The sequence below is a fragment of the Pseudomonas anatoliensis genome (assembly GCF_017976235.1).
GTDB lineage: Bacteria > Pseudomonadota > Gammaproteobacteria > Pseudomonadales > Pseudomonadaceae > Aquipseudomonas > Aquipseudomonas anatoliensis.
In genome coordinates this window covers 920,797-1,036,139 of sequence record NZ_JACVHC010000001.1, presented here as the reverse complement: position 1 = coordinate 1,036,139, position 115,343 = coordinate 920,797, and the positions used below count along the sequence as shown (strand labels likewise).

Below are 115,343 nucleotides of genomic sequence, written 5' to 3'. Positions count from 1 at the left end.
CATCAAGCCGTACATTCGCTTTAAAGGGCAGGTCGGTGAGCAAGCGACCATGTTCCTGTTTGATCCTTGCGGTAATGCACTCGAATTCAAGGCCTTCAAGGACATGAGCCAGCTCTTCGCCAAGTAACAACGCTGATGGCACAACAGCGTTGTGCCATTTGATCTCAAGTGAGCTGGAAGCTCATGACTCTAGCAACTGCGAATAGACGCAGACCTTTCATTCCAACAAGAAGGCTAGACATGAAACGTATTCCCTTGGTGTGGCAAATCGTTGCCGGGCTGTTGCTTGGCGTGCTTGTCGGTTGGTACTTCAATACGCATCCGCAATATCAAACTTGGGTGAGCGGGGAGATTCTCAAACCGCTCGGTGACATCTTTATCAAGATGATGAAGATGGTGGTTGTACCGATCGTGTTCTGTTGCATGATTTTGGGCATTGCCGGCGGTGGCGATAACAAGTCGTTTGGCCGCATGGGTATCAAGTCGCTGGGGTATTTTTTTGCGATTACCGCATTGGCCATTGTGATTGGCTTGTGCTTCGCCAACGTCTTCGAGCCGGGTAAAGGCACCGACATTTCCGGTATTTCGCACAGTACGGCGGCGATCAGCATGGAGCCGTCCAAAGGCGCGTTGGTGATTTTGCAGAACATCGTGCCGGACAACGTCTTGGTGGCAATGTCGGAAGCCAAGCTGCTGTCAGTATTGTTTTTCGCCGTGCTGTTTGGTCTGGCATTGAATGCGCTGCCGAGAAAAAAAAGTGCGCCGGCAATCGCGGTTGTACAGAGTATTTCGGATGCGATGTTCAAGGTTGTCTCGATCGTCATGGCCTACGCGCCCATCGGCGTGTTCGGCATGATTGGTGCCACTGTCGCGACCTTTGGCTTTGCTTCGCTGTTGCCCTTGCTCAAGTTGATCGGGGTGGTTTATCTGGCGCTGATTGTCTTCGCGTTAGTGATACTCGGCGGTATCTGCTACTTGATTGGTGAAAACATTTTCAAGTTGATCCGCTACTTCCGTAATGAGTTGATTCTGGCGTTTTCGAGTGCCGCCTCAGCCGCCGTCATGCCGCAGTTGATGACCCGCCTGGAGAACTATGGCGTGCCGCGGCGGATCGTCAGCTTCGTGGTGCCGGTCGGTTATGCGTTTAATCTGGATGGCGCATCGATTTTCCTTGGGGTGGCGACAATCTTTGTGGCGCAGCTCTACGGCATCGACCTGTCGCTGTCTCAACAGATTTTGCTGGTGGTGACGATGGTGCTGACGTCGAAGGGCGCGGCAGGGGTGCCAGGTTTTGCCATCATCATCTTGTCCGCAACATTGGCGTCTGCCGGGTTGCCATTAGAGGGCGTGGCGTTGATCGCCGGCATTTTCAGGATTATCGACAGCGGCACCACCACGCTGAACGTATTGGGCAACGCCATCGCACCACTGGTGATCGCCAAGTGGGAGAGGGTTGCACTGGAGCCTTCACGTACTCAACCAGCAGCTGCGGCCAACCATGCGATAAACAGCCGCCTTTGAAACAGCACTTATCACGAGTAAGCGCCTGCTGGCATTGGGGCGTTTTTTTTTACTTATTAACTAGACGACCGGTCTATTGGTCTGGAGATTTTATGACTGATACAGCTTTTGACACTGATCTTTTTTCGCCCACGAACATGGGCGCGCTGCAATTGGCTAACCGCATTGTCATGGCCCCCGTGACACGTAGCCGAATGGCTGACGACGGTGTACCGAATGAGATGCACGCCACTTATTACGCCCAGCGCGCCAGCGCAGGCTTGATCATCGCCGAAGCGACGAACATTTCTGCTCAGGGGCGCGGCTATGCCATGACGCCGGGTATCTGGTCGCAAGAGCAGGTCGCCGGGTGGAAAAAAGTCACCGACGCCGTGCACGCGGCCGGCGGCAAAATCGTCAGCCAGTTGTGGCACGTCGGGCGTTTTTCCAGTGTCGAGTTGCAGCCTGACGGCGCCGCGCCTGTAGCACCTTCGGCAATCAAGGCTGAAGGCAGCACATACACCGAAAAAGGCTTTGTCGAGGTGTCGATGCCTCGCGCGCTGGAGACTTCGGAGATCCCGGGGATCATCGAGCAATACAAACGGGCTGCGCAGAATGCCAAGCGGGCAGGGTTCGATGGTGTGGAAGTGCATTCGGCCAACAGCTATCTGCTCGATCAGTTCCTGCGCGACTCGACCAATCAGCGCACTGACCGCTACGGCGGCTCAATCGAAAACCGCGCTCGACTGACGCTGGAAGTCACCGAGGCCGTGGTTTCGATCTGGGGCAGCGACCGGGTCGGTATTCGCCTTTCGCCAGTAACACCCGATGCGGGGAATACGCCCCCCGACAGCAACGTCATGGCGACTTACGGTTACCTGATTCAGCAGCTCAATCAATTCGATCTGGCCTACCTGCATTTCGTTGAAGGCGCTACTGCCACATCCCGCACGGTCCCCGAAGGCGTGGACCTGGACGCTCTGAGTGCGCAGTTTGAAGGCGCGTTCATTGGCAACAACAACTACGACCTGCAAATGGCGCTCGAGCGTCGGGCCCAAGGCCGGATCGATGCAGTGGCATTTGGTCGTTTGTTTATTTCCAACCCGGATCTGGTAGAGCGCTTGCGCCGCGGTATCGAGCTGACCATCGCCCCACGCGAGAGTTACTACGGCGGAGGCGCCAAAGGCTACATCGATTGGCCTACCGCTAGCGCCTGAGTAGCAACCTTGCGCATCAAGCACGGTGCAACAGCATTCACCGCAAAGAGGCAAAGAACATGAATTATCTGCAAAACAAAGTCGCCATCGTCACCGGCGCATCGTCTGGTATTGGCGCGGCAACCACCCGTGCGCTGGCTGCACAAGGCGTGCGTGTGGTTGCTGCCGCACTGGATGAAAAGGGTCTGGAGTCCTTCGTCGCGCAACTGCGCGAAGCTGGCAATGAGGTTGTTGCTTTCACCACTGACGTGACCCAGCCGGATCAAACCCAGGCACTCGCCAGGTTTGCCCAGCAAACCTACGGCACCGTCGACATTCTGGTGAACAACGCCGGGCTGATGCTTTTTTCCAACTGGGTCGATCTGGCCGTGCAGGATTGGGAAAAGATGATCGACGTGAACATCAAAGGCTATCTCAACTCAATCGCCGCGGTGCTGCCGTTGATGCTGGCGCACAAGTCCGGCCAGATCCTCAATATGGATTCCGTTGCCGGCCATCAGGTCGGGCCAGCGGCAGGCGTGTACAGCGCCACCAAATTCTTTGTCCAGGCCATGACCGAATCGATGCGCAAGGAACTGGGCGTTCAGCACGGCATCCGCGTCAACACGGTCAGCCCCGGAGTCATCAATACCGGCTGGGCAGACAAGGTCAGTGATCCAGAAGGGCGCAAGGCCGCTCAGGCGCTCAACAAGATTGCCATCGCGCCCGACGATATCGCCCGAGCCGTCATTTACGCACTCAACCAGCCTGAAAACGTAACCGTCAACGACCTGGTCATCTCGCCCACTCGTCAGGATTGGTGACGCCTGGGCCGAACCTTCCCTCCAGCGCTTCAGATCAGAACGCTGGACCGCTCCATCACAGAAAGGAAAACGTCATGTCTACAAACATCAAAGCCGTACCGACCGCTGATTACAACGCGGTCATCGCCACTGCCAGTCAGTACGTCGAAGGTCTGCGGGTCGGTAGCGCTGATAGCGTTGCCCAGGCCTTCCATAAAGACGCCGTGATGTACGGCTTCACCAATGGCGAACTGCTCGGCGGTCCGATCAAAAACCTGTTTGATTTCGTGCAAAAGAACGGCGCTGCGCCGGATATCACCACTCGACTCGACGTGTTGGCGATTACTCCAACGACTGCGGTAGTGCGCGTTGATATGGAAAAGGACGCGATCGGCGCTGACTACAACGACTACCTGACCCTGATCAAAATCGACGGCGTCTGGAAGGTTATCGCCAAGGTGTATCACCAGTTCGACGTGTAAATGTCGACCGATCCCGGCTCGCTTGATGCCGGGATCGGCCAGTTGTCTTTTTAAGGATCTATACAATGCCGATGGTTGAATTTTCCGCTGTCATGGACAGCGAGGCACAACGCGTCTGGAGCGTGGTGAAGAAGTTTGGCGAGATTCACAAATGGCATCCCGCGATTGTTCAAAGCAACATCGAAAGCGGCGGGCCTGACGGGTTAGTGGGCTGCGTGCGCAAACTCACGCTGGCTGATGGTGCGGTGGTCACGGAGCGGTTGTTGTCAGTCGATGACCGCGCGTTAATGCTGGCCTACCGTTTTGAGCAAGCGCCGCTGCCTCTCGACAACTATGTGGCATCGGTTCGCTTGGTGGCTTTGACGGGGCAGAACAGAACCCTCGTTACCTGGTCTGCAAGTTTCGATCTGCAAGAACCGAATACCGCCGAGCACTATCAGGCGTTGATTCGAAAGCTGATCGTTGATGGTCACGAGGGGTTGCAGGCGTTTGTTGTTCAATGATGGGAGATAGCCGTTAGCGTCATGTGCTGCAGATGCAGGCATCATTGTTCTTTGCGATGAAGCTTCGCAACCGTGACGACGAAGGTAGTACCACTTTCCGGATTCGAAATGACCTCGATAACACCGCAGTGCGATGTAACGATCTCTGAGGCAATAAACAATCCCAGCCCCAAGCCTTCAGTAGGGCCATGGTCGATAATCGAGTGCTGAGAAAAACGACCCATCGGGTTGAAGATGAACGGGATCACGTCATCTGGAATGTGCTCACCGCTGTTATGCACGGTGAAGATCACATTCTCTTCAGCGGCGACCAGAGTGACGGTCACTGGCTGCTGGTTATCGCCATGCTGTACGGCATTGCCGATCAGGTTGGAAAGAACCTGCTCCATCCGTGCGCCATCGAAGTCCCCCACACAGGATGTTTTTGTCTGCAAGAGAATATCCGCATCAGGGTGAAACGCCCGGATTTCATCAACGATGCGCTCGCACACAGGCAACAAATCCAGGCGTTCCCGTTTAACCGGTATGCCCGGGCCCATCTGGCAGCGTGTCAAATCCAGCAGGTCGCCGACGATCTGACTGGCACGTTTGACGCTGGTGTAAATTTGCGTCGAGATCTTCGTGGCCTTGGGGCCGATGTCTTCTGAGCGCCTCAACATGTCGGCGCCGAGCAAGATAGCGCCAAGCGGGGTTCTCAGATCATGGCCAAGGATGCCCAGAAATATGTTCCGTGACGCTTCGACGGCTCGTGAATAGCTTGCAATTGACTCGGCGAGGGCCTGGTCAATTGCTTCATGAAACCTTGTCATGTCATCCACGTCGAGTGGCGTGCCGGCCTTGATCTGTTTTGACCACTGACCGAGGACGCTGGCTCTGAGCGCACGATATTCAGAGACCATCTGATCGATCGTGAACCCTGCCATCAGCCGCGTGACTGCGTGGGTTTCCGCTGGCGTTTCGGAGTCATTTGACGGGGCATTGCCATGTGCCTTCGCCAGTTGTTCTTTTGCAGTCTGTTTAGTCCGCAAATCGAGCACGATGGCGTGGAGCATCTGTTCGGCATGATCACGCAGCGCTTCTGTGTCCAGCGGTGCGCCGGGCGTTTCTATCGTTCGCGCAAAATCTTCCCAGTCCTGCAGAATCGGCTCGAGGTTGGTGGTGATGAAGTCGGACAGTCGCATGTTCGTGATCCTGGTCAGGAGCGCGAGTTCCAGACAGGAAAGATGGGGAAGCCGCAACGTGAAGTAGAACACGGATTTGCTGTTTTGCTGCGCTGTCCTATCAAACGTAGCGCCCTGAACGCTGATTCCGCTATGCGTTACTTGGGCGCTCGCCTTACAGGGCAGCATTCACTTTGCCGCTAGCGCTTATCTACCCCCGGCACATCCATGTTTATCTTGCGCCAGGCACCTTCGGAGAAACTGTAAACCGAGAATGCGATCAATCCCAACGCCATCACCATCAGAATCAAACCGCCAAAAGGCATGTTTTGCAGCGCATCAAGGGCTTCCTTCATGCCCGGGGGATTGGTGGCTTTATAAAGAGATCCGCTGATCGCCATCAGCAGTGCAATCTCGATAAACACGACGCCTCGGGCAATCAATCCGAATTGCGCCACAGGGCGGATATAGCGCATCACATCTTCGTCAGCCTCAAAGTACTTCTCGAACGACGCTTTCCAGCCTTTGATGATGTGCGCAATGCCGACACCTAACGGCACTAGCGCCACTAGGTAGACCAGCAGGTTTGAATGTTCGAACGACAAAAGATGTGCCAGCAGATCCTTGGTCTTGCCATCACCGGAATTACCCGAGCTGCCAGCACCACTGACAAGCAGGCCCAATGCAAAAACCGCCAGCGCGCCATTGACCAGACCTCCCGCGAACAAACCTGCACGAATAACGAGGCCCTTGAGTTCGGTACCGTGATGATCAACGTCGCGAACGGCTTGCAACACCCGCCATGCAGCGAAGGCGAGTAGGCCGGCCACCACCAGCCCTACTAGTACGTAGCCGAACGGCTGGCTTAACAACGCCTCGAGACTTTTATGACTGTCTTTTGGTTTCGTAGCGTCTTGAGCCGCCAGCAGCGCGAATATCCCGATGATCAGATACAGAACGCCCCGAGCGACATAGCCGCAGCGCGCGAGCAGAACAAGGGTGTGTTGGGCAAGCATTGAAATATTTCCAAACAGAGAAGGTGTATACGAGCAGACCCGCCGCTGCAGCAGGGGTTCGATAAAGCACGTTGAAGGGTTGATTGGGGAAACCTGACCGTGTTCTGTTAATGCGATTGCCGAAGTGTGCACATATTGCGTGTTGACTGAAGACCCTATGGCTTGCTCAGAAGAGTATTCAATGTTTATCGCTAGTCGTTTGTACACAACCAAAGGTCCTAAGCAATGATGCGAGCGATAAACCTCATGTGGCCAAACGTCTCGCCTGGCGAAAGGGCCACACTGTTACTGGGTTTCGCCTTCCATTTCTGCGTTCTGGCGAGCTATTACCTCGTGCGCCCATTGCGTGATGCGCTGGGGCTGGAGGGCGGTGCAGACAAGTTGCAGTGGCTGTTCACCGCGACTTTTCTGGTGATGCTGCTGATGGTTCCGCTGTTCGGCGCACTGGTTTCGCGGCTGCCCGCCACGCGTTTTGTGCCGTTGATCTATCGCTTCGTCGCCTTGTCGATGCTGGTGTTTGGCGTGTTGATTGCCAACAGGGTTGCGCCGGTCCAGGTGGGGCAGGTGTTTTTCGTCTGGATCAGTATCTACAACCTGTTCATCGTTTCGATTTTCTGGAGCGTACTGGTCGACCGGTTTTCCAGCGCACAGGGGTTGCGTCTGTTCGGTTTCATTGCGGCGGGAGGAACCCTGGGTACGTTCGTCGGCCCTCTGCTGGCAGCGACCATGGCAACAAAGCTTGGCCCGATAGCGTTGACCTTTGCAGCGGCGGTCCTGCTGGAATTGGCGGTGCGATGCTATCGGGGACTGTTGTCCCGGACTGACACGCAGTCTGCCGGCCCGATAACGGCTGAACGAGAGATGGGCGGCAGCATGCTTGCGGGCATCACGCTGATCACACGCTCGCCCTATCTGCTAGGGCTAGTGCTATTCATGCTGCTGCACACGACTGCCGCGACTTTCCTGTATTTCGAGCAGGGCCGGATAGTCGCTGGCAGTTACTCGGACGTGGCCAGCAGGACGCAGTTTTTTGCTGTCGTCGATCTGATCGTGTCGGCGCTGACCCTGATCTTTCAACTATTGCTGACCGGGCCGTTGATCCGCCTCGTTGGCGTCGGCGGGGCACTGGTCGCATTGCCCGTGGCGACCATCGTGGCTTTCACTGCGATGGCATTGGCACCGGTGCCGGCCACGGTGGCGCTGGCGCAAGGTTTGCGCCGCGCTATCGAATTTGCCGTTGTGCGCCCGGCGCGGGAAGTGCTCTGGACGGTGGTCAGCCGTGAGGAAAAGTACAAAGCCAAGAATGTCATCGAGACGCTGGTGTATCGAGGCGGAGACGCCGCCAGTGGCTGGCTGTCCGTCGGGTTGACGGCAGTGGGCGCCGGGTTTGGATTGGTGGCAGTATTTATTGTGCCCGTGGCAGGGCTTTGGAGCGTCCTTTGCTTCTGGTTAGCCAGACGGCAGCGGCAAAAGGCAACGCTGAACGCCTCGTCATCGTGAAAGAGTCGCTGCTCGATCATCTGGCGGAGGGTTCGTTGCACCCCAATCGGCGTTGAAGAATACAAATGCGAATACGTATCAAACACTCGCAATGTCATATATCATCCCCCGCGAATTATTGGCACGTATGCCGTCCCATTTGGCTATTTCCTCAAGGCTTCCTCGATGCGTCGTACTCTGGTTTCCATCTGTGTGCTTCAGGCGTTTTCCGCTTCCTCTTGGGCGGAGCAGGCGACATCCGATACAACCGTTCTGGAGTTGCAGGCGACTGACATCGTCGGTACTTCCGAGTACGAAGCCCCCCAAGGCCCGGTGAAGGGCTACCGCGCAACGCGTTCTGCCAGTGCAACGCGAACCGACACGTCGATTCATGAGACACCGCAGTCACTCAGCGTGGTGACCAAAGATGCTGTCGAAGACATCGGCGCGACTCGCCTTCAGGACGCGCTTGATTACGCTGGCGGGGTAGGACGGGCCAATAACTTCGGTGGCCAGGGACTGACTACTTTCACGGTGCGTGGATTTACCACGGGCGAGTTCTATCGCAACGGTTTCCCGATCAACCGTGGTTATCCGAACATGCCGGATGCGAACACCATCGAGCGTCTTGAAGTACTGCGAGGCCCGGCCACTACTCTCTATGGCCGGGGTGATCCGGGTGGCACGTTCAATGTGGTCTCCAAACAGCCTTTGACGGAGCGCACCGTGACCCTGGGCAGCCAACTCGATGATCAGGGAATGAAGCGTGGCACGCTGGATGCGTCCGGCCCGCTCGACGAAGAAGGCCGACTGGCCTATCGCTTAAATGTGGTGGGAGAAGGCGGCGATACCTTCCGTGATCATGTTGAAACCGAACGCTATGGTGTGACACCGGTTATTTCCTGGCAGGCCAACGACGATACCAAGGTGATCTTCGAGGGCGATTTCATGCGCAATAATCACCCGCTGGATCGTGGCGTGACGCGCTATCCGAAGCAGATTGGCACCGCGTCTCGCGATACTTTCTTTGGCGAAAAAAACGTTGGCAAATTGCACAACGACAACAACATGGCGCAGCTGCGTTTCGAACATCTGCTAAGCGATAACTGGACGTTGGGCGGTGGTTTCCAATGGCTCGACGGCACCTTGCAGGGCAATGCCATTGAAGCGAATGGCGTCGCTGCCGACGGGCGCACGCTGGGGCGCAACTTCAACTATCGCAAACTGGAGTGGACGGACAAGGACACCCAGCTGAACCTCACCGGACATTTTTCAACCGGTGGTTTCGATCACACGCTGCTGACCGGAATCGAGTACGAAGATTACGACTACAAGTCCATCATCCAACGTTCCAGCGGCGCAGTAAGTGCTTACCCGATTGATATCTTCAATCCGGTGTATGGTCAGCCTCGTCCAGCCCTGACCCGCACGCCGACCCACGACAAGGAAAATCTCAAGACCTACGCCGCCTTCGTCCAGGATCAAGTGGCATTGACCGAGCGCCTGAAAGTTTTGGCGGGCGCCCGTTTCGAGCGTTTCGAGCATGACTATGAAACCTATGTACCGGGCGGCAAAAGCTGGGAGGCAAGCGACAATGCGGTGACCCCACGTCTCGGAGTACTTTATGACCTTACCGATACCGTAGCGGTGTACGCCAATACCGCGCGCTCATTCAAACCTAATACCGGCGCGAGTCGGCAGGGTGGCGGTTTTGAGCCGGAAAAGGGCAAGTCTTATGAGATGGGGATCAAATGGGAAGCGCTGGATCGCCAGTTGAGTGTTGACGCGGCGATCTACCAGATTGAAAAACGCAACGTCCTCACCACCGATCCCGTGGACTCCACTTTCAGCGTGGCGGCCGGCGAGGTACGCAGCCGTGGCTTTGATCTCAACGTCGCAGGCAACCTAACCCCAGAGTGGCGGGTGATTGGCGGTTATGCCTATGTGGACGCCGAGGTCACCAAGGACAATGTAATTCAGTCGGGCACACGACTGATGAACATTCCGAAGAACAGCTTCAGCCTGCTCAACGTTTATGAATTCCAGGATGGCAATCTGAAGGGCCTGGGTTTGGGGATGGGCAGTAAATACGTTGCCGAACGTGCGGGCCAGACCGCTAACACGGCGTTTTCGATGGGCAGTTACACCGTTGTCGATTTGCTCAGCTTCTACAAGATCAACGATAAGGTCAGGCTTAACCTTGATGTGAAGAATGTCTTCGACCGGGACTATGAAGAAGGCGCCTTTGGTAATGTCTACGCGTACCCTGGTGAACCGAGAACAGTTCAAGTGGGTGTTTCTTACACTCTGTAGACGATTCGGTGAAATGAAGCGCTGTTAATCATGCCCGCAGGACGGGAGAATACTGATCCAAAACCTTCAGCGGACTCCGCATGCGATATAGACGCCTCGACCTGAACCTGTTGGTTGCGCTGGATGCCTTGCTGAGTGAGTGCAGTGTGAGCAGGGCGGCCGAGCGTCTGTGTCTGGGGCAGTCGGCCACCAGTTCGGCACTCGGGCGTTTGCGTGAACATTTTAACGACCCGTTACTGGTGCAAGTGGGGCGGCGTCTGGAGCCAACGGCGTTGGGCCTGGAGTTATTGCCGAAGGTGCGTGCGGCCTTGGCTCTGACGCGGGAAATCGTCGATGCACCGCTGAATTTCGACCCGGCCCAGTGCAATCGGCACATCACGTTGGTGGCCTCCGATTACGTGGCGGACGTGCTGTTTTCGGCTGTCAGCCGTGAATTGGCGCATATCGCTCCGGGCGTTCGTCTGAGCCTGCGGGACATGCCGCTGCCGCGCGACGGTGATGTCGTCAGCGAGGCGCTCGACTATCGGCGCAGTGATTGTGTGATCGTGCCGCGGCAACGCGTGAATCCCGCGTACTCGCAGATGCCGCTGATGACTGACCAACTCTGTTGCATCGTCTGCGCGCAGCACCCGCAGTTTGCCGAAGGCCTCAGCCTGGCCGACTATTGCGCCGCGGAGCACGTCGTGCGCGAGTTTGCCGACGGGCGCAACCTGGCAATGGACGCCGTGCACCTGCATGAACTGGGCATTGAAAGGCGTGACGCGGTGACTGTTGAAAGCTTTGTACTGATGCCGGAATTTATTGTCGGCACTGCGCGCATCGCCACCGTGTTCCAACGGCAGGCGCAGCGCTTTGCACAGCGTTTCCCGTTGCGCATTCACCCGGCACCGCTGGCGTTTCCGCAGGCTGAGCAAGTCCTGCAATGGCATCCCTATCAAGAACATGACCCGGCCATGCAATGGTTTCGCGGCCTGCTACTGGAGCAGGCCGTGCTGCTCGATCAGCCGGGGACCTGATCACCGCTGTCGGCCACAAGTCCTGCCTTGGTGATTGCGTGTAATGCACAGCGTTCGTCGTTGTCCGAGGTATCGCCGCTGATGCCGATGGCACCGAGAATTAAGCCCTCGACATTACGGATCAGCACGCCGCCCGCCACCGGAATCACCTCACCGCCGGTCAAACTGTTGATAGCATCGAAAAATGCCGGCATGGCCTGCGCACGTCGTGCCAGCTCACGTCCTCCAAAACCCATGCCCAGGCAACCGCGCGCCTTGCCGGTGGCGATTTGTGGGCGCAGAAATGTCGCGTGCTCGTCACGCAGAACCGCCAGTGGATGGCCTGCGGCGTCCAGTACGGCGACGCCCAGAGGTTTGATCCCGGTGTTCCGAGCGAAGCGCATGGCTTCACTTGCCATGTTCATGGCGGTCAGCAAATCGAGTCGTTGCATGGCATCGGTCCTCATACCGTCCACTTGCCCAGTTGGGCAACGCGGTCGCGGGTGTAGAGATCTGTCCATTTCAGCGAGTTGAAATCAGACACTTGTTTAGGGTTGTAGGGGCTGCGATCCATGCGCACCGGTTGGCCGGATTTATAGACGGCTTTAATGCGTGACCGGTCTTGAAGGAGGCGGATGTCATCCAGCGGCGAGCCGTCGAGCAAGAGAAAGTCTGCCTGCTTGCCCACTTGCAGCGAGCCGAGGGTTTCACCGCGCGGCATGCAGCGCGCACCGACAGCGGTTGCGGCGTATAACGCTTCGGCCGGTGTGAAGCCGAGTCGGGTCACCAGCAACTCCAGTTCCCGGGCATGCCACTCGCCGTACGGTGTTACCGCAAAACCGCTGTCACTGCCGCAGGCAAAGGGTACGCCGGCAGCCTTGGCGCGCTTGAGTACCGCCGAACCCACTTCCAGTGTGCGTGCGCAATAACCCGCATAACCCGTGCTGATCGCCGGGTCATGGGGCTGGCAGAAGTCCACAGTGTTTTGCGGAAACGTCATGGTCGGGGCAAGAATGCTGCCGGCCTCAAGCAATGCTTCGATGCATGCGTCATCCATATAAAAGGCATGGAAAACCAGATCGACCCCTGCGCGTGCCGCGTACATCACGGCCTCGCGACCGTAGGCATGAGTGGCGACTTTGCAGCCCAGGCGATGAGCTTCTTCGACCATCTCAAAGGTTTCGTCGGCGGTGAAGGCCGCAATGATTTCACCATTGGGACGGCGGTGGGTGCCGTCCATGGCGATCTTTATCAGGTCGACCCCATCCTTGGCTTGCTTGCGAATCTCCGCGAGGGCGTCGCTGCGGCTGGTGACCAGTTGCGCGGTGAAGTATTCCGGGGCGCCGACCCGGCTCGGGAACCAGTCGTTAAGGCTCTGCCGATTGGTGATGACGCGGCTGCTGGCCGCGATACGTGGGCCTTCAAACAAACCGGCGGCGACGGCATTGCGCACGGCGATGCTCAGCTGGCCGCTGTCGCCGGGGCAGACCATGCTGGTGACGCCGGCAGCCAGTACGTGCTGCGCGAAAAACATCCCGCGCAGTGCGCGAAACTCGTCGCTGGTCCACAGATCAATGTCTTCTTCGCTTTGCGCATTACCAAAGGCCAGATGCGTGTGCACATCCACCAGACCCGGCATGACGAAGTTGTCGCCGGCATCCACTTGTGTGTCGCCAGGCTGGGGAGAGGGTGCCATCGCGGTTGGGCCGACGTAAGTGAGCAGGCCGTTTTCGACGATCAAGGTTTGTTGTTGGCGGGTTTCAAGTCCGGTGCCGTCGAACAGGGTCTGGCATTTCAGATGCAGGGCAGTCATGGCGTCTTCGCTTTGTGATTGTTATGCAAAGCGAGGCTAAAGAGCAGGCGGGTGCAGAACCAGCAGATTGCATCGATGCCTGCGTATTGATCGCGTCAATAGGTGCCGCTGGTTCAACCCGTAAACGCAAAAACGCCGGAGAATCGAAAGATTGTCCGGCGTTTTTTTGGGCGTGGTTCCAACGGATCAGGCGGTGCGCCCACCCAGGGTTTCGGCGATCCAGTCGGCGATGTATTGACCGGCATTGATGCTGTTGTCGAAGCTGGAATGCTGCACACCGCCCTCACGCTCAGTGAAGATTTTCAGCTCGCGTTTCGGGCTATTAACCAGTTGTTCGTAGGTACGGTGCGCCCACTTCAGCGGGATCTGCGAATCCTTTTCACCGTGGGTGACCAGGAACGGCACCTTGATGCGATCCAGTATGCCGTCCAGATGCACGTTTTCGGCGATGGCCATGAAGTCATCAATGTCTTTGGCACCCCACACCCAACTGACGTGCGACCAGTAATGCGGCACCGGAAAGCTGCCTTCTTTTTCCAGACGACGCTTTTGCACATCGCGCCAGTCGTGGTTCGCACCCCAGACCACGCCGCAGGCAAACCGCGGCTCGAAGGCCACCGCGCGCGGGCAGTAATAACCGCCGAGGGAGACACCTTCCAGGCCGATGCGCTTGGCATCCACGTCGCTGCGGGTTTCCAGCCAGTCGACCACGCGACTGGCCCAGTGCTCGCTGTCATAACGGGCGATCAGGTTGTGCAGGCGCAGGGCTTCGCCGGTTCCGGGCTGGTCGATGATCAGCGAAGACACGCCGCGTTTGGCCAGCCAGGCCGGCAGGCCGACGCGGTATTTCATCTCTTTGGTCGAATCCAGACCGTTGACCTGAACCAGCAGCGGCGCGGGGCCGCTCACCCCTTCAGCACGAACCAGCAGGCCGGAAATGTGTTTGCCTTCATACGGGATTTCCACACGTTCACAGTTTTCCCGCGACAGCTCGATACCGCGTTTGAAGGTCTGCAAAAAGCGCTGATACAGTTCGGTACGGCCCGCAGCGCCGTGGGCTTGCAAGCGTTCGCACGTCAGGTAATAGGTGGCGGCGCGACTGTATTTTTCGCCGGCGGAAAGCAGCCGGCCATTGCCTTCATCTTCTTCGGCGAGGCCACACAGCTTGTCGGCCATTTTCGCCCAGGTTTCGCGAAACGCCTGGGTGCCGGCGGCGTCAGGTTGCTTGGCGGCTTCTTGCAGCGGGGCACACATTTCTTCGATTTCGCCCATCCGGGCGCCCATTTCAATGGCCAGATCGACAGAAAGATTCCACACGTAGTTAGTCGGGAAGTAGCGGAACATTATTGTTGTCCTTGTGGTTGCCTTGACGATTGCAAGGCACGTTAAGGACGGCCCGACTATTTGGCCAATCGTGACTCGGGATGGGAGGTATCGCGCGCGGCGATAGCAGCCGGTTCCAGATCCGTGATGAATTCGCTGATGCGCTCGCGCAGCCAGCGGTGCATGGCATCGCCATCGACGCTGCGGTGCCAGAGCATGAACTCACGCATGACCGGGATCTTGACCGGCGGCGGCAGGATGCGCAGCGGCAGATATTCGGCGTACAGACGCGCAAGGCGTTGGTGCATGGTCGCGATACGTTGGGTGCCGACAATCAATTGGGGGAGGGTATTGAAGTCATTGGTGATGACTTCCAGTCGGCGATTGAAACCGTACTGGTTCATGAACCATTCCTCGATGCTCATGTGCCGGGTCCGCCCGAAGCCGACCGACACGTGGCCCATTTCCATGTACTGCTCAAGGGTCAGGCTGTCGCCGACCTGCGTGTTGCCTTGCCACACCACGCACACATGATCTTCTTCAAACAGCAGCTGGGACGGGTGACCCTCGATGATGTACCGCTCGGGCACGATCATCAGGTCGACCTCGCCGCGCACCAGCAATTCGCCAGAGTTGTCGCTGGGGCCGAGCATCTCGAAGGTGATGTTCGGGGCTTCCTGATGGATTTTCTGGATCACCTGAGCAAACAGCACGCTGATCAGATAATCCGAGGTCACCAGGCGGAAATGCCGCTTGCTGACCGCCGGGGAAAACACCGGTTTGGCGGTAATCGAAGACTGAATCGTCAGCAGCACTTCGCGCACCGGTTCGCTGAGCTCCACCGCATAAGGTGTGGGCTGCATCTTGCGGCCGACCTGGACGAGCAATTCGTCTTCGAAATAGGTACGCAAGCGCCCGAGTACACCGCTTGTAGCCGATTGAGTCATGTGCAGGCGTTCGGCGGCACGGGTGATGTTCTGCTCCTGAAGCAACACATCGAGCGCCACCAACAGATTGAGGTCCAGGTGATTGAAACGCATAGGCCACGTCCATTTTTATATTTATTTTCGCGATACATTCGGTCGAATACATCGCCGCGTCAACCCTCCCGTTATTCGCTGTGTCAGTCGCTGCGCAGGTATCGCGATCGGCGATAGGTCGCATCCCGACAGACGATTAGTCAGCTGCCAGATCCCGCGTCAATCTTCGCCGCAGTCGGGCCTCTTGCCGACACCACCACCGGATTCCAAGCATGGCTGATCGCCTGAACAGCCGTTGGCAACAGTCTCCACAATCATAATTTCAATGGAGTGGTAGCCATGAACATCATTGGCCTTGATGCCCTGATCTTTGGCGTCGATGACATCCAAGCCTGTAGCGATTGCCTGCGTGACTATGGCCTCGCGCCGATTGGCGTGGACAGCAATGGCGGGCGTTTTGAAGCACTGGACGGTACCGCCGTGATCATCCGCCGCGCAGACGATGCGAACCTGCCGGCCGCCATCGGCCCGGCGCCATCGATTCGCGAAACCGTCTACGGCGTAGCGGGCGTGGCAGACCTTGATGCGATCGAAGACGAACTGGCACGTGATCGCCAGGTGAGCCGCGATGCGGATGGCGTGCTGCACAGCGTCGACGACATGGGTTTTGCGATTGCTTTCCAGGTCAGCGTGCGCAGGCCGTACAGCGCCCCGGATGACTTGACCAACGCGGCCGGCAATTCCCCGCAACGTCCGCTCAATCAACCCGGTATCAGCCTGGACATGAGCGCGCTGCCGCGCACCTTGTCGCACGTCGTGTATTTCGTTCCTGATGCGGCGAAAGCCGAGGCGTTTTACGCCGAACGCCTGGGTTTCAGAACCACTGACACCTTTATCGGCGCCGGGCCGTTCATGCGTCCGGCGGGTTCCGATGACCATCACTGCCTGTTCATGATCCAGACGCCACCGCACATGAAAGGCTGCGAGCACTTCACGTTCCACATGGGCAGCGGCACCGAAGTGTTGTTGGCGGGCACGCGTTTCGAGCAAAAAGGCTGGACCAGTTTCTGGGGGCCGGGCCGCCATCTCTTTGGCTCCAACTGGTTCTGGTACTTCAACAGCCCGCTGGGTTGCCATATCGAATATGACGCCGACATGGACAAGCACGACGACGCCTGGGAGGCACGTCGCGCGCCGCTGTCGGCGGATAACTCGCAGCTGTTCCTGTTCAATTCGAAAGAAAAATGGGCACCGGGCGGCCCGCCACCGAAGCTCGGCTGAACCATGGTCGACCACGGGTTTTACCTGTGCCGACTGGAAGAGCTGGTGGAAGGGCACGCGCGTGGATTCGATCCGCTGCAACGCGGTAAAGACAGTGTTTTTGCGCTGATGCACCAAGGTCAGGTGCGGGTTTATCGCAACAGTTGCCCGCATCTGGATGTACGCCTGGAGTACCGCAAAGACCGGTTTCTGTCCGCCGATGGCCAGTTGATCGCCTGTTATGCCCACGGTGCGCAGTTTCTTCCTGACACCGGCGAATGCATCTACGGCCCGTGTCTGGGCCAGACGCTGGAAGCGCTCGAGTGGTTTCTGGAAGAGGGTTGCGTGGTGCTGAAAATGCCCGTCGCGGGAGAGGTGCAGCTGCAAAACGAGGTATCGCGCCTGGCGATACATCGCATCCCTACTCGCGATTAGTCAAATCCCTGGTTTGCCCGGAAGCTGGACCCAACGACGCAGCGCCCCGCGCTGCAGCGAATCACAAGAATAAGAAGCGAGATTGCCATGAGTGCAGTGAACAAAGTTCTGATCGTGGGCGGCGGTATTGGCGGCCTGTGTGCAGCCATCGCGTTGCGCCGCAAAGGTATTGCAGTTGATCTGATAGAACTCAAGTCGCAGTGGACCGTATACGGCGTCGGCATTATCCAGCAGAGCAATGTGGTACGAGAAATGGCCAAGCTGGGCGTGCTCGACGGTTATCTCGATGCGGCATACGCCTTCGAAGACGTCGCCATTTATGGCCCGGGCGGCCAGCAACTGGCTCGCATCCCCGGTCAGCGCCTCGCGGGCCCTGAATACCCGGCAAACGTCGGCATCTCGCGGCTGGCCCTGCACAATGTGCTCAGCACCACGGCGATGGAGCTCGGCGCGAATGTTCGCCTGGGCCTCAGCGTGGAATCGCTGAATGACCGGGGTGACAGCGTTGAGGTGGTGTTCACCGACGGTACTGACGGCACCTATGATCTGGTGGTCGGCGCCGACGGATTGTTCTCCAAAGTCCGCGAGCTGTTGTTTGGCGACACGTACCAGCCGCGCTTCACCGGCCAATCGGTGTGGCGCTACAACTTCCCACGCGCCGCGCAAATCGATCACCTCGCCAACTATCAGAGCGCCGCCGGCAACGCCGGGCTGGTGCCGTTGGCCGGGAACTTGATGTACATGTTCCTGACCTCCCATGAGCCCGCCAATCCGTGGATGGATCCCGCCACCCTGGCCGAGCAGATGCGCCAACGCCTGCAAGGCTTTAGCGGTTTGATCGGCGAATTGCGCGAGCAAATCACTGACAGCAGCCAGGTCGTCTACAAACCGATGGAAGTGATTTTCGTCGACGAGCCCTGGCATCGCGGTCGCGTCCTGCTGATCGGCGATGCCGCCCACGCCACCACCCCGCACCTCGGTCAGGGCGCCGGTATGGCGATCGAAGATGCCGTGGTGCTCAGTGAAGAACTCACGGCCGGCGGCAGCGTTGAGCAGCAACTCGAACGCTTCATGGCGCGGCGCTTTGCCCGGTGCAAGTTCATCAGCGAAAGCTCGGTGCTGGCCGGCGACAAGGAAATGCAGCAAGACCGGGATTTCGACCGTATCGGCCTGGTCAAGCAGATGCTTGCGCGTACGGCTGAGCCAATCTGATTACACACCCCAGCATTCCCACAGCAGTTACCACTATAAAAACAAGAGGTTAACGCGATGGTTAGCTCATCGACTGCGACGCTCGCGCGCCGCCCGGTTCGCTTGTCTGCACCCTGCGGTTTGAGTCTGGCGGCGGCATTGGTGCTATGTAGCCAGGCCGTTCAGGCGTTTCAGGTCGAGACCGGTAATCCCGATTTCAACCTGCGCTGGGACAACACGGTGAAATACAGCACCGCGTGGCGAACCGAGAATCCCAGCCACAAACTGACCCGTGGCCAGGTCGCGCTGAACCAGGACGACGGCGATCGTGCCTTCCAGAAGGGACTGATCTCCAACCGAATGGACATCCTCTCGGAACTGGACATGTCGTTCAAAAACGTCGGCGCGCGGCTCAGTGGCGCGGCGTGGTACGACACCGAGTACCAGAACGACAACGACAATAATGACCCCAGCCGCGCCAACGCGCGTTCGGTCGGCTACGACGAGTTCACCGATGACACCCGCCACTTGCACGGCGGCGATGGTGAGTTGCTGGATGCGTTTGTCTACTGGAACGGCGAGATCGCCGAGCGCTCCACGTCCGTGCGTGCCGGGCGCCATGGTTTGATCTGGGGCGAAAGCCTGTTTTTTGGTGCCAACGGCATTGCCGGTGGCATGGCGCCGGTCGATGTGGTCAAGGCACAGTCGGTGCCCAATACCCAATTCAAGGAAATCACGCGCCCGGTCAATCAGCTCTCAGGCACGTTTCAAGTGACCGATGATGTCTCGCTTGGGGCGTTCTACCAACTGGAATGGGAAGAAACACGCTTGCCGGGCGCAGGCAGTTATTTCTCCACCAGCGACACCATCGGTGAGGGTAACGAACGCCTGATCGTCGGCGCGCCTTTCCCGGCGTTCCTCGGTGGCAACGCCGGCAGTCCGGCGGCGTTTTTCCACGGCAAAGACAAAGACGCCAAGGATTCGGGGCAGGGCGGCCTGCAACTGAAATATAACGCCGAGACCGTGGAGTACGGCCTGTACGCCATCCAGTACCACGACAAGACGCCCAAGCTGTATCTCAAACCTTCCGCCGGTGCGCCGAATTTCAGCACCGGCCAGATTGGCGACTACTACTGGGTTTACCCGGAGGAGATCCGCGCGTTGGGCGCCAGTTTCTCCACCACGGTTGATGCCTACAGTTTTGCCGGTGAAGCCTCGATGCGCTGGAACATGCCACTGGTCTCCAACGGCGTCACCGTGCTCCCTGGGGTGGCGGCCGACAACGACGATGACGCGCTTTATGCCGTCGGGCGCACAGCGCACATCAACCTCAATGTGATCGCTTCGTTCGGGCCGAACTTCATTGCTAAGGAGTCGGGATTCGTCGGTGAGATCGCCTGGAACCGCCTGCTCAATGTCACGAAAAACCGTGCCGCCCTCGACCCCGGCGCCACCGATGACGGCCTCGGCTTCAAGGTGGTCTACACCCCGACCTATCGCCAGTTTTTCTCCGGCGTCGATATCAGCATTCCTGTCGGCCTGAGCTATTTCCCCCTCGGCAAGTCGGCGGTTGTCAGCTCGTTCGGCCCGGATAACGGCGGCGACATGAACATCGGTATCACCGCGACTTACCTGGATCGCGTGACCGCCGGCCTGACGTACACGCATTACTACGGCCCCGAGAACACCAACCTCAACGCAGCCAGCCAATTCAACTTCCAGCAATCGCTGAAGGACCGGGATTACCTGGCCTTCTCCGTCAAGACCACGTTTTAAGAGGACTTGCGCATGACCCATAACAACAAAAATGCCGCATTCACACTCAAAGCCTTGTGCTTCGCGCTGCTCGGCAGCCTGGCGGTGTTGAGCCAGGGCGCAACCGCGGCCACGGCTGACGAAGCGGCAAAGCTGAACAAGTCGCTGACCCCGATGGGCGCTGAGCGCGCAGGCAATGCCGACGGTTCGATTCCGGCCTGGGACGGCGGCTACACCAAGGTCGACCCAGCCTTCAAGGAGGGTGGCAAACGCAGCGATCCGTTCGCAGCGGACAAACCGTTGTTCAGCATCACCTCGAAAAACCTGGCGCAGTACGCCGGTAAACTGACCGACGGCACCAAGGAAATGTTCAAGCGTTTCCCCGACACCTATCGCATTGATGTGTACCCGACCCGCCGCACGGCCGCAGCGCCGCAGTGGGTTTATGACAACACGCTGAAAAACGCCACTCGCGCCAAACTGGTCGACAGCAGCGCCGGTCCGGTGCCGGAAGGTGCCTACGGCGGCATCCCGTTTCCGATTCCGAAAAATGGCGCCGAAGCCATGTGGAACCACATTCTCAACTGGCGCGGTACGTCGTTGTCCATGCACTTTCGCCATTACCTGATGACCGCCGATGGCAAACAGGTGATGACGACTGACGGCCAGGCGATCCAGGAAATGCCTTATTACTACCAGGACGGTACGCCCGAATCCTTCGCCGGCGATTACTGGCTGTTCCGTCTGTTAAACGTCGGCCCGCCGCTGCGTGCCGGCGAGCAGATCATGGGCCGTACCAACATCAACGGCGACAAGTCTCAGGCCCACGTCTACCTGACAGGGCAGCGCCGCGTACGCAAGTTACCGAACGCCTGCTGCGATACACCGACACCGGCGACTGCCGGGGTCATGTCGTTCGATGAACTGAGTGTATTTCAGGGTCGAATCGACCGTTTTGACTGGAAGCTGATCGGCAAGCAGGAGATGTACATCCCTTACAACACCAACAAGGTGCAGGCCGCTGCCAAACCCGAGGACCTGTTTCTCGCCCATCACATGAACCCCGATGTCGTGCGCTGGGAACTGCACCGGGTGTGGGTGGTGGAAGCCGATCTGGCACCGGGCAAGCGTCATCAGCTACCGAAGGGCCGTTACTACCTCGACGAAGACACCTGGCAAGCCATGCTCGGCGACCGCTGGGACGCCAACGGCCAGTTGGCCAAAACCCTGTGGTCGCTGCCAGCGGTGCTGCCGGACTTGCCTGCCCAGGCGCAATTGTCTTCGGGCTTCTACGACCTGACCTCCGGCGCCTGGTTTATCCAGAACGTTTACACCGGCCAGCCTGAGCAGTACGGCGTGGTGGATCGCTATAAGGCCTCGGAGTTCTCGCCGGCGGCGATGGCGGGTGCCGGGGTTCGCTGAATCGGACCGGGTCACGCTGCGTAAGACGTGACCCGGTTTCACAGGATTTTCGAGGTCGCATATGAACACTTTCTCAAGGCTGGTGTGCCTGTTCGCATTGTCCTGGGTCGGGCCTGCGAGCCTGGCGCAGGCTGGCGCTGTGGGCGATACCCTGAGCACTGCGGCCATGCGAGTACCGCAAGCGCAGCACGCCGTTCTGCTGGATCTGGCTCGGGCCGGAGCGCGACTGGTGGCAGTCGGCGAGCGCGGCGTCGTGGTGCTTTCCGACGACAACGGTACGAGCTGGCGACAGGCCGAGGTACCGGTATCGGTGAGCCTGACGGCGGTGCAATTTGTCGATGCCAGCGTGGGTTGGGCGGTCGGCCACGCCGGTGTCGTGCTGATGTCTAAAGACGGCGGCGAACACTGGGCGCTGCAACTCGATGGCAAGCGCGCTGCGCAGCTCGAATTGAAGGCGGCCCAGGAACAATTGCCTTCAGCCGTAGACACGGATGTCGCCGCCACACGGGTGCAAACAGCTGAACGCATGGTGGACGAGGGCGCGGACAAACCCTTCCTCGCGCTGGACTTTGTCGACGCCCGGCACGGCCTGATCGTCGGCGCCTATGGTCTGGCATTCGAAACCCGCGACGGTGGGCGCAGTTGGCAGTCGCTGATCGGCCAGATCGACAATCCGGCCGGCGCCCATCTCTACTCCATCGCGCATCAGGGTGAGCGCTGGTTTATCGCCGGAGAGCAGGGCTATCTGGCGCGATCCGAAGACAACAGCCACACCTTCAAACCACTCGACAGCCCTTATTCAGGCAGTTTTTTTACCCTGCAAACCGACGCCGACGGCACGCTGCTGGTGGCTGGCCTGAAAGGCAACGCGTTTGTCTCCCACGACTTTGGCGACAGCTTCCAACCCGCGCCCGTGGCGCTGCCGATCTCCTTCAGCGATGCGATTCACACCAGTGACGGTCGGTTGCTGCTGGTCAATCAGGGCGGCGCGCTGTTTCGCACCGATCGCCAACCCGGCGCGCTGCTCAAGCCCTACGGCAAACCGTTGGGCAGGCCCGTTTCCAGCCTGATCGAGGCCGCCGACGGCAGCCTGATCATGGCGGGTTTTACCGGTGTGACGCGTGTATCGCCACCCACCGTAACTGCTTCGGAGTGAGGTTATGAAGTCATTCGACAACGCCACGGCCAGCCTGGCGAGTTTCGACCCACGCTCAGGCTCGGTGGTGGAACGCACGCTGTTCAATCACCGCGTCTGGGTGCTGCTGGTGTGTGTGCTGACCACCCTGGTGCTGGGTTTTCAAGCGACGCGGATCGAGCTCAACGCCAGTTTCGAAAAGATGATCCCTACCCAGCATCCCTACATCGCCAATTACCTTGAACACCAGAAGCAACTCACCGGGCTGGGCAATGCCTTGCGGATCGTCGTGGCTAACCGCAAGGGCGATATCTACGACGCCGAGTATCTGAAGACCCTGCAGGCATTGAGCGACCAACTCTATCTGTTGCCCGGTGTCGATCGCGCCTACATGAAGTCCCTGTGGACGCCCGCCACCCGTTGGGTAGCCGTAACCGAAGAGGGCCTCGACGGCGGCCCGGTCATCCCCGATGACTACAGCGGCACTGCGGCCAATCTGGAAGCGCTGCGCCGCAATGTTCAAAGGTCCAATGAACTCGGCCAACTGGTGGCGCTGGACCAGACGTCGAGCATCATTTATGTGCCGCTGCTGGCCAACACCGCCGACGGACAGGCACTCAACTATTCGACGCTGTCCGAGCAACTGGAGAATCTGCGCAGCACCTATCAAAAAGACGGGATCGAGATTCATATCACCGGTTTCGCGAAGAAAGTCGGCGACCTGATCGACGGACTGAAACAGATCCTGTTGTTTTTCGCCGTAGCCATCCTGATCACCACCGCCGTGCTGTTCTGGTACACCCGTTGCCTGCGCAGCACTTTGCTGGTGGTGTTCTGTTCGTTGGTTGCGGTGGTCTGGCAGCTCGGTTTGTTGCCGTTGCTCAACTATCAACTGGATCCGTATTCGGTGCTGGTGCCGTTTCTGGTGTTTGCTATTGGCATGAGTCACGGCGCGCAGAAAATGAACGGCATCATGCAGGACATCGGTCGCGGCATGCATCGCGTGGTGGCCGCGCGCTTCACCTTCCGCCGCCTGTTTCTGGCGGGGCTGACGGCGTTGCTCTGCGATGCGGTGGGGTTCGCGGTGCTGATGCTGATCAAGATCCAGGTTATTCAGGATCTGGCCGTGATCGCGAGTATCGGCGTCGCGGTGCTGATCTTCACCAACCTGATTCTGCTGCCGGTTTTGCTGTCGTACGTCGGCGTATCACCGCGTGCCGCACAGTTGAGCCTCAAGAGCGAACAAACCGAGCAGGCCGGTCTGCGCCGTCATGCCTTTTGGCGCTTCCTGGACCTGTTCACCCAGCGCCGTTGGGCGAGTCTGTGCATCGCAATCAGTATCGCCCTGGCTGCAGCCGGCTTTGTCGTCAGCCTGCAACTGAAGATCGGCGACCTCAATGCCGGCGCCCCGGAGTTGCGCGCAGACTCGCGCTACAACCAGGACGATGCCTTTCTCACCCGGCATTACGGCGCCAGCAGCGACCTGTTTGCAGTCATGGTGAAAACCCCGGCCGGTGGTTGTGCGCGTTACGACGTTCTTGCCAAGGTCGATGCGCTGGACTGGCAACTGCGTGCGCTGCCGGGGGTGGATTCGACCAACTCGCTGGCCTTGCTCAACCGCCGCATGCTGGTCGGGCTCAGCGAAGGCAGCGCCAAGTGGTACGAGCTGCAGAACAATCAGGCGATGCTCAACATGATCACCGCCAGCGCACCTCGCGGTTTGTACAACGAAGATTGCAGCCTGTTGACGCTGTATGCCTACCTCACCGACCACAAGGCCGAAACCCTGACGCGCCTGGTCGAGCACGTGGAAACGTTCGCCGCCGCCAATAACACCGATGAGGTGCAATTCTTGCTGGCGGCAGGGAATGCCGGTATCGAGGCGGCGACCAATATCGTCGTCAAGCAGGCTAACCGCGAGATGCTGTTCTGGGTGTATGGCGCGGTGATCGTGTTGTGTCTGATCACCTTCCGCTCATGGCGTGCCACGGTCTGCGCGGTGATTCCGCTGATGCTCACCTCGATTCTCTGCGAAGTGCTGATGGTCTGGCTGAACATTGGCGTGAAGGTCGCCACGCTGCCGGTGATCGCTCTTGGTGTGGGCATCGGCGTCGACTATGCCTTGTACGTGATGAGCATTTTGCTCGGCCATCTTCGCCGCGGCGCGAGTTTGTCCGAAGCCTATTACCTGGCGCTGGTGTCCACCGGCAAAGTGGTGATGCTGACCGGTATCACCCTGGCGATTGGCGTAGCGACCTGGATGTTCTCGCCGATCAAATTCCAGGCCGACATGGGCGTGTTGCTGGCGTTCATGTTCGTCTGGAACATGGTCGGCGCCCTGGTACTGCTGCCGGCGCTGGCGCATTTCCTCCTGCCTGTACGTCGCTCGACTACCGATGCGGTTGTGCGAGCCGGTGTGTTGAGCGTGACGAAACCAGCCACCGCGGTTGCGGCCAATCCCGAACATCTGCACACCCAGGAGCGTTGCCATGCGCGTTGAAACCTCAGACGTGAACGCCGGCAGAACAGCCGGGCTGGCGCAATCGATGTTGCTGCTGCTGGGCAGTTGCCTGCCGGTACTTGGCGCGGTGCTGCTGGCGCCGGTGCTACCGCGCATGCAAGCGCACTTTGCCGACGTTGCGAACAGCGCCGTGCTGGTGCCGATCGTGCTGACGTTGCCGGCGTTAATGATTGCCCTGTTGGCGCCATTTGCCGGAATGATCGCCGACCGCCTCGGGCGAAAACCGTTGTTGCTCGCCAGCATGGGGCTTTACGTGCTCTGCGGTGTACTGCCGCTGTGGCTCGAATCGCTGCCGGCCATCGTCCTCAGCCGCGCCGGCATCGGTCTGGCCGAGGCGGGCATCATGACTTGCTGCACCACGCTGATGGGCGACTACTACAGCGGTGCCCGACGCGAGCGTTTGTTTGCCTTGCAGATGGTCGCCACGTCGCTGTCCGCAGCGGTGTTTATCGCGCTGGGCGGTTTTCTCGGGCAGGACGACTGGCGCACGCCGTTCGCGTTGTACGCCGTCGGGCTGGTCTTCCTGCCGCTGATGGCGTGGAAACTCTGGGAGCCGCAATCGCACACCCGGGCCGAGCATCCACTGCACAGCGCGCTGATCGACAAATTCCCATGGCGCGCGCTGACCCCGATGTATGCCTTGGCACTGTTGGCCGGCCTGAGCCTGTTTATCGTGCCTGTACAGGCCGGGTATCTGCTCAATCTGCTGCACGTCGATGCGCCGCAGGACATCGGCATGACCATGGGCGCCAACCAATTGGGCGTGCTGGCCGGGGCGCTGAGCTTCCGCCTGTTCAGTGGCATGCGTGCGCAGCACATGTTGTTGATCGCCTATGCGCTGGCGGGCGTCGGCGGCTTGTTGATGGCCAATGCCGGCAGCCACATGCAGGTGGTGGTCGCAGTGACGATCAACGGCCTGGGCATCGGCCTGATGTTGCCGACGCTGATCACCTGGATCATGGCGCAGGTCGACTTTCATCAACGCGGGCGCGCGGCGGGGTGTTTCACCGCGGCGATCTTTGCCGGCGAATTCATCAGCCCCTTGGTCGTACTCGGCATCACGCATGGCGTCAGCTCGGCGCTGCCGCATGCCTTGGCCATTGTGGGTGGCCTGCAATTGCTGGTGGCGCTGTTTTGCCTCGCCATCCCCAGACTCGGCGGATTGCTGCCCCGAGCGCCGCTGACAACTGAACGAGAACTTTAAATGCAGACCCTTCCCGAGTTCAAAAGAGTGGTCACCGGCTACAACGCCCAAGGCCGGGCCATTGTCGCCAGCTGCGGGCCGACGCCTAACGTGTTCCCGCTGCTGGCGGTGCCCGGCACGGTGTTTTACGAATTGTGGAACACCGGCGCCAGCCCCGCACCGCTCGACAATGCGAGTGATCCGAGCGCCCAACCGTTGCGACTCAGTCCCGCGGCGCAAGGCAGCGTGATTCGCGTGGTCGACATCCCGCCCGACAGCGTGCAGAACCAGGTCAGCGATGAAAACGCCGCGGCGGTATTTGCCGAAATCGGCGAGTCGCATGCCGGCACGGGGCAGGGCGCAGGCAAACACAAACTGATGCACCGCACGGAAACCCTCGACTACGGCATCGTCACCGAAGGTGAGGTCTGGCTGGTGCTGGACGAGGAAGACGTGCACCTCAAGCGCGGCGACGTGGTGGTGCAACGCGGCACCAACCATGCCTGGAGCAACCGTACCGAAGCCATGGCGCGCATGGTGTTCATCCTGCTCGACGGGCGCTTTGCCGCTGAACTGAATTCTGTGCAAGGAGCATCATCATGAAACTCGCCACGCTGAAAAACGGCCATCGTGATGGACAACTGGTCATCGTCTCGCGGGATCTGCAATGGGCACTGGATGCCGGCTCGGTGGCGTACACCCTGCAACAGGCTATAGAAGACTGGCCTGATGCCGAACCGCGCTTGCAGGCGCTGGCCACCCGGTTGAACGCGGGCGATGCGCCTGACGCGTTTGCCTTCGACCCGACTCAGGCCATGGCACCGTTGCCACGCGCCTACCAATGGTGCGACGGCTCGGCATTCCTCAGCCATGGCGCGCTGATGCAAAAGGCTTTCAACCTTGACCCCATTGAAGGCGTCGAACACACGCCGTTGATGTATCAGGGCGCCGGCGATGATTTCCTCGGCGCCCACGACAACATTGCGCTGCCCAGTGAAAGCCAGGGCATCGACTTTGAAGGCGAGTTCGTCGTGCTGGTGGACGACGTGCCGCTGGGTTGCAGCGCGGAGCAGGCCATTGGGCACATCAAGCTGATCCTGCAGATCAACGACGTCAGCCTGCGCGCGCTGGCCCCTCGGGAGATGAAAACCGGCTTCGGCTTTTTGCAGGCCAAACCGTCGTCGAGCTTCGCCCCGGTGGCAATCACCCCGGACGAACTGGGCGATGCCTGGCGCGACGGGCGTGTGCATCTGCCGTTGCAGGTGAGCTGGAATGGCGAGTGGTTCGGTCATCCACACGGTGGGCAGATGACCTTCGGTTTTGGCCAGTTGATCGCCCATGCCGCGCTGACTCGCCGGTTGGGTGCCGGCACGTTGATCGGCTCCGGTACGGTTTCCAATGCCGAGCGCAGTGTCGGTTCGGCCTGCATTGCCGAACGCCGCGCCATCGAGATGATCGAGCACGGCGCCCCGCAAACCGCTTTCATGCGCTTCGGTGATCGCGTGCACATGAACGTCCTGGGGGCTGACGGTCAGTCAGTGTTCGGCGCGATTGAGCAATGCGTCGTCAAGGCCCAAGGCTAAGGAGCGGCACATGCGTGTGTTGATTACCGGGGCCAACGGCTTCGTCGGGCGCGAACTGGTGCGCTGTCTGCTGGCGAAGGGCAGCGTGCGTGGACGGATCATTGTTTCGATGCTGGTGCTGGACACTGACTTGCAAGGCCTGCCGGACGATCCGCGCTTGCGCCGTCATCGCGGCAATATTACCGACGCCGCGTTAATGCGCCGGGTGCTCGCCGATGGCATTGATGTGGTTTTTCACCTGGCGAGCATTGCTGGTGGCGCGGCGGAAGAACATTACACGCAGGGCTACCAGGTCAACCTCTTGGCGAGCCTCGAATTACTCGATCAGTTGCGCAACAAAACCCAGCCGCCGGTGCTGGTGTACGCCAGCAGTGTCGCGGTCTACGGCGGCGAATTGCCTGTGCGCATGAATGAGCAGGCACCGCTGCATCCGGAGCTTTCTTACGGCACGCACAAGGCCATGGTCGAGAGTGTCATTGTCGACCTGGCCAGGCGCGGGGAAGTGGACGGGCGCGCACTGCGCCTGCCTGGCATCGTTGCCCGCCCGCGCGAACCCAACGGATTACGCTCGGCGTTCATGAGTGACTTGCTGCGCGCCTTTGCCGAAGGCGAGTCCTATCGTTGCCCGGTTTCCGCCGAGGCCACTGCTTGGTGGATGTCGGTGCGCTGCTGCGTGAACAACCTGATGCACGCCGCTGAGCTGGATCACCACGAACTCGAATCGCAACGGGTGTGGCAATTGCCGGTACTGCATCTGTCGATTGCCCAAGTGGTCGATGCCTTGGCGGCGAGTTATGGGCAGGAACGCCGCAACCTGATCACTTACGTCCCCGACAGTCAGTTGGAAGCGCTGTTCGGGCGTCTGCCACCGTTGAAAACCCCACAGGCGCGTGCCGCGGGTTTCAGCCATGACGGCAACGCCGCCACGTTGATTCGCAACTCACTGAACCCCGCCGCCCCTCGGCATTTATCGATTACTGGAGATTCCCTTCATGCAGCCAGCCAAGCCTAAACGTCGCCTGGTCGACCTCTCGGTCACGCTCGACAATAACCCTTACACCGATCCGCCGCCGTTGCTGCCGAAGATCGATTACATGGATCACCAGCAGGGCTGGCCAGAAATGGCCGCGATGTTTCCCGGGCTGCAACTGGAGCAGATGCCGGGTAAAGAGTCATGGGCCGCCGAGCGTCTGCAAATCACCACCCACAGCGGCACGCACATGGACGCGCCGTGGCATTACGCGTCGACCACCGATGGCGGCCAACCGGCATTCGGTATCGACGAATTGCCGCTGGACTGGTGCCTGCAAGCGGGGGTCAAACTGGATTTTCGGCACATGCCCGACGGCCATGTGGTGACCGCGCAAGAAGTCGAAGCGGAGCTGGCCCGTATCGACCATGTGTTGCAGCCACTGGATATCGTGTTGATCAATACCCGTGCCGGCGAATTGTTCGGTCAGCCCGGCTATCTGGATGCCGGCGTCGGGATCGGCCGTGAAGCCACGATGTATTTGCTGGAGCGCGGTGTGCGGGTAGTCGGCACCGACGCCTGGAGTTGGGACGCGCCGTTCAAGTACACCCGCGAGCGATTCGCCGCCAGCGGCGACGCCTCGATCATCTGGGAAGGGCACAAGGCCGGGCGTGATATCGGCTACGGGCAAATGGAAAAACTGGCCAATCTTGAAACCTTGCCGGCCAATGGCTTCGTGGTGTCGTGCTTCCCCTACAAAATCAAACACGCATCGGCCGGATTCGTGCGCGCGGTGGCGATCTTCGAGGAGTGAGTTGCCGCTGCTGCCCGTGGCATTTTGATCAAACAACAAGAGAGAAACCATGCCTTTTCTGCGAATGCCTTTAAGCCTGCTGCTAGGCGCGCTGACGCTGGGGAGCAGCCTGGCGATGGCTGCCACTGCGGAGTCGACGCCACCGAACATCCTGCTGATCGTCGCCGACGATCTGGGTTATTCCGACCTCGGCAGTTTTGGCGGTGAAATCAACACGCCCACCCTCGATTCACTGGCGCGCGAGGGCTTGCAGTTCACCAGCATGTACGCCGCGCCGACCTGTTCGATCACCCGTTCGATGCTGATGTCCGGCACCGATAATCACCTCGCCGGGCTTGGCACCATGGCCGAAGCGCTGCAGCCGTTTCAACGCGGCAAACCGGGGTATGAGGGGTATCTGAATCAACGTGTCTACTCGGTGGCCGAGCTGCTCAAGAATGGCGGTTACCAAACGCTCATGGTCGGTAAATGGCACTTGGGTCTGGAGGCTGATCAGGGCCCCGATCAGCGCGGATTCGAGCAGTCGTTCACCTTGCTGGAGGGCGGCGCGTCGCACTTCAAGCCTTCTAGCGTTGAACCGAGCAAACTGGAGCAGGTGCATTATCGGGAAAACGGCCGGGCGGTGCAGGTGCCCGACAGTTTTTATTCCAGCGATTTCTACACCGATAAGCTGATCGGTTATCTGCAAAACACCAAAAGCCAAGGCAAGCCTTTTTTCGCCTACGCAGCCTATACCTCACCGCATTGGCCGTTGCAGGCGCCCAAGGAGTATCTGGATAAATACCGCGGCCGCTTCGATCAGGGCTACGACAACGTGCGCCAGACGCGGATCGAGCGGATGAAGACGCTCGGTTTGCTGGCAAAGGACGCGCAACCGGCGCAACCCTTGCCGGTCAATCCAAAACTGCCGGGCTGGGACCAGCTAACGGCTGAGCAGCAACAGTTTGAAGCGCGAAAAATGGAAATCTACGCGGCGATGGTCGACAACCTCGACCACAACATTGGCCGCCTGATCGAGTATCTGCGCGAGAGCGGCCAGTACGACAACACGCTGATCGTGTTCATGTCTGACAACGGCGCGGCCGCTGAAAACCATGCGCAGTTCTATCCCCCCGGCGCAAAAACCGATAACCGCTTGGCGAACCTCGGCCAACCAAGTTCGCAGATCGACTATGGCATGCGTTGGGCCGAAGTCAGCGCAGCACCGTTTCACCTGTTCAAGGGCACCACTGCCGAAGGCGGGATCAGCGTTCCGGCGATTGTTCAACTGCCCAGGACACTGCGTCGTCAGGGCGTGGAACGGGGCGTGGCACGGGTGGATGACCTGGCGCCGACCTTTCTCGAGTTGGCGGGCATCAGCTTGCCGAGCGAGGCGGGCAAGCACCCGATCACCGGCAAATCTATCCTGCCCCTGCTGACGGGCAAAGGCAGCCCCCACGGCGATGGCATTCTGGCCGCAGAGTTGTTCGGCAACGCCTACTATCGCGAGGGCAACCTCAAGTTGTTGGGCATGCGCCCGCAGGCGGGATTCGGCGACCACGCGCAGCCGCCCCAATGGCAGTTGTTTGATGTCGCACAGGATCGCGGTGAAACCCATGACCTGGCGGGTGCCCAACCGCAAACCGTCGAACGGCTCAAGGCCGCCTGGCTGAAGTATGCCGCGCAGGTCGGCGTGGTCTTCGCGCCGCGCTGATACGGCGCAACCACCCAGCCGCCACGCGCTGTTGGCGGCGGCTGGGTGATGCATCGTCAGCCTTGAACGGGGCCGTTGCGCAGTCGCTCGATGATTCTGCGAGCACGGTTGGCGCCTACATCGACATGAATATCGATCATCGGGCGTGTGCCGAAGCGGCACATGTTCTGGTACTGGGCTTCGATTACCACCTTGTCTTCGTCGAACGTCAACATGGTCTGCTCGAGCACTTTGGCCATGACCGCCTGCGGATCATTTTCAGGGTTGGTGGCTATGGTCCAGAAGTAGTGGCTTGAGCTTTCGGTTTCTGGTGTCACGCCGTGAAAACCGCGCATATGGAAGCCGGCGCGGTCGGGGTCGTTCAGATTGTCCGTGCCTGCGTCTACCGCCCCGGTCCAGATGCGCAGGTGATTGATGTGAAATTCGATTTCCTGCCAGCGATCAACGTTGCCCTTGAACGGATAGGCTGCGGTGTAGGTCGGCGGTGGCACGGAGTCGGGCATGTGCCGAACCACGCGGACCATCGAGTCGTCACCGTCCACGTTCATCTGCGCGTTCATATGAATGCTGGCGTTGCCGCCGATGGTGCGTAAATGGACGTAGCCCAGATGGCTGAGGTCCATGAGGTTGTCGTGGATGAGCTGATAGGGCGCGTCGTAGTGATAGACATCACCGTCGAACAGGTATTTGCCACTGCTATGGACGTCGTAGGTGGGCGGCGCGAATGTCGGCTCAGGATGCTCGGCGCTACCGAACCAGATCCAGATGATCTGGTCCTGCTCGCGCACGTGGTAGGCGGGCACTTTCGCCTTGCTCGGAATCCTGTCCTGGCCGGGAATTTCGATGCACTTGCCGCCCTCGTTGAACAACAGGCCGTGATAGCCGCAGCGCAAGCCACGTTCTTCCAGCGTGCCGTTGGACAGTGGGAGGGCCCGGTGACAGCAGCGGTCTTCCAGTGCGGCGACCTGGTTATCGGCGGTGCGAAACAGCACCACGGATTTGTTCAGCAGCGTGCGGCCAATGGGTTGATCCTTCAGCTCCCAACCGAGCGCGGCGACGTACCATTGATCGAGTGGGAAACTCGATAGGGTGGGCGGCGCAATCTCGTGGGCAAGGGGCAGGGCGGCAGTCGTCATGGTGTTCTCCGGCGAGCGGGCAATGCTCGGTTCAGGTCAAAGGTCCAATACCAGGCGGGGCGATTTGGCACGTGAGCAGCACGGGGTGAAACGGTCATTGGCGGCGTGTTCTGCGGCAGTCAAAAACTGGTCACGATGATCACCAATGCCATCGAGCAGACGCGTGACACAGGTGCCGCAGACGCCTTGCTCGCAGGAGGTTTCGATTTCAATACCGGCCTCATCGAGTACCTCGAAAACAGTCCGGTCGGCGGGGATGTGGAATATCTGCCCGCTGCTGGCTATCTGCACTTCAAACGGCGTATCAGCGCTTTGATCGACTGGTGCAGCGGCGAAAAACTCTCGGTGCACCCGGTCTTCGGGCCAGTTGGCTGCTTGTGCAGTGTCCAGAATGAAACTCATGAACCCTGACGGGCCGCATACGTAAAGGTGGCTCGCACAGCCCGGCGTCGCTAACAGGGCGGCGGCATCAAGTTTCTGTTCAGGCGAGCCGCTGTCGTCGTGCAAGTACACGCGACTGGCGAATGGCGCTTGCCCGAACCACTGAATGAAGGCAGCGCGCTCTGTGGATCTAAAGCAGTAATGCAATTCGAAATCCGCGCCCTGACGGTGAAGCTCATGTGCCATTGCCAGCATTGGCGTGATGCCAATACCGCCGCCAAACAAAAGGTGCCGCTTGGCTGCGGGTGCGAGTGAAAACAGGTTGCGCGGCGCGCTGATGCTGAGTGTCTGGCCTTGGCTGACCCGCTCGTGCATGGCGCGGGAGCCGCCACGCGAGGCCGGATCCTTGAGCACGCTGATCAAATAGCGATGACGCTCCGTGGGGTCATTGCATAGCGAGTATTGGCGCGTGAGGCCGCCGGCAATGTGAACGTCGATGTGCGCACCTGCCTCGAAAGGGGGCAACGGGCTGCCGTCGTTGGCACAGAGCTCGAAGCTGCAAATACCTTCAGCTTCGATCTCTTTGCGGGTGACGTTGACTTCAAACATGACTTCTCCCTCCACACTGAAGTGGCTGCTGAAAAAACAAGGGTGAAAAAGCGCGCGTGCGGGCTACAAATCAGCCAGGAGAAAAGGCGCAGGGAAGGGCAGAAGTTGCATTCGTCAGGGAAGGGCGCAACGGACAAGGATTCATGAGCAAGACCTGATAATTATTTTTTTGAGGTGGTGCTACGGCGTAGTATGCGGGCATTGCACGCATCGCTTGGCTGAGTAAATCCTTATCCGATTTGGTTGCGGTGTCAACTAATATTAGAGATCTTTGACCTTCGGTGTTTTCTTTATGCCTACCGAAACACAACTCAACCTGTCGCGTTATGTGCCTGGCCTGGTGACGTTCCTGGCGAACAAACTCGCCACTGGGGCCTCCCAGTGCTATCGCAAACATTTCGGAATTGGCGTGGTTGAATGGCGGATGCTTTCAATGCTGGCTGTTGAATCCGATATCTCCGCCAACCGCATCTGCCAAGCCATCGGGCTCGACAAAAGCGCTGTCAGTCGCTCATTGCAGACGCTGGAGGCGGCCGGACGAATCACCAGTCGGCCTGATCCGGCAGATGCCCGGCGTTCGACTGTCCGGTTGACGGCCAGCGGCAAAGAACTGCACGACCGCGTGCTGAAAGTGGCACTCGAACGTGAGTCTCGCCTGTTAAGCGGGCTCTCGGCAGCAGAGATCGACACGCTGGTTGATTTGCTCGGCCGCCTGCATTTGCAAGTGCCGAACGTCAACAGCTATGACCCTGGTGACGCGTGAGGTGAGGAGACGCTGCCAGCGAACGTGCAGAGCCATAAACTCTAAATCCAACATTATGTGAACAATGAATCGTCAGCTGTTCGTCTCTCTGGATGGGCCCAAGGGCACCGGTAAAACCACACTGTTGGAGGCCGTCGCGAAAGTGCTGAGGGCCGACAACAACAAAGTTGTTCGGCTTTGCGAGAGAAAACGGGATCCCTACAGGGCAGAAACCATGGCCCTGGTCAACAATCTCGCCCGAAATCCCTCCAGGGATCTGGAGTGGGTTGTGTGCCGGGCCTTTGCTGAAAGCCGCAGCTGGATTTCCCGGCATGTGCTCACTGAACAACCGCCAGACAGCATCATCCTGATTGATCGCTGGTATCCGTCTGACGCCGCGTTTCGGCAAACAGTCCCGTTTGCCGACATTCTCCAGTTGAACATGGATCGAGACGTACGAGTGCCAGACCTGCATGTCGGCGTCGTTACCGACCCGGAGATTTCATGGGCGAGGGCAGCGACACGATCGCGAGGACTGGGCGGCACTGTGATTCAGAAATATGCAGAGCACGTTTTGTGTACCGAATTGTTCGAGCAAGCGGCAGCCGATCACGGTTGGGTTCTATGCCGCAATGAAGGAACAATCGAAGAGGCAACGATGCAGGTGGTATCTGAGATCTATGGAGTGCTTGGGAGGCGTGACCGATGACTGATCAATCTCTCAATTGAGCGCCATTTTCAGCGTCGTCACAGCGTGGTGATCTGTCCATTTCGATCCAGCTCAAAAACTTTGTTTTCCTGCAATTTCTCTTTCAGCCAGCGTTCAGCCTTGCCCAAGGGCCGCTGGCGAGCCCACAAAAGGTCCACGCCTATTTGCCAGTCGGTGTGCGGGTAGGCCGAGAGTTGAAGTTCTACCAACTCCCCTCTGGTCAGTTCGCGCTGGATGAGTTGACGGGGCAGGGTGGCCCAACCGAGGCCGGCGCGCACCATTTCCAGTAAAGCCAGATAGCTTTCTGCCTGCCACAGCTGCGTCGAGCGCAGGTATTCGCTGCTGGGCAGTTTGCTCGCGTGGGCGCTGAACGCCAGGCGTCGATGGACGTGCAGATCCTCGAAGCTGACGTTGTCGAGTTGCGCCAGCGGGTGATCGGGATGGCAGACGTGCAGCATGATCAGTTTGCCCAGTTGCTGGAACGCCAGCTCATTGGGGTAGTCGGGCTGTGAAAACGCCACGCCGAGTATGGCTTCGCCGCTGCTGACGAGCTCGCTGACATCGCCGTACACCGGGTGGCGGATGATCAGATCGACGAAGGGGAACGCTTCTTCGAAGGCTTTGAGTACGGACATGATCGGGCCGTACGGCGTTTCAATCGCGAGCGTCAGGCTGGGTTCGACGTCGTCCGACAGGCAGTCGGCGTGGGCTTCAAAGGTCATGCAGCGTTCGAGCACGGCCTCGGCCTGCCGCAGCAATTTGTGGCCACTGGCGGTGAGGGCAGGGCTGCGGTTGCTGCGGTCGAACAGGTCGACGCCGAGGTCGGTTTCGAGGTTGGCAATCGCCGCGCTGATGGTCGATTGGGTCTTGCCCAGTTTGCGCCCGGCGGCGGAAAACGATCCGCTTTTGACCACTTGGACGAACATCAACAGTTGATCGAGTGAGAAGCGCAAGCGGTGGACTCCCGGGTCGAAGGTGAGGGTTATCAGCGTCTGGCGAATGCCTGATTGTGCCGTGTAAGTGCCATCGAAAAAAGCGATGGTTGCCAATTTGTTTCATCGTAATAAACGTTCAAATATGACCCCGCGTCAAACGATCTCCGGGGCGATGTACCTTCAAACGCCCCTGAGCATGCCCGCGATCTCAATAGATGCCGCACCTTCAGGAGCGTGTGAAATGACCACACAACGCATTCATCCGGTGGACGAGGTTTTGCCGCTGCGCCAGTTGTTCACGTTTGGCTTGCAGCATGTTTTGGTGATGTACGCGGGAGCAGTCGCGGTGCCGCTGATTCTTGGCAGTGCGATGGGCCTGACTTCGGCGCAGGTGGTGTTGTTGATCAACGCCAACCTGTTGACCTCTGGTGTGGCGACGTTGATTCAAACCCTCGGTTTCTGGAAGTTCGGCGCGCGTCTGCCGCTGATTCAGGGCTGCTCGTTTATTGCGCTGGCGCCGATGATCATGATCGGCAAGGAGTTCGGCCTCAGTCAGATTTTCGGTGCGGTGATCGCGGCAGGATTTATCACCATTGCGCTGGCGCCGGTGTTCAGCCGTTTGCTGCGGTTTTTTCCGCCGGTGGTGATTGGCAGTCTGATCACCATTATCGGCATCTCGCTGATGCCTGCTGCTGCGATCTGGTTGGGCGGCGGTAATCCCGATTCGGCGGATTTTGGCAATCCCGCCAACTTGTTGCTGGGCTTGGCCACGGTCAGTGTGACGCTGGTTATCTATGCCAAATTCAGGGGTTTTATCGGCAACCTCAGCGTGCTGATCGGCTTGTTCGTCGGCAGTCTGATCGCAGCGGCTTGCGGCATGACTCACTTCAGCCGGGTCAGCGAAGCGGCGTGGTTTGAGCTGAGTGCGCCGATGGCATTCGGCGCGCCGGAATTCTCGCCGGTACCGATTCTGATCATGACCCTGGCGATGCTGGTGATCATGGCCGAGACCACCGGCAACTGCCTGGCAATCGGCAAGTTGACCGGCAAACCGACCACGCAACAGACCCTCGGCAACGCGTTTCGCGCCGACGGTTTGTCGACCATGCTCGGCGGCTTGTTCAACAGTTTTCCCTACAACGCGTTCACCCAGAACACCGGTTTGATTGCGCTTTCGAACGTTAAAAGCCGCTTCGTCGTCGCTGCTGCCGGGGCAATCATGGTGCTGATGGGCTTGTTCCCGAAACTCGGCGCGTTGATCGCGGCGGTGCCGACGCCGGTGCTCGGTGGCTGCGCGATCGTGATGTTCGGCATGACTACGGTCGCGGGGATTCAGGAACTGTCGCGGGTGCAATTCGAGGGGACGCGCAACGGCATCATCGTCGCCGTGTCGGTGAGTGTCGGCGTGCTGCCGATGTCCTTTCCGGCGCTGTTCGAACACGTCGGCCCAACGCTGAAGCTGGTGCTCGACAGCGGGATTTTCCTCGGTGCGATCACCGCCATCGTCCTCAATCTATTACTCAACAACGAAAAAAAATCGACCGAAACCATCGGCGCTACGTCGGCTGAACTGGCCGACTGACTGTGTTTTTTCCACTGCCCAGGAGTTACCCATGAATCAATTTACCCAGCTCATCCCGGCCGGTGTCAGCGATCTTGACCTGACATTGCTGCGCCAGACCATTGCCTTGTCCGAGGCATCGAAACAGCGCGGCCGCCATCCGTTCGCAGCATTGGTAGCCGACCGCAACGGTAAGGTGATTGTCGAGGCAGGCAACAACTCGATGCCGCCGGAGGGTGATCCGACCCAACATGCCGAACTGGTTGCAGCGGCTGCAGCGGCCAAGCTGCTGTCGCCGCAAGAGCTGGAACTGTGCACGCTGTACACCAGCGCCGAACCTTGCTGCATGTGCGCAGGCGCTGTGTATTGGACGGGGATCGGGCGGGTGGTTTATGCCTTGTCGGAGCATGCGTTGCTGGGGTTGACGGGAGACCATCCGGAGAACCCGACGTTCTCGCTGCCGTGCCGCGAGGTGTTCGCCAAGGGGCAGCGCAAGGTCAGTGTGTTGGGGCCGATGCTGGAGAGCGAGGCGGCTGAACCGCATAAAGGGTTCTGGTCGTAAACTGCTGTTGGGCACCTGCGACGTTGCGCTCACAATGTCCAGCGAGGCGGGGACAGTAAACAGGCTTGAATGCCGCGCATCCTCGGATGCGCGGCAGTCAATCGTTTCGCTACTCACGAAACTGTCGCAAAACGAACCTGGCTTTTACAACGCAAACGTAGTCCCTCGAGTATTCACAAAAAGCGAATAGATCGAGTGACTGCTGGCCATGAACAGCCGATTCCCTTCGCGTCCCCCGAAGCACAGATTCGGGCAGCGCTCTGGCAGCGAAATGTGCCCGATGGCCTTGCCCTGAGGATTGAAAACCCGCACGCCGTCGAGTTTTTCCAGGTCGGCCTTGGGATCACCATTGCCGCCCCAGCCGCACCACAGGTTGCCCGCTTCGTCGCATTTGATGCCGTCGATCGCGGCATATTCCAGCCCTTCAATGCGCTTGCGGCGTTCGCCGAGTGTGCCGTCGTCCTTCACGGCAATTGCCCAGACCAGACGATTGGGCTTGGCGCGACCTTCGACGACGTACAGGGTTTTTTCATCGGGAGAAAAGCACAGGCCGTTGGGACCGTTGAGATCGTCGATGACCCGCGTGACTTTTTTGCTCTCGCCGTCGATGCGGTACACGGCGTGGGGTTGGCTCGGGGTGACTTTGTGGCCTTCGTAGTTGTTGCTGGTCTGGAAGGGCGGGTCGGTGAACCAGATCGAACCGTCACTGTTGCAGACGATGTCGTTGGGCGAATTGAAGGGCTTGCCGTCGAAGCTGTCGGCCAGCACGGTGATCGTGCCATTGGATTCGGTGCGCGTGATGCGGCGGCCTTCGCTGGTTGTGGTGGAGCCTTCGCAGACAATCAGACGCCCTTGGCGATCCCGGCACATGCCGTTGGAAAAGTTGGAGTGTTCGCGGTACACGGTGAAGGTGTCGGTGATTTCATCCCAGCGCATGATGCGATTATTGGGGATGTCGCTGACCAACAAATAGCGGCCATCACCGACCCACACCGGTCCTTCGGCCCAGCGCATACCGGTGGCAAGTTTTTCAACACTGGCGTTGAACACACGTAGCTCGAGGAAGCTGTCGTCGAGGATGTGAATCAGCGGATCCGGGTAGCGCTGACTCAAGGGTTCGGCGGCCTCGGAAAGTCGGGTTAGCGCGGTACTGCCGACGGTGGCGAGTGTGGCGGAAACAGCAAGGGACTTTTTCAGGAAGCTGCGGCGGGTGTTGCCTTGCGCTCGGTCAGGGCTTTCAGGTCGAGCGGACAGGGATGAGTCCATGTAGCAATCTCCGTGGTTTTATTTTTTTTGTGGGAGACGTAGTAATACCTTGTGATAGGACATCGTACAAGTTGTTCGTTGTGCTCAAGTTGTAGGGCGCTTGTCCATAAGCGCCCTGACAGGTCAGCGGTCAAGCCAGAGCTTGATCTGCGCGCAGACGGCCTGGGTCGAAATGCCGTAACGATCATGCAGTGTCGGCAATGCCCCCGCGTCGAGAAACGCATCGGGCAAGGCAATCTGTCTGAACGTTGGCGTGACGCCGTTACGCAGCAGCACCCCGGCAACGGCCTCGCCGAGTCCGCCAATAATCGAACTGTTTTCTGCAGTGACCACCAGGCGACCTGATTTGCGAGCTTCGGTAAGAATGGTGTGCTCATCCAGCGGCTTTATCGTCGGTACGTGCAGCACGGCGGCATCCACGCCATCTGCTTGCAGTTCCTTGGCGGCTTCCAGTGCACGCATGGTCATCAGGCCGGTAGAGATGATCAACACATCGTTACCCGTGCGCAGGGTTTTGGCTTTGCCGATCTCGAATTGATAGCCGTATTCGTCGAGCACCAACGGCACATTACCGCGCAGCAAACGCATGTATACAGGCCCCTGATGTGCGGCGATGGCGGGTACGGCCTGTTCGATTTCCAGGGCATCGCAGGGGTCGACAATCATCAGGTTGGGCATGGCACGGAAGATGGCCAGATCATCGGTGGCCTGATGGCTGGGGCCGTAACCGGTGGTGAGGCCGGGCAGGCCGCAGACGATTTTGACGTTGAGGTTTTCCTCGGCGATGGCCATGCAGATGAAGTCATAAGCACGCCGTGAAGCGAACACCGCATAGGTCGTGGCAAAGGGTACGAAGCCTTCACGGGCCATGCCTGCGGCTGCGCTCATCAGCAGTTGCTCGGCCATGCCCATTTGATAGAACCGGTCCGGATGGGCCTTGGCGAAGATGTGCAGGTCGGTGTATTTGGACAGGTCGGCGGACAGGCCGACGATGTCCTGGCGTTGATCGGCCAGCGCCGCCAGCGCATGACCGAAAGGCGCGGCTTTGGTGGCTTGGCCCTCCGAAGCAATGGACGCGATCATCGCCGACGTGGTCAGGCGTTTCTTGCCCGGTTCGGCAGTCGTCATGGGTGTTTTGACGGCGTTGTTCATTGGTGTTTTCCTTCTTCAAGATTGCGCAGCGCCAGGTCCCATTCGTGCTCTTCAACACGGATGAAGTGGGTTTTCTCGCGGGTTTCCAGGAAGGGCACGCCTTTGCCCATTTTGGTGTCGCAGATGATCACCCGCGGCTGACGGCCGGAGTGATTGCGCGCAGCATCGAACGCGCTGACCAGCGCCTCCAGATCATTGCCGTCGACGCGCTGGGTGAACCAGCCAAACGCCTGCCAGCGATCGACGATGGGTTCGAACGAGAGGATTTCACTGGAGTGGCCGTCGGCTTGCTGGTTGTTGACGTCGACGATGGCGATCAGGTTGTCGAGCTTCCAGTGCGAAGCCGACATCACCGCTTCCCACGTCGAGCCTTCGTTCAACTCGCCATCGGACAGCAGGTTGTAGACGAAGGAGGGCGAGCCTTTGCGCTTGAGTCCCAGGCAGGCGCCAACCGCGATGCCCAAGCCTTGGCCCAGCGAGCCGCCGGTGATTTCCATGCCCGGGGTGTAGGCGGCCATGCCCGACATCGGCAGGCGACTGTCGTCCGAGCCGTAGGTTTCCAGCTCTTCGAGCGGGATGATCTCGGCTTCGATCAGCGCTGCGTACAGCGCAATGGCGTAGTGACCGATGGAGAGGTAGAAGCGATCGCGCTGCTCCCATTCAGGGTCTGCGGGGCGATGATTCATCGCATGAAAGTAAGACACCGCCAGCAGATCGGCAGCGCCGAGTGCCTGGCCGACGTAGCCCTGACCCTGGACCTGGCCCATGCGCAGCGCATGGCGGCGAATGTTGTGCGCGCGCTCCGTCAGACTCAGGGATGCAGCGTGTGAAAGATTAGTCGTCATGATGAAACTCCGTTAACTCAACGATTGACCAGGGCGGCGGGAATGCGCAGGACCAGACTGGCACCGAGGAATAGCACGCCCGTAATCAGGTACATGCCGATGGCGCTGGAGCCGGTCAGGGTGGTGATCCAGCCGATCAGATAAGGCGAGCAGAACCCGGCGAGATTGGCGAAGCTGTTGACCGCGGCGATGCCAGCGGCGGCAGACACCCCGCCGAGCAGCGTGGTGGGCAGCATCCAGAACAGCGACGTCGCCGACAAAATGCCGGAAGCGGCCAGGCACAGACTGAGGATCGACAGCGTTGAGTTGCCGCCCATCATCGCCGCCAGGCTCAAGCCGATCGCACCGGCAATCATCGGCACGATGAGGTGCCAGCGGCGCTCGCGATGTTTGTCACCACTGCGGCCCACCAACAACATCGCGACGATGGCGCACAGGTAGGGCAGGCTGGTCATGAAACCGATGTGCAGCGGGTCGGAAACCCCTGCATTGCGCACCAGTGTGGGCAGCCAGAAGGTGATTGCGTACTGGCCCATCACCACGCAGAAGTAGATGGCCGCCAGCAGCCACAGACGGCGATCGCGAATGAATTCGCCAACCGAGGCGTGGGTGACTTTTTGCTGGTCGTCTTCAGCCAGCTCGCGGGTGATCAAGGCTTTTTCTTCGTCATTCAGCCAGGTGGCCTGATGCACGCCGTCTTTCAGATAGCTCAGCACCAGCAGCCCGACGACCACGGTTGGCACCGCCTCCAGAACGAACATCCACTGCCAGCCGGCCCAACCATGCACGCCTGCAAAGTGGTTCATGATCCAGCCGGACAGCGGGCCACCGACCATGCCTGACAGCGGAATGGCGATGAACCACAACACCGTCATGCGTGCCCGACGGTAGGACGGAAACCAGTAGGTGAGGTAGAGCAACAGGCCCGGTGCCAGGCCGGCTTCGGCAATCCCCAGCAGAAAGCGCAGCGCATAGAATTGCCACGCGGTTTCGACGAAGGCGAACAGCGCCGAGACGATGCCCCAGGTGATCATGATCCGCGCGATCCACACGCGCGCACCGACCTTGTGCAGGATGATGTTGCTCGGCACTTCGCAGAGGAAATAACCGATGAAGAACACGCCGGCGCCCAGCCCGTAGACCGTTTCGCTGAGGGCCAGATCGTTCATCATTTGCAGCTTGGCGAAGCCGACGTTGACCCGATCCAGATAGGCGCACAAATAGCACAGCATCAGGAAGGGCATCAGGCGCCAGGCCGTTTTGCGATAGGCAGAGGAGCGCACGGTCGAAACCGCTTCGAGCGACAGGGTAGTCATGATGGTCTGATCTCTTGTTTTTATTGACCGCCAGGCCATCAGGCCCGGCTGCGTCATCGATCCAGAACCGCACGGACCGTACAGGCCCGCCCAGAAGTACTCAGTGAATCAGCATGCCGCCGTTCACATCCAAAGTGATGCCAGTCAGATAAGAGGACAAGTCGCTGGCGAGAAACAGCGCAGCGTTGGCGACGTCCTGCGCCTCACCCAGGCGACCCAGCGGAATGCCGTCGATGATGGCGTGACGGCGTTCGTCTTGCATCAGGCCGCCGGTGATATCGGTGTGGATCAGGCCCGGCGCGATGGAGTTGACGCGAATGTTGTCGGGGCCCAGCTCCCGCGCCATGGCTTTGCCCAGCCCCAGCACACCGGCCTTGGCCGCGCTGTAATGCGGGCCACCGAAAATGCCGCCACCGCGTTGGGCTGACACGGACGACATGCAGACGATGCTGCCGCAGGCCTGTTGACGCATAAGCGGAATCACCGCTTGGGACATGAGCAAGGTGCCGCGCAGGCTGACGTCCAGCACCTTGTCATAGTCCGATGCACGAATGTCGAGTGTCTTGAGTGGTTGGGTGATGCCGGCGTTGTTGACGAGGATATCAATACGACCGAAGTGCTCGATGATGGTGGCAACGGCTTGCTGAACCTGCGCCTCGTCCGCGACGTTAGCCGCCAGTCCCAGATGACCGTCGCCCAACGACGCGGCGGCGTCACGTGCTGCGGATGCATCCAGATCGAGAATGACAACACGCGCGCCTTGTTGTGCGAATGTCGTCGCTGTAGCGCGGCCGATGCCACGGGCAGATGCGGCACCGGTGATGATTGCGACTTTGTCTTGGAGAAGCATGGAGGTGTTCCTCTAATTGTTTTTATGGGTTCGGTCCGCAAAGAACCGATGACTCAGCTTGTCCTCCAGACCGGCCCCGAGCAATAACGCAAACTTCACTGGGTGCTGAAAAAAATTCAGCACTCGCCAGCGCTGTCGGCCAATGCTTGAATAGCCATAAGCCCGGCCCAAGCCACTTGCAGCGGAAAAACAACCATCATGAGTTCATCTGGCGAAGCACCTGCGACCCTGCCACCCCTGAAAGCCATTCAGGCCTTTGAACAAACGGCCCGCTTCGGCAACGTTGCCCGCGCCGCCGAATTGCTGGATTTGACCCCGTCGGCGGTCAGTCACCAATTGGCCAAACTAGAGGCGATGATCGGGCGTCAGTTATTTCTCAGAACAGCCAGGGGCGTGACATTGACGCCAGTGGGCGAGCAATACCTGACCGAAGTGTCCGGCATTCTGCACAGCCTGGCGGTGGCGACAGAGCGTGCCGCCAGTGATGTCAGTCTCGATTGCCTGCGGTTGCACTCGTCACCCAGCTTCGGGCTGCTGTGGCTGATGCCGCGGCTGGAACAGTTTCGCCAGAGTCATCCCGACATCCAGCTCAATCTGTCGTGTTCTTACGAATCACTGCATTTCAGTCGCGACAAGATCGATGTCGACATCCGTCACGGCATGCCGAATTGGCCAAGTTTCGAAGTCCGTACGGTGCGCAATGAAAAAATTGCCGTGCTGGCGTCGCCGAAATTGCTGCAGCAACGCCCGATCCGCACAGTCGCGGATCTGCTCGACTGCAATCTGATCCTGTCAGAAGCGACGCTGATCAAGTGGCCGCAGCTGTTTGCTCAACATGGCCTGTCGCGTCCTGAAAAACCCTATTCACTCAGCTTTGACCGCTCCTACATGACACTGGAGGCGGCCAGTCACGGGCTTGGGTTTGCGTTGGAAAGCACGCTGCTTGCGCAGGATTATCTGGCGCGCGGCGCGTTAGTCGAAGTGACGCCAGGCTTGAGTGCCCCGATCACCGCACACCACCTGGTGTTCCCGAGAGCGCACGCCGGTTTTCCGCGGGTCAGGCGATTTCTGGAGTGGATGCAGAATGAGCTGGGGCACGACTTCAACTACTGACAGTTATGTCATGAAGCCTGTGCCCGAATGTCGGGTATCTACTGATGTATCTCGGTCACGGACATGGTGAACACCAATTTGGATCTGCCCGCGTTGGAATAGGAGTGAGGCACATCAGTTTTCGCCACTGCCGAACTCCCGGCAGGAATGATCAGCTCTGTTTCCCCGATCATGCATTTCAACGTGCCTTTCTCTACATGGAACAGTTCAAGCGTGCCTTGAGGGTGCCCCGGTGAAGCGAACGATTCACCTGGATGCATTTCCCAGCGCCATAACTCGATCATGTTCGGGCCGGACGTTCCTGCAAGAAGTCGCGCGGTGCCTCCAAGGTCACCGGTCCAGAGCGTGGGGATATCCTGGCTTTCGATGATATGGGCAGAGGGTGCCTCGGTCACATTGACGATGTCGGCAACCGACAGGCCCAGCGCGGCGGCGATTTTGCAAAGAATGCCGATACTGGGATTCGCGGTGCATTTTTCTATTTCGACGACCATTCCTTTGCTCACGCCTGAGCGCCGAGAAAGCTCGTCCAGCGTGATTTTCTGTGCCTTGCGGGCTTGTTTGAGTGTGCGTGCGACGGCCAGGCTGACGGCTTGAGCATCAGCACCCGGGGTAGTCGACAAGCTGGTATTCATGGTCATTGATCAGGTTCATGAAAAAAGTGCTGGAATTTTCGGCCCTTAACGATCGTGGCGTCAATCGACTCACCCACTGAAGCGGAACATGGCGGTCATTATATTGACTAAATCGGTCATCGAAAGATAGCATGAAACACCATTTGAATCCTGGAGGTTTTTGATGCTGTCCGTACTGCCGTTGATTGATCAAGCCGTTGCAGAACTGGCTCCGGAGTTCCGGGCCCTGAGCATTGTGGTGGAAGCTGCACCACTCACTCGTCCTGAAGTTGCTCGGGCCGCCCTGGATCATGCTTGCAAGGCTGTGCAGGCGGGTGGTCCAAGCTGGGGAGACGCTCACCTTGCCGCTTGGGCCGAAGCATTCAGAAAGTTCGGGGCCAAGCCGCAACGCACGCCTTGTTCAGCCGAAGCGTTACGTAAAAGGGTGCTCCGTGACGGAACCTTGCCAAGCCTCGATCCCATCGTCGATTTCTATAACGCCATCAGTATCGAGTACGCCATTCCGGTGGGTGGGGAAAATCTGGAAGCCTATGCCGGCTCTCCGCGTCTTGTCGTCGCCGATGGCAGCGAGCCGTTTGACACGATGAAAGAGGGCGTTCCTGCTGTCGAGTATCCGGATGCCGGCGAAGTGGTCTGGCGCGATGACAAAGGCGTGACCTGCCGCCGCTGGAATTGGCGCCAAGGTGTCAGAACCCGCCTCGGTGCCGATGCGCAGAACATGTGGTTCATTCTGGAGAGTTTGCCTGCGATGCCGCTTGAAGCCTTGACTGAAGCCGGGGACAAGCTGATCGCAGGTTTGCAGCAAATGATGCCAGGCGCCCAGATTGAAAGCTTGCTGATTGGCCCCGGTGCCAAATAGTCGATAGACCACTGAACAGAATGATGACCGCCTCGCTGGAAGAAGGGCACACGTCGGGATGCCCTTCTTGAGTTCAAAGATTCGGAATTTGCTGCGGGCACCATTGGGTCTTAGCCAACCATCACTTCATCCAGCGCCTGCTCAAGCGTACTGATCGTACGCTCGATATTGTGCAGCTTCTCGAGCCCAAACAGGCCGATGCGAAAGGTCTGGAAGTCAGCCGGTTCGTCGCATTGCAACGGCACGCCGGCAGCGATCTGCAGGCCGTGCTCGGCAAATTTCCTGCCGTTTTTGATGTCGGCATCATCGGTGTAGCTCACCACAACGCCAGGGGCCTGAAAGCCGACAGCCGCCACGCTTTTGAAACCTTTGCCGGTCAACAGGGTGCGTACCCGGTCACCCAGCGTCTGTTGCTCGTCGCGAACTTTGTCGAAACCGTAGACTTGCGTCTCTTTCATCACGTCGTTGAACCGCGCGAGGGCATCGCTGGGCATGGTCGCATGGTAGGCATGTCCGCCCTGTTCGTAGGCTTGCATGATCTGCAGCCACTTTTTCAGGTCGCAGGCAAAGCTGCTGCTTTGCGTCTGTTCGATGCGCTCCAGAGCCCGAGCACTGAGCATGACCAGGGCGCAGCAAGGGGAGGCGCTCCAGCCTTTCTGCGGTGCGCTGATCAGCAGGTCGACGGCACATTTGTGCATATCCACCCAAATCGTGCCGGAAGCGATGCAGTCCAGCACGAACAGGCCGCCCACCGCATGCACGGCGTCGCCGACTGCCCGCAAGTACTCGTCGGGCAGGAGGATCCCGGATGAAGTTTCAACATGGGGCGCGAAGACTATCTGCGGCTTCTGCGTCGCAATGGCAGCCAGCACTTCGTCCAGAGGTGGCGGGGCATAGGCCGCTTGGTGACCCGTTTCGACTGGCCGGGCTTTGAGTACCGTGGCGGCGGCCGGGATGTTGCCCATCTCAAGGATCTGACTCCAGCGATAGCTGAACCAGCCGTTGCGTATCACCAGACATTGCTGGCCGGTAGCGAACTGCCGGGCCACCGCCTCCATGCCGAATGTGCCGCTGCCCGGAACCACCGCAACAGCCTCGGCGTTGTAGACCTGTTTCAGGGTTCTGGAAATGTTCTTCATCACCCCTTGAAAAGACTGCGACATGTGGTTCAGCGAGCGGTCGGTGTAGACCACTGAGTACTCGACCAGTCCCTCGGGATCGACACTGGGGTAGAGCTTGGACATAAGGTGACTCCTTGGGCACAGAGGTAAACATCATTGCCAAGGAGTGTAGGCAAAAGGCACTAATGGGCTCATTCAATTACGCAAATGAGGTTTAGCGTGCTTCACATTGCGGCGAAGGCTCGCCGCTCAGCGCGTCAACCATCGGCGGATGCTCCTGCACGGCCTGACGCAGATCTTCGGTCACCCGCAACTCCGCACCTGTCGGCGAGAACGTGGCTGCCGCTGCAAACGGAGCTGGATTTGCCGGCACCGGGCGTTTGCCACGTCGCCACAGGAAGAAGGTGACCATGTACAGATTGACCAGCGCAAATACCCAGAACAGACCATTGGCACCGAACGAATTCATCACCGGCGAGATCATCATCGGACTGATCGCCGAGCCCAGCGAGTTGATCAGCAGCAAGCCCTGAATCATCGGCACCAAGGCTTCGGCAGGGGCGCGGTCGGCGGCGTGGCTGACGGCAACCGGGTAAAGCGCGAAGACGCCGCCGCCGAGCAGAAACAACATCACGGCGAGCATGCTTGAGGACAACGGCATCAGGACGATCACTAGCGATAACACGGTGCACGCCACGGTCAGAATCGTCAGCACCTGCAAACGATCCTGGCGGTCGGACCAACGCCCGACCGGGTATTGCAGAAGCATCGCACCGAGGATCGTCCAGGCCATCATGCTGCCGACTTCGCCGACATTCAGACCGCTGCGTTGCAGATACAGCGGCAGCAAGGTGTAAATCGCCGCGATGGTGATACCCGAGCCGAAACAACCGACCAGCCCGGTCGGCGTCACGCCCAACAATTGCCGTGGCTTGAGTGGCTCGACCTGATCGAGCAATGGCGACACGCGCGGCAGGATCACGATCGGCAACACCGACAACGAGGCGAGCATGCCAGCGACCATGAACGGTGCGCTGTCGCTCAATCCGGTAATTTTCCCCAGCGTTGCCTGGCCCAGCACGCCGGCACCGTACAAGACGATCATGTACAACGCGAGCAAGCGCCCGCGAATCTTCGCGTCACCCGCCAGCAACAGCCAGCTCTCGATCACCAGAAACACGCCGACCGTGGCCCAGCCATTGATCAGGCGCAGGGCAAACCAGCCCCACGTGTCATAGAACAACCCTTGCAGCAGGATGGTCACCGCGATCAGCGAGGCAAAGCTGCCGTAGGCGCGGATATGACCGATGCGCAAAATCAAACGGTCATTGAACACCGCACCCAGGGTCAAACCGATGAAGTAGGCCGAAGAGACGATACCGATCATCGTCGCCGAGGCACCGGCGGCGTCCAGGCGAAGGGTGGTCAGCGAAGACAGAAAACCGTTGCCCAGCGCAACAATGAACAGCCCAAGCAGGGGCGCCAGCGCCATGGCCAGCAAACGCGGAGACATAAAAACCTCTAGAGATCGAACAGCGCAACGTGCGCCTCTGCGCATGCGATTGCCAAGCCGGGGGGGTTGTGGTGCAAGTGCCCGCCGATCGGGCAGGGCGGTTGAGTCGGCCACACGCACGTCAGCGAGGTGTGGCCAGCCATTCAGGTACGCGTTTTTGTGACACTGATGCAGGCCGCCACCGATGTGGGCTGCAAGAGAGCGCGGGATTCTAAGGCTTGTGCAGGATTTGCCAATAGCTGTTTGCTGCGACGTTGGGACGCAGGTGTTGCCATTTATGCTTGTCCTGAGTTGCCGGACAAAAAACAACTTTTTGCCATCACCCAAGTGCTAAATTGCCTCGCGCACGGTAAGTGTTTCGCAATCACGCCAGTTTCTGGAGATCAACAGCATGGAAGCCACCCCGATAGGCCGAACAGCCGCAACACGTTACCTCGCAGCATTTGGCCTATCGCTGCTGTTCAACCCTTCAACTCCGGCCTTCGCCTTCAACCCCGACCTGCATTCGGCCTATGCACTCAAAGCCGCTCAGGCGTATCAACGCTGCCCGGGAGTAACGTTGCCCGAGCAGTTGGCCGAGGCATTGGCGACTGGCACTGACGCTGAGGATTCAAACCTGCTGACACTCCATCAGCGCATCACCAATTGGCACTTCTATAACCGCAACAAAAAACTTGAGCCATTCTGGTTCGCCAACCGCAGCCTGGACGTGATTTTTTCCAAACGCATTGAAAAGCTGAACGCGCTGCTGGTGGAACCTGATGCCGATCTCGTTGAGGTATACGAGCAAGCGGGAAGGGTCTTGCATTACATACAGGACATGAGCGTACCCGGCCATGTAGTCCCGGCTTACCACGCGAAATTGCCGGGTAATGATCCCGATCCGTTTGATGAGTTCGAGAGCATTGAAGCGCTGCCAGTGTTCGAATTGTCTGACGCGCAGTGTCAGGAGCTTCGCGCTGAGGCGGATAAAGCCGAAGCCACCCCTCAGCGTTTTTTGGATGCCGCCGCGACAGCAACCTTGCAGGCGATAGAACAGATAGACGCAGCCGGTAAACCTGTCGTCGACGGTGCATGGAAAGCGTATTGGGTGTATCCCGCCCGAGATGCTGCTGACGCTCGCAAAGGCTGGGGCCAATACGGTGACTGTGAGTTTTCCAATACCAATGTCAACGCTGACTGCAAGCGTAGGGAAGAGCTTGTGGGGCTGTTCGAGCAACAGTCTCGGCAGGCTCAGAGAAATTCGGTTTTGATGCTTTTTTATGTGCAAAAGAAGTTGGCCGAAGCAGGCCAAAAAAACGCCACTGCAATGAATCAATAGTAGGGATGAAAAGTGAGTATGCGTCGCTTGATAGCTCATGGATGTGTTGTGGTCAGTATTGCGATGCTGTGTTCGGGATGTACCTCCTATGCAACCGTGCCGACAATCAATAAACACGTTGGAACCGCAACACAGGAAATCATCTCCAGCTTCAGTTATGAAATAGACTCTCCCTGGAAAGGCAGTCGCCTTGGCAAGGACGCCTACGCGCTGACAAAAAACATGATTCCTGATGCACAGGACCTCAGTTCCAGGCCTACAGCCTCGAGCCTCCCTGCATTGGAAATAAAAATCTCGGAAATTTCGTTGGGCGGCGCTTGCGCACAAGAGTACTTGACGGGTTTGAGTTTTGGCTTGATTCCGAGCTGGTGTACAAGGCCAAACCTGTTCAAGTTCGATTTCATCTTGAATAAAGACAACGGCTTTTGCAGGCAAAGAACTTATTCAGTGAGCGCTACAACGTTTTCACATCTTGTGATGATTCCTTTTGCACTGTTTGAGCCCGAGAATCGACCACTCAGCATTTATCAGGCTTCGCTAAAAGATTTCCTTCAAGAAGATCAATGCTCCATAGGCTTTTGACGCGTCGCGGTGATTTTTCACGTCTGTGCCTAAATACAGGGATCGTATGACTTGATGGAGGAGGGGCGCATTGGCCCCTGCTTCCAGGGATTTACACATTCATGAGAGGCGGGTTGTCGGCTTCTGCTCAAGCATGAAACGGATAATCAATGTACCCACGCTGATCCCCGCCGAAAAAGCTGCTCGGATCCGGTGTGTTGAGTGTCAGACCATCGTGCAGCCGACGCGGCAAGTCAGGGTTGGCCAGGAACGGGCGGCCGAACGCAATGATGTCGGCACGATCGGCGATCAGCGCCTGTTCGGCAGATTGCGCATCGTAGCCGCCGGCCAGGATCAGCACGCCGTTCCAGGTTTTGCGCAACTGGGCAATGATCGCGTCCCAGCGCGGGTCGAAGTTCTCATCTTTGACGGTGCCGACCATCGCTGGCTCGACCAGGTGCAGGTAGGCCAGATTCCATTGATTGAGCGCTTCGACGAGGTGACCGAAGGTTGCCTGCGGGGTGTCATCGCCCATGCCCATGAAACGCCCCATCGGCGTCAAGCGTACGCCGACCCGCTCGGCGCCGACTTCTTCAGCCACGGCCTCAACCACCTCCAGCAGAAACCGCGCGCGATTCTCTACGCTGCCGCCATAGGCGTCGTCACGATGATTGCTGTTGCTGTTTAGAAACTGGTCGAGCAGGTAACCGTTGCCGGCATGAATCTCTACCCCGTCCATGCCCGCCTGCAACGCGTTGCGCGCGGCCACGCGGTAGTCCTCGACGATGCCGGCGATTTCCGCCGTTTCCAGCGCGCGCGGCACCGGCACATCACCCCAGACGCCGTTGCCGTGTTCGTCGACGATAAACGTCTTGCCAGGCACCGGCAGCGCACTGGGCGCAACTGGCAGGCCGGCACCGGGTTGAAAGCTGGGGTGGGACACCCGACCGACGTGCCACAGTTGCATGAAGATCAGGCCGCCGGCCTCGTGCACCGCCGCGCTGACGTCACGCCACGCCTGGACCTGCTCAGGGCTGTAGATGCCCGGCGTCCAGGCGTAACCCTGAGCCTGGCGGGAGATTTGGGTCGCCTCGGTGATGATCAGCGCGGCGCTGGCCCGTTGGCGGTAGTACTCGGCGTTCATGGACGTTGGCACATCGCCCGGTTGGCCGGCGCGTGAGCGCGTCAACGGCGCCATCGCCACGCGATGGGCAAGGGTGTAAGGGCCGAGTGCGATGGGTTGGAACAGGCGACGAGTCATGGGTAGCTCCAGATTTCAATTAAAGGAATTCAAGCGCGGCAGCGGGGCCGCGAAGCACTGTCGCTAACTTAACCGTGTGCAGCGGGGCTGATAATCGGTGGCCGGCGCTACGCTGTTTTGCGCAGGGCGCAACGGCACCCGTGCTCATCGGCGATGAACACGGGCGTGGCTCAGACGGGTTGGTTTGAGCGCGTCAGTGGCAGGTTCAGCCAGCGCCGGCCGGTGGCATTGGCGACGGCGTTGCCAAGGGCGGCGGCCATCGGCCCCTGAACGATTTCAGCGGCACCAAGGAAGGGTTCCCCCGGCTGGTCGAGCAAATGCACATCGACTTTTTTCGGCAATTGCGTGAAGCGCAGAATCGGATAACCGCTCCAGTCGTAGCTGCGAATGCCCCCCGCGTCGTAGGCGACTTTTTCGTATAGGGTCCAGCTTGTGGACTGCACAATGCCGCCCTCGACCTGATTGCGCAGGCCATCGGGGCTGACGATCTGGCCGACGTCAACCGCCGTCACCACATGATCGATGCGGACCTCGCCGGTCTGCGGATGCACCCGCAGCTTCACCGCGATGGCGCAGTAACCCATGATGTTTTTGTAGCGGGCAAAGGCGAAGCCGATACCGGCGCCGGGCTCGCTGCTTTTTTGCGGCCAGCCGATCTCATCACGCACACGTTCCACAACCGCACGCGCACGCGGGTCGCTGAGATGGGCCAGACGCAACGCGACCGCGTCGATGCCGGCCCTGATCGCCAGTTCGTCGATACTCGCCTCAATGGCGAAGATGTTGATGTGCGCACCCAGCGAACGCATGGCCGAGGTGCGAAAGGGCATCTGGGTGACGAAGGTCATGTTGATGCGTGTCGAGTTCAGGTCGTACAGCGGCACCGCGTTGCGATCACCATCGCCTTCGGGCTGGGCGATCGGCACGGAGGGCGCCGAGGCGAAGGGCCGCGCGAGCAAACGTGCCGGCAGCAGGCGCCCGGCGTTGACGATGCGTTCGTTGTGCGGGGTGGTCCATAGTTCGTAGGCCCAGTCCTGCAGGCGGCCCTGGCTGAGGCCAGCGTCGAGTTCAGTGACCATCGCCGAGCTATACGGCTCCCAAAGATTTTCCTGTTCGCGCATCCATTGCACGCGCACCGGCGTCCCGGGCACACGCACGGCAATCAATGCCGCATCGGCGGCGGCATCATCGGCGCCGTTGTGCCCGTAACACCCTGAGCCTTCGGTATGAATACAACGTACCCGCTCAGGTGGCAGACCGAGCATTTCGGCAATGCCGGCGCGCAGCGGGTAAACACCTTGGGTGTGGGTCCAGACGGTGAGAACGCCGTCCTTGAACCAGGCGACTGCGCAAGACGGGCCGATCGAGCCATGCATCAAATACTGCTTGGTGACCCGCGCCTGAAAACGCGTGTCGGCCGCGCCGCTCGGCGTGCCGTTGTGGCTGATCGGGTAGCGCCGTGAAGGCAGGCGTTTGAGCAAGTCATGAATCTCGGCCGCCTCGGGAATCGCCTCGCCACCGCTCCATTGCGTCATTGCGATGGCACTGCGCATGGCTTTGATCGCTTGCCACTCATCACGGGCGACCACCGCCAGATAGTTACCGTCGCGGATCACCTTGACGACGCCAGCCAACGCCTCGATGGACGCCGCATCGAATGCTTGCAACGTGCAGCCCGGACGAGGCGGGCGGATCACCCGCGCATGCAGCATGCCCGGCAGGTGCATGTCCTGGACGAATGCTGCGCCGCCGCTGACCTTCGCCGGGATGTCGAGGCGCGGCAACGAATGGCCGATGAGTTTGAAGTCAGCGGCGGCCATCGCCGGTGACTGCGCCTTGGCATATTGGTGTACATCGACATGCTCGACCGCGTCGGCATAACTCATCCGCTGACCGGCCGGGCCTTCGATCACCCCGTCGCGGGTGCTCAGCAGTGCAGCGTCAACCTGCCAACGGCGCGCAGCAGCATCGACGAGCATTTCACGCACCTGCGCGGCGGCGTTATACAACGCGGTACCGCTGTCGAAAATACTGTGGCTGCCGGCGGTGTAGCCTTCGTTGGGCGTCAGCGCGGTGTCGGCGGTGAGCAGGTTGATAGAGGTAGCCGGCACCTGCAAACGCTCGGCGGCGATTTGCAGCAGCGCGGTTTTCACCCCGGTGCCCAATTCGACCTTGCCGGTGTAGACGGTAATCCCGTCGGCGCCGATGCGGATCCAGGCGTCGAGAAACGGGTTGGTGCGCAGGCTGCCAGGGAGGTCGGGCGCGAGGACCACGGTGCCGAGCGTATCGACTTCCGTATCCGCCAACACACGACGCGCCACCGGCAGCAGGGTGAACGCCATCAGCAACGCACCACCGCGCAAGAAGGCGCGCCGGCTTGGGTTCAATTCATTCGACGCACTCATGTCAGGCTCCCGTTGTGCCCGGCCACCTGTTTGATCGCCTCAATGATCCGCAAGTGCGTACCGCAGCGGCACAGGTTGCCGGCCATGTGCTCGCGAATGGTCGCCTCATCCGGGTGGCGATTACGCTCAAGCAATGCTTGCGCGCGCATCAGCATGCCGGCAATGCAGTAGCCGCATTGCGCGGCCTGTTTCTCGATGAACGCCGCTTGCAGAGGGCCAGGTTTTTGCGCGCTGCCGAGGCTTTCCACGGTGCGGATTTTTTTGCCTTCGAGGCCGGCGCAGGGCGTCAGGCAGGCGAACACCGGTTGATCATCGACGATCACCGTGCAGGCGCCGCATTGACCGAGACCGCAACCGTATTTGGCGCCGTTGAGGTTCAAATGATTGCGCAGCGCATACAGCAGCGGCATGTCCGGCTCCAGCTCAAGTGCTTGCGCGGCTCCGTTGACGTTGAGAGTGATCTGGCTCATTTCGTCTCCTGACGTAACGCTTCAATAGTGGAAGAGAGGTCGGCCCACGGCTGATCGGGGCTGGCTTGCTGACGCAGATACGCGGCCAGTGCGCCGAGTTGCGTGTTGTCCAGGCTGGCAGCGAATGCAGGCATTACCGGGCCGGGCGATCCGGGTGTGGCGGGCAGTCCTTCGAGCACGGTTTTGAGGAAGTTGCGCGAACTGACCGCTTGCAGCGCCGAGGTGTTTTGCAAGCCCGGGCGACCATCGATGGTGCGCATCGGCGCCGCCGGGCCATGACAGCCGGCGCAGGCGCTGCTGAAAAGCAGGGCACCGGTCGAGTGGTCTGCCGGTTCACTGGCAGGCGTCTTCGCCGTTGTCTCTGTCACCGAAGGCGGGTTTTCCAGGCTGAGCAAATACTCGGCAATCGCCTCGGCTTCACTGGCGGGCAAGCGGGCCAGACTCAAGCTGACCGGACGCATCGGACCGGCGGGTGTGCCGTGACCATCAACGATCTCGGCGCGCAGGTAGCTCACCAGTTGCTCGCGACGCCACGGGTTGGCGCGTTGGCCCATACCGACCAACGCGGGCGCGTGCCAGCCGTCCACGCGGCCGCCCTGCAAATAGTCCGAGGATTTCTCCGCGCCAATCAAATTCAACGGCGAATGGCAGCCGGCACAATGGCCCGGACCGTCAACCAGATAACGCCCGCGATTCCACGCTTCGCTGCGCTGCGCTAACGGCGTCAATGGCTCACCGTGCAGGAACAGCAGGTTCCAGAACGCCACCAGCGGGCGAATGTTCATCGGAAAATTCATCAGGTTCTGCTCTGCCGGCGCGTGCACGGCGGGGCCGCTCATCAAGTAGGCATAGGCGTCGGCGACATCTGCCGCGCTCATGCGCCGGTAGTGCACGTAGGGGAACGCCGGATAGAGGAAGTGACCGTCGCGAGCAATGCCCTGTCGCATCGCCCGCTCGAACGCCGGCAATGACCATTGGCCGATACCGGTCTGTACGTCCGGGGTGATGTTGGTGCTGAACAGCGTGCCGAACGGCGTAACCAACGGTAGACCACCGGCCAGATATTCGCCGCCGGGGCGGGTGTGGCAGACCGCACAATCGCCGGCCTCGACCACCCGCGCCCCCCGTTGCAGCTGCGCCATATCGAACATTGTCGGGCGCTCGATCGGCGCAATTGCCGGGCGCCACATCAGCAAAACGGCGCCGATCAGGCCGAGCATTGCGACGACGGCCACGTAGATCCAAAGCGTTCTGGACTTCAGGAATGAGCTGTTCATGGCACAGGAAAAAACGCGGCAGGCAATGACAGGACGGATGGGCTACGGGTCATGAAAACGCTCCTTGTGATGGCCGGGGAAGGGCGCCGCCAGGGACGACAGCGCCAGGGGCCAAAGCGTAGAGAAACCGCCTGCGCCGCAGAATCACCGGCACACGCAACAGCGCGTTGCGCCAGAAGCAACGCCTGCGCCGTTGCGCCGGACGCATCACTGCGTTGCCCGCCGCGTGGATTCTGCGCATCGCTACAGAACCGTAGCCTTGGCAGCACTTTCCTGAACTCAATGAGGTGTCATCATGCTCACGGGCAATCCGGTCGTTGCGACCAATGCCGAACAGCCGGCTGGACTTTCCGGCCTGATGGTCGCGTTCCTGGCTTTCTGCTGTGGTGCGGTCGTGGCCAATCTTTATTACGCCCAACCGATCGTTGAACTGATCGCACCACAGATCGGTCTGTCCAGCGCCAATGCCAGCCTGATCGTTTCGCTGACGCAGTTTGGCTACGCGCTGGGCCTGTTGCTGCTGGTGCCATTGGCCGACCTGATGGAAAACCGCCGGCTGGTGGTCGGCTTCACTCTCGCGTCGAGTGTCACGCTGCTATGCGCCGGCCTGAGCCATTCGCCGTCGATGTTCCTGGTGTTGTCTTTGTTGATCGGCCTGACGTCGGTGGCCGTGCAGATCCTTGTGCCGCTGGCGGCGCACCTGGCGCCCGAGGCCAGCCGTGGCCGCGTCGTCGGCAATATCATGAGCGGTCTGCTGCTGGGCATTCTGTTGTCGCGGCCACTGTCGAGCCTGTTGGTCGACGTGTTCGGCTGGCGCGGGGTGTTTTACAGCGCAGCAGCCTTGATGGCGGTCATCGCTCTGGTTACCGCTGTGGCACTGCCGCGTCGGGTGCCGACGCATAAAGCCTCGTATGTTGCGCTGATCGGTTCGGTGTTTGCCTTGGCCCGGCGTTATCCGCTGTTGCGTCAGCGCTCGCTGTACCAAGGGCTGCTGTTTGCCAGTTTCAGTCTGTTCTGGACCCTCGCACCGATTGAACTGATGCGTCACCACGGCTTCACTCAGGCACACGTGGCGATCTTCGCGCTGGTCGGTGCAGTGGGTGCCATTGCGGCGCCGATTGCCGGGCGTCTGGCCGATGCCGGACAGGGTCGGCGCGGCACGCTGGTCGCGTTGTTGCTGGCGCCAGTGTCGCTGTTGATCGCCGCACTACCGGGCAGCAGCTATGTCTGGCTGGTAGTGTGCGCGGTACTGCTGGATTTCGCCGTGCAATTGAACATGGTGCTCGGTCAGCGTGAGGTGTACGCCCTCGATCCCCACAGCCGTGCACGCCTGAACGCCGTGTACATGACCAGCATTTTCGTCGGCGGCGCGGTGGGGTCGCTGGTGGCGAGCCCGCTGTACGAGCATTTTGGCTGGAACCTGTCTGCCGTCGCGGTGGCGCTGCTGCCAGCGCTCGCACTCGGGTTGTTTCTGAGCCGCAGGGCCGATGTCTGAACAGCCGACGAGTGCGGGCAAGCACGGCGGTACAAGACGACGGGGGAACAGTGATGCACAATCATCCGCGTTCCCTTTCGATCGGACTCCGCTTATGGACAAGTTGCTGGCACTGAAGATGTTTGTCGAAACCGTGCGCTGCGGGGGTTATTCCTCGGCGGCGCGCAAACTCGGGATATCCACGTCGTCAGTGACACGGCAAGTGGCAGGGCTGGAGCACGAGTTGGGCGCGAGCCTGCTCAATCGCACCACGCGCAACACCAGCGTGACCATTGCCGGGCAGACCTATTTCGAAAAAGCCGTGGCGATTCTCGACGCGATCGACGAAGCCGATGCCGTTGTCGCCGATCGTGGCGCCGAAGCGCAGGGCCGTCTGCGCATCAGCGTGCCGGTGGAGTTCGGCCGGCGCCTGATCGCGCCGCACCTGAGCCGCTTGCTGGAGCGGCATCCGGGTCTGGAGATCAGTCTGTCGCTGAGCGATCAGGTCAGCGACCTGCTCAGCGAGCAGATTGATGTTTCGGTGCGGCTCGGATCCTCCGTGGTCAGTGACGACATCGTCAGCAAACACGTGGGGCGTTTCGAGCGCTGGGTGGTGGCCAGTCCGGCGTATCTGGCGCGTAGCGCGGCGCTCTGTCACCCACGGGATTTGCTGGAGCATCAATGCCTGCGTTTCGATTACGGCGGCACCCACCAGCACTGGACCCTTCAGAATGAAGACGCGCCCATTCAGCTCAACGTCCACGGACGCCTGCAAAGCAACAACGCCGACATCCTGCGCGAAGCCGCCATCGGCGGCGGCGGGGTGACGCTGCTGGCTGACTGGCTGGTACGCGACGACGTGGCAGCCGGCCGGCTGACCCGACTGCTTGAGCAGTACGAGGTCAATCCCGGCAGTGCCAGCACGTGCATCAACGCGTTGTATTTACCCAATCACCGTGGGTCCAGCCGGATCAATGTATTTATCGATTTCCTGATGGAAATTCTCAGCCCGTCGCCGGCACCCGCAGCGTGACCCCTGCGCCTCAACGGCGGCCGGTGCGCGTACTCACATCCACCCACACGGCCAGCACCAGAATGCTGCCCTTGACGATCATCTGCCAATAGCTGTCGACGTCGAGCATGGACATGCCGTTGTCCAGACTGGTGATGACCAGCGCGCCGAGGAGGGCGCCGTAGACCGTCCCCGAACCGCCGCGCATGGAGGTGCCGCCGATGAAGCAGGCGGCGATGGCGTCGAGTTCACCCATGCTGCCGGCCGAAGGTGAACCGGCGGCCAGGCGCGCGGTATTGACCACGCCGGCGAGGGCGCACATCACGCCCATGATCCCGAAAATCCACAGCTTCACGGCCTGCACATTGATCCCGGACAGGCGCGTCGCTTCCATATTGCTGCCGACGGCATAGACGCGCCGACCGAATACGGTCTGACTGGCGACGTAGCTGAACGCGCCCAGCAAAACAAGCAGCAGCAAGACCGGCACGGGAATGCCGTCGTAACTGTTGAGCGTCTGGACGAAACCGGCCAGCACGGCGCCGATCACCAACACGCGTATGACGTCTCGCAGCAAGGAATGCGCCGCCAGGCCGTGAAGGGCGCGATTGCGCCGTTGTTTCCAGGTCAGGAACACCGTCAGCGCAAACAGCAGAACGCCCAGGCCGGTGCCGATCGCGTGGGGCAAGTAACCCTGACCGATGTAGACGAGTTCCGGCGACACCGGCGCGATGGTCGTGCCGCCGGTAATCCCCAGCAGAATCCCGCGGAACGCCAGCATGCCCCCCAGACCGACAATAAAGGACGGTATCCGCAAGTAAGCCGCCATGTAACCGTTGGCGAGACCGATCAAAAGTCCACAGAGGGCGACCAGGCTCAGATTCGCCAGCAGCGGGACGTGGTAAATCACATCAAGAATGGCGGCGAGGCCACCGAGCAGGCCCAGCAATGAGCCGACCGACAAATCGATCTCGCCGCTGATGATCACCAGCACCATGCCGCAGGCGAGAATTCCGGTAATGGACATTTGCCGCAGCAGATTGGAGAGGTTGCGCGGGGTGAGGAATCCGCCTTCGGTCTGCCAGCTGAAGAACAGCCAGATCAACACCACGGCAAACACCAGCGCGAGCATTTTGTAGCGGGTGAACAGTTGTTTGACCTGATTCATTTACGCGGATTTCCGATCATTATTGTTATGGCTGCCAGGCTGGCTGAGGGCGGCGGCGAGCACCTGTTCCTGGGTGAGTTCATGGTTGATGAAGTCGCCACGCAACTGACCTTCGCCGATCACCAGCACGCGGTCGGAAACGCCGAGCACTTCGGCCAGCTCCGACGACACCATGATGATCGACACGCCTGCGGCCGCCAGCGCGCCCATCAACTTGTAGATTTCGTATTTGGCACCGACGTCCACGCCTCGGGTCGGCTCATCGAGAATCAGCACTCGGGGTTGGGTGAGTAGCATCTTCGCCAGGACGGCTTTTTGTTGATTGCCACCCGACAGACTGGTGATCGGCAGATACGGGCTCGCGGTCTTGAGGTGCAGGCGGGCGATTTCATGATCGATGCTGCCCAGCTCGGCCTCGGCATCGATGCGGGTGAGTTTCGAGTAGTTGTCCAGCACGGCGAGGGTGATGTTCTGGCCGACGCCCAGGTCCGGAATGATGCCCTGGCGCTTGCGATCCTCCGGCACCAGGCAGAGCCCGGCACGAATCGATTTGAGCGGTGTACGCGTGTCGATGGGGTGACCGTCCAGCCAGACTTCGCCCTCATGACGACCCGGGTAGGCGCCGAACAGCGCGGTCACCAGTTCGGTACGGCCGGCGCCGACCAGCCCGGCGATGCCGAGGATCTCGCCGCGTTTGAGGACGAACGAAATATCGTCGACCCGTTTGCGCTTGGGGTTGTCGACGTCGTAGCAGGTGATGTGGCGGGCCTCGAAAATCACCTCGCCAATGTCGTGCGGCTCGCAGGGGTAAAGGTTGCTCATTTCCCGGCCGACCATTTGGGTGATGATCTGTGGAATGTCCATGTCGGCCATGGCGGTGGTGGCGATATGTTTGCCGTCGCGGATCACCGAGATGGTGTCGCACACGGCAGCCACTTCATCGAGCTTGTGCGAGATGTAGACGCAGGCAACCCCCTTGGCTTTGAGGTCGCGGATGATGTCCAGCAACACCTCGATTTCCGAGCGGCTCAAAGCTGATGAAGGTTCGTCGAGGATCAGCAGGCGGGCCTTTTTGTTCAGGGCTTTGGCGATTTCCACCAGTTGCTGATAGCCACCGCCGTACTGCGATACCGGCAGCGCTACGTTCATGTCGGGGACTTTCAGCTCGCGCATCAAAGCTTCGGCGCTGTGAATCATCGCCGGGTAATTCATCCGCCCGCCAGGCAGCGTCAGTTCATGGCCCATGAAAATGTTTTCGGCCACCGACAGGTCGGGCACCAGCGTCAGTTCCTGGTGAATGATGACGATCCCGGCCGCTTCCGTCTCGCTGATCGATTGCGCTGTGAGCGGTTGCCCGTCCCAGAGGATTTCACCGTCCCAGGTGCCATGGGGATAGACCGCCGAAAGGATCTTCATCAGCGTGGACTTGCCGGCGCCATTCTCACCGCACAGGCCAACGCATTCCCCCGGTTTGACCTTGATGTCGATACCGTTGAGCGCTTTGACACCGCCGAAGGTTTTGACGATGCCGTTCATTTGCAGCAAATAGTCGGACATGGAGAGGGCTCGTATATCAAAGACTCACACACCACTGAACCTGTGGGAGCGAGCCTGCTCGCGAAAGCGGTGGTTCAGCGGGCATCGATACTGAATGTGCTGCCGTCTTCGCGAGCAAGCTCGCTCCCACAAGGGTTTTCGCACCGGAGATCACTTCCCGGCAATTTGCGCCTTGGTGTAGAAGCCGTCCTGTTCCAGCAAATCGATGTTGTCCTTGGTCAACGGTGTTGGCGTGAGCAGGATGGTGTCGACTTTTTTGCTGCCGTTGTCGTACTGCGAGCTGTAGGTGGGTTTCTCGTTGCGCGCCAGTTGCACCGAGAGCTTGGCCGCTTCGGTGGCGATGAGTTTCAGCGGCTTGTACACGGTCATGGTTTGGGTGCCGGCGATCACTCGCTTGACCGCTGCCAGGTCGGCGTCCTGCCCGGAAATCGGCACTTTGCCCGCCAGTTGCTGCGCGGCCAGGGCCTGGATGGCGCCGCCTGCCGTGGCGTCGTTGGAGGCGACGATGCCGTCGATTTTGTTGTCGTTGCGGGTCAGGGCGTTTTCAACAATGCTCAGCGCTTCGGTCGGGTTCCATTCCTTCACCCACTGTTGGCCGACAATCTTGATATCACCCTTGTCGATGGCCGGTTGCAGGACTTTCATCTGGCCTTCACGCAACACTTTGGCGTTGTTGTCGGTGGGCGCACCGCCGAGCAGGAAGTAATTGCCCTTGGGCGCCGCGTGCAGCACGCCGCTGGCCTGCATCTCGCCGACCTTTTCGTTATCGAAAGAGATGTAGGCGTCGATATCGGCGTTGAGGATCAAGCGATCATAGGACACGACCTTGATCCCGGCCTTCTTCGCTTCGGCCACCGCATTGGTCAGCACCGTGGCGTTAAACGGCACGATGACGATGACATCGACGCCCCGGGAAATGAGGTTTTCGATTTGCGAAATCTGCTTTTGCTCGTTGGCATCAGCCGACTGCACGAAGACCTTGGCATCCATTTTTTCTGCCGCCGCGACGAAATAGTCACGGTCACGCGACCAGCGTTCCAGGCGCAGGTCATCAATGGAGAAGCCGATTTTCGGGTGGGTAGCGTCTGCCATCACCGGCAGTGACAGCAACGCCAGGGCAGTGGCCAACAGCGTGCGTTTTACGTTCTTCATGTGGGGCGTCCTTTTATTTTTGTTGGAAAGACACGGCCTGACGATGAATTATCGGGCTGGTAAAACTGTAGAGAATCCGCAGGCGCCGCAGGCACAGATTTGTCGTTGAAATGTCACCACGTGGCGCGCCCACAGACTCTGTGGGTGATCAGCGATAGATAAACCGGTTGACGATGTTCTCGAGCATTTCCTGGCGGCCGCTGACGGCTTGCGGGTTCAACTCGTTCGTGAACGCGTGTTCGGCCAAGGATTCAAGATTGAAGTCACCCGCCATCACCGCCTGCCCGAACGGCTGCTTCCAGCCGGCGTAGCGTTGATCCTTGAGCCGTTGCAGTTCGTCGTTCTGCACCATGGCCGCTGCGCGTTGCAGAGACAGGGCAAGAACATCCATGGCACCGACGTGACCATGGAACAGGTCGATCTGATCGAGGCTTTGCCGGCGAACCTTGGAGTCGAAGTTGAACCCGCCATTCTTGAACCCGCCGGCCTTGAGGATTTCGTAGGTGGCCAAGGTCATTTCTTCGACGCTGTTGGGGAATTGATCGGTATCCCAGCCGTTTTGCGGATCACCGCGGTTGGCATCGATGCTGCCGAAAATCCCCAGCGAGACGGCCGTCGCTATCTCGTGATGAAAACTATGGCCGGCCAGGGTGGCGTGGTTGGCCTCGATGTTGACCTTGATTTCGTGCTCCAGCCCGAACTGCTGGAGGAAGCCGAACACGGTGGCGCTGTCGTAATCGTATTGGTGCTTGGTCGGCTCCTGCGGCTTGGGTTCGATCAGCAGGTCGCCAGTGAAACCGATCTTGTGCTTGTGCTCGACCACCATGCGCATGAAGCGGCCCAGTTGTTCGCGTTCACGTTTGAGGTCTGTGTTGAGCAGGGTTTCGTAGCCTTCGCGACCGCCCCACAACACGTAGTTGGCGCCTTTCAGGCGATGGGTCGCGTTCATGGCGCTGAACACCTGGGCGGCAGCGCAGGCGAACACTTCGGGATCCGGATTGCTCGCGGCGCCAGCAGCAAAACGCGGATTGCTGAAGCAATTGGCGGTGCCCCACAGCAGCTTGATTCCGCTGGCTTCCTGGTGTTGCTCGAGGTGATCAACCATTTGCGCGAAGTGGTTGCGGTACTCCCTTAAAGACTGGCCTTCCGGGGCGACATCGGTGTCATGGAAGCAGTAATAGTCGATCCCCAGTTTGGTGAAGAATTCGAAGGCGGCTGCCGCCTTGCCAATGGCCAGTTCCATCGGATCGCCGGCGTGTTGCCATGGGCGCTTGAACGTCCCTGCACCGAACACATCGGAACCCGGCCAGACGAACGTGTGCCAGTAACAGGCGGCCATGCGCAGGTGTTCGCGCATGGGTTTGCCGAGGATGACCTTGTCGGCGTCGTAATGACGAAAGGAGAGGGGAGACTCGCTGTCCGGACCTTCGTAGCGAATCGGCTCGACATCGGGGAAATACTGCATGGGCCTTGTCCTTGTTGTTCTTGGCGGTGTCTCGATACTAGCAACGGCCCCGTGCCCGCTGATTATGAAAAACACCAACACGGGGTGCGATTTTGCGTATTGAGCTTCGTCGCCCACACGCCTAGTCTGTCTGCATCGCCTCCGGAACAAGGGGCTCAGAACAAGCATAAAAACAATGAAAACCGTACCGCCTGTTCACCGCATCGCCCTGTTGTTCAACGGCAGCAAGATTTACGACCGTGGCATCATCAGCGGCATCGGCAACTACCTGAGCAGCACCCGGGCTTCATGGGATCTGTTCCTTGAAGAGGACTTTCTCTGTCGCTTGAAAGGCATCGAGCGCTGGCAGGGTGACGGCATCATTGCCGACTTCGACGATCCGCTGATTGGCGAGGCGCTGGCCGATATCCATTTGCCGGTGGTAGCGGTGGGGGGCTCGTACGAAGACAAACGCGCCTATCCGAAAGCGATTCCATACGTCGCCACCGATAACAACGCGCTGATGACGCTGGCCTACACCCATTTGATTGAGGCGGGACTGCAGCGTTTCGCCTGCTTCAGCCTGCCGGAAGCGCAGGCCAATCGCTGGGCTCAGGAGCGGGAAAAAGCCTTTCGCAAACTGATGAAACGCGATGGATTGCACGGCGAAATCTATCGCGGCATGGGCACCAGTGCACCGTTGTGGGACAGCGCCGTCGAACAACTGATCGCCTGGCTGCAAAGCCTGCCCAAGCCCATCGGCATCATCGCCGTCAGCGACGCCCGCGCGCGCCAGTTGCTGCAAGCCTGCCTGACCGCCGGCATCGCCGTGCCGGAGCAGGTGGCATTGATCGGCATCGACAACGACCCGCTGACCCGCAGCCTGACCCGAGTCCCGCTGAGCTCGGTCATCCAGGGCACCGAAACCATGGGCCGTACCGCCGCGCAACTGCTGCACCAGATGCTGCACGGCATGCCGTCCACCGGCACACAAATCCTGATTCCTCCCGATGCGGTCAATGTGCAGGTGTCGAGCTTGCACCAACCCTTGGGCAATCCGTACGTCATGCAAGCGCTGCTGTTCATCCGCCAATATGCTTGCCAAGGCATCAAAACGGCGCAGGTGGCGGCTTATGTCGGCGTATCGCGCTCGTCACTCGAAGCGCATTTCCGCGCTGAGCGAGGCTGCAGCGTGCATGACGAGATCCTGCGTTTCAAACTCGCGGCGGCCACCAGCGGGCTGAAAAATACCGACTCGGTGATTGCCGACGTCGCACGCAGTTGTGGCTTCAAGTCGGCGCAGTATCTGCACACGGTGTTCCGACGGGAGCTGGGGTGTACGCCTCGTGAGTATCAGCAAGGGGCAGGGATGAGCTGATGAGTGGGCTGTGTGCGAGTTTGTTGGCGGGCCTTTGTGCTGGTCCAAAGCTCACTGACCTTTGTTGTGTAAGTCTGGCTCATCAGCTCGCGACGCATCGCCCATCCAGGCTCCGCCGGCACGCTAGCTACCCGGAGGACTCCCTCTTGGGGAGGCTGCTCCAGAACTCAAAGCGGTCATTCAAGCTGTGCACCCAGCATTCCTGTTTCGCCACCACTCACTGTCGCATTTGTAATGTTGCGTCCAGGGGACTCAATAGTTCGCTTGAGGGTGTACCATCAGACTCTGCTCATCAGATATCAGTCAGCCATGTCCACGCTTAGCGAAGAGAGCCGCCGGATCGTAGCTTCTCTGGCGCAGGGTGTCGGTCTTAATGCTGACACTGCAAGCATCGCCGAGGCGATTGTTGCGAAATTGCAGGCTATGGACGCAGCCCTTACGCCGATTATTGGCCAGCAAGGGGTTGTCGCCCTGTACCGGCGCAGTTTACATCTGTGTGTTTCTGCTCATCCGCATCTCGCCGGCACCTATGACAGTCTGCCGGCCGCGATGGATCTTATTGCCCTTAAATCCATACTCGTCGAGCAGCAGGACACCGAAGCACTGTTTTGTGGTGAAGTGTTGCTGACTACTTTCTACGAGCTTCTGACCACACTGATCGGGCCCTCGCTCACCGCTAGTTTGCTTCGTGGCGTGTGGGAACCTTCTTTGAGCGACACCCCCTCGCAGGAAAATTCGCCATGAGCACCAAAGTGACTATCAACCGTCTGGCCACCGGCGTGCCTGGACTGGACGAGGTGCTGGGTGGAGGATTGCCGGAATTTTCGTTCAATCTGATTGCCGGCCCTCCTGGTTGCGGCAAGACCACGCTGGCCCACCAGATGATGTTTGCCCTGGCAACGCCCGAACGCCCGGCGCTGTTCTTTACCGTCCTGGGTGAACCGCCCTTGAAGATGCTGCGTTATCAGCAGCAATTCGACTTTTTCGACAGCGAAGCGATCAACCAGTCGATCCGTTACATCAACCTGGCCGACGATACCCTGGCCGGGGATCTGGACGAGGTGCTGCGGCGCATCGTCAGCGAAGTCGAAGCGCATTCGCCGGCGCTGGTGTTTGTCGATTCGTTCCGCTCAGTGGTGCTGGCCAGCCAGACTCAGGACAACCCCAACAACAACCTTCCGCAGTTCGTTCAGCAACTGGGCATGCTGATGACGACCTGGCAAGCGACGACGTTCCTCATCGGCGAGTATTTCACTGAAACCGACACCAACCCGATTTTTACCGTGGCCGATGGCCTGATCTGGCTTCGACAAAGCGTTCAGCGCAACTCCATGGTACGCAAGCTGGAAATCATGAAGATGCGCGGCCAACCGACGTTGCCGGGCCTGCATACCTTCCGCATCGCAACTTCCGGGATCAAGGTTTTTGCACCCGTAATAGCTAGCCCGTTCGATACGCCGCTGGAATCACCGATCAAGCGCTTGGGCATGGGGGTAGCGCGGCTCGACGAGATGCTCGGGGGAGGCCTGCCTCGGGGCTATTCGTTGCTGGTGGCCGGGCCATCGGGGTCAGGCAAAAGCATCCTCGCGGCGACCTTCCTCGCCGAAGGCGCGCGCAACGGCGAAACCGGCGTGATCGCAGTATTCGAACAACGGCCCAATCACTCGCAGAATGCGACCCTATCGGGTTTGATTGCGAGCGGGCAGGTCGGTCTGGTGGATAGTCGCGCTCCCGATCTTTCGATTGACGAAATTGTCCAGCTGTTGCTCGGCGAGATCACCCGGCTGAAAGCCACTCGCGTGGTCATCGACTCGCTGTCGGGCTTCGAACTGGCGGTGGCGCCGACCTTTCGCGAGGACTTTCGCGAGTCGCTGTCGCGCATGGTCACGGCGCTGACCAATTCCGGGGTCAGTGTATTGATGACCTCGGAGCTGGAAGACCGTTACACCGACTTGCGTTTCAGCCCTTACGGCACGGCGTTTCTGACGGATGCGATCATCGTCCAGCGCTATATTGAGGTGGAGAGCCGGTTGCTGCGCATCATGGCCGTGGTCAAGGTTCGCGCCAGTGCGCACTCTGATGAGTTACGTCAGTACTTCATTGATGATAGTGGCCTACACATCGGTGACATGTTGCCGGAGCAAGAAGGTTTGCTCGGTGGGCGACCGACAAGGCAGGTTTTGAGCAAGGTCGATAGATGAGCGAAGAATGATGAGTGAGGCCAGCGGCAAGAATGAACAGGCTTTAGCCACTGCTGCACGCGAGCTGTTCCTACTGGGCCGGAAAACGGTCGCGGCTCGTGCGGCACTCGCGGCGCTGCACAAGGAACTTAGCGAAGCTAACAGCCAGCTTGTTGATACCTTGCAAGTCGAGCAACTCATTGAGGCCAATCAGCAGTTGGTGCTGGCGATTTTATCGGCGCAGTCGGATGTTGAAGATCAGAAAAACGCTCAGGCAGAACAGCATCTGTACTTGGAAATGCGCGAAGCCAACGAGCGATTGGTTATCGCAGCGCTTAGCGCCCAAGACTTACAAATTGCAGCTGAACAGGCACTGGAGCAGCAGCGCAATATTCTTTCTATAGTGGCCCACGAGCTGCGAAATCCACTGACGCCTATCAGCATGATTGCTGGCCGGCTGGTGCGAATTCCTCGCGAAGAGTTGCCACGCATGCAGCTATTGATTGAAGGCCAGGTACAGCGGATGTCCCGACTGGTGGAAGATTTGCTCGACATTGCTCGTGCTTCCACCGGTAAATTTCGCCTGAACTTCCAGGTTACTAACATGGCTGACATCATTAGTGACGCAATAGCAATCTATACCCCGGTCATGCTCGCTCACGGCTTGAGTTTCAGCTCAGAACGCTTGGAATCTCGTTTAGCGGTGAACGGCGATCCTGTAAGGCTGACGCAGATTATTGATAATTTGCTGGGTAACGCAGCCAAGTACACGCCGACCGGCGGCACTGTCACACTTGCCGTTTCCGTTGAAGACAATCTGCTGGAAATTCGCATTCGTGATTCCGGCATTGGTATCTCAGCCAAAGCGCTGCCTTTTATCTTTGAGCCGTTTGTCCAGGATGATCATGCAGTGGGTTTCAATGGCGCAGGTTTAGGCATTGGTCTGACGGTGGTGCGAGAGTTGGTTGAAGCCCATAGTGGAACAGTGTCCGGTACAAGTGCGGGGGAAGGTAAGGGAAGCGAATTCGTAGTGAAAATACCGCTGTTAAATCCCGGATCCCACTTCCACCAAGATTCCTCGCATTCCACCCTATAAATCGGGATATGATCGCGCTCAACGACTCAGACCCACATGACTTATGGCCATCGATCTTCAAGCGCTCTACCCCAAACTGATCCACCTGATGCTGGATACTGTTTTTGTGGTTGATGAAAGCGACCACATTGTTTTTGTGAGTGATGCCTGTAAGGCCCTGTTGGGCTACCTCCCTGATGAGCTGATTGGCACCACTATCACAAGCTATATGCATCCTGAAGATCTGGATGCGACGCGAGCTTCGATTTCCCGGGTCATGAATGGTCAACCTCATTTCGATTTCCGGAACCGTTACATCCGCAAGGATGGGGCAGTCGTGTACATCCTGTGGGCTGCATTCTGGTCGGAGGAGGTTGGTGCCAGGATTGGGGTCGCTAGAAACGTTACAGCTTTAGCTAAAGCCGAGGAGGAGTTACGCTTCCTCGCTCATCACGATCCGCTGACGAAATTAACCAATCGGTCGCTCTTTAGTGATCGACTGATATCTGCACTGCAGACTGCGCAGCACCACGGTAATGAGCTGGCTCTGCTTTTTTTGGATATAAATGACTTCAAGAGTATCAATGATGTCCATGGTCACGCAGCCGGAGATAGTGTTCTGCGCATTGTTGCCCAACGTCTAAAAAGCTGTGTGCGTGAGACAGACACCGTGGCTCGCATTGGCGGCGATGAATTTACGGTGCTGCTTACAGACGTCCAGTCGAGGGACACGATTTCCAAAAAGTTAGAGCAGATTCACACCGTCATGGCTGAGCCACTGGGCCCTGAGTTCGGCACACTCAAGATGCCATTGTGCAGTATTGGCGTTGCCTATTATCCCGAACACGGAAATGATGCCGACACACTGCTCACCCATTCGGATAGTGAAATGTACCGAATGAAGAGGTGTCGCTCCTTGGAGAGTTAAGCGTGGGCTCTGAATGTAGCTGTCCGGTATGTCCAAACCCCTTCAACTCCAGTGCAGAGCGTGGCGCCGCGTAACTCCATCTCTTTAGCCAAATCGACGATACATTCGCAGCGCCTACCGATGATTCAAGTTGCTCCAAGCAATCAACCCGAGTCAGGCGTCCAGCATGTGGTAAGTAAACGCATGCCACCGATTACTGCATTGGCCCAGAGCGAAAATGGCGTTAGCATTCCCCCACTCGGCTTAAACAGCCTGTTTTTCAGATCAGGGTCGCATTGTGGAAAAGCTAAAACGCCTCGAAAGTGGAATCGAAGGGCTCGACGCTCTGCTCAAGGGCGGGCTGGTCGCGGGCTCTTCATACATAATCCAAGGGCGCCCAGGGTCTGGAAAAACGATCTTGGCCAACCAGCTTGGGTTCCATCACGCGCAAAAGGGTGGGCGGGTTCTAGTCGCAACGCTGCTGGCCGAGTCACACGATCGCCTTTTTCAATTTCTTTCGACTCTGAGCTTCTTCGACTCTTCCAAAGTCGGGGCTGAGATCCAGTTTGTCAGCGCATTCGATACTTTGGAAAACGAAGGTTTGGATGAAGTAGTGAAGCTGCTTCGGCGTGAGATAAGCCGTCAGAAAGCCACCGTTATGGTGGTGGACGGCTTGCTAAATGCGCGTTCAAAAGCTGATTCCCATATCGACACCAAGAAATTCATCTCTGAGTTGCAAGGGCACGCCGCGTTCGCTGGTTGCACGGTGCTGTTTCTAACCAGTTCTCGCCTTGACGATGGCAGTCCTGAGCACACGATGGTTGATGGTGTGATTGAGATGGGCGAAGAGTTGTATGGCACTCGCTCGGTGCGTCGAATTCAATTGCGTAAAACTCGCGGCAGCGGAGCAATGACCGGTCTTCACGAGTGTGAAATTACCGACAATGGCTTGGTTGTTTATCCACGGCTCGAAAGTCTCTACAGCCATCCGTCCTCTCCCGACAGCGCCGACATGACGCGTATCGCCAGTGGCATTGAATCACTGGACCCTATATTGGGCGGAGGCCTGCACAGTTCCAGTGTGTCTCTGGTCATAGGACCCTCCGGGATTGGTAAAACGACGCTGGGCCTCAAATTCCTGGCCGAGTCGACCGTGGACGCGCCGGGCCTGCATTTTGGCTTCTACGAGAGCCCACAACGGTTGCGACTCAAGGGCCAATCATTGGGCATCGATATAAAAAGCATGGAAGACAGCGGCGCATTGACCATTGCTTGGCAACCCACCACAGAGGGCCTTCTGGATGGGTTGGGCGCACGGCTACTGAATCTCGTTGAAGAAAAGGGCATCAAGCGCCTGTTTATTGATAGCTTGAGCGGTATGACGCGAGTCTCGACAAATCCGGCGCGGATTACAGACTTCTTCAGTGCACTGATGAACGAGCTGCGATCCAGGGGCGTTACAGTATTTGCCTCTTGGGAAATGCGCGATCTTTTTGGCTCCGAGGTCAGCGCACCGAACTCTGACCTGTCCAGTATCGTCGACAATCTGATGCTCATGCGGTTCTCTGAGAATCATTCTGAACTTAGCAGGACGCTTTCCATTCTTAAAATACGAGACAGCTCCTACGATCCTTCGCGGTTTGTGGTCGTGATCCGTGATCAAGATGTTTTCCTGGAAAAGGCTTCAAGACGTGAACCATCAGTTCCCGCTGATTCATCGCACGGTTCAATTTCTTAAGCTTTTGAGTGGGTTGAATTAACATGTCCACCATCCTGGTCGTCGACGACGAGTATTTGATCGCTGACATTCTCAGCTTTGCGCTAGAGGATGAGGGGTTCATGGTGGTGACGGCCAGCAATGGTCGAAAAGGGCTGGAGGTACTGGATAGAGAACGACCTGCCTTGATCATTACCGACTTCATGATGCCGGTCATGGACGGCCTGGAATTCGCCACAGCCGTTCGAGCTCTCCCTTCAGCTAGTCAATTGCCGATCATCTTGATGAGCGGTGCTCAAGCACATATCGGTATGCAGAGATCGGATTTGTTTGATGCCGTATTGGCAAAACCATTCGACATCGACTTGATCATCGCCGAAGTTAAAAAACTCTTGGCTGCTGATTAGTCAACTGTCTCGCAAGGCGTATTTGATGGGCAGATCGACTGCGATCTCCATGGAGCAGGCTTAGATGGCCATCTCGGTTCAGACCTACATACCTTCATGAGTCTCAAGCCTGGCTGCCTTCAGGTGGGCGGCTGCCGCGGCTATCGGTTACAAAGTGACTTTTGGCCGTAGATGAACGGAATTGTTTTTGCCGTTTTCTATGGCTCTTTAAATCGATGAAGTGTTTCGTTGTAATTCAGCCAACTGGGCTTTCAGATTCTCGACTTCAGCCTCCAACTGGCGGACACGCTCGCTAGCCTCGACCTGGACAGTAACGTCTTTCTGGATGCCGATGTAATAGGTGAGTTGATCCGCGTCGTTGAACACTGGGGTAATCGACAGCTCATTCCAGAAAGCACTGCCGTCTTGGCGATAGTTTCGAATGATTTGCCGGCAAGGCTGAAAATTCTTTAATGCCTCGCGGATAGCCACAATGCCTGGTTGGTCACGGTCATCGCCCTGCAGGAACCGGCAATCCTGATACAAGGTGTCCTCAGTGCTGTAGCCCGTCAGGCGCTGGAAGGCTTGGTTGGCGTAAATAAGAACGTTCTCATCGCCTTCCTGCTCTGCCACGACGATGCCATCGTTGGATGTCTCGATCATCAGTTTCAGCAATTGTGCATCGATCATTTTCAGAGTCCCTGTGACTTTCACGGAAGTCTATACCAACCTTTCCGATCTGACGTTTAGAGGTGGCTGGCTGAAACGGCATATTTATTGCGTTGCTAACGATAAGTTGCGTTATAGCTAGCAAAAATAGGGAGGGCCTTTAATCATGATTGCCACGTCGCGCCGGGCGGTTATCTGTACACCTCATGCTGAAGCGAGTGCTGCCGGCATGCGCGTTCTCGAAGCGGGAGGCACCGCGATCGACGCGATGTTGTCGGCCAGCGCCATGCTTGCAGCGGTTTTTCCGCACATGACCGGGCTGGGCGGCGATGCGCTGTGGATGATCCATGATCGTCGGGTACGCACCATTGTAGGGATCGGGCAGGCCGGGCAGCGCTTGCCAGAGGCCTGCAAGATCAGCCTGCGCGGCCCCGCGTCGGTCGCCACGACAGCGGGAGCTCTGGCCAGTTGGCAGACAGCGGCCACTATCAGTCGCCATGAATGGGGCTCGAAACTGGGTTGGGCCGATCTGCTGGAGGACGCGGCATTCATGGCCGGGCAGGGCACGCCCGTCTCACAATCGCAATTGTTCTGGCAGACCCTGCGTCAGCCGCTGATCGAGCAACTGCCGGATCTCCATCACCTGTGCAAGACCGAGGGCCGCTGGTTGCACGAAGGCGACATTCTGCGTCAGCCAGAACTGGCCAATACCCTGCGCCATCTTGGGCGGCACGGTGTTGAAGACTTCTATCACGGCGAGCTCGCGCAAGCCTTCGGCGCAGCATTTGACCGCTTGGGTTGCGGCTTGACGGCCGCCGACCTGGCTCAGACCCGAGCCCTTGAAGCTGCGCCGATTTCCGTGCGCTATCGTCAGGGCACGCTGTACAACGTCGCGCCGCCTTGTCAGGGCCTCTACACCTTGCAAGCCATGGCCGCACTGCAGCACAAGCCGTTGGCCGACGTTGGCAATGGCAGTGCGCTCTACTATCACTACCTGGTTGAAGCGATCAAACAAAGTCTGCTGCGCCGCAATGCGCAATTGTGCGATCCGCTGACGTCTGACCGGGATTTCACCTTGAGCCTGCAGGCGGCAAAGATTCAAGCCTATGCGGATGCCATTGATGATCAGCGTGCGGCACCCTGGAACGAACCTGGTCGTCCCGCCGACACGGTCTGGATGGCCGCAACCGATGAGCAAGGGCGTACTGCATGCCTGATCCAGAGCCTGTTTCATGATTTCGGCTCCGGCTGCGTAATGCGCGATACCGGCGTGTTGTGGCAGAACCGTGCCGCCGGGTTCAATGGCAATGCGGGCCATGTCAACGGCTGGGCGCCGGGCAAGCGGCCGGCACATACACTGAACCCTTCCTGCTACTTGGCGGACGACGGCCGTCGCTGGTTTTTCGGTACGCAAGGCGGCGATGGCCAGCCACAGACGCAAATGGTCCTGGCGACGCAGTTGATCGACTATCAGCAACCCATTGACCTTGCCCTGCAGACCCCACGCTTTCTGCTCGGCCGCAGCTTTTTCGACAGCACCGATAACCTCAAGCTGGAATTCGATATGCACGAGTCGACGATCACCGGCCTTGCCGCACTGGGCCACGAAGTGGAAGTGATTCCGGCACTTAGCGCCATGACCGGCCACGCCGGGATAATCGCGATTGACGTCGATGATCAACGCAGCGCCATGCACGATCCCCGGGGGGAGGGCGTCAGCCTGGGTCAATCGAGCTGAGCTGCCCGTCACAAGGTTTGCCGCCGCCGGGGCGGCTGGCGGATAATGCCGCCCATTGCTTGCCGCCAGCAGTTTTGCGTGACGGCATGAGGCCTTTTGGAAAAAGAGGAAAGGATGGGCTTGACCACAGTCACCGCCAAACAGCTTGAGGTCCAGCGCATCGTCGACGCGTTGTACAAGGCCATCGCCCAGCATCGCCTGCCACCTGGCACGCGATTGATCGAAGCGCAGATTGTCGAAACGCTGCAAGCCAACCGCAATCATGTGCAAGTCGCATTGCAGCGCCTGGCCATGCAAAAAGTCGTGACCATCGAAGCCAACCGCGGCGCCATGGTCGCCCAGCCAACCGCACGCGAGGCCAGGGATATCTTCAGCGCGCGGCGGGCCATCGAGCGGGCCATTGTCGAAGCGATCACCCCGGCGGTCATGCGTAAACAGCGCCAGCGCGTGGCCAGCCACATGGACAACGAACGCAAGGCCACCAACGACACCGACCGCCGCGCCATCGTCAGGGAGCTGAGTGAGTTTCACTTGATGCTGGGCGAGCTCAGCGGCAATACCGTGCTCAGCGATATCCTCGCCAACCTGATGGTTCGCAGTTCGTTGATCGTCGCGTTGTATCAGCGTAACGACGTGCCGTCTTGTGCGTCCGATGAACACCAGGAAATCATTACGGCGCTGGAAGCGGGCGATAACGCCAAGGCAGTCAACGTCATGATCGAACACCTGGACGAGCTGGAAGGGCAACTGGCTCTGGAAGAATCAGCGCCTGAAGAGTTCAACCTCAAGCAGGCGTTGAGCGACTGAAATATTGCCGCAAGCCACGCTAGGGCTTGAGTATTACCCCTGCTGGCCTGCTGAACGTTGGACGTCCAGCCTTGTAGCCCATTAACGGCGCGCTGATCTCAGCGATCACTGCAGACGGTGAAGGCGCGTCGAAGACGATGAAATCTGCACGGCAACCGGGTAGCAGGCCGTAATCCGTCAGGCGTAGCAGGCGCGCCGATTCGCTGGACACCCATCCCAGGCATTGCAGCAACTCCGGCACAGTGCCCATCTGACTGACGTTGGCGAACAGGTTGGCCTGGCGAATCAGCGAGGCGTCGCCATAGGGCGTGAACGGGTTGCCGATGTTGTTGGTCGAGACCGAGCAGGTCACCCCGCAGGCGTGCAGCTGAGCCAAGGGTGCAAGACCGCGTGGTTTGTTATGAAAGGCATCGCGCCCCATCAGGAACAGATCGGTACTGGGCAGGCAAGTGACCTGCACGCCAACGTCCGCCAACTGCCGGCCCAACTCCATCAGATGTTCACGAGGCAACGTCGACAGTTTGGTGACATGGCCGATGGTCACTCGACCGCCCCAATTATGCAGTTGTGTACAGCGAGCCACTTCCATCACGGTCATGCCTTCAGGATTCAGATCGAAATCCAGGTGCAAGTCCAGATCACAATCGTAAGCCACGGCCAGTTCGAACAGGCGCTGAATCTGCCCGAGAGGATCAGTGTCCATGTAGGGGCAGCCGCCAAGCACCGTGGCGTCGCTCTCCAGCGCCTGGCAGAGCAGGGCTTCGGTGCCGGGGTTGTTGAGTAGCCCTTCTTGAGGAAATACACAGATTTGCAGCGTGATCGCCCAGGCGTAATCGGTCTGCAGGCGTCGGATCGCATTGAAGCCGATGAGCCCTATTTGCGGGTCAAGTTCGACGTGGGTGCGCATGAAGGTGGTGCCCTGCAGGATTGCCTTGTCCAGCACCTGTGCACCGCGCAGATAGATGTCTTGCTCGGTGAATTCGGCTTTAGCCGCCCGTGTCTGGACAATCGCCTCGGCCAGCGTGCCTTGCTGCAAATGGCAGCGCTGCATGATGCACGCCTTGTCCAGATGGATATGGGTCTCGATCAGCCCTGGCAGTATCAGGTGACCTTGCAGGTCGAGGGTTTCCCATGCGGTTGTGGCTGGGTTGAAGGCCGGGACGAAATAGCCATTCTCGATATACAACACCGCGCTCGCAGAGGTCTTTTCGCCGATGCGCGCATTAATGATTTTCAGGGCACTCATGCGCTGACTCCTTCACCCAGATACGCGGCAGCGAGTTCATTGTCGCCGCGCAACTGCGCGGCGCTGCCGGACTTGACGATGCAGCCGGTTTCCAGCACGTACGCCCGATCGGCGACTTGCAAGGCAAGGTTGGCCATTTGGTCCACCAACAACAAGGTCACACCATCGTCACGCAAGGCTGCCAAGGCGTCGTACAGCTCGCCGATCATCGCCGGGGAGAGGCCCAGCGACGGTTCGTCGAGCAGCAGTATTTTGGGTTTGGCCATCAAGCCGCGACCCACGGCAACCATTTGCTGTTCGCCACCGGACAGCAGGCCCGCCGGGCTGTCGATGCGGTCGCGCAAGCGCGGGAAGCGCCGCAGGATCGCCTCGATTTCGGCACCGGCATCGAACGCTTCGCGTCGCGAATAGCCACCCAGCAACAGGTTGTCGCGCACTGTCAGGTAGGGGAATACCTGGCGACCTTCCGGAACCAGTGCCAAGCCCTTGCCGGCGATGCCACTGGCGCTGGCCATCTCGATGTTTTCGTCGTCCAGCAGGATGCTGCCGCTGGCGGCCCGATGCAGCCCGGCCAGGCACTGCAGGATGCTCGATTTACCCGCGCCGTTGGCACCCAGGATCGCCACCATCTCACCGGGATTGACCACGAGGTTGACCTTGTTGACCACCGGCGCAGCGCCGTAATCGATCACCAGATCCTTGACGTATAACCGCGCGTCGCGACTGCCATTCCAAGTCTGTTCACGTGGCGTCGCCTGATAGTCGGTCCCACCCAGATAGGCGGCTATGACTTGTTTGTTCTGACGAATTTCGGCCGGTGTACCGAAGGCGATCGGCTTGCCCGCGTCCAGCACCAGCAGGCGTTCCGACACCGACATCACCAACGCCATGTCGTGCTCGACCAGAATGATCGTCAAGCCGAAATCCGCGAGTTTGCGCAGCAGTACCGCCAGTTCATCGGTGTCGCGTCGGCTCAGGCCAGCGGCGGGTTCGTCGAGCAGCAGCACCGCGGGGGCGGTCGCCAATGCCCGGGCAATCTCCACCAGACGACGGTCCACGTGGGGCAAATCCTCGGCTGCGATGTTGACCGCGCCGCGATAGCCGACCAATGCCAGCAGATCCAGGGCGAGGTCGCGTTGCTCGGCACTGCACAGCCTGAACGGTGATCCGAGGCGGCCTTTCTGCATGGCCACCAGCAGATTGTCGAGTACCGACATATCGCCGAATAACTGAGTGGTCTGGTAAGTGCGGGCAATCCCGGCGCGAGCCGTTTTCCAGGCGGGCAAGCCGGCCAGGGCCGCTTGCAGTTCGATCTGGCCACTGTCAGGCGCGTAGAAGCCGCTGATCATGTTCAGCACCGTGGTTTTGCCTGCACCGTTGGGCCCGATAATGCTGGTGATGCTGGCGGCGGGGGCGTGCAGACTTACGTGCTGCGCGGCCTGGACGCCGCCGAAGCGAATGCCGATGTCGGTGACGCGTAAACCGCTCGAGCGCCCACGACTTTGCAGATGCGCGGCCAGCCTCGCTTGATTGATCGTGTTGGGTGGCACCAGGTGCGTGGGTTTGATCCAGCGCCGAGCGAGAGCGCCCAATAGGCCGTTGGGTGCGATCCACAGCACTACCAGGAGCAGGGCAGAGAAAATCAACAGACGATATTCGGCGAAATCCGAGAGCAACTCCGGCACTAGCACAATCAGCAGCGCACCCAGTAACGGGCCGAACAATGTCCCGCTGCCACCGACAATGACGGCCAGTACGAACAGGATCGACTGCGAAAACGGAAAGGATTCGGGGTTGATAAACATCAACAGTGGCGCCAGCACAGCACCCGCCAGACCGGTCAGCGCCGCCGACAAGGCGAAGGCCAAGGTCTTGCTCAGAACCGGATTGAACCCCAGCGAGCGGGCGGCGATCTCCGATGCCTTGACGGCGCGCATGGCTTTGCCAAAGCCGCTGTGGCGCAGACGCTGATAAAAGGCGAGGGCGCCGATCATCAAGGCTGCGGCAATCAGTGCCAACAGGATGGCCGGGTCGAGACCGGCGAACTCAGGCAACGGGATGCCCATCAACCCGTTGGAACCACCGGTAACGTCACGCCATTCGATCAGGCCGTGATGGACGATGAAGGCAAACGCGATGGTGATCATCGCCAGATACGGGCCGCTGACGCGCAATGCAGGAATCGCCAGCAACGCACCGATCAGGCCAGTGACGACAGCTGTCACCGGCATCGCCAGCCACAGCGGCCAGCCCGCGATGGTCAGCAGCGCCGACACATAGGCGCCAATGGCATAAAACGCGATATGGCCGAAGGAGATCTGGCCACTGAGGCCAATCAATATATTGAGCCCTACACCGACCACTGCCGCCAGCGCGCAGAGGGTGAAGACCAACAGGGAATAGCTGTCTAGCGTGAACGCCAGGACAACGCAGAGCAGTGCCAACAACGCGATGAACACCGGGCCGAGCAGAGTTTTGAAGTCATTCATACTTTCACCAGTGCCTGACTGCCGAACAGGCCGTTTGGACGGATCGCCAACGCCAGAATCACCAGGGCGAAGGTCAATATCTGCGTGAAGGCCGAGCCGAAATACAGGGTGATCAGCGCCTCCGAGAGACCGAACAACAACCCGGCGGCAAACACCCCGCCGGCGCTGGTAATTCCGCCAAGGATCGCCACGGCGAACGCCTTGAGGCCGAACAGCAGACCCATCTCGGCATTGACGCTGAACAGGGGCGCAATCAGCAGACCCGCCAGGGCCGCGAAGACGGTTGAGATGGCAAACGCGATGGCAACCACCCGATTGACGTTGATGCCCATCAGCATCGCCGCACGTGGATTTTGCACGCAGGCTTCCAGCACCTTGCCCAGCCGGGTGTAGCGCCGCACCAGAAATAGCGCGAGCGCGATGGTTGCGCCGGCCACCGGGATCAACAGTTGCAGTGCGCCAACACTGGCGCCTGCCAGTTCAACATTGACGTTGAGCAGACTGCTGGTGAATTGCCGAGGCTCCTTGCCGAAGGTAAACAACGCCAGGTTATCTACCAGAATGCCGCCGGCCACCGTTGCCATCAGCCATGCCTGCGAGCCACGACTGTGAAACGGCCGCACCAGCCAGCGCTCGATCACCAGGCCATAGAGCGCACTGAGGATCAGCGTGGCCGGCAGCGCCAGCCACATCGACCATCCCCAGGTAATGCAAAAGGTGTAGCCCAGCACGGCGCCGACCATCATGGCACTGCCTTGAGCGAAGTTGACGGTGCGTGAAACCACATAGGTCAGGTGAAAACCCAGCGCCAGCAGGGCGTACATACTACCTAGCCCAAGGCCGGTGACGATGGCAGCGGTGAACATGGCGAACTCCTCAGGGCTTGAGTGGAACGATCTGGTCGTCGACGAAATGAGTGAACAGATAGTCGTCCGGCCCCAGCGCGTCATGTTTTTTGGCTGTAAAAGGCTGCTGGTAGCGCTTGATCAGGCCCTCATAACCCTCGATCGCATAGAAGCCGTTGCGCACGGCAGGACCATCGGTATTGCCTGCCTTTTCAATGGCCAGAGCACTCAAGTGCAGCGCGTCGTAAGCATTGGCAATACCCACGGCGGGCGTGACGTCGGCCAGGCCTTTGATCTGCGGATAGGTTTTTTTCAGAGCGGCGAATACTGCGTCGCCCTTGGCGCTGTTGTGTTCTGTGAACACGTAGGTCTGGATGAAATGCACCCGCGAAGCGTTCGGGCCGGCCAATTCACCGAAGCGGCCACCGGCCGGCCCCCAGTGCGACACCACCGGCACGTCCCAACCCATACGATCCAGAGACTTGACCACTTGCGCTGACGGGCCGACGTTGCCGACCATCAGCAGGGTGTCGGCCCCGGCGTTTTTGAGGCGTGTGAGCTGTGGCACCACATCGAGGTCGCTGTCCTGGATCCGCTCGACGCCGGCATTGGCCAGCCCGCGCTTCTCCAGGGCGCGCTTGAAACCCGCTTCATTGGATTCACCCCACGGGTTATTGATGAGGATCATCCCCGGCTTCTTCATCCCTTTCTCGGCGCCGTATTTCACCAGCGCTTCATCCACCAGTTCATCGACGGCCGAGACGCGGAACACATAGTTATCCGCGGCACCGTTCTCGGTGATTTTCGTGCCGGCGGCCCAGATGCCCATGAACGGCACTTTCAGCTGATTGGCCAGAGGCACGATGGCCAGGGAAACCGGGGTGTCCAGCCCACCGAAGAGCACGGTGACTTTCTCGCGCTGAACCAACTCGCGTGCCGCCAGCATGCCTTTGGACGGATTACTTTCGTCGTCGCGGCGCACCAGCTCGAGTGGCCGGCCGAGCACGCCACCCTTGGCGTTTACCTCATCGATGGCGATGGTCAGGCCGCGAGTCAGCGCCTCGCCGGATTTCGCCGACTGCCCCGACAGAGCAGCGACAAGACCAACCTTGATCGGAGGTTCGGCCGCTTGGGCACCACCAGACAAAACCACATTGAGCGTGACTGCCGCAGCCACGGGAAACACAAGACGCTGCAGGTTTAAAAGCGGGAAGGCCATTGATCATTCTCCTGATTGCTAGCATTTGCATAATTATTGCTAGCAAGTAGGATGCCAGTCAGCCGCCCCAATAAAGCGGGGGAGAGGGCGCAAATAACTTGAAATCCAAACGCGCCAAATTAACGCGCCCTGCACTAAGCAGAGGCGTCGATCCAGTGCTTATCAATAGTCAGTCAGGAGATTCGACGATGCCGCAGGAAAATACAGACGTGCAGATTGTCAGCAGCTTTCTCGAGGCCTCCATGGCGCCCGATCCCGTCAGGGCCGCGACCTTCATGAGTGCCGATGTGAAGATCACTTTCACCGGCGGCCGGGTCATGCCTGATCCACAGGCCATCACGGCGTTCAACGGTTCCCGTTATGCCTGGGTAAAAAAAGCCTTGGGCAATTTCGACTGGATGGATCGCGGCGATCACACCGTGGTGTATTCCAACGGTACCTTGTATGGCGAATGGTCCGATGGGCGCAGTTTTTCCGGTAATCGCTATCTGGATCGCTTCGAAGTGCGCAACGGCAAGATCACCCACATGGATGTCTGGAACGACAGCGCCGAATGGCTGTTAATGCCGGAAATCGCCAAGGCTTGAGTTCACACAGTGTTGAGGCGACAGGTCGGGGCACCGGTCAGGAACAAGAAGCCAGCGCAACAATGTCCAGAAGTTGCGTGCTGATTTTTTGTACATACGAAAACGCCGCTCAATGAGCGGCGTTTTCGGAACAGGCAGTGAAGCACCCCTGAATGTTGCGAGCCTTAGGCGTCGCCGTTCCAGGGACGATCTCCATTCTCGTCCTTGATGCGGGTCGGCAGACCCATTACATCCAGTGCCTTGAGGAACGGCTCAGCCGGCAGCTCCTCGACGTTGGCCATACGCTGCACATCCCACTCGCCGCGGGCGACCAGCAGGGCAGCAGCGACAGGTGGTACGCCGGCGGTATAGGAAATGCCCTGGCTGTCGGTTTCGGCAAAGGCTTCTTCGTGGTCGGCTACGTTGTAGATGAACACTTCGCGCGGCTGGCCATCCTTGGTGCCTTTGACCAGATCACCGATGCAGGTCTTGCCGGTGTAGCCGGGCGCCAGCGAACTCGGATCAGGCAGCACGGCCTTGACCACTTTCAGCGGCACAACCTCCAGGCCTTCGGCGGTCTTGACCGGTTTCTCGGACAGCAGGCCAAGGTTCTTGAGTACGGTGAACACGTTGATGTAGTGCTCGCCGAAGCTCATCCAGAAGCGCACGTTGGGCACGTCCAGATTCTTCGACAGCGAGTGCACTTCATCGTGACCGGTCAGGTACAGGTTCTGCGACCCTACGACTGGCAGGTCGTCGGTGCGCTTGACTTCGAACATGGTGTTACTGGTCCACTGGCTGTTCTGCCAGCTCCACACCTGTCCGGTGAACTCACGGAAATTGATTTCCGGATCGAAATTGGTGGCGAAATACTTGCCATGGGAACCGGCATTGACGTCGAGAATATCGATCGATTCAATTCGGTCGAAATACTGTTGCTGCGCAAGTGCAGCATAGGCGTTGACCACGCCTGGGTCGAAACCCACACCGAGAATGGCAGTGATGTTCTTCTCTTTACACTCTTCGAGGTGATTCCACTCGTAGTTGCCGTACCAGGGCGGCGTCTCGCAGATTTTGCCCGGCTCCTCGTGAATGGCAGTGTCCAGATAGGCTACACCGGTATCGATACAGGCACGCAGTACCGACATGTTGAGGAACGCGGAACCGACATTGATGACGATCTGTGATCCGGTTTCGCGGATCAGCGACTTGGTTGCCTCGACATCCAGCGCATTCAGCGAGAAGGCTTTGATGTCGGCGGGTTGTTTAAGGCTACCCTTGGCCTTGACGCTGTCGATGATGGCCTGGCATTTGGAGATGTTGCGCGACGCGATAGCGATACGACCGAGTTCATCGTTATGCTGTGCGCACTTGTGGGCCACCACCTTAGCGACACCTCCTGCACCAATGATAAGAACGTTCTTTTTCAATTGCTTTTACTCTCCTTTATCTGTCCGTTAAGAAAGGCTGGACAGGTAGTCTTCATAACCAAATTGGCGCACCACTTCGACCGTTCCGTCGAGTTGCTTCACCACGATGGATGGCATTTTCAGGCCGTTGAACCAGTTTTTCTTGACCATGGTGTAACCCGCGGTATCGATGAATGACAGTCGATCACCGATGGCCAGCGGACGGTCAAATTGGTACTCGCCGAAGATGTCCCCGGCCAGGCACGACTTGCCGCACACCATGTAGGTGTGATCACCCTCGCTGGGTGCCAGCTTGGCATTGAGGCGATAAATCAGCAGGTCAAGCAAATGCGCTTCAATGGAGCTGTCGACCACGGCCAGGTGCTTGCCGTTGTAGAGGGTGTCGAGCACCGTCACTTCCAGTGAGGCACTGTTGGTGATCGCCGCTTCACCGGGCTCCAGGTAGACCTGCACGCCGTACTTTTGCGAAAACTCTTTCAACCGCGCACAGAACGCATCCAGCGCATAGCCTTCACCCGTGAAGTGAATACCGCCGCCCAGGCTGACCCAGTTGACCTTATGCAGCAACTCACCGAAGCGTTCTTCGATGGTGCAGAGCATTTGGTCGAACAGACCGAAGTCGCCGTTCTCACAGTTATTGTGGAACATGAATCCGGATATCTGATCGATAACGCCTTCGATCTTCACCGGGTCCCATTCGCCGAGACGGCTGAACGGACGCGCCGGGTCGGCAAGCAGATAATCGGAACTGCTTACTTGCGGGTTGACTCGCAGGCCGCGGACTTTGCCTTCAGCGCGCTTGGCAAAGCGTTGCAGCTGGCTGATGGAGTTGAAGATGATCTTGTCGCAATTGTCGAGCATCTCCTCGATCTCATCGTCGGCCCAAGCCACGCTGTAGGCGTGGGTTTCGCCTTCGAACTTCTGCCGGCCGAGTTTGAGCTCGTACAGCGACGACGAGGTGGTGCCGTCCATGTATTGCTGCATCAAGTCAAACACCGACCAGGTCGCGAAGCACTTGAGCGCCAGCAGGGCCTTTGCCCCGGACTGTTCGCGCACATAGGCAATCTTCTGCATGTTGATCAGCAGTTTCTGTTTGTCGATGAGGTAGTACGGTGTTTTGATCATTTCGAGGCCTCCGGCAAGGCCAGCCAAAAAAGGATGCGCATTGTGCCCGGACTGACTCCATATCGAAAGAGCTGAGCGTGCGACTCATTCAGAGAACCCGAAATTTGCTTTGCCGCACCGCGAAGTGTTTGCCAAGGGCCGGAGCAAGGTCAGCGTGTTGGGGCCGATGCTCGAAGCCGAGGCCGCGCAACCAAATAGAGGATTGTGCTTATGAAGGGGTTTCGAAATGAACCTGATTGAGGGCAGGGAAGTGCACCATCCCCTATGGATCACTTCGATTTGTCATCGGGGCTTTCATGACTGGTGTCGGTCGGCGGTTCCTTTCCTGGTTGCTCGCTACCTGCATCATGCGATGCGCTAATGGAAATGCTGAAATGAGGTTAGAGCGGTCGTCCATGTCTGTTTTCGCGCAGTTGCATCAAGCGGTGCCAGCGAACGTCCAGTTCAGCTCTGAGTACTGGAGGCAAATGCGACAGCAGTGGGTACGTAACGTAATACGTGATTTAACATAATATACATTACACGTAACAAAGTATTACCGGATTGGCCCGACTACTTGTCGAGATTACTGAAATGTGAGAAAGAACGGCAAAAGATGAGAATGGTGCCAAGTCAAGACCTTAGTGTTTGCATTTCATCTGGCACCTCACGATTTCTCAGTAAAATATGAGGATCTGGCACCAATAGCGGTTGGAAGAATCTTCTTCGCTGTGTAGCGCCGCAGCCTCTGCCGTCGTTGTACTGCCTAATTTTACGTCATGCGCAACGAATCCAAAGACATTGCCTCCGAATGCGTGATTGCACACCGCATGCGAAATCGCCTATTCGTTTGAATTAAGGCGTCTTTTTAGAAAGCGCTTGTTCGTTTACGACATTACTCACGTCAGAAATCCACCCGTAAAAGCGTCGCTGTGTGAAATCTGAAGCGTTCAGCGAGGAGTTTGTGCACACATTTCACATCGACGATTGGAAAACACAACGCCCATCGATTTGTTTGAAGACGCTGGTGGTTTGGTGATGCACTCGTTCCGTTTGAATGCGATGGAGTTCTCCGACTACCCAATACCTTCGGAAGCTCGCCAGGATCTGGCTCGATGAACTGAACCTGCGTGTTAGCCCCGATTTACCCTGCATGCCTGAGATTTCAAAGCATTAGCTTGGAATGTTTACTCTTATCCTTACTATCACTCGAGTGCTCAGTCAGCCGTCGCTAACAATTTTTGGCATCTGCTAGATAAGGTTAAAGCACATCAAAGCGCCCTAACCCGGCGTTTTTACGAAAGACATCTACATCTTGCAGATGTTCTACCGTCATGGCAAGGTAACGAGCTTTAAGTGGAATCAGCAATCAACTCAACTAAACGACCATTTAGTGTAGTTATATATAAACGCCATACTGCGATATCAAAAACTAAGAAATCACAAATTGATCACATTTAGCTCCAGTCACACCCTGCCCCAGCCATTTCTCAAATTCAAACAATGCCATTTTATGTTCCACAGGCGCGAAGTACACCAGGCGCAAGTGCCTTTCCACGTCGATGGTTAACGTCGTGTGCTCTAACGTGACATTGCCGAATGACTCAATCGCCAGATGTCGTATGCCTTGGCAGAGTCCATGGATGTCTTGCCTAGACCACCACTCCTTGAACTCCGGACTGGCGCTTTCAAGGTCACGTACCAGTGAAGCAACGTCACTTTCATTCGACGCGTGAACGTAATCCCGACGAAAGCTGGACAGCATCTGGATCGCTTGGTCGTCCCACGGTCGGAAAAGAGACTTCATGTGTTCGTCGGTAAACAACATCGATAACATGTTGCGCTGCTCGGGCGCTTTTTCTGAAAACCTGAAGATCTTGTCAGCCGCGGGATTCCAGGCCAGAACATCCCAGCGCAAGTTCAAAACATAAGCAGGCCGCAGAGGGAGATCTGCCATCAAACGGTGGACGATCTGCGGAACGACGCACCATGTTTTGCCCTGCTCGGCTGGTGGACGCTGGTGGGAAAGTAGATAAAGGTGCCGGCGCTCAACAGCATCAAGTTTGAGAACCCGACACAAATTGTCCAGAAATGCAGGTGAGACGCCAATATCACGCCCCTGTTCAAGCCATGTGTACCATGACAATCCAACACCCGCCAACGCGGCTACTTCCTCGCGACGCAGCCCCGGAGTTCGGCGTCTTCCCGTAGGTGGCAACCCCGCTTCTGCCAGTGAAATGCGCTCTCGTCGGCTGCGTAAAAACTCAGCAAGGTCTTGACGAGTTCTTTCCAGATTCCTTTCCATTATCCAGTTACTCCTAGTAACACTATAAACAGTAGCCATTGTACTAACTATTAGGATGTTAAAGAATTCACTCGACCCGGAAACATCTGGTCACTGTACACCCGCCAAGGATTATCGCGGGATTTCATGCCAAGGAGTAGCAAGGTCGAATACGCGTTCAACATCCCTTGGGAGATCAAGGCGTTTGATGGCCGAGAGAAAAGCATCTTGCGCGCCGCAACACGCGACCTGCTCCCCGCTTCGATTTCCGATCGCGTGAAGAGCCCGTACCCGTCAACTCAAGATCCTGCCTATGAAGCGGTATTGCGGGCCGACCTTGCTGCAATCATGGCGGATCCGAATGCGCCGGTACGGGCATTGCTCGACAGCCAGCAAGTCACTACCACCCTCGCCCGTCAACTGGGCGACAACTCGCCCATGTACGATCGCATGGGCATGGAGTTGGCCGTGGGACTCAACGCCTGGCTCACCGAGTACGACGTCAATCTGGTGATCTGATCAAAACCTGGGGCTGCGGAGTCACGCCCCTGCTTTGCACAAGGAGTAACTCATGTCCAAAACAATACCGGCACCCGTATACCTCATCGCCATTGGCGCCTTTGCCTTGGGGATGGCGTCCTATGTCACCGCGGGCCTGATCCCGATGATCGAGCAAGCGTTTAATGTGCAAGTGGCCGTTGCAGCACAACTGGTAACTGCATTCACTCTGGCCTATGGCATCGGCTCGCCACTGTTCGTAGCCATGCTGCCGGCGCAACGGCAACGCTTCGGCCTGCTGGTCGCACTGGCGTTGTTCGTCGTGGCCAACGTGGCGAGTGCCTTGGTCGAAGACTTTGTCGCGCTGCTGGTGTGTCGAGCTGTCGCAGGCGTCGGTGCCGGGGTCTATCTGGCTAACGGCATCGCGGCGTCCGCGGCCGTTTGCGCGCCCGAACTGCGGGGCAAGGCGATTGCGGTGATCATGGGCGGCATGGCCAGCGGCACGGTGCTTGGGGTTCCTGTAAGTCTGTTGCTCGCGGAACAGTTCGGCGGGCAAATGGCACTGTGGCTGGTGGCATTTCTGGGGCTGATTTCCTGGTTGGGGTTGCTGGTCAAGTTGCCCGCCATCCCTGCCGGGCCGGCGATGCCCATCAGCCGCAAGCTCGCCCTTCTGGGCGATCGCAACGTGATGACCATCCTGCTGGTTTCGCTGTTGGCAGCTGTCGCCAGTCTTGGCATGTATACATTCATGGTTCCGCTGATGGCTGACCCGGCCTATGGCGGTGTCGCCAACATCACTCCATATCTCTGGGTCTGGGGCCTGGGCGGTGTCGCGGGCAGTTTCCTCGTCGGGCCGTTGGTGGATCGCATCAAAGGGCCGACGCTGACGTTTCTGATTCTGCTCATCCTCAGCGTTTCGTTGTTCGCGCTGCCGGCCGCCGCAGCCATCACACCTTGGCTGGCGATGATCCCGATTGCCGTGTGGGGCGCTGTAGGCTGGGCATTGCAGGTGCCGCAAAACAGCGAGCTGATCGCTGCTCGTGATCACCAGGGCGATGGCAATCTTGCCGTGGCATTGAACGAATCAGCGCTCTATCTCGGTAGCGCCATGGGCGCCGCAGCAGGTGGCTTCATTTTGCTGCTGCAAATGCCGGGCTGGACATTGGTCATCAGTGCAGGCGCGGTATCCGTTATCGCGGCTTTATTGCAACTGGTGCATCTGCGCAACAGAAAAGCCCAAGCGACCAACACGCACTTGCACCTTGACCGGTCTGCGCGACCAGGATCAAAAATCCACAGTGGCTGACAACAGATAAGTTCGCGGCGTCGACAGCGTCAGCCCCGGCTCGCTGTCGTCCGAAGCGCCCGCCGAACTCCAATAGCGTTTATCCATCACGTTCTCGATGTTGGCACGCAAGGTAATGTTTTTGTCATCGACCTTGAACGCGTAGCGCGTGCCTACGTCGAAGCGCTCCCAGGAGTCGATCTCCTTCTCGTTCGACTGGTCAAGATACTGCGAACTGGAATAGATACCGCGCCCGGTCAGCGTCAGCCCTTGCACCGTCGGCACGTCCCATTCGGCACCCAGATTGACGTTGTATTTCGGCGTTGCCGGCGCGCGGTTGCCATCGAAAGTGCCGTTGGTGGTGTGGGTCAACTCACTGTCGATATACATCACACCGCCGAGCAGCCGGAAACCTTTCAGCGGCTCACCGAACATGCTCAACTCCACCCCATTGTTCTGCCGTTTACCGTTCGGACCGAACACTCGCGTCGTGGCGTTGGTTTCGTAGGCTGGCTGTTTGATCCGGAACACTGCAGCGGTCAGTGCGTACGCGCCGGCGTCGTATTTGGCGCCGACCTCGACCTGACGACTGATGAACGGCGGGAAGATTTCATCCTCGTTCACCGAGGTCGAAGGCGCGATCTTGCCCTGACTCAGGCCTTCCATGTAATTGGCGTACAGCGACAATTTGTCGGTTGCCTTGAACAGAATGCCGCCCGACGGCGAAATCTTTTCCTCGTCGTAAGCGGTGTCGCCCTTCACGTTATCGCTCCAGTCGTCGACCTTGACCCGCTGCCAGCGCGCGCCGAGGGTCAGCAACAGGCGATCATCAAAGAAGCCCAGCGTGTCGGACAACGCCACGCCGCTGAAGCGGTTTTCGGTATAGACCTTGGCATCTTGACGCGTCGGTGTGCCGGGCTTGGCAGTGGTCACCGGGTCGTAAAGGTTGCTGCGTCCTGCCGCATAGCGGGCGCCGCCGTTTTCGAAGTCCATGTAGAAGTAGCTGGCCGCGAGGTTGACTTCATGGCTGACCGGGCCGGTATGGAACCAGTTGCGCACGCCTGCCGTGGCCGTACGAACGTTCTCGTCGCGGGTGAAGTCCCGAGGCAGCACGCTGAAATCGCCAGCATCGTTGGTGACGGAAACGGCATGGCGCAGGAAATCATGGTTGCTTTTACGCGCGCCGACACCGCCGTACACCATCACCGAATCGCTGACATCGAACTCACCGTTGACCGTGCCAAAGGTGTCCTTGGTTCGCGCCTGGCTCCAGGGCTGCGCGTAGTTGTCGCGCACGTCGTTGGCATTTGGAACCTTGGCGTTGGCCGCCACCTGAACGCGTTCTTGCGGGGCGTCAGTATCGCGCTCGGTATGACCGATGTCGGTCGACAGGCGCAGACGATCGCCGCGAAAGTCCAGCCCCAGCACGGCCATATCGCGATCGACACTCTGGTGATCCCATTCAGTGTCGCCAGACTGTTTGACACCGTTGAAGCGCAGGCCGAATTGATTGTCTTCGCCGAAACGGCGACCGACGTCCACTGCACCACCAAGCTGATTGTTGGAGGCATAACTGGTCGTCAACGAAGTGATGGGCTTGTCGGTAGCGTGCTTGGGCACGACGTTGATCCCGCCGCCCACGCTGCCCCGAGGTGAGATGCCGTTGATCAGTTGGCTCGGGCCTTTGATGATGTCGACGCGATCAGCCATTTCCATGTCAATCGTGTAAGTGGGCAAGACGCCGTAGAGGCCGTTATAGGCAACGTCACTGTTGAACAGACTGAAGCCGCGGATGGTGAATTGCTCGTAACGTCCGCCTGCCGGATTGGTCGCGCGCACCGAAGGATCACTGGCGATCAGATCTCCCAAGGTTCGGGCCTGCTGGTTCTTGACCGCTTCGCTGGTGTAAGTGGTCATGCTGAACGGGGTTTCCATGAAGTCCCTGGACCCCAACAGCCCTTGCGAGCCGCGTCGTGCGACCTGGCCACCGGCAAACACGTCGGCATCCGACGAACCGGTGGCGCCGAGAATCGAGGTCGGCGCCAGTTCCAGACTGCTGCCGTCCGCCGCCGGAACCAGGATGTAGGCATTGCCGCCCACTGGCTGCAATTGCAAACCACTGCCCAGCAACAACCGGGTGAAGCCCTCCTCCACCCCGTATTCTCCCGACAGCCCTGCACTGTTCCGCCCACTGACCAGCGCCGGGTCCACCGACAGATTGACCCCGGACAAACCGGCAAAACGCGTCAACGCCGCGCTCAGGTTACCGGCCGGTACCTGATAGCTGCGGCGCTCTGCGCCATCGGCCCAACTGGTCGACATCAACAGGGGGCTGGCACTCAGGCTCAGCAGCAGACTCAATTGCAACAACGGACGCAAACGACTTGGGAATACTGCGGGCATTGGAAAAAGCTCTCGATTTTGTTCACTTGCCTGAAATGACCAGCGAGGCGAAAAAAAGGGACAGCCTTTAGCTAATGTTTTTTCGCGGGACGAGAGAAACCCAGAAACGGGTGCGCGTATGGACGTCGATTGGCAGACTCGCGGCCAGTAGTGAAAGGACTTGATCAGTGTTGTCGAGACGGAAACTGCCGGTGATGCGCAAAGATTCCAGCGCCGGGTCCCAGCGCAATAGCCCGGATCGATAACGGCTCAACTCGCGCAGGAAATCGCCCAGCGGCTGGTTCTGCGCCATCAACACACCTTCACGCCAGCCCGGCATCAAGGCGTCGAACGCCGCGACAGGCCCGGCGCCGGACGCTTGCAGACTGACCTGCTGACCATGATTCAACATCAGCGCCGGCCCGTGCAGCGGCTGCAACTGCACCGCGCCACTGACCACCGAAACGCGGCATTCACGTTCGCTGAGGCGCAGGCAGACTTCGCTGCGACTGACGCTGATCCGCCCGTAAGGTGCGTTGATCAGCAAGGCTGAGTTGCCGGGGACCTTGAGCGCCATCTCTCCGCGCACCAGCGTCAATTGACGGGCAACCAGATCGATATTGACCGCGCTGTCCGTGTTCAACTGCAACGAACTGCCATCCGCCAACTGTAATTGACTGTGCTCACCAATGCCGGTGTGCAGATCGGCCCGCCACACGTCCAGCGGCAATTGCCGACTAATCAGCCACGCCGCCGGCACCAGCGCCGCCAGACCGAGCGCGCGTTTCAGCGCTGCACGACGTTCCGGATCCGGGCGATCCAGGGTGGCCATGGCCAATGCCGAAGGCAGGCTGGAAAAACGTTGGCGCAACAGCTGAATCTTCTGCCAGGCATTTTCATGGCGGTGATCGCTGCTGCGCCAGTGTTGCAGGCGCGTGTGATCATCATCCGTGGCCTCGCCCGACTCCAGCAACGCCAACCATTGCGCAGCAGCGCGGGCCACTTCACGCGTTTCGTCGCTGGGGGCAACGCGCATCAGAAATCCACCAGCAAGCAATGCTCGTAGGCCTGCGCCATGTAGCGTTTGACCGTGCGTTCAGAAACCTTCAAGCGCTCGGCAATCTCGCGATAGCCAAGCCCTTCGAGCTGACTCCACAAAAATGCCCGGCGCACTGCTCGCGGCAAACCATCGAGCAATTCATCCAGCGCTTGCAGGGTTTCCAGCAGCAGCCAGCGCTGCTCTGGCGAAGGCACGCTCTCCTCCGGCAATTGCGCCAGTGCTTGCAGATAGGCTTTTTCGAGTTGGCGGCGGGTGTAGAAGTTGCTCAGCAGGCGTTTGCCCACGGTCAGCAGATAGGCTCGCGGTTCCTGAATATCGATCAGGGGTTGCGCACTGGACAGCACGCGCAGGAAGGTATCCTGACTCAGATCAGCCGCATCCCAGGCGTTGCCCATGCGCCGACGCAACCAGGTTTCCAGCCAGCCCCGGTGATCCCGGTACAGGTCGTGCAGGTTCTGCTCCGAGGGCGCTGCTGCTTCAATCATCTCAAGAGACCCTGCGCGAAGTTAGATTCAAATGAGACTGATTCTAATTAACTTCACGTTTTAGACAAAGGTCTTTTTTGATGGTCAGGCCATTCGCGAACGCTTGAGCGTCTCGCTGGGCAACTCTTTGAACAGCGCTCGATAGCTACTGGAAAACCGCCCCAAGTGCCAAAACGACCACTGCATCGCGACCTCGGCCACCGTGGTTTCCGTCGGCCTGCGCTTGAGCAACTCGCGGTGCGCACTGTTCAAACGGCGCAAGCGCAACCAATGGCTCGGCGTCATCCCGGTGAAGTGCTTGAAGGCTTGCTGCAACTGCCGCAACGGAACGCCCGCCACTTGCGAAAGCTCCAGCAGATTCAGCGTTTCTTCGGGTGAATCCGCCGCCCATTCGGCGACGCGCTTCATGATCATTCGCTCTTCGGTGCGGCGCTGCAATTCGCTGCGATCCAGATGCACCCGAGCGTTATCAAGAATGAACAGACAGTCCTCAAGCAACTGCTGAGTAAGCATCTCTTTTTCAATTAGATCAATGGGTTGCGTCAACTTCGTGAGAGTTGAGCTTAACCAGCGACTGAACAACGCGTTCTGCCCGCCATTGAGCGGCGTCATGAACAGGCCTTCGAGTCTGGCCACATCCAGACCGTGCTGGCGAACGAATTCCGGGCCGAACACCACCGCAATTTCCTGATAGTTCTCCGGGGTGATCCAGATGTTGCGGCTCTCTTCATTGAGCAGATACAGCGCGTTGTCGCTGCGATCAAAACAGAACGCCAAAGCACCCGATGGCGCGCTGAAATTTTGCTCGACCCGGGTGTTCATCTGCTCTTCATAGACCTCGACACCCTGCAAATCCAGATAGCGGATCTGCCCGGCGAAATGGCCCGGCGACATCTGTTGGTAATGCTGAACCCAGCCCGGCGTGGCGCGGACCTGCTCGGCCACATCGGCGGTGTTGAAAGCTTGAACCTGAAGCGAATTACACGTTGTCATGGGGTGACCTTGCGCACTCTTTTGGTGCGCTTTGGTGTGCTTAAAGTGGATAGATGGAACGGCAAGGCTCGCCCAAGATAGTCGTCAACGCGCTACAGGGGAAGGGGCGGAAGATGAAACCCGCCCTCCCCGGCGTCAATAAAACCAATAACGAGGTCTTTATGAATGCCCCTTTCGATCAGCTGTTCACTTGGCTGAAAGATCACAAGATTACCGAAGTCGAATGTGTGGTCAGCGACCTGACCGGCATTGCCCGCGGCAAGATCGCACCGACCAACAAGTTCCTGCATGAGCGAGGCATGCGCCTGCCGGAAAGTGTGCTGCTGCAAACGGTAACCGGGGATTTTGTCGACGACGACATCTACTACGACCTGCTCGACCCGGCCGACATCGACATGGTCTGCAAGCCTGTGGCGGACGCGGTCTACGTGATTCCATGGGCGATCGAGCCGACCGCCATCGTCATCCACGACACCTTCGACAAGTTCGGCAACCCGATCGAACTGTCGCCACGCAACGTGCTGAAGAAAGTCTTGCAGCTGTACACCGATAAAGGCTGGAAGCCGATTGTTGCGCCGGAAATGGAGTTCTACCTGACCCAGCGCTGCGAAGACCCGGATCTGCCGCTCAAGGCGCCACTGGGCCGCTCGGGCCGTGCTGAAAGTGGCCGTCAGTCGTTTTCCATCGATGCCGCCAACGAATTCGACCCGCTGTTCGAAGACGTCTACGACTGGTGCGAACTGCAAGGCCTGGACCTCGACACGCTGATCCACGAAGACGGCCCGGCGCAGATGGAAATCAACTTCCGTCACGGCGACGCCCTGGATCTGGCCGACCAGATCACCGTGTTCAAACGCACCATGCGTGAGGCAGCGCTCAAGCACAACGTCGCCGCAACGTTCATGGCCAAACCGGTTGGCGACGAGCCGGGCAGCGCCATGCACATTCACCAGAGCGTGGTGGAAATCGCCACCGGCAAACCGATCTTCGCCACCGCTGACGGGCAGATGAGCGAACTGTTCCTGCATTACATCGGCGGTTTGCAGAAGTACATCCCGAAAGTCCTGCCGATGTTTGCGCCCAACGTCAACTCGTTCCGCCGCTTCCTGCCGGACACGTCGGCGCCAGTGAACGTCGAATGGGGCGAAGAAAACCGCACCGTCGGCTTGCGTGTGCCGACGTCCAGCCCTGAGGCGATGCGCGTGGAAAACCGCTTGCCGGGCGCCGATGCCAACCCGTATCTGGCGATTGCCGCGAGCCTGTTGTGCGGTTACCTCGGCATGGTCGAGAAGGTCGAGCCAAGTGCGGGCGTCGAAGGCCGTGCCTACGAGCGCCGCAACCTGCGCCTGCCGATCACCATCGAAGAAGCGCTGACGCAGATGGAAGAGTGCGCCACCGTGGCCGAGTATCTGGGCAGCAAGTTCGTCCGGGGCTATGTCGCAGTGAAGCGTGCCGAGCATGAAAACTTCAAGCGCGTGATCAGCTCGTGGGAGCGTGAGTTCCTGATGATGAGCGTCTAAGTCCTTCATCGTCTGTACCGCCGCCATCGCGAGCAGGCTCACTCCTACATTTGAAATGCGATCCCCTGTAGGAGTGAGCCTGCTCGCGATGACGGCAGCCCAAACACCAGTGAACCACCTGAAAAATCCAATAATTTAAAGAGGTGTCGATATGCGTCTATTGAAATCCCTGATCCCGCTCAGCCTGAGCGTTCTGTTCAGCGCCGTAGCCCACGCCCAGCCACAGGTCAGCGTCTACAACTGGACCGACTACATCGGTGAAACGACCCTCGCCGATTTCCAGAACCAGAGCGGGATCAAGGTGATCTACGACGTTTTCGACTCCAACGAAACCCTCGAAGGCAAGCTCCTCGCCGGCCGCACCGGTTATGACGTGGTGGTGCCGTCCAACCACTTCCTCGCCCGCCAGGTAAAAGCCGGGGCGTTCCTCAAACTGGACCGCTCGCAACTGCCCAACTGGAAAAACCTCGACCCGAAACTGCTCGAACTGCTGGAGAAAAACGACCCGGGCAACGAGCATTCCGTGCCGTACCTGTGGGGCACCAACGGCATCGGCTACAACGTCGACAAGGTCAAACAAGTGTTGGGCATCGATCACATCGATTCCTGGGCCGTGCTGTTCGAGCCGGAAAACCTGAAGAAACTCAGCCAGTGCGGCGTGTCGATGATGGACTCTGCCGACGAAGTGTTCCCGGCCATCCTCAACTACATGGGCCTGGATCCGCGCAGCGAGAATCCCGAAGACTATAAGAAGGCCGAAGCCAAACTGCTGAGCATTCGCCCGTACATCACCTACTTCCACTCTTCGAAATACGTGTCGGACCTGGCCAATGGCGACATCTGCGTGGCGTTCGGTTATTCCGGTGACGTGTTCCAAGCGGCCAACCGCGCCAAGGAAGCCAAGAACGGCGTGAACATCGCCTACGCGATCCCGAAAGAAGGCGCCAACCTGTGGTTCGACCTGTTGGCGATTCCGGCCGACGCCGGTAATACCAAAGAAGCCCACGCGTTCATCAATTACCTGCTCGATCCACAAGTGATCGCCAAGGTCAGCGGTTCGGTCGGTTATGCCAACCCGAACCCGGCCGCCAAGCAGTACATGGATCAGGAGCTGGTCAACAACCCTGAGGTGTATCCGTCTCAAGCGGTGCTCGACAAGCTCTACATCTCCTCTACCCCGCCCCAGGCGATCATGCGTTTGATGACCCGTTCCTGGAGCAAAGTGAAGTCGAACAAATGAATCAGCACAGCCACGAACACGCCCGCTCCTACTACGCAGCCTCGGCTCGGGCGACCACACCCTACCCCGTCCTGGACGGTGATCTGAGCGTCGATGTCTGCGTGATCGGCGGCGGGTTCACCGGGGTCAACACCGCCATCGAGCTGGCTCAGCGCGGGCTGTCGGTGGTGTTGATCGAGGCGCGGCGCATTGGCTGGGGCGCCAGCGGCCGCAATGGCGGTCAATTGATCCGCGGGATTGGCCACGAGGTCGAAGGTTTCGCCAAGTATGTAGGCCAGGAAGGCGTGCGCTATTTGCAGCGCGCCGGGATCGATTCGGTGGACCTGGTGCGCCAGCGCATTACAGACAACGGCATCGAATGCGATCTGCGTTGGGGTTTCTGTGAGCTGGCGAATACGCCGGCGCAATTTGCCGCGTTCAAGGACGAACAAGTCAGTCTCGCCGAACTCGGTTATGCCCATGAAACCCGACTGGTCGGCCCCGAACAGATTCGCCGGCAAGTGGTGAATGCCGAAGGTTATGCGGGCGGTCTGATCGACATAGGCTCGGGCCATCTACATCCACTGGATCTGGTGCAAGGCGAAGCGCGACTGGCGGCATCACTTGGCGTGAAAATATTCGAGCAGAGCCCGGTACTGGAAATCATCCATGGCCCGACGGCTCAGGTGCGTTGCGCCACTGGCACTGTGCGTGCCGGCAGCCTGGTACTTGGTTGCAACGCGCATCTGGATGAACTCGAACCTCAGCTCAGCGGCAAAGTACTGCCCGCCGGTAGCTACATCATTGCCACCGAGCCGTTATCAAAGGAGCGCGCCGCGCAACTGATCCCGCACAATCTGGCCCTGTGTGATCAGAAGGTCGGACTCGATTACTACCGGCTCTCGGCGGACCGGCGCTTGTTGTTCGGCGGTGCCTGCCATTACTCCGGGCGAGATCCGGCAGACATCGCCGCCTATATGCGCCCGAAGATGCTCAAGGTCTTCCCGCAACTGGCCGACGTGCGCATCGAATATCAGTGGGGCGGCAAGATCGGCATCACCGCCAACCGTTTCCCTCAGGTCGGGCGCCTCAAGCAGCATCCGAATGTGTTCTACGCCCAGGGTTACTCCGGCCATGGCCTGAACGTCACTCACTGGTGCGCGAAATTGCTTGGCGAGGCGATTCATGCGGGCCACAGTCAGGGCATGGACGTGTTCAGCGGCGTGCCACACATGACCTTCCCCGGCGGCCCGGCCCTGCGTTCGCCGCTGCTGGCACTGGGCATGTTCTGGTATCGCCTGCGCGAACTTATGGGCTAACCCAAGCACGCCCCCTGTAGGAGCTGCCGAAGGCTGCGATCTTTTGATCTTGATCTGCATGAAGATCAAAAGATCGCAGTCTCGTTTTACTCGACAGCTCCTACACCGCCACCCCACCACACTGGCACATGCACGATCCCCTGTAGGAGCTGCCGAAGGCTGCGATCTTTTGATTTTGATTTTGATTTGAATGAAGATCAAAAGATCGCAGCCTCGTTTTACTCGACAGCTCCTACAGGGGTTTGGTGAGCGCATTTCACCTGCCGATCATTATTCATGGCGCCCGACTGCTAGACATATTTGCTCTATCGCCAAGCACTTCTATATTGATGAAGTGCTTTTGCGTTCCTGACGCTCAGTGCCCAATTATCAGAGGAGGACACGGATGAAGTCGTCAGCCATCGACGAGCCACGAGCACCAGGCCAGGCCCCCATAAAAACCCGACGCTTCAGCATATCGCTGGTATGGATCGTGCCGATTGTCGCGGTGCTGGTGGGTATTTCGCTGGTCGTGCACAACCTGATGCAGGAAGGGCCGACCATCGTCATCAACTTCAAGACCGGCAGCGGGCTGGTGGCGAACAAGACCGAGGTCAAGTATCGCAACGTGGTCATCGGCCAGGTCACCGATGTCGAGCTGAGCGATGACCAGAAAAGCGTCAACGCCACCATCAAACTGGCCAAGCAGGCCGAAAGCTTTACCCGCGAAGACTCGCAGTACTGGGTGGTACGCCCGCGCATTGGCGCTGGCGGCGTGTCCGGTATCGACACCCTGCTCTCCGGCGACTATATCGGCGCCGACATTGGCCAGGCCAATAACCGCGCCAAGCAGTTCAAGGGGTTGGAGAACCCGCCGCCCATCACCTACGGCGAACCGGGCAAGCGCTTCATGCTGCACACCCAGGATCTCGGCTCGCTGGACATCGGTTCGCCGGTTTACTACCGCAAGATCCCGGTGGGCCAAGTGGTCGCCTACACCCTCAGCAAGGACGGCAAAGGCGTCGACATCGAAATCTTCATTCATTCGCCCAACGATGCCTTCGTCACTGAAAACACCCGCTTCTGGAACGCCAGCGGTATAGACGTCAGCGTTGGCGCCAACGGCTTCCAGGTCAAGACCGAGTCGTTGTCGTCGATGCTGGTCGGCGGCATTGCCTTCCGGGCGCCGGATTACAGCCCCAACGATGTCGCTGCAGCCGATGACAAAGACTTCGAGCTGTTCGAAGATCAGTTAACCGCCCTCGCCCCACCCAACGGCAAAGCGCAATACCTGAGCTTGCGCTTCGACCAGGCCCTGCGTGGGCTGAAAGTGGGCGCACCGGTGGAGTTCCTCGGCATGGAGATTGGCCGGGTGGTGGGGATCAATCTGGATTTCGACGCGAAAAAACGCAGCTTTCCGCTGAACGTCGGCATCGTCATTTACCCGCAGCGCCTCGGTCAGGCCTACAGCAAAATGCTCACGGCCTTCAAGCACGACCCCAACGACGAAGCCGCCGGCATACGCCTGATGGGCACTTTTATCGACAACGGCCTGCGCGCCCAGGCCCGTAGCGGCAACCTGCTCACGGGCCAACTGTATGTGGCGCTGGACTTCTTCCCTAAAGCTGAAAAAGTCGCCTTCGATCCGACGGCTCGTCCCGTGGTCATACCGACCGTGCCCGGCAGTCTCGAACAGTTGCAGGAAAAACTCGAAGCGATGATCGACAAAATCAACAAACTGCCGGTGGAACGGATCGCCAACAACCTCGATGGCAACCTGGTCGAGTTGCGCAAAGGCCTGACCCAGTTCAATGCGAAAACCTTGCCGGGCGTACAGAGCACCCTCGCCGATGTCAGCAAAACCCTGCAGTCCGCCAACTCCACGCTGGCCGATGATTCACCGCAGCGGGAAAAAATCAATGAGACCCTCGACGAGCTCTCTCGCATGTCGCGCTCCCTGCGTGAGTTCTCGGATTACCTGGGTCGTCATCCGGAATCGTTGATTCGCGGTCGTCCCGAAAACGCCGGGCCGATGGACCTTAAAGGACCGCCACGTAATTGAGCACAGGAGCTGAACCATGGCTTTACCGTTGAAGATCACCGTGCTCGCTGCATTGATGCTGCTTGGCGCTTGTCGTAGCGATCCGATCAGCTTTCACACGCTGGTACCGGCACAACCGGGTTCTGGCCGAAGCGGATCGGAGATCGCCATTGAAGGCGTCACCGTGCCGCCGCAGGTCGATCGCGCACAAATCGTCATCCGCCAGGGCAACAGTGGCCTGGCGATACTGGAGACTGATTGGTGGGGCGCGACGCTCGCGGATGAATTGCGCAGTGCCTTGGTCGACCAGTTGAGCAGCGCCAGCGGCCAGCAGAAACTCTCGGTGCGCGTCGACGTGCAGCGCTTCGATTCGATCCCCGGCCAGTACGGTTTGATCGACGTCAAATGGCGTTTGCGGCCACTCGGCGCGACTGACAGCGCACTGCTGACCTGCCGTTCCGTCCTGCAAACGCCTTCCGGGCCAAGCATCGACGAACTGGTGACGGCGCAGCAAAACAACGTCAAGCGTCTTGCCGCGCAAATCACTCAGGCCGCCAGTGGGTCGCGCGGTTGCCCACCCTCCTCCTGATCAGAGATCGAAGCGATCCACCGCCCGCCGCCGCTCGTTGTCGTCACGCACATCGTAGTTGGCGGTGGTCTGGATGTTGCTGTGATGCGCGAGTTTCTGCGCAATCGACAGATCATGCTCTTCGATCACCCGGGTGATGAACGAACGGCGGAAATCGTGGGGCATGATCTTCACCCCGACCTGCGTGCCGCGCTGACGGGCGATGTAATAGATCGCGTGTTTGGTGATGCGCTCGCGGGTGATGTGGCTGCCGCGACGGATGCGATTGAACAGAAACCCGTCATCGCTTTCACCTTCCTTGAGCTGTGATCTACGCAGTTCCAGCCACGCATCGAGCTTGGCGAACGCCCACGCCGGGGCATACTTGATCAGTTGCTTGTTGCCCTTGCCGATGACGGTCAGGCTGCGCTCAGTGAAATCGACCTGATTCAAATCCAGATCCACCGACTCGGATTTGCGCATGCCGGTGCCGTACAGCAGCGCAATCACTGCGGCGTCACGCAGCCCCTGCGGACGTGGATCGGCGGCGCAGACTTCCATCAATTCATGAATCAGCGAGCGCTTGAGGTTGCGGCCCTGCGACAACCGCGTGCCGGCGATGCCCTTGACCGAACGCATCTTCAACAAATGATCCTGGCTGATCAGGCTCATGCGCCAGGCTTCGTTCATCACCCCGCGTACGGCATTCACGTAAAGCGACGAGGTGTTGGGCGCATAACCGTCGGCGCGCAATGCGGCGACCAATGCCACGACATCCTCCGGTTGCAGCGCGTGCCAGGGGATTTCCTCGATATTCACTTCTTCGAAACCGAGGCGGTCGGCGGCATCCTGCAAAACGTAGCGCATGGTCAACTGGCTGGAAGGCGCCAGACGTGCCAGATAAAGCGTCAGCGGATTAGTGTTGGACGGGGTGGATTCAATACTCGACAAGTCAATCAAACGAAACGGCCTTGAATGGAAAACAGTTCATTACAACATGACAAAAAACGGCAAAACCTGAATGCAACCGGTTGCCGGAAAAGGATCACAACCTGCCGGCCAAGGGCTTAAAAGTCAATCAGGCATTCCCCGACCGGTATTCCAAGCCCTTGAAATTCCGTGTTTTTCAGACAACCGGGCGGACGTTGCAAGCGCGATAGACGAATTGAAACATGCCCCTGTCTACCCTGATCGCGGTCATCAACCGATCAACACTCATCTGGCTCGCGCGTCCGCATTCAGGAGTGCTTCATGAAAATCACGGTATTTGGCAGCGGTTACGTCGGTCTGGTGCAAGCGGCTGTGCTGGCCGAAGTCGGGCATGACGTGGTGTGTATGGACGTCGACCAGAACAAGGTCGACTTGCTGAGTCAGGGCCACGTCAGCATTTTCGAACCGGGGCTGGCCAGCCTGGTGCGCGAGGGGCTGGATGCGAAACGCCTGTTGTTCACCAGCGATGAAAAACTCGCCGTGCAACACGGCCGGGTGGCGTTCATTGCGGTGGGTACGCCGTCCCGTGAAGACGGCTCGGCCGATTTGCGCTACGTGCTCTCGGTCGGCGACGCCATTGCGAGGCACCGTGAGCAGCCGTTGATTCTGGTGGAGAAATCCACGGTGCCGGTGGGCACGGGCGACACCTTGCGCACTCACATCGAAAAGGCCTTGATCAAAGTGGGTCGGTTGCTGCATTTCGATATCGTCTCCAACCCGGAATTTCTCAAGGAAGGCTCCGCCGTTGCCGACTGCCGCCGCCCGGACCGCATCGTCATCGGCTGCGAGGGCGATGAGGTGCGTGATGTGATGCGCGATCTGTACGCGCCCTTCAACCGCAACCATGACCGCATCATGTTCATGGACCTGCGCAGCGCCGAGCTGACCAAGTACGCCGCCAACTGCATGCTCGCGACCAAGATCAGCTTCATCAACCAGATCGCCGAACTGGCCGAACACTTGGGTGCCGACATCGAATCGGTGCGCCAGGGTATCGGCGCCGATACGCGCATCGGCTACCACTTTATCTATCCGGGTTGTGGTTATGGCGGTTCGTGCTTTCCCAAGGACATGCGCGCCTTGATCCACAGTGCCGAACAGGCGCACTGCTCCAGCGACTTGCTGCAAGCAGTCGAAGCGATCAACCAGCGGCAGAAGCACAAACTGTTCGAGCGCATCAATGCGTTCTACCGAGGCGAACTGCGCGGCAAGACCTTCGCCCTGTGGGGCCTGGCCTTCAAACCCAACACCGACGACATGCGCGATGCACCGAGCCGGGTCTTGCTGGAAGAACTCTGGGCCGCCGGCGCCAGCGTGCGCGCGTTCGATCCCGAGGCCATGCAGCAAACCCAGAACCTCTACCCCAACGAATCGAAACTGATGTTGATGGGCACACCGGAGTCAACATTGCCCGGTACCGACGCGTTGATCATCTGCACCGAATGGCAACAGTTCAAGGCGCCGGATTTCGACCTCATCAAACAACGTCTGAACACCCCGGTGATCTTCGACGGTCGCAATCTGTACGACGCCGAGCGGTTGGCGCGCAACGGCTTCCAGTACTTCCCGATGGGCCGTGGCGAGTCGCGCAAATTGCCAATCCCGCTACAACAATGGCCCCATGCGTCCGACGTCGCCTGACCGGTTATTGCGAACACGAACCCCCATGTAGGAGCTGCCGAAGGCTGCGATCTTTTGATCTTGATTGTTAAAGATCGCAGCCTTCGGCAGCTCCTACATAGGGGATTTTGTTGTGTCAGGTTGACCGGTGACTGAGACCCGGTGAGGATGGCGACGCCCGCCTGTGCATTTGAAATAAGGACATTGACCTCTTCGTGGCCACCTATTCTCCCCTGATCCGCCGGCTGATGATCAGCTCGCTGACGGTCGTCATCAGCCGTGCCCTGATCAGCCCATTGCTGACCTTGTTTCTCAGCAACAAACTTGGCCTCAACCCACAGGACGTCGGGCTGCTGCTGGGCATTGCGGTGTTCAGCGCCACACTGCTGTCGCTTTATGGGGGCTACATCATCGATCGGCTGAACAAGCGCCAGTTGCTGATTCTGACCATGCTGTCGAGCGGTATCGGCCTGATGCTGCTGACCTTCGCGCAGAATCTGTACCTGGTCACGCTGGTGCTGATCATCAGCGAAACCGCCTCGGCGCTGTTCCTGATCTGCTCCAAGGCGATCCTCAGCGAGAACCTGCCCGTCGGCCAGCGGGTCAAGGCGTTTTCCCTGACCTACACGCTGACCAACATCGGTTACGCCGTCGGCCCGATGATTGGCGTGGTGATTGCCGGCATCCAGCCTGCCGCGCCTTTTATCGTCGCCGGGGCGATTGCGTGTGGCAGCGTGTTCCTGCTGCTCGGCGCCGCCAGGGAGGTGAACCCGATATCGCCGCTCGGCCAGCCGCAAAGCTTTCTGAATACCCTGATCATTCTGAAAAACGACCGCACGATGGTCCTGTTGACCCTCGGCTGTCTGCTCAGCACGTTGGTGCACGGGCGATTCACTTTGTACCTGTCGCAGTACCTGCTGGTGACGCACACTCAGCAACAGACCCTCGACACCATGGCCGCCCTGCTCGCCTGCAACGCGATCACGGTGATCCTGCTGCAATACCAGATTGGCCGCTTCCTCAAACGTGAACACCTGCGGTACTGGATTGCCGGGGGCACCGCGCTGTTCATCGTCGGGTTGATCGGCTTCAGTTTCGCCGACAGCCTCATCGGCTGGTGCGTGGCAATGTTCATTTTCACCTTGGGCGAGATGATCATCTACCCGGCGGATTTCCTCTTCGTCGATACCCTGGCCCCGGAAGAACTTCGCGGCAGCTACTACGGCGCACAGAATCTGGCGGCGCTGGGCGGTGCTCTAAGCCCGGTAATGTGCGGGTTTCTGCTGATGCACACGCCGGCGCCGAGCATGTTTTATGCGCTGAGTATTCTGGCGGCATTGGGCGGTTATCTGTGTTTTGTCAGTGGGCGCAGGGTCGCTTCAATGCAAAAGTAATGCACTCAAACTGCATTAATATGAATTTGTCAGCATCGAGAATGATCGGCACACTGTGCGCGTTCCTCCCCCAATGTTGGAACACTTCGAGGGCTTTCCGGATTTGCCGGACAAGTCCTTTTTTTTGCCCGGATTTTTGCAAGGATCGGTTTTACATGCTCGCTCGCTGGTTACCCGCCGCCATCAACACCCGACCGACCGAATGGAGCCGCGCCGCTATCGGCATGGCACTGGGGACGCTGTTCAGCGTGTGGTTGTGCGCCCAGGTCTTCGGGCATGAAGTGGCTTATCACCTGATCGGCCCGTTGGGCGCGTCGGCGGTGCTGCTGTTCGCCGTATCGTCAGGTGCCCTCGCCCAGCCGTGGTCGATTCTGGGCGGCTATCTGTGTGCCGGCGTCGTAGCGCTGCTGGTCGCCCATGTGCTCGGCCGAACACTCGGTAGCGCGTGCCTGGCGGCGGGCATGGCGTTGATTCTGATGTGCTGGTTGCGCTGCCTGCACCCACCGGCCGGCGCGTTGGCACTGACTCTGGTGCTGGCCGACCCGGCAACCATCGCCCTGGACTGGAAAGCCATGGAGCCAGTGATGCTGGGGGCTGCGTGCATGTTGGCCAGTGCCTTGGCCTACAACAACCTGACGCGCATTCGTTACCCGAAACGCCCCGCCGAACCCGCGCCCGTGGTTGCCCCGGTCGACAGCCAGGCGATTACGGCTGAAGACCTGAAACTGGCGCTGGCCGACATGGAGGCGTTCATCGACATCACGCCTGAAGATCTTGAGCAACTGATCCACGCCAGTGAACTGCATGCCAAGCGGCGCAGTATTGGTGAAGTCTTTACCCGCCCGTCCTGACTCCCTCGAACTCTTTGTAGGAGCTGCCGAAGGCTGCGATCTTTTGATGTGGATTTTTCAAGATCAAAAGATCGCAGCCTTCGGCAGCTCCTACACTGGTACTGCATTCCATCACCTGATGTAAAAACGCACACAGCCCCTGCAGATATCCCCGTTGTACACGGCAAATTTGCACTGTTACGATCCGTTAACGCTCGCGTGCGAGCTTCTCGAATAAAGACAATAAAAGCAGGGAGTTAGTGATGACTGCTCAGGCTTCATCCCCGCGGACTCTGTCCATGGATGCCACGCAAAACGAAGTGCTGGCCGAGGTTCGCAACCACATCGGTCACCTGACCCTTAACCGCCCCGCCGGCCTCAACGCCATTACCCTCGACATGGTTCGCCTGCTGCAACAGCAGCTCGACGCTTGGGCGAGCGACGCCGATGTGCACGCCGTTGTGCTGCGCGGTGCCGGTGACAAAGCCTTCTGCGCCGGTGGCGACATTCGTTCGCTTTACGACAGTTTCAAGAGCGGCGACACGCTGCACGAAGATTTCTTCGTCGAGGAATACGCCCTCGACCTGACGATTCACCATTACCGCAAACCGGTGCTGGCCCTGATGGACGGATTTGTCCTCGGTGGCGGCATGGGCCTGGTGCAAGGCGCCGATCTGCGCGTGGTCACCGAAAAGAGCCGACTGGCAATGCCGGAAGTGGCCATCGGTTATTTCCCGGACGTCGGCGGCAGCTATTTCCTGCCGCGCATTCCCGGCGAGCTGGGGATCTACCTGGGCGTCAGCGGCGTGCAGATCCGCGCTGCCGATGCGTTGTATTGCGGGCTCGCTGACTGGTATCTGGACAGCAGCAAACTGGCCATCCTCGATGAAAAACTCGATCAGATGGAATGGCAGGACACGCCACTCAAGTCGCTGCAAAACCTGTTGGCCAAACACGGCGTGCAAACCCTGCCCGATGCGCCGCTTGAAGCCTTGCGTCCGGCCATCGACCACTTCTTCGCGCTGCCGGACGTGCCAAGCATGGTCGAGCAACTGCGTGCCGTGACCGTGGCTGACAGCCATGAATGGGCGACCACCACGGCTGATCTGCTGGAAACCCGCTCACCGCTGGCCACGGCCGTTACCCTGGAAATGCTCCGTCGCGGCCGGCACTTGAGCCTGGAACAGTGCTTCGCCCTCGAACTGCACCTGGATCGTCAGTGGTTCGCCCGCGGTGACCTGATCGAAGGCGTGCGCGCGCTGCTGATCGACAAAGACAAGACACCGCGCTGGAACCCGCCGACCCTCGCCGCGCTGGACCCTGCGCATGTGGCGAGTTTCTTCCACGGTTTTGCTGAGAGCGGGAGCTGAGCCATGCACGATCTCGAACTGACTGAAGAACAAGTGATGATCCGCGACATGGCCCGGGACTTTGCCCGCGGCGAAATCGCACCTCATGCGCAAGCCTGGGAAAAGGCTGGCTGGATCGACGACGCCCTCGTGGCGAAGATGGGCGAGTTGGGTCTGCTGGGCATGGTCGTGCCCGAAGAATGGGGCGGCACTTACGTTGATTACGTCGCTTATGCGCTGGCCGTGGAAGAGATTTCCGCCGGCGATGGCGCGACGGGCGCGTTCATGAGCATCCACAACTCGGTCGGTTGCGGCCCGGTGATGAATTACGGCAGCGACGAGCAGAAACAGACCTGGCTGGCGGATCTGGCCAGCGGCGCGGTGATCGGCTGCTTCTGCCTGACTGAGCCGCAGGCCGGTTCCGAAGCACACAACCTGCGCACTCGCGCCGAGTTGCGCGATGGCCAGTGGGTGATCAACGGCGCCAAGCAATTTGTCAGCAACGGCAAGCGGGCAAAACTGGCGATCGTGTTTGCGGTGACTGACCCGGATCTGGGCAAGAAAGGCATTTCGGCGTTTCTGGTGCCCACCGATACACCGGGGTTCATCGTCGATCGCACTGAACACAAAATGGGCATCCGCGCTTCCGACACCTGTGCGGTGACGCTGAACAACTGCAGCATTCCCGAGGCCAATCTGCTTGGCGAGCGCGGCAAAGGTCTGGCGATTGCCCTGTCCAACCTTGAAGGCGGACGCATCGGCATTGCCGCGCAAGCGTTGGGGATTGCCCGTGCGGCGTTTGAAGCGGCGTTGGTTTATTCGCGGGATCGAGTGCAGTTCGGCAAGCCGATCAACGAGCACCAGAGCATCGCCAATCTGCTGGCCGACATGCACATGCAATTGAACGCGGCACGGCTGATGATTCTGCATGCGGCGCGTTTGCGCACGGCGGGCAAACCGTGTTTGTCGGAGGCCTCACAGGCCAAGCTGTTTGCCTCGGAAATGGCCGAGAAGGTTTGCTCGTCGGCGATTCAGATTCATGGCGGGTATGGCTATCTGGAAGACTATCCGGTCGAGAAGTACTACCGCGATGCGCGGATTACCCAGATTTATGAAGGGTCGAGCGAGATTCAGCGGATGGTGATTGCTCGGGAGTTGAAGAACTACCAGCTTTAAAAGCAAAAGATCGCAGCCTGCGGCAGCTCCTACACGGGGATTTGCGCTTCCCTGTAGGAGCTGCCGCAGGCTGCGATCTTTTGATCTTCTAAAAGCATCGCCAGCAAGCTGGCGATGAGGCCAGTCAAGTTCGCGAATTACTTACCCTTGAACTCAGGCGCCCGCTTGGCCACAAACGCTGCCATCCCTTCCTTCTGATCCTGCGTCGCAAACGCCGCATGGAACACCCGGCGCTCAAACCGCACACCCTCCGTCAGGTTGACCTCAAACGCACGGTTGACGCTTTCCTTGACCATCATCGCAATCGGCAGCGATTTGCTGGCGATCACCGCGGCGACCTTCAGCGCTTCGTCCAGCAATTCATCACTCGGCACGATCCGCGCGACGATGCCGCAACGTTCAGCTTCAATCGCGTCGATCAAACGCCCGCTCAGGCACATTTCCATGGCTTTGGCTTTGCCCACAGCACGAGTCAAACGTTGTGTGCCGCCCATGCCCGGCAGCACGCCGAGGTTGATTTCCGGCTGGCCGAATTTGGCGTTGTCGCCGGCCAGGATAAAGTCGCACATCAACGCCAGCTCACAGCCACCGCCGAGAGCGAAGCCATTGACCGCGGCGATGATCGGCTTGCGGCGGTTGGCCACGCGATCACTGTCGCTGAACAGGTCGTCCATGTAGATCTGCGGATAAGTCAGTTCGGCCATTTCCTTGATGTCGGCGCCGGCAGCGAAAGCCTTTTTTGAGCCGGTGATGACGATGCAACCGATGTTGGCATCCGCTTCCAGCGCATCAAGTGCCTGATTCACTTCGCTGACCAGTTGTGCGTTCAGCGCGTTGAGCGCCTGCGGCCGATTGAGCGTGATCAGGCCCACGCGGCCGTGATTTTCCAGGAGAATCGTTTCGTACGTCATGAATAAAATTCCTTGTCAGAGATTGCGCGAAATAACCATGCGCTGAATATCGCTGGTGCCTTCGTAGATCTGGCAGACGCGCACGTCACGGTAAATGCGCTCCAGCGGGAAATCGTTGAGATAACCGTAACCGCCGAGCGTCTGCAAGGCCATCGAGCAGACTTTCTCGGCCATCTCGGATGCAAACAGTTTGGCCATGGACGCTTCAACCAGCGCCGGTTGACCGCTGTCACGCAACGCCGCCGCGTAATGCACCATTTGCCGGGCGACGGCGATTTGCGTCGCCATATCGGCGAGGCGAAACGCAACGGCCTGGTGTTCGATGATCGGCTTGCCAAAGGTGTCACGGTCACGGGCGTAATCGCGCGCCGCTTCGAATGCTGCACGGGCCATGCCCACCGATTGCGAGGCGATACCGACACGGCCACCTTCGAGGTTGGCCAGGGCGATTTTGTAACCTTCGCCCTCCTCACCCAGCCGGTTGGCGACCGGCACTTTGACGTCTTCGAAGAGAATCTGGCAAGTGTCCGACGCGTGCTGGCCGAGCTTGTCTTCGACACGGGCGACCTTGTAGCCCGGCGAATCGGTCGGCACGATAAACGCGGTGATCCCGCGCTTGCCGGCACCGGGATCGGTCACCGCAAAGACGATCACGATCCCGGCGTTCTGCCCGGAGGTGATGAACTGTTTGCAGCCGTTCAGCACGTAATGATCGCCTTCCAGACGTGCGCGAGTCTTCAGGCTGCTGGCGTCGGAACCGGCCTGCGGTTCGGTCAGGGCGAACGCACCGAGCATCGCACCGCTGGCCAGCGGTTTGAGGAAGCGTTCACGCTGGTCGTCGTTGCCGAACTTGAGGATCGGCACGCAACCGACCGAATTGTGCACGCTCATGATCGTCGAGCAGGCACCGTCGCCGGCGGCGATTTCTTCCAGGGCCATGGCGTAGGCCAGGTAACCGGTGTCGCAACCGCCCCACTGCTCCGGCACGAGCATGCCGAAAAAGCCCAGTTCGGCCATCTCGCCAATGGCTTCCTTGGGAAAGCGGTGCTCGCGATCCCACTCGGCGGCGAACGGTTTCAGCCGTTCCTCGGCAAACTGCCGGGCCATGTCGCGGATCTGTTGTTGGTCTTCGTTGGGGATCATGGTGAGTCCTTAAATCCGGGTTACCACACGATTCCCTGTAGGAGCTGCCGGAGGCTCGGGCCGCGATCGGACGATCTTTTGATCTTTTTTTTGCGAACTAAAGTCAAAAGATCGCAGCCTTCGGCAGCTCCTACAGGGGGGAAGGTGTGTGTCAGTAAACGCACTCCACGGCCATGGCCGTTGCTTCGCCGCCACCAATGCAGATGGCTGCGATGCCGCGTTTCAAATTGTTCTGGCGCAACGCCGAAAGTAACGTCACCAGAATCCGCGCACCGGACGCACCAATCGGATGGCCCAGCGCACAAGCGCCGCCGTGGATATTGAGTTTCTCGTGCGGGATGTCGAGGTGCTTCATGGCTGCCATGGCAACCACCGCAAACGCTTCGTTGACTTCAAACAGGTCAACCTCGGCCAGCGACCAACCGGCCTTCTTCACCAGTTTGTTGATCGCCCCGATCGGCGCCACCGGAAACAGGCCCGGGGTATCAGCGAACGCCGAGTGACCGTGAATGACCGCCAGCGGTTTCAAACCAAGTGTCTGCGCCTGCGACTGACGCATCAGCACCAGCGCCGCCGCACCGTCGGAGATCGAACTGGAATTCGCCGCCGTCACCGTACCGCCCTCGCGGAACGCCGGTTTCAGCGAAGCGACCTTGTCCAGCTTGGCTTTCGGCGGCTGTTCGTCATTGCTGATCAGCACCTGCTCTTTACCGACAGTCACGGTCAGCGGGACGATTTCTTCCTTGAAGCGGCCGTCCTTGATCGCCTGTTGCGCGCGGGTGGTCGAGGCGATGGCGAAGGCGTCCTGCGCTTCACGGCTGAACGCGTTGGTGTCGGCGCATTCCTCGGCGAAGGTGCCCATCAGACGCCCCTTGTCGTAGGCGTCTTCGAGACCGTCGAGGAACATCGAATCCAGCACCCGGCCGTGGCCCATGCGGTAACCGGCGCGGGCACGATCCAGCAGATAGGGCGAGTTGGACATGCTTTCCATGCCGCCGGCGATCACCACATCGGCGCTGCCAGCGACCAGCATGTCGTGGGCCAGGATGGTGGTTTCCATGCCCGAGCCGCACATCTTGTTGACGGTGGTGCAACGGGTCGATTTATCCAGCCCGGCGCCCAGCGCTGCTTGTCGCGCAGGGGCCTGACCGAGGCCGGCGGGCAATACGCAACCGAACAGCACTTCATCGACCGCATCGCTGGCGACACCGGCGCGTTCAACCGCTGCCTTGATGGCGGCAGCGCCGAGTTGTGGCGCGGTGAGGCTTTTCAGTTCGCCCTGAAAACCGCCCATCGGGGTACGAACGGCGCTGACGATAACAATCGGATCGTTGGAAATAGTCATGACAAATCCTCCTTACTTGGCGGCCATGCGCAAGGCACCGTCGAGACGGATCACCTCGCCGTTGAGCATGCTGTTTTCGATGATATGCCGAACCAGCGCGGCGTACTCGGCAGGCTTGCCCAGACGCGGCGGGAACGGTACGCCCGCAGCCAGCGAGTCGCGGACTTCCGGGGTCATGCCGGCCATCATCGGCGTTTCAAAAATGCCCGGGGCGATGGTCATCACGCGGATGCCGAAGCGCGCCAGTTCGCGGGCGGCTGGCAGGGTCAGGCTGGCGATGGCACCCTTGGATGCTGCATACGCGGCCTGACCAATCTGGCCGTCGAACGCCGCTACCGAAGCGGTGTTAATGATCACGCCGCGCTCACCGTCAGCATTGGCCTCGCTCTCGGCAATCGCCGCTGCAGCCAGGCGCAGCATGTTGAAGCTGCCGATCAGGTTGACGTTGATCACCTGGGCGAAACTGGCCAGTGCGTGCGGGCCGGTCTTGCCGAGAATCTTCTCGCCACGGACGATGCCGGCGCAGTTGACCAGACCGTTGAGGCTGCCAAATGCAGTGACGGTCGCTTGAACGGCGGCTTCGGCGGCGGCTTCGTTACTGATGTCGGCGACGACGCTTTGCGCACCCAGGCGCTTGGCCTGCGCGGCCACCGCTTCGGCGTTCATGTCCACCAGCATCACTTTGGCGCCGGCACTCACCAGCAATTCAGCGGTGGCTGCACCCAGGCCAGACGCGCCGCCGGTGACGATAAAAACCTTGTTCTCGATCTGCATGACTGTTTCCTTCGATTCAAGCTGAAACGTTGTGCGCCGCGGCCTCTTGAGCCTTGGCGATTTCCTGGTTGCGCAAGATAAAGCGCTGCAATTTGCCGCTTGGGGTTTTGGGCAATTCACTGACAAATTCGATTTCCCGCGGGTACGAATGCGCGGCCAGACGCTTGCGTACGTGCTGGCGAAGTTCTTCGGCCAACGCAGGCTCCGCGCGGTATTGCGCGCTGAGCACCACGAAGGCTTTGACCAGTTCGGTACGCTCCGGATCGGGTTTGCCGACCACCGCTGCTTCGACCACGGCAGGATGTTCGATCAGCGCGCTTTCGACATCGAACGGGCCGACGCGGTAGCCAGACGTGGTAATCACGTCGTCGCTGCGGCCGACGAAACTGATGCTGCCGTCCGGATTCCATTCCACGGTGTCGCCGCTCAGGTAGTAATCGCCGACGAAGGCTTTGGTTGGCGCGCCCTCATAGCCGCCAAACCAGCACATCGGCGACTTGGCGCGGTCGATGGCGAGGATGCCCGGCTGGCCGACGCCGAGTTCGTTGTTCTGCTCGTCGAGCACCACAATGCGATGCCCCGGTGAGGCGAAACCGGCGGCGCCAACGTGAACCGCATGGTCGAGGCCATGGTGGTTGCACAGCACCATGCCCAGTTCGGTCTGGCCGTAATGGTCGTGGATGACCACGTCGAGGTTGTCGGCGAACCAGCGGATCACTTCCGGGTTCAGCGGCTCGCCCGCGCTGCTGATGATCCGCAGCTTGCCTTTTATCGACTTCGCGAACTCGTCACCGCCGGCAATCAGCAAACGATAGGCCGTCGGCGAACCGGTGAGGTTGGTGATCCCGTACTTGTTGATCACCCGGCAGGTGCTTTCGAGGGTGAACGGGCCATCGTAGAAAGTGATCGGATGCCCCATGGCCAGCGGACCGGTGACGCCGAAATAGATGCCATAGGCCCAACCCGGATCGGCGACGTTCCAGAATGCATCTTCCGGGCGCAGATCCACCGCATCACGGGTGTAACTCTGGAACGCGACGATCGCCTTGAGCGGTACCGACAGCGCTTTCGCCGGGCCAGTGGTGCCCGAGGTAAACATCAGCAGGAACGGGTCTTCGCAGCTCAGCAGCACGGGGTCGCAGACGTTGGGATAATTGGCCAGTTCAGCCCAGAAACTGAAATCGCCACGGACAATGCCCTGGCCCTTGGCGCCGCCGACCGTGACCAGGGTCGGGCAGTCGGCGACTTCAGCGAGTTTCGGCCGGTTGACGGCGTCGGTCACAACGACTTTGGCGCCGGAGCTGTTCAGTCGATGTTCGAGGGCCTTGGGCCCGAACGCGGTGAACAGCGGTTGGTACACCGCTCCGATGCGCCAGGTGGCAAAAACGGTAATGAGCAATTCGACATTGCGTGGCAGCAGACCGGCGACCTTGTCACCCTTCTGTACGCCTTGGGCGAGGAGGAAATTGGCGAAACGCGCGGCTTTGTCCTGCAAGTCGCTGAAGGTGTACGTCGCGCTGGCGCCGTCGCGACCTTCCCAGAACAGCGCTATGCGCCCCGGCAATGCATGGCGGTCGCAGCATTCGACGCAGGCGTTGAGCGCCTCAAGCGAGCCGCTGAGCGCGGCGTCCACAGTGTGCTGATAGTTGAACTGTTCGGTGGCAGACAAGTAATCGCGCATTGCCAGAATCCCTCTGTGTTTTTATTAGGCTGGGAACCGTAAACAACAGAGGGATAGTCGCGCTGCACGGGGCTGGGGGCAATGGTCAAAGCCATCAAAGTGGCTGACTGGTTTGGCCAGGGTTCTGAATATGACTCACAACTTCTGTAGGAGCTGCTGTAGGAGCTGCCGAAGGCTGCGATCTTTTGATTCTGCTTTTTAAGATCAAAAGATCGTCCGATCGCGGCCCGAGCCTTCGGCAGCTCCTACAGGGGAATGCATTTCAAATGTGGGAGCCAGCCTGCTGGCGATGGCGTCAGATCAAACAACTTCATTCAATATCAGCGTGCGGTAATGCCCGGGATTTGACCCCGACCACTTGCGAAACGCCTTGTAGAACGAACTGGCATCGGCAAACCCCAAACGGCTGGCGATCTCGACAAAGCTGATCGACGGCTCGGCCAGCCAGACAATCGCCAGCTCCTTGCGCACGCTGTCCTTGAGGCCCTGATATGTCTGCCCTTCTTCCGCCAGACGGCGGCGCAAAGTCGAGGCCGACATGCACAGTTGCTGGGCCAGCGCTTCGGTTTCCGGCCACTGCTCGGCAGGCAACTGACGCAAATCGTGTTTGATCCGGCTGGCCAGGCTCTGCGGGTCGCGGTACTTGACCAGAATGTTGGCCGGCGCGTGAGCCAAGAAGCGCTTGAGCTCCTCGGCGGAACGTTTGATCGGCAAATCGAGGCAATCGGCGGAAAAGATCATCCGCGTGCGTGGCCGATCAAAGCGCAGGTTGTCCGAGAACATCACCCGATAGTCATCGGTAAAGTCCGGCGCCGGGCAACGCAGCTCGATGGCCAGGATCGGAATCCGCCGCCCCGCCAGCCAGCAGGCCACGCCGTGGACGATCATCCAATAGGTGAAATAGGTAAACGCGCGGCGTGGTTCGGGATCGTCTTCGAGCAGGACAATTTCCGCCAGACTCTGCTGATGCACCAGTTGCGCAGGAAGGCGTTCGAGCATCAGCGACAGAAAGCTCAGCCCTGTGTTCAAACCGGCCGCCAGCGTCGGTTGTGCCATGGCGCTGCGACAGAGGAACTCCAGACTGCCGGACTTGAGCTTGCGCGGGTCCATGCCGAAAAACTCGTCATCACCCCGCCGAGCCAACAAGCGCCAGAGCTTTGCATATTGCGACGCCGGCACCCGGCCATCGACGGTTTGCAGCAATACCGGATCAATACCGACCTTGCTCAAGACTTCTTCCGTGGTGACGCCCGGGGCACAACTTTGCAGTAGCGCTTCACGCACCAGTTGCACGGCGATGGTGTCTTTTTCCGACATGGAACGCGGCAGACCTTGTTGTTTTGAATGACGGGCATCTTACCGCAGGACGGGAATTCAGCACGAATCCCCTGTAGGAGTGAGCCTGCTCGCGATGGCGGTGGGTCATTCAACGCAAATGTTTCAGACAGATCGCCATCGCGAGCAGGCTCACTCCTACAGTTGACCGGTTCTGGGCAAAAGATCGGGGTTGTTCAGCTTATGTTCAGGTTCTTGTCAATCATTGTCATATGGGAATTAGTGTCATTATGTTACAACTTAGCTTCCTATCTAAATCACCGCGGATACCGAATGCTCGTTCCCTTTCTGATCATGCTGCGCGAAGGCATTGAAGCCGCGTTGATCGTTGGCATCATCGCCAGCTACCTGCAACAGACCGGCCGCGGCCAATGGATGCCCGCCGTGTGGATCGGCGTTTTTCTCGCAGCAGCCCTGGCATTGCTGGTCGGCGGTGGCCTGGAACTGGTCAGCGCCGAATTCCCGCAAAAGCAGCAGGAACTGTTCGAAGGCGTGGTCGGATTGGTGGCCGTGGCGATTCTCAGCTCGATGGTGTTCTGGATGCGCAAGGTCGCGCGGTCGATCAAACATTCGCTGCACGCGTCGCTGGATCAGGCGCTGACTTCGTCTAAACATCAGGTGATAGCGCTGATCGCCATGGTCTTCTTCGCCGTGGCGCGAGAGGGTCTGGAAACGGTGTTCTTCCTGCTCGCCGTGTTCCAGCAGAGCGAAGGTCCGGGCGCGCCGATTGGTGCCCTGCTCGGCCTGATTCTGGCGATCATCGTTGGCTTCCTCATCTACAGCGGCAGCATGCGCCTCAACCTCTCGGCATTTTTCAAGTGGACCGGGTTGTTCATTCTGGTCGTGGCCGCGGGGATTCTCGCCAATTCGGTGCAAGCCCTGCATGAAGCCGGCGTGTGGAATCACCTGCAAACCGTGCTCTTCGATTTCAGCGCGACGCTGCCGATGGATGGCCCGCTGGGCTCGGTGCTGGCCGGCATGTTCGGTTATCAGGATGCGCCGACGGTCAGCACCCTCGGCGCGTACCTGATCTATCTGCTGCTGGCGCTGGTGATGTTCTTCCTGCCCGCGCCCAAGCCTGACGCGCAATCGTCTTCCGTTTCCAGCCAATAAGGGCACTCATGTCAAAGCCTAATACTCCTCAGGCCTCGCCTCCCCGTGCCTTGCGTTGGGCGCTGGCCGGTTCGGTGGTCGTGATGATCGCCGCCGGTGGCCTGTTCTGGTACGCCTCGAAAATGGCCGCGGCCAAGCGTCAGCACAACCACGATGAAGTGGTGGTCAACATTCATCCGGGCAATTGCGAGCCGAACGCCCTGACAGTCCCGGCCGGTCGCGCCAGTTTCCGTATCGTCAACCGTTCCGAACGTGCGGTGGAATGGGAGATCCTCGACGGCGTGCTGGTGGTCGAAGAGCGTGAAAACATCGCCCCGGGCCTGAGCCAAGTGGTCAATGCCAACCTGCAACCCGGCGACTA

99 protein-coding genes and 3 pseudogenes (2 of these 102 only partly in view) are annotated in these 115,343 nt (G+C 59.1%); 56 read left to right on the top strand and 46 right to left on the bottom strand.

Annotated features, from left to right (window positions below):
- From ICA16_RS04565 to ICA16_RS04540, 6 genes are all read left to right on the top strand, one after another.
- On the top strand, positions 1–127 hold the final stretch of the coding sequence (locus tag ICA16_RS04565; protein WP_210700052.1) for a VOC family protein. The gene continues 299 nt to the left of window position 1, outside the view; only the last 127 of its 426 coding nucleotides appear in the window; its start codon lies off the left edge, out of view; its stop codon occupies positions 125–127.
- A gap of 113 nt (positions 128–240) precedes the next feature.
- On the top strand, positions 241–1,521 hold the full coding sequence (locus ICA16_RS04560; RefSeq protein ID WP_210700177.1) for a cation:dicarboxylate symporter family transporter: 1,281 nt from the start codon (positions 241–243) through the stop codon (positions 1,519–1,521).
- 92 nt (positions 1,522–1,613) lie between these two features.
- Positions 1,614–2,717, top strand: coding sequence for an alkene reductase (locus ICA16_RS04555; protein ID WP_210700051.1), 1,104 nt, complete (start codon positions 1,614–1,616; stop codon positions 2,715–2,717).
- A 59-nt stretch (positions 2,718–2,776) separates the two neighbouring features.
- The gene (locus tag ICA16_RS04550) at positions 2,777–3,520 is read left to right on the top strand and encodes an SDR family oxidoreductase (protein WP_210700050.1); all 744 of its coding nucleotides are present in this window, start codon (positions 2,777–2,779) and stop codon (positions 3,518–3,520) included.
- A 74-nt stretch (positions 3,521–3,594) separates the two neighbouring features.
- Complete coding sequence (locus tag ICA16_RS04545) at positions 3,595–3,981, top strand: nuclear transport factor 2 family protein (protein ID WP_150603476.1); 387 nt, start codon at positions 3,595–3,597, stop codon at positions 3,979–3,981.
- 65 nt (positions 3,982–4,046) lie between these two features.
- Positions 4,047–4,484: an SRPBCC family protein gene (locus ICA16_RS04540; protein ID WP_210700049.1), complete on the top strand. Its 438-nt coding sequence runs from the start codon at positions 4,047–4,049 to the stop codon at positions 4,482–4,484.
- Positions 4,485–4,525: 41 nt separating this feature from the next.
- Here the strand turns inward: ICA16_RS04540 and ICA16_RS04535 are convergent, their stop codons facing one another.
- Both ICA16_RS04535 and ICA16_RS04530 read right to left on the bottom strand, forming a co-directional pair.
- Positions 4,526–5,665 (bottom strand): sensor histidine kinase, encoded by a 1,140-nt coding sequence (locus ICA16_RS04535; protein WP_210700048.1) that lies wholly within the window; start codon positions 5,663–5,665, stop codon positions 4,526–4,528.
- A 179-nt stretch (positions 5,666–5,844) separates the two neighbouring features.
- Positions 5,845–6,660: a DUF1206 domain-containing protein gene (locus ICA16_RS04530; RefSeq protein ID WP_210700047.1), complete on the bottom strand. Its 816-nt coding sequence runs from the start codon at positions 6,658–6,660 to the stop codon at positions 5,845–5,847.
- A 225-nt stretch (positions 6,661–6,885) separates the two neighbouring features.
- On the opposite strand from ICA16_RS04530, the gene ICA16_RS04525 reads away from it, so the two are divergent.
- From ICA16_RS04525 to ICA16_RS04515, 3 genes are all read left to right on the top strand, one after another.
- On the top strand, positions 6,886–8,160 hold the full coding sequence (locus ICA16_RS04525; RefSeq protein ID WP_210700046.1) for an NTP/NDP exchange transporter: 1,275 nt from the start codon (positions 6,886–6,888) through the stop codon (positions 8,158–8,160).
- A gap of 165 nt (positions 8,161–8,325) precedes the next feature.
- On the top strand, positions 8,326–10,452 hold the full coding sequence (locus tag ICA16_RS04520; RefSeq protein WP_210700045.1) for a TonB-dependent siderophore receptor: 2,127 nt from the start codon (positions 8,326–8,328) through the stop codon (positions 10,450–10,452).
- Between the two features lie 80 nt (positions 10,453–10,532).
- Positions 10,533–11,468, top strand: coding sequence for a LysR family transcriptional regulator (locus ICA16_RS04515; protein WP_210700044.1), 936 nt, complete (start codon positions 10,533–10,535; stop codon positions 11,466–11,468).
- On the opposite strand, the gene ICA16_RS04510 is transcribed toward ICA16_RS04515, so the two are convergent.
- From ICA16_RS04510 to ICA16_RS04495, 4 genes are all read right to left on the bottom strand, one after another.
- Positions 11,453–11,899, bottom strand: a complete 447-nt coding sequence (locus tag ICA16_RS04510) for a GlcG/HbpS family heme-binding protein (RefSeq protein WP_210700043.1) — start codon at positions 11,897–11,899, stop codon at positions 11,453–11,455. The two genes, ICA16_RS04515 and ICA16_RS04510, sit on opposite strands and share 16 nt — an antisense overlap.
- Positions 11,900–11,910: 11 nt before the next feature.
- Positions 11,911–13,260 (bottom strand): metal-dependent hydrolase family protein, encoded by a 1,350-nt coding sequence (locus tag ICA16_RS04505; protein ID WP_150615635.1) that lies wholly within the window; start codon positions 13,258–13,260, stop codon positions 11,911–11,913.
- Positions 13,261–13,446: 186 nt separating this feature from the next.
- A complete protein-coding gene (locus tag ICA16_RS04500; RefSeq protein ID WP_150603486.1) occupies positions 13,447–14,604 on the bottom strand; it encodes an alpha/beta hydrolase family protein in 1,158 nt (385 codons plus the stop codon).
- 56 nt (positions 14,605–14,660) lie between these two features.
- Positions 14,661–15,623, bottom strand: a complete 963-nt coding sequence (locus tag ICA16_RS04495) for a LysR family transcriptional regulator (RefSeq protein ID WP_150603487.1) — start codon at positions 15,621–15,623, stop codon at positions 14,661–14,663.
- Between the two features lie 279 nt (positions 15,624–15,902).
- Here ICA16_RS04495 and ICA16_RS04490 point away from each other — a divergent pair, with 279 nt between their 5' ends.
- The 13 genes from ICA16_RS04490 (at position 15,903) to ICA16_RS04430 (ending at position 31,525) form a co-directional block, all read left to right on the top strand.
- Positions 15,903–16,844, top strand: a complete 942-nt coding sequence (locus ICA16_RS04490; protein ID WP_210700042.1) for a VOC family protein — start codon at positions 15,903–15,905, stop codon at positions 16,842–16,844.
- A gap of 3 nt (positions 16,845–16,847) precedes the next feature.
- Complete coding sequence (locus ICA16_RS04485) at positions 16,848–17,258, top strand: Rieske (2Fe-2S) protein (RefSeq protein ID WP_210700041.1); 411 nt, start codon at positions 16,848–16,850, stop codon at positions 17,256–17,258.
- An 87-nt stretch (positions 17,259–17,345) separates the two neighbouring features.
- The gene (locus ICA16_RS04480) at positions 17,346–18,470 is read left to right on the top strand and encodes an FAD-dependent oxidoreductase (RefSeq protein WP_210554775.1); all 1,125 of its coding nucleotides are present in this window, start codon (positions 17,346–17,348) and stop codon (positions 18,468–18,470) included.
- Positions 18,471–18,527: 57 nt separating this feature from the next.
- Positions 18,528–20,225 carry a DUF1302 domain-containing protein gene (locus tag ICA16_RS04475; RefSeq protein ID WP_210700040.1) on the top strand — a complete coding sequence of 566 codons (1,698 nt, stop codon included), beginning with the start codon at positions 18,528–18,530 and terminating at the stop codon, positions 20,223–20,225.
- A 12-nt stretch (positions 20,226–20,237) separates the two neighbouring features.
- Positions 20,238–21,626 (top strand): DUF1329 domain-containing protein, encoded by a 1,389-nt coding sequence (locus tag ICA16_RS04470; RefSeq protein ID WP_150603492.1) that lies wholly within the window; start codon positions 20,238–20,240, stop codon positions 21,624–21,626.
- A 61-nt stretch (positions 21,627–21,687) separates the two neighbouring features.
- Positions 21,688–22,782: a WD40/YVTN/BNR-like repeat-containing protein gene (locus tag ICA16_RS04465; RefSeq protein ID WP_210700039.1), complete on the top strand. Its 1,095-nt coding sequence runs from the start codon at positions 21,688–21,690 to the stop codon at positions 22,780–22,782.
- Between the two features lie 4 nt (positions 22,783–22,786).
- Entirely contained in the window at positions 22,787–25,261 is a 2,475-nt protein-coding gene (locus ICA16_RS04460) for an efflux RND transporter permease subunit (RefSeq protein ID WP_210700038.1), read from the top strand.
- The gene (locus ICA16_RS04455) at positions 25,251–26,486 is read left to right on the top strand and encodes an MFS transporter (RefSeq protein ID WP_210700037.1); all 1,236 of its coding nucleotides are present in this window, start codon (positions 25,251–25,253) and stop codon (positions 26,484–26,486) included. Before ICA16_RS04460 ends, ICA16_RS04455 begins: the two co-directional genes overlap by 11 nt.
- Positions 26,487–27,068 (top strand): cupin domain-containing protein, encoded by a 582-nt coding sequence (locus tag ICA16_RS04450; RefSeq protein ID WP_210700036.1) that lies wholly within the window; start codon positions 26,487–26,489, stop codon positions 27,066–27,068.
- Positions 27,065–28,048, top strand: coding sequence for a fumarylacetoacetate hydrolase family protein (locus ICA16_RS04445; RefSeq protein ID WP_210700035.1), 984 nt, complete (start codon positions 27,065–27,067; stop codon positions 28,046–28,048). The genes ICA16_RS04450 and ICA16_RS04445 overlap by 4 nt, the downstream gene beginning before the upstream one ends.
- A gap of 10 nt (positions 28,049–28,058) precedes the next feature.
- On the top strand, positions 28,059–29,060 hold the full coding sequence (locus tag ICA16_RS04440) for an NAD-dependent epimerase/dehydratase family protein (RefSeq protein ID WP_210700034.1): 1,002 nt from the start codon (positions 28,059–28,061) through the stop codon (positions 29,058–29,060).
- Entirely contained in the window at positions 29,041–29,832 is a 792-nt protein-coding gene (locus ICA16_RS04435) for a cyclase family protein (protein WP_210700033.1), read from the top strand. The genes ICA16_RS04440 and ICA16_RS04435 overlap by 20 nt, the downstream gene beginning before the upstream one ends.
- A gap of 49 nt (positions 29,833–29,881) precedes the next feature.
- Positions 29,882–31,525 carry an arylsulfatase gene (locus tag ICA16_RS04430; RefSeq protein ID WP_210700032.1) on the top strand — a complete coding sequence of 548 codons (1,644 nt, stop codon included), beginning with the start codon at positions 29,882–29,884 and terminating at the stop codon, positions 31,523–31,525.
- A 56-nt stretch (positions 31,526–31,581) separates the two neighbouring features.
- On the opposite strand, the gene ICA16_RS04425 is transcribed toward ICA16_RS04430, so the two are convergent.
- Together ICA16_RS04425 and ICA16_RS04420 are read right to left on the bottom strand one after the other, a co-directional pair.
- The gene (locus ICA16_RS04425) at positions 31,582–32,661 is read right to left on the bottom strand and encodes an aromatic ring-hydroxylating oxygenase subunit alpha (protein WP_210700031.1); all 1,080 of its coding nucleotides are present in this window, start codon (positions 32,659–32,661) and stop codon (positions 31,582–31,584) included.
- A gap of 36 nt (positions 32,662–32,697) precedes the next feature.
- Positions 32,698–33,651 (bottom strand): PDR/VanB family oxidoreductase, encoded by a 954-nt coding sequence (locus tag ICA16_RS04420; protein WP_210700030.1) that lies wholly within the window; start codon positions 33,649–33,651, stop codon positions 32,698–32,700.
- Between the two features lie 292 nt (positions 33,652–33,943).
- On the opposite strand from ICA16_RS04420, the gene ICA16_RS04415 reads away from it, so the two are divergent.
- Positions 33,944–34,414, top strand: a complete 471-nt coding sequence (locus tag ICA16_RS04415) for a MarR family winged helix-turn-helix transcriptional regulator (protein WP_210554786.1) — start codon at positions 33,944–33,946, stop codon at positions 34,412–34,414.
- Positions 34,415–34,478: 64 nt separating this feature from the next.
- On the top strand, positions 34,479–35,102 hold the full coding sequence (locus ICA16_RS04410) for a dTMP kinase (RefSeq protein ID WP_210700029.1): 624 nt from the start codon (positions 34,479–34,481) through the stop codon (positions 35,100–35,102).
- 38 nt (positions 35,103–35,140) lie between these two features.
- On the opposite strand, the gene ICA16_RS04405 is transcribed toward ICA16_RS04410, so the two are convergent.
- Positions 35,141–36,055 (bottom strand): LysR family transcriptional regulator, encoded by a 915-nt coding sequence (locus tag ICA16_RS04405; RefSeq protein ID WP_210700176.1) that lies wholly within the window; start codon positions 36,053–36,055, stop codon positions 35,141–35,143.
- Positions 36,056–36,278: 223 nt separating this feature from the next.
- Here ICA16_RS04405 and ICA16_RS04400 point away from each other — a divergent pair, with 223 nt between their 5' ends.
- Both ICA16_RS04400 and ICA16_RS04395 read left to right on the top strand, forming a co-directional pair.
- Positions 36,279–37,619 carry a nucleobase:cation symporter-2 family protein gene (locus ICA16_RS04400; RefSeq protein ID WP_150615617.1) on the top strand — a complete coding sequence of 447 codons (1,341 nt, stop codon included), beginning with the start codon at positions 36,279–36,281 and terminating at the stop codon, positions 37,617–37,619.
- A gap of 31 nt (positions 37,620–37,650) precedes the next feature.
- Complete coding sequence (locus ICA16_RS04395) at positions 37,651–38,160, top strand: nucleoside deaminase (RefSeq protein ID WP_210700028.1); 510 nt, start codon at positions 37,651–37,653, stop codon at positions 38,158–38,160.
- Between the two features lie 144 nt (positions 38,161–38,304).
- Here ICA16_RS04395 and ICA16_RS04390 read toward each other — a convergent pair whose 3' ends face one another.
- The 5 genes from ICA16_RS04390 to ICA16_RS04370 form a co-directional block, all read right to left on the bottom strand.
- Positions 38,305–39,426, bottom strand: coding sequence for an SMP-30/gluconolactonase/LRE family protein (locus tag ICA16_RS04390; protein ID WP_210700027.1), 1,122 nt, complete (start codon positions 39,424–39,426; stop codon positions 38,305–38,307).
- A gap of 123 nt (positions 39,427–39,549) precedes the next feature.
- Positions 39,550–40,578: a transketolase family protein gene (locus tag ICA16_RS04385; protein WP_210700026.1), complete on the bottom strand. Its 1,029-nt coding sequence runs from the start codon at positions 40,576–40,578 to the stop codon at positions 39,550–39,552.
- Complete coding sequence (locus tag ICA16_RS04380) at positions 40,575–41,423, bottom strand: transketolase (RefSeq protein WP_210700025.1); 849 nt, start codon at positions 41,421–41,423, stop codon at positions 40,575–40,577. Before ICA16_RS04380 ends, ICA16_RS04385 begins: the two co-directional genes overlap by 4 nt.
- A 17-nt stretch (positions 41,424–41,440) precedes the next feature.
- On the bottom strand, positions 41,441–42,739 hold the full coding sequence (locus ICA16_RS04375; protein ID WP_210700024.1) for an MFS transporter: 1,299 nt from the start codon (positions 42,737–42,739) through the stop codon (positions 41,441–41,443).
- A gap of 100 nt (positions 42,740–42,839) precedes the next feature.
- The gene (locus tag ICA16_RS04370) at positions 42,840–43,589 is read right to left on the bottom strand and encodes an SDR family NAD(P)-dependent oxidoreductase (RefSeq protein WP_210700023.1); all 750 of its coding nucleotides are present in this window, start codon (positions 43,587–43,589) and stop codon (positions 42,840–42,842) included.
- 198 nt (positions 43,590–43,787) lie between these two features.
- Between ICA16_RS04370 and ICA16_RS04365 the strand changes: the two genes are divergently transcribed.
- A complete protein-coding gene (locus ICA16_RS04365) occupies positions 43,788–44,702 on the top strand; it encodes a LysR substrate-binding domain-containing protein (RefSeq protein ID WP_077572887.1) in 915 nt (304 codons plus the stop codon).
- Between the two features lie 38 nt (positions 44,703–44,740).
- Here the strand turns inward: ICA16_RS04365 and ICA16_RS04360 are convergent, their stop codons facing one another.
- Positions 44,741–45,343, bottom strand: coding sequence for an XRE family transcriptional regulator (locus tag ICA16_RS04360; protein WP_077572886.1), 603 nt, complete (start codon positions 45,341–45,343; stop codon positions 44,741–44,743).
- A gap of 157 nt (positions 45,344–45,500) precedes the next feature.
- Between ICA16_RS04360 and ICA16_RS04355 the strand changes: the two genes are divergently transcribed.
- Positions 45,501–46,196 carry a B3/B4 domain-containing protein gene (locus ICA16_RS04355; protein ID WP_210700022.1) on the top strand — a complete coding sequence of 232 codons (696 nt, stop codon included), beginning with the start codon at positions 45,501–45,503 and terminating at the stop codon, positions 46,194–46,196.
- Between the two features lie 110 nt (positions 46,197–46,306).
- On the opposite strand, the gene ICA16_RS04350 is transcribed toward ICA16_RS04355, so the two are convergent.
- On the bottom strand, positions 46,307–47,440 hold the full coding sequence (locus ICA16_RS04350; RefSeq protein ID WP_210700021.1) for a pyridoxal-phosphate-dependent aminotransferase family protein: 1,134 nt from the start codon (positions 47,438–47,440) through the stop codon (positions 46,307–46,309).
- Positions 47,441–47,531: 91 nt separating this feature from the next.
- A complete protein-coding gene (locus tag ICA16_RS04345; RefSeq protein ID WP_210700020.1) occupies positions 47,532–48,875 on the bottom strand; it encodes an MFS transporter in 1,344 nt (447 codons plus the stop codon).
- 346 nt (positions 48,876–49,221) lie between these two features.
- Between ICA16_RS04345 and ICA16_RS04340 the strand changes: the two genes are divergently transcribed.
- Positions 49,222–50,151: a hypothetical protein gene (locus ICA16_RS04340; protein ID WP_210700019.1), complete on the top strand. Its 930-nt coding sequence runs from the start codon at positions 49,222–49,224 to the stop codon at positions 50,149–50,151.
- Between the two features lie 18 nt (positions 50,152–50,169).
- Positions 50,170–50,733, top strand: a complete 564-nt coding sequence (locus tag ICA16_RS04335) for a hypothetical protein (RefSeq protein ID WP_210700175.1) — start codon at positions 50,170–50,172, stop codon at positions 50,731–50,733.
- A 127-nt stretch (positions 50,734–50,860) separates the two neighbouring features.
- Here ICA16_RS04335 and ICA16_RS04330 read toward each other — a convergent pair whose 3' ends face one another.
- From ICA16_RS04330 to ICA16_RS04315, 4 genes are all read right to left on the bottom strand, one after another.
- A complete protein-coding gene (locus tag ICA16_RS04330) occupies positions 50,861–51,973 on the bottom strand; it encodes an alkene reductase (protein ID WP_210700018.1) in 1,113 nt (370 codons plus the stop codon).
- Positions 51,974–52,143: 170 nt separating this feature from the next.
- On the bottom strand, positions 52,144–54,378 hold the full coding sequence (locus ICA16_RS04325; protein WP_210700017.1) for a xanthine dehydrogenase family protein molybdopterin-binding subunit: 2,235 nt from the start codon (positions 54,376–54,378) through the stop codon (positions 52,144–52,146).
- Positions 54,375–54,848, bottom strand: a complete 474-nt coding sequence (locus ICA16_RS04320) for a (2Fe-2S)-binding protein (RefSeq protein WP_150615612.1) — start codon at positions 54,846–54,848, stop codon at positions 54,375–54,377. The genes ICA16_RS04325 and ICA16_RS04320 overlap by 4 nt, the downstream gene beginning before the upstream one ends.
- Positions 54,845–56,083, bottom strand: a complete 1,239-nt coding sequence (locus tag ICA16_RS04315; RefSeq protein WP_414704729.1) for a c-type cytochrome — start codon at positions 56,081–56,083, stop codon at positions 54,845–54,847. Before ICA16_RS04315 ends, ICA16_RS04320 begins: the two co-directional genes overlap by 4 nt.
- A gap of 337 nt (positions 56,084–56,420) precedes the next feature.
- Here ICA16_RS04315 and ICA16_RS04310 point away from each other — a divergent pair, with 337 nt between their 5' ends.
- The gene (locus tag ICA16_RS04310) at positions 56,421–57,620 is read left to right on the top strand and encodes an MFS transporter (RefSeq protein ID WP_150603514.1); all 1,200 of its coding nucleotides are present in this window, start codon (positions 56,421–56,423) and stop codon (positions 57,618–57,620) included.
- A 94-nt stretch (positions 57,621–57,714) separates the two neighbouring features.
- Positions 57,715–58,632 (top strand): LysR family transcriptional regulator, encoded by a 918-nt coding sequence (locus tag ICA16_RS04305; RefSeq protein ID WP_210700015.1) that lies wholly within the window; start codon positions 57,715–57,717, stop codon positions 58,630–58,632.
- A 10-nt stretch (positions 58,633–58,642) separates the two neighbouring features.
- Here the strand turns inward: ICA16_RS04305 and ICA16_RS04300 are convergent, their stop codons facing one another.
- The 4 genes from ICA16_RS04300 to xylA form a co-directional block, all read right to left on the bottom strand.
- Positions 58,643–59,779 carry a sugar ABC transporter permease gene (locus tag ICA16_RS04300; RefSeq protein WP_150615609.1) on the bottom strand — a complete coding sequence of 379 codons (1,137 nt, stop codon included), beginning with the start codon at positions 59,777–59,779 and terminating at the stop codon, positions 58,643–58,645.
- The gene (gene xylG / locus ICA16_RS04295) at positions 59,780–61,336 is read right to left on the bottom strand and encodes a D-xylose ABC transporter ATP-binding protein (RefSeq protein WP_210700014.1); all 1,557 of its coding nucleotides are present in this window, start codon (positions 61,334–61,336) and stop codon (positions 59,780–59,782) included. It abuts the gene before it with no gap.
- 150 nt (positions 61,337–61,486) lie between these two features.
- Complete coding sequence (gene xylF, locus ICA16_RS04290) at positions 61,487–62,488, bottom strand: D-xylose ABC transporter substrate-binding protein (protein ID WP_150603518.1); 1,002 nt, start codon at positions 62,486–62,488, stop codon at positions 61,487–61,489.
- 148 nt (positions 62,489–62,636) lie between these two features.
- Entirely contained in the window at positions 62,637–63,953 is a 1,317-nt protein-coding gene (gene xylA, locus ICA16_RS04285; protein ID WP_210700013.1) for a xylose isomerase, read from the bottom strand.
- A 175-nt stretch (positions 63,954–64,128) separates the two neighbouring features.
- Here xylA and ICA16_RS04280 point away from each other — a divergent pair, with 175 nt between their 5' ends.
- Positions 64,129–65,310, top strand: a complete 1,182-nt coding sequence (locus ICA16_RS04280) for a XylR family transcriptional regulator (protein WP_210554795.1) — start codon at positions 64,129–64,131, stop codon at positions 65,308–65,310.
- Here the strand turns inward: ICA16_RS04280 and ICA16_RS04275 are convergent.
- Positions 65,286–65,453: pseudogene (locus ICA16_RS04275) on the bottom strand (DUF4113 domain-containing protein); the annotation flags it as partial. The gene ICA16_RS04280 and the pseudogene ICA16_RS04275 sit on opposite strands and share 25 nt — an antisense overlap.
- A 166-nt stretch (positions 65,454–65,619) precedes the next feature.
- On the opposite strand from ICA16_RS04275, the gene ICA16_RS04270 reads away from it, so the two are divergent.
- The 4 genes from ICA16_RS04270 to ICA16_RS04255 are packed head-to-tail and all read left to right on the top strand — an operon-like array spanning position 65,620 to position 69,493.
- Positions 65,620–66,054, top strand: a complete 435-nt coding sequence (locus tag ICA16_RS04270; protein ID WP_224450910.1) for a hypothetical protein — start codon at positions 65,620–65,622, stop codon at positions 66,052–66,054.
- Complete coding sequence (locus ICA16_RS04265; protein WP_150603521.1) at positions 66,051–67,511, top strand: ATPase domain-containing protein; 1,461 nt, start codon at positions 66,051–66,053, stop codon at positions 67,509–67,511. Before ICA16_RS04270 ends, ICA16_RS04265 begins: the two co-directional genes overlap by 4 nt.
- A gap of 10 nt (positions 67,512–67,521) precedes the next feature.
- Positions 67,522–68,586, top strand: a complete 1,065-nt coding sequence (locus ICA16_RS04260) for a sensor histidine kinase (RefSeq protein ID WP_210554796.1) — start codon at positions 67,522–67,524, stop codon at positions 68,584–68,586.
- A gap of 43 nt (positions 68,587–68,629) precedes the next feature.
- The gene (locus tag ICA16_RS04255; protein WP_150615603.1) at positions 68,630–69,493 is read left to right on the top strand and encodes a sensor domain-containing diguanylate cyclase; all 864 of its coding nucleotides are present in this window, start codon (positions 68,630–68,632) and stop codon (positions 69,491–69,493) included.
- 10 nt (positions 69,494–69,503) lie between these two features.
- Here ICA16_RS04255 and ICA16_RS04250 read toward each other — a convergent pair.
- Positions 69,504–69,594, bottom strand: a pseudogene (locus ICA16_RS04250) (DUF190 domain-containing protein); the annotation flags it as partial.
- A 173-nt stretch (positions 69,595–69,767) separates the two neighbouring features.
- Between ICA16_RS04250 and ICA16_RS04245 the strand changes: the two are divergent.
- Positions 69,768–71,210 carry an ATPase domain-containing protein gene (locus ICA16_RS04245; RefSeq protein ID WP_210700174.1) on the top strand — a complete coding sequence of 481 codons (1,443 nt, stop codon included), beginning with the start codon at positions 69,768–69,770 and terminating at the stop codon, positions 71,208–71,210.
- Positions 71,211–71,233: 23 nt separating this feature from the next.
- On the top strand, positions 71,234–71,596 hold the full coding sequence (locus ICA16_RS04240; protein ID WP_150603525.1) for a response regulator: 363 nt from the start codon (positions 71,234–71,236) through the stop codon (positions 71,594–71,596).
- 207 nt (positions 71,597–71,803) lie between these two features.
- On the opposite strand, the gene ICA16_RS04235 is transcribed toward ICA16_RS04240, so the two are convergent.
- Entirely contained in the window at positions 71,804–72,265 is a 462-nt protein-coding gene (locus ICA16_RS04235; RefSeq protein ID WP_210700012.1) for a PAS domain-containing protein, read from the bottom strand.
- A gap of 145 nt (positions 72,266–72,410) precedes the next feature.
- On the opposite strand from ICA16_RS04235, the gene ICA16_RS04230 reads away from it, so the two are divergent.
- Together ICA16_RS04230 and ICA16_RS04225 are read left to right on the top strand one after the other, a co-directional pair.
- Positions 72,411–73,982, top strand: a complete 1,572-nt coding sequence (locus ICA16_RS04230) for a gamma-glutamyltransferase family protein (RefSeq protein WP_210700011.1) — start codon at positions 72,411–72,413, stop codon at positions 73,980–73,982.
- A gap of 114 nt (positions 73,983–74,096) precedes the next feature.
- The gene (locus tag ICA16_RS04225; RefSeq protein WP_150603528.1) at positions 74,097–74,789 is read left to right on the top strand and encodes a GntR family transcriptional regulator; all 693 of its coding nucleotides are present in this window, start codon (positions 74,097–74,099) and stop codon (positions 74,787–74,789) included.
- Positions 74,790–74,808: 19 nt separating this feature from the next.
- On the opposite strand, the gene ICA16_RS04220 is transcribed toward ICA16_RS04225, so the two are convergent.
- The 4 genes from ICA16_RS04220 to ICA16_RS04205 are packed head-to-tail and all read right to left on the bottom strand — an operon-like array spanning position 74,809 to position 80,588.
- Entirely contained in the window at positions 74,809–76,035 is a 1,227-nt protein-coding gene (locus ICA16_RS04220) for an amidohydrolase family protein (protein ID WP_210700010.1), read from the bottom strand.
- The gene (locus ICA16_RS04215; protein WP_210700009.1) at positions 76,032–78,524 is read right to left on the bottom strand and encodes a branched-chain amino acid ABC transporter ATP-binding protein/permease; all 2,493 of its coding nucleotides are present in this window, start codon (positions 78,522–78,524) and stop codon (positions 76,032–76,034) included. The genes ICA16_RS04220 and ICA16_RS04215 overlap by 4 nt, the downstream gene beginning before the upstream one ends.
- Positions 78,521–79,390, bottom strand: coding sequence for a branched-chain amino acid ABC transporter permease (locus ICA16_RS04210; protein WP_210700008.1), 870 nt, complete (start codon positions 79,388–79,390; stop codon positions 78,521–78,523). The genes ICA16_RS04215 and ICA16_RS04210 overlap by 4 nt, the downstream gene beginning before the upstream one ends.
- 10 nt (positions 79,391–79,400) lie before the next feature.
- Entirely contained in the window at positions 79,401–80,588 is a 1,188-nt protein-coding gene (locus ICA16_RS04205) for an ABC transporter substrate-binding protein (RefSeq protein ID WP_210700007.1), read from the bottom strand.
- Positions 80,589–80,776: 188 nt separating this feature from the next.
- Here ICA16_RS04205 and ICA16_RS04200 point away from each other — a divergent pair, with 188 nt between their 5' ends.
- Entirely contained in the window at positions 80,777–81,175 is a 399-nt protein-coding gene (locus tag ICA16_RS04200) for a nuclear transport factor 2 family protein (protein WP_150603533.1), read from the top strand.
- Positions 81,176–81,339: 164 nt separating this feature from the next.
- Here ICA16_RS04200 and ICA16_RS04195 read toward each other — a convergent pair whose 3' ends face one another.
- From ICA16_RS04195 to ICA16_RS04185, 3 genes are all read right to left on the bottom strand, one after another.
- Positions 81,340–82,584 (bottom strand): saccharopine dehydrogenase family protein, encoded by a 1,245-nt coding sequence (locus ICA16_RS04195; RefSeq protein ID WP_150603534.1) that lies wholly within the window; start codon positions 82,582–82,584, stop codon positions 81,340–81,342.
- Positions 82,585–82,611: 27 nt separating this feature from the next.
- Positions 82,612–83,709 carry a carboxynorspermidine decarboxylase gene (locus tag ICA16_RS04190; RefSeq protein WP_210700006.1) on the bottom strand — a complete coding sequence of 366 codons (1,098 nt, stop codon included), beginning with the start codon at positions 83,707–83,709 and terminating at the stop codon, positions 82,612–82,614.
- 1,411 nt (positions 83,710–85,120) lie between these two features.
- Positions 85,121–85,993, bottom strand: coding sequence for a helix-turn-helix transcriptional regulator (locus ICA16_RS04185; RefSeq protein WP_210552747.1), 873 nt, complete (start codon positions 85,991–85,993; stop codon positions 85,121–85,123).
- 144 nt (positions 85,994–86,137) lie between these two features.
- On the opposite strand from ICA16_RS04185, the pseudogene ICA16_RS04180 reads away from it, so the two are divergent.
- Positions 86,138–86,491 (top strand): annotated as a pseudogene (locus ICA16_RS04180) (asparagine synthase-related protein); the annotation flags it as partial.
- Positions 86,492–86,543: 52 nt separating this feature from the next.
- Complete coding sequence (locus tag ICA16_RS04175; RefSeq protein WP_210700005.1) at positions 86,544–87,776, top strand: MFS transporter; 1,233 nt, start codon at positions 86,544–86,546, stop codon at positions 87,774–87,776.
- Here ICA16_RS04175 and ICA16_RS04170 read toward each other — a convergent pair.
- The 4 genes from ICA16_RS04170 to ICA16_RS04155 all read right to left on the bottom strand — a co-directional run bounded on the left by ICA16_RS04170 (position 87,756) and on the right by ICA16_RS04155 (position 92,675).
- On the bottom strand, positions 87,756–90,158 hold the full coding sequence (locus ICA16_RS04170; protein WP_210700004.1) for a TonB-dependent receptor: 2,403 nt from the start codon (positions 90,156–90,158) through the stop codon (positions 87,756–87,758). The two genes, ICA16_RS04175 and ICA16_RS04170, sit on opposite strands and share 21 nt — an antisense overlap.
- A 67-nt stretch (positions 90,159–90,225) precedes the next feature.
- Positions 90,226–91,173 (bottom strand): FecR domain-containing protein, encoded by a 948-nt coding sequence (locus tag ICA16_RS04165; protein WP_210700003.1) that lies wholly within the window; start codon positions 91,171–91,173, stop codon positions 90,226–90,228.
- The gene (locus tag ICA16_RS04160; protein WP_210552752.1) at positions 91,173–91,682 is read right to left on the bottom strand and encodes a sigma-70 family RNA polymerase sigma factor; all 510 of its coding nucleotides are present in this window, start codon (positions 91,680–91,682) and stop codon (positions 91,173–91,175) included. The genes ICA16_RS04165 and ICA16_RS04160 overlap by 1 nt, the downstream gene beginning before the upstream one ends.
- A gap of 84 nt (positions 91,683–91,766) precedes the next feature.
- A complete protein-coding gene (locus ICA16_RS04155) occupies positions 91,767–92,675 on the bottom strand; it encodes a helix-turn-helix domain-containing protein (protein WP_210700002.1) in 909 nt (302 codons plus the stop codon).
- A gap of 161 nt (positions 92,676–92,836) precedes the next feature.
- On the opposite strand from ICA16_RS04155, the gene ICA16_RS04150 reads away from it, so the two are divergent.
- The 5 genes from ICA16_RS04150 (at position 92,837) to ICA16_RS04130 (ending at position 99,342) form a co-directional block, all read left to right on the top strand.
- Complete coding sequence (locus ICA16_RS04150; protein WP_150603546.1) at positions 92,837–94,195, top strand: glutamine synthetase family protein; 1,359 nt, start codon at positions 92,837–92,839, stop codon at positions 94,193–94,195.
- 151 nt (positions 94,196–94,346) lie between these two features.
- Complete coding sequence (locus ICA16_RS04145) at positions 94,347–95,435, top strand: polyamine ABC transporter substrate-binding protein (RefSeq protein WP_210700001.1); 1,089 nt, start codon at positions 94,347–94,349, stop codon at positions 95,433–95,435.
- A complete protein-coding gene (locus ICA16_RS04140) occupies positions 95,432–96,733 on the top strand; it encodes an NAD(P)/FAD-dependent oxidoreductase (protein ID WP_210700000.1) in 1,302 nt (433 codons plus the stop codon). Before ICA16_RS04145 ends, ICA16_RS04140 begins: the two co-directional genes overlap by 4 nt.
- A 385-nt stretch (positions 96,734–97,118) precedes the next feature.
- Positions 97,119–98,774, top strand: coding sequence for a PqiB family protein (locus ICA16_RS04135; protein ID WP_210699999.1), 1,656 nt, complete (start codon positions 97,119–97,121; stop codon positions 98,772–98,774).
- Positions 98,775–98,790: 16 nt separating this feature from the next.
- Complete coding sequence (locus ICA16_RS04130) at positions 98,791–99,342, top strand: PqiC family protein (RefSeq protein WP_210699998.1); 552 nt, start codon at positions 98,791–98,793, stop codon at positions 99,340–99,342.
- Here the strand turns inward: ICA16_RS04130 and ICA16_RS04125 are convergent, their stop codons facing one another.
- A complete protein-coding gene (locus ICA16_RS04125) occupies positions 99,343–100,188 on the bottom strand; it encodes a site-specific integrase (protein WP_228734144.1) in 846 nt (281 codons plus the stop codon).
- Between the two features lie 384 nt (positions 100,189–100,572).
- On the opposite strand from ICA16_RS04125, the gene ICA16_RS04120 reads away from it, so the two are divergent.
- From ICA16_RS04120 to ICA16_RS04100, 5 genes are all read left to right on the top strand, one after another.
- Positions 100,573–101,952: a UDP-glucose dehydrogenase family protein gene (locus ICA16_RS04120; protein WP_210699997.1), complete on the top strand. Its 1,380-nt coding sequence runs from the start codon at positions 100,573–100,575 to the stop codon at positions 101,950–101,952.
- 194 nt (positions 101,953–102,146) lie between these two features.
- Positions 102,147–103,325 carry an MFS transporter gene (locus ICA16_RS04115; RefSeq protein ID WP_210699996.1) on the top strand — a complete coding sequence of 393 codons (1,179 nt, stop codon included), beginning with the start codon at positions 102,147–102,149 and terminating at the stop codon, positions 103,323–103,325.
- 155 nt (positions 103,326–103,480) lie between these two features.
- Positions 103,481–104,176, top strand: coding sequence for an HPP family protein (locus ICA16_RS04110; protein WP_150615579.1), 696 nt, complete (start codon positions 103,481–103,483; stop codon positions 104,174–104,176).
- A gap of 242 nt (positions 104,177–104,418) precedes the next feature.
- The gene (locus ICA16_RS04105; RefSeq protein WP_210699995.1) at positions 104,419–105,525 is read left to right on the top strand and encodes an enoyl-CoA hydratase/isomerase family protein; all 1,107 of its coding nucleotides are present in this window, start codon (positions 104,419–104,421) and stop codon (positions 105,523–105,525) included.
- 3 nt (positions 105,526–105,528) lie between these two features.
- The gene (locus ICA16_RS04100) at positions 105,529–106,680 is read left to right on the top strand and encodes an acyl-CoA dehydrogenase family protein (protein ID WP_150615577.1); all 1,152 of its coding nucleotides are present in this window, start codon (positions 105,529–105,531) and stop codon (positions 106,678–106,680) included.
- A 137-nt stretch (positions 106,681–106,817) separates the two neighbouring features.
- Here the strand turns inward: ICA16_RS04100 and ICA16_RS04095 are convergent, their stop codons facing one another.
- The 6 genes from ICA16_RS04095 to ICA16_RS04070 form a co-directional block, all read right to left on the bottom strand.
- Positions 106,818–107,591: an enoyl-CoA hydratase gene (locus tag ICA16_RS04095; RefSeq protein WP_210699994.1), complete on the bottom strand. Its 774-nt coding sequence runs from the start codon at positions 107,589–107,591 to the stop codon at positions 106,818–106,820.
- Positions 107,592–107,606: 15 nt separating this feature from the next.
- Positions 107,607–108,734, bottom strand: coding sequence for an acyl-CoA dehydrogenase (locus ICA16_RS04090; protein WP_150603557.1), 1,128 nt, complete (start codon positions 108,732–108,734; stop codon positions 107,607–107,609).
- A 151-nt stretch (positions 108,735–108,885) separates the two neighbouring features.
- On the bottom strand, positions 108,886–110,079 hold the full coding sequence (locus ICA16_RS04085) for an acetyl-CoA C-acyltransferase (protein WP_210699993.1): 1,194 nt from the start codon (positions 110,077–110,079) through the stop codon (positions 108,886–108,888).
- Positions 110,080–110,091: 12 nt separating this feature from the next.
- On the bottom strand, positions 110,092–110,853 hold the full coding sequence (locus ICA16_RS04080) for an SDR family NAD(P)-dependent oxidoreductase (RefSeq protein WP_150615573.1): 762 nt from the start codon (positions 110,851–110,853) through the stop codon (positions 110,092–110,094).
- 16 nt (positions 110,854–110,869) lie between these two features.
- Positions 110,870–112,534 (bottom strand): AMP-binding protein, encoded by a 1,665-nt coding sequence (locus tag ICA16_RS04075; RefSeq protein WP_210699992.1) that lies wholly within the window; start codon positions 112,532–112,534, stop codon positions 110,870–110,872.
- A 300-nt stretch (positions 112,535–112,834) separates the two neighbouring features.
- The gene (locus ICA16_RS04070; protein ID WP_210699991.1) at positions 112,835–113,851 is read right to left on the bottom strand and encodes an AraC family transcriptional regulator; all 1,017 of its coding nucleotides are present in this window, start codon (positions 113,849–113,851) and stop codon (positions 112,835–112,837) included.
- 291 nt (positions 113,852–114,142) lie between these two features.
- Between ICA16_RS04070 and efeU the strand changes: the two genes are divergently transcribed.
- Together efeU and efeO are read left to right on the top strand one after the other, a co-directional pair.
- On the top strand, positions 114,143–114,982 hold the full coding sequence (efeU, locus tag ICA16_RS04065; RefSeq protein ID WP_210699990.1) for an iron uptake transporter permease EfeU: 840 nt from the start codon (positions 114,143–114,145) through the stop codon (positions 114,980–114,982).
- A gap of 8 nt (positions 114,983–114,990) precedes the next feature.
- Positions 114,991–115,343, top strand: the beginning of a protein-coding gene (gene efeO / locus ICA16_RS04060; protein WP_210699989.1) for an iron uptake system protein EfeO. 847 nt of this gene lie beyond the right edge of the window; 353 of the gene's 1,200 nt are visible here — the first part of the coding sequence; it begins with the start codon at positions 114,991–114,993; the stop codon falls past the right edge of the window.

Bases quoted from the DNA above. Each gene is read 5' to 3' on its own strand.
- ICA16_RS04265 (WP_150603521.1), top strand. From the start codon at position 66,051: ATGAGCACCAAAGTGACTATCAACCGTCTGGCCACCGGCGTGCCTGGA.
- ICA16_RS04225 (WP_150603528.1), top strand. From the start codon at position 74,097: ATGGGCTTGACCACAGTCACCGCCAAACAGCTTGAGGTCCAGCGCATC.
- ICA16_RS04435 (WP_210700033.1), top strand. From the start codon at position 29,041: ATGCAGCCAGCCAAGCCTAAACGTCGCCTGGTCGACCTCTCGGTCACG.
- ICA16_RS04310 (WP_150603514.1), top strand. From the start codon at position 56,421: ATGCTCACGGGCAATCCGGTCGTTGCGACCAATGCCGAACAGCCGGCT.
- ICA16_RS04240 (WP_150603525.1), top strand. From the start codon at position 71,234: ATGTCCACCATCCTGGTCGTCGACGACGAGTATTTGATCGCTGACATT.
- ICA16_RS04430 (WP_210700032.1), top strand. From the start codon at position 29,882: ATGCCTTTTCTGCGAATGCCTTTAAGCCTGCTGCTAGGCGCGCTGACG.
- ICA16_RS04340 (WP_210700019.1), top strand. From the start codon at position 49,222: ATGGAAGCCACCCCGATAGGCCGAACAGCCGCAACACGTTACCTCGCA.
- ICA16_RS04505 (WP_150615635.1), bottom strand. From the start codon at position 13,260: ATGACTGCCCTGCATCTGAAATGCCAGACCCTGTTCGACGGCACCGGA.
- ICA16_RS04190 (WP_210700006.1), bottom strand. From the start codon at position 83,709: ATGATCAAAACACCGTACTACCTCATCGACAAACAGAAACTGCTGATC.
- ICA16_RS04475 (WP_210700040.1), top strand. From the start codon at position 18,528: ATGGTTAGCTCATCGACTGCGACGCTCGCGCGCCGCCCGGTTCGCTTG.
- ICA16_RS04160 (WP_210552752.1), bottom strand. From the start codon at position 91,682: ATGATTGAAGCAGCAGCGCCCTCGGAGCAGAACCTGCACGACCTGTAC.
- ICA16_RS04150 (WP_150603546.1), top strand. From the start codon at position 92,837: ATGAATGCCCCTTTCGATCAGCTGTTCACTTGGCTGAAAGATCACAAG.
- ICA16_RS04395 (WP_210700028.1), top strand. From the start codon at position 37,651: ATGAATCAATTTACCCAGCTCATCCCGGCCGGTGTCAGCGATCTTGAC.
- ICA16_RS04120 (WP_210699997.1), top strand. From the start codon at position 100,573: ATGAAAATCACGGTATTTGGCAGCGGTTACGTCGGTCTGGTGCAAGCG.
- ICA16_RS04095 (WP_210699994.1), bottom strand. From the start codon at position 107,591: ATGACGTACGAAACGATTCTCCTGGAAAATCACGGCCGCGTGGGCCTG.
- ICA16_RS04090 (WP_150603557.1), bottom strand. From the start codon at position 108,734: ATGATCCCCAACGAAGACCAACAACAGATCCGCGACATGGCCCGGCAG.
- ICA16_RS04440 (WP_210700034.1), top strand. From the start codon at position 28,059: ATGCGTGTGTTGATTACCGGGGCCAACGGCTTCGTCGGGCGCGAACTG.
- ICA16_RS04210 (WP_210700008.1), bottom strand. From the start codon at position 79,390: ATGTTCACCGCTGCCATCGTCACCGGCCTTGGGCTAGGTAGTATGTAC.
- ICA16_RS04155 (WP_210700002.1), bottom strand. From the start codon at position 92,675: ATGACAACGTGTAATTCGCTTCAGGTTCAAGCTTTCAACACCGCCGAT.
- ICA16_RS04375 (WP_210700024.1), bottom strand. From the start codon at position 42,739: ATGACTACCCTGTCGCTCGAAGCGGTTTCGACCGTGCGCTCCTCTGCC.
- ICA16_RS04260 (WP_210554796.1), top strand. From the start codon at position 67,522: ATGAGTGAGGCCAGCGGCAAGAATGAACAGGCTTTAGCCACTGCTGCA.
- ICA16_RS04490 (WP_210700042.1), top strand. From the start codon at position 15,903: ATGAACATCATTGGCCTTGATGCCCTGATCTTTGGCGTCGATGACATC.
- ICA16_RS04450 (WP_210700036.1), top strand. From the start codon at position 26,487: ATGCAGACCCTTCCCGAGTTCAAAAGAGTGGTCACCGGCTACAACGCC.
- ICA16_RS04455 (WP_210700037.1), top strand. From the start codon at position 25,251: ATGCGCGTTGAAACCTCAGACGTGAACGCCGGCAGAACAGCCGGGCTG.
- ICA16_RS04560 (WP_210700177.1), top strand. From the start codon at position 241: ATGAAACGTATTCCCTTGGTGTGGCAAATCGTTGCCGGGCTGTTGCTT.
- ICA16_RS04165 (WP_210700003.1), bottom strand. From the start codon at position 91,173: ATGCGCGTTGCCCCCAGCGACGAAACGCGTGAAGTGGCCCGCGCTGCT.
- ICA16_RS04460 (WP_210700038.1), top strand. From the start codon at position 22,787: ATGAAGTCATTCGACAACGCCACGGCCAGCCTGGCGAGTTTCGACCCA.
- ICA16_RS04235 (WP_210700012.1), bottom strand. From the start codon at position 72,265: ATGATCGATGCACAATTGCTGAAACTGATGATCGAGACATCCAACGAT.
- ICA16_RS04385 (WP_210700026.1), bottom strand. From the start codon at position 40,578: ATGAACAACGCCGTCAAAACACCCATGACGACTGCCGAACCGGGCAAG.
- ICA16_RS04200 (WP_150603533.1), top strand. From the start codon at position 80,777: ATGCCGCAGGAAAATACAGACGTGCAGATTGTCAGCAGCTTTCTCGAG.
- ICA16_RS04370 (WP_210700023.1), bottom strand. From the start codon at position 43,589: ATGCTTCTCCAAGACAAAGTCGCAATCATCACCGGTGCCGCATCTGCC.
- ICA16_RS04175 (WP_210700005.1), top strand. From the start codon at position 86,544: ATGTCCAAAACAATACCGGCACCCGTATACCTCATCGCCATTGGCGCC.
- ICA16_RS04485 (WP_210700041.1), top strand. From the start codon at position 16,848: ATGGTCGACCACGGGTTTTACCTGTGCCGACTGGAAGAGCTGGTGGAA.
- ICA16_RS04085 (WP_210699993.1), bottom strand. From the start codon at position 110,079: ATGACTATTTCCAACGATCCGATTGTTATCGTCAGCGCCGTTCGTACC.
- ICA16_RS04185 (WP_210552747.1), bottom strand. From the start codon at position 85,993: ATGGAAAGGAATCTGGAAAGAACTCGTCAAGACCTTGCTGAGTTTTTA.
- ICA16_RS04415 (WP_210554786.1), top strand. From the start codon at position 33,944: ATGCCTACCGAAACACAACTCAACCTGTCGCGTTATGTGCCTGGCCTG.
- ICA16_RS04540 (WP_210700049.1), top strand. From the start codon at position 4,047: ATGCCGATGGTTGAATTTTCCGCTGTCATGGACAGCGAGGCACAACGC.
- ICA16_RS04070 (WP_210699991.1), bottom strand. From the start codon at position 113,851: ATGTCGGAAAAAGACACCATCGCCGTGCAACTGGTGCGTGAAGCGCTA.
- ICA16_RS04445 (WP_210700035.1), top strand. From the start codon at position 27,065: ATGAAACTCGCCACGCTGAAAAACGGCCATCGTGATGGACAACTGGTC.
- ICA16_RS04325 (WP_210700017.1), bottom strand. From the start codon at position 54,378: ATGAGTGCGTCGAATGAATTGAACCCAAGCCGGCGCGCCTTCTTGCGC.
- efeU (WP_210699990.1), top strand. From the start codon at position 114,143: ATGCTCGTTCCCTTTCTGATCATGCTGCGCGAAGGCATTGAAGCCGCG.
- ICA16_RS04305 (WP_210700015.1), top strand. From the start codon at position 57,715: ATGGACAAGTTGCTGGCACTGAAGATGTTTGTCGAAACCGTGCGCTGC.
- xylF (WP_150603518.1), bottom strand. From the start codon at position 62,488: ATGAAGAACGTAAAACGCACGCTGTTGGCCACTGCCCTGGCGTTGCTG.
- ICA16_RS04510 (WP_210700043.1), bottom strand. From the start codon at position 11,899: ATGCAACGACTCGATTTGCTGACCGCCATGAACATGGCAAGTGAAGCC.
- ICA16_RS04075 (WP_210699992.1), bottom strand. From the start codon at position 112,534: ATGCGCGATTACTTGTCTGCCACCGAACAGTTCAACTATCAGCACACT.
- ICA16_RS04230 (WP_210700011.1), top strand. From the start codon at position 72,411: ATGATTGCCACGTCGCGCCGGGCGGTTATCTGTACACCTCATGCTGAA.
- ICA16_RS04270 (WP_224450910.1), top strand. From the start codon at position 65,620: ATGTCCACGCTTAGCGAAGAGAGCCGCCGGATCGTAGCTTCTCTGGCG.
- ICA16_RS04355 (WP_210700022.1), top strand. From the start codon at position 45,501: ATGCTGTCCGTACTGCCGTTGATTGATCAAGCCGTTGCAGAACTGGCT.
- ICA16_RS04255 (WP_150615603.1), top strand. From the start codon at position 68,630: ATGGCCATCGATCTTCAAGCGCTCTACCCCAAACTGATCCACCTGATG.
- ICA16_RS04205 (WP_210700007.1), bottom strand. From the start codon at position 80,588: ATGGCCTTCCCGCTTTTAAACCTGCAGCGTCTTGTGTTTCCCGTGGCT.
- ICA16_RS04555 (WP_210700051.1), top strand. From the start codon at position 1,614: ATGACTGATACAGCTTTTGACACTGATCTTTTTTCGCCCACGAACATG.
- ICA16_RS04330 (WP_210700018.1), bottom strand. From the start codon at position 51,973: ATGACTCGTCGCCTGTTCCAACCCATCGCACTCGGCCCTTACACCCTT.
- ICA16_RS04425 (WP_210700031.1), bottom strand. From the start codon at position 32,661: ATGACGACTGCCGCCCTGCCCCTTGCCCACGAGATTGCGCCGCCCACC.
- ICA16_RS04410 (WP_210700029.1), top strand. From the start codon at position 34,479: ATGAATCGTCAGCTGTTCGTCTCTCTGGATGGGCCCAAGGGCACCGGT.
- ICA16_RS04220 (WP_210700010.1), bottom strand. From the start codon at position 76,035: ATGAGTGCCCTGAAAATCATTAATGCGCGCATCGGCGAAAAGACCTCT.
- ICA16_RS04380 (WP_210700025.1), bottom strand. From the start codon at position 41,423: ATGACGACTAATCTTTCACACGCTGCATCCCTGAGTCTGACGGAGCGC.
- ICA16_RS04215 (WP_210700009.1), bottom strand. From the start codon at position 78,524: ATGAATGACTTCAAAACTCTGCTCGGCCCGGTGTTCATCGCGTTGTTG.
- ICA16_RS04470 (WP_150603492.1), top strand. From the start codon at position 20,238: ATGACCCATAACAACAAAAATGCCGCATTCACACTCAAAGCCTTGTGC.
- ICA16_RS04530 (WP_210700047.1), bottom strand. From the start codon at position 6,660: ATGCTTGCCCAACACACCCTTGTTCTGCTCGCGCGCTGCGGCTATGTC.
- xylA (WP_210700013.1), bottom strand. From the start codon at position 63,953: ATGCAGTATTTCCCCGATGTCGAGCCGATTCGCTACGAAGGTCCGGAC.
- ICA16_RS04145 (WP_210700001.1), top strand. From the start codon at position 94,347: ATGCGTCTATTGAAATCCCTGATCCCGCTCAGCCTGAGCGTTCTGTTC.
- ICA16_RS04110 (WP_150615579.1), top strand. From the start codon at position 103,481: ATGCTCGCTCGCTGGTTACCCGCCGCCATCAACACCCGACCGACCGAA.
- ICA16_RS04335 (WP_210700175.1), top strand. From the start codon at position 50,170: ATGCGTCGCTTGATAGCTCATGGATGTGTTGTGGTCAGTATTGCGATG.
- ICA16_RS04550 (WP_210700050.1), top strand. From the start codon at position 2,777: ATGAATTATCTGCAAAACAAAGTCGCCATCGTCACCGGCGCATCGTCT.
- ICA16_RS04130 (WP_210699998.1), top strand. From the start codon at position 98,791: ATGGCTTTACCGTTGAAGATCACCGTGCTCGCTGCATTGATGCTGCTT.
- ICA16_RS04360 (WP_077572886.1), bottom strand. From the start codon at position 45,343: ATGACCATGAATACCAGCTTGTCGACTACCCCGGGTGCTGATGCTCAA.
- ICA16_RS04390 (WP_210700027.1), bottom strand. From the start codon at position 39,426: ATGGACTCATCCCTGTCCGCTCGACCTGAAAGCCCTGACCGAGCGCAA.
- ICA16_RS04345 (WP_210700020.1), bottom strand. From the start codon at position 48,875: ATGCGCAGAGGCGCACGTTGCGCTGTTCGATCTCTAGAGGTTTTTATG.
- ICA16_RS04400 (WP_150615617.1), top strand. From the start codon at position 36,279: ATGACCACACAACGCATTCATCCGGTGGACGAGGTTTTGCCGCTGCGC.
- ICA16_RS04300 (WP_150615609.1), bottom strand. From the start codon at position 59,779: ATGAATCAGGTCAAACAACTGTTCACCCGCTACAAAATGCTCGCGCTG.
- ICA16_RS04280 (WP_210554795.1), top strand. From the start codon at position 64,129: ATGAAAACCGTACCGCCTGTTCACCGCATCGCCCTGTTGTTCAACGGC.
- ICA16_RS04350 (WP_210700021.1), bottom strand. From the start codon at position 47,440: ATGTCCAAGCTCTACCCCAGTGTCGATCCCGAGGGACTGGTCGAGTAC.
- ICA16_RS04465 (WP_210700039.1), top strand. From the start codon at position 21,688: ATGAACACTTTCTCAAGGCTGGTGTGCCTGTTCGCATTGTCCTGGGTC.
- xylG (WP_210700014.1), bottom strand. From the start codon at position 61,336: ATGTCCGACTATTTGCTGCAAATGAACGGCATCGTCAAAACCTTCGGC.
- ICA16_RS04170 (WP_210700004.1), bottom strand. From the start codon at position 90,158: ATGCCCGCAGTATTCCCAAGTCGTTTGCGTCCGTTGTTGCAATTGAGT.
- ICA16_RS04515 (WP_210700044.1), top strand. From the start codon at position 10,533: ATGCGATATAGACGCCTCGACCTGAACCTGTTGGTTGCGCTGGATGCC.
- ICA16_RS04535 (WP_210700048.1), bottom strand. From the start codon at position 5,665: ATGCGACTGTCCGACTTCATCACCACCAACCTCGAGCCGATTCTGCAG.
- ICA16_RS04140 (WP_210700000.1), top strand. From the start codon at position 95,432: ATGAATCAGCACAGCCACGAACACGCCCGCTCCTACTACGCAGCCTCG.
- ICA16_RS04100 (WP_150615577.1), top strand. From the start codon at position 105,529: ATGCACGATCTCGAACTGACTGAAGAACAAGTGATGATCCGCGACATG.
- ICA16_RS04525 (WP_210700046.1), top strand. From the start codon at position 6,886: ATGATGCGAGCGATAAACCTCATGTGGCCAAACGTCTCGCCTGGCGAA.
- ICA16_RS04320 (WP_150615612.1), bottom strand. From the start codon at position 54,848: ATGAGCCAGATCACTCTCAACGTCAACGGAGCCGCGCAAGCACTTGAG.
- ICA16_RS04520 (WP_210700045.1), top strand. From the start codon at position 8,326: ATGCGTCGTACTCTGGTTTCCATCTGTGTGCTTCAGGCGTTTTCCGCT.
- ICA16_RS04135 (WP_210699999.1), top strand. From the start codon at position 97,119: ATGAAGTCGTCAGCCATCGACGAGCCACGAGCACCAGGCCAGGCCCCC.
- ICA16_RS04365 (WP_077572887.1), top strand. From the start codon at position 43,788: ATGAGTTCATCTGGCGAAGCACCTGCGACCCTGCCACCCCTGAAAGCC.
- ICA16_RS04545 (WP_150603476.1), top strand. From the start codon at position 3,595: ATGTCTACAAACATCAAAGCCGTACCGACCGCTGATTACAACGCGGTC.
- ICA16_RS04080 (WP_150615573.1), bottom strand. From the start codon at position 110,853: ATGCAGATCGAGAACAAGGTTTTTATCGTCACCGGCGGCGCGTCTGGC.
- ICA16_RS04125 (WP_228734144.1), bottom strand. From the start codon at position 100,188: ATGCGCTACGTTTTGCAGGATGCCGCCGACCGCCTCGGTTTCGAAGAA.
- ICA16_RS04495 (WP_150603487.1), bottom strand. From the start codon at position 15,623: ATGCGTTTCAATCACCTGGACCTCAATCTGTTGGTGGCGCTCGATGTG.
- ICA16_RS04480 (WP_210554775.1), top strand. From the start codon at position 17,346: ATGAGTGCAGTGAACAAAGTTCTGATCGTGGGCGGCGGTATTGGCGGC.
- ICA16_RS04500 (WP_150603486.1), bottom strand. From the start codon at position 14,604: ATGTTCCGCTACTTCCCGACTAACTACGTGTGGAATCTTTCTGTCGAT.
- ICA16_RS04105 (WP_210699995.1), top strand. From the start codon at position 104,419: ATGACTGCTCAGGCTTCATCCCCGCGGACTCTGTCCATGGATGCCACG.
- ICA16_RS04420 (WP_210700030.1), bottom strand. From the start codon at position 33,651: ATGTTTGAAGTCAACGTCACCCGCAAAGAGATCGAAGCTGAAGGTATT.